Genomic DNA, 115,343 nt, shown 5'->3' on the forward strand with positions numbered 1-115,343 from the left:
TTTCTTCTTCAACGAGGGTGGTCCATTCGATCCTATTGATGTCACTGTCAACGGCCTTATAACTATCGTACCGGCGAGTGCTGCGGCAGCATCGCTCAGCGGCAGAGTTGTGGCTCAAGACGGAAGACCATTGCCCAGAATCCGAGTCACGCTTATAGATGCTTCTGGGGATGTAAGCCAAGCGATCTCTAGTGTTTTCGGGTACTATCGATTTGACGATGTTCAGATCGGTCAATCGTACCTTCTGCAGGCAAGTTCTAAATCCTATTTGTTCGTGCCGAAGGTCGTTACGTTAGGCGACGAACTGAATGAGATCGACATTATTGCGTTGCCTTAATGTTTAGCTCTTCAATGACGGGGATAGTGAAAAAGGCGGGGAGCAATTCTCGCTTTGTTCCGTTTTGAAATAGAGTTTCGTTCAGAATATCAGCGTTGAGCGGTCGATGGGGTCTATGAAGTTTTAGCGGGATGGAAGATCGTTGCGGCGATTTGCATGACAAATTATTTTGTCCGCCGTTGTGATCGGGTGGAAATCGATTTGAACGGAACCGCAGGTATCTGTATGCCCCTCTTTCCCTATTTTCCTGCCGCAAGTTCTGCAAGGAACTCGTTGATTTTTTCGGCTTGGTCTGGTGGTAGGTCATCCTTGCCGTAGCGGACGCGATTGTCGGTTTCGGTGACGAACAATGCTTCAGGGATGCCGGACTCGCGGGCTAACTCGAGCGGGGTTAACGTTTGCGGCCGGAACGAGACAGGTGGTGACGATCACGTTCGATACGATACTCGCACCATTGGCATTCAGCACACCGGTAACGTTTGGAGACACACCGATCGTGAGAGACGTGATCAGCACCAACGCTGATCCGCTTTTTGCAACATATGCGGACGGGGCAGTCACCTTTGCCACGGGATTAGAATCAGACGTTACGCCACGGTTTAGCGGTGACAATATACTAACCGTAACCGATTACACGCAAACCGGGCTTTTGCCGTCGGGCTTGACACCCAATCCATCGTTTAACGAGTTTCAGCGTGCCGATTCGGCCCCATCGAAACAAGGGGAGACGGTTTTATTACTGTGGCCGATTATGTCCAAGCTGGCCGTTATGCAGTATCACTTGACGATGGTTCTCCGGTGGTGAATCAAATCAGTGATGCGGCAGCCAGAGCTCTGCCGGCGACATTTGTGTCGGGCACAATAGACATTTCCGGAACCGCATCAAACGGTTTTTCGGTTAGCGGAACTGTGGTTTCCTCGAGTGGAATGCCAATTTCAAATGTGACGATCGTTTTGACGGATCGTACCGGAATTGCTCGAAGTGCGAACTCAAATCCATTCGGATTCTTCGAGATTAAAAATATTCCGACTGGAGTGGTATATACGCTTTCGGCGACGTCAAAGCGTTATTCGTTCCCGACGAGTACGGTCGTAATGAACGCGGATCTAGTCGGAATCGATCTTGTCGCAGACCCATAGAATGCCGACAAAATGTGGTACGAATTAACTGGGAATGCTCTCCGATAAATAAAATGGCTGCTCTAGCTTCCAGCACTAGAACAGCCATTTCTTTTTGCTTCGATATCGGACTCTATTTCTTAATTACAGGAAATCCGCGTTTGATCATCAATGCATCCACGATCGGGTCACGCCCTCGGAAATTACGGTAAGCTTGGGCCGGGTCGATCGTGTTTCCGACCGAGAAGATAAAATCCTTTAGCCTTTTACCGACCTTTTTATCGTATGGGCCGCCTGCTTCGGTAAAGGCTCCGTAAGCATCCGCAGTGAGAACATCCGACCATAGATAGCTGTAATATCCGGCCGAGTAACCGTCGTTCGCGAAGATATGTCCGAATTGTGGCGTTCGATGCCGCATTACTATCTCATTAGGCATCCCGAGAGCGGCAAGAGTCTCCTTTTCGAATGCATCGGGATCGATCTTTTTGTCACCCGCCAGATGTAGTTTCATATCGACGAGTGCACTTGCGAGATATTCGGTAGTCTCAAAGCCCTGATTGAACGTACCTGCTTTTTCGATCTTATCTACAAGTGCTTGCGGAATCGGTTTGCCGGTCTTATAGTGCAGGGCAAATTTTTGGAGCACTTCGGGCGTTGACATCCAGTGTTCCATCAACTGAGAAGGGAACTCGACATAATCGCGGGCAACATTTGTTCCTGACAACGTCGGAAAGGTTACGTTCGACGACAATCCATGGAGGGCGTGGCCAAACTCGTGAAACATCGTTTCAGCATCATCCCAAGAGATGAGGACCGGTTCGCCGGGATTGCCCTTAACAAAATTCGCATTATTTGAGACGATCGTCGTGATGTCGCCGTCCAGTCGGTTTTGATTTCGGTAGGCGTTCATCCAAGCTCCCGAACGCTTGCCGTCCCGGGCATATGGGTCGAAGTACCACACTCCGATATGCTTACCGGTGGACTTGCTCTTCACCTCATAAACCGAAACGTCAGGATGATACACTGCGATACCGCTCAGCGGTGTGAACGAAAAATCAAATATCTCACCCGCTACCCAGAACATCGCGTCGCGTATCTTATCTAGCTGCAGATAAGGTTTGACTTCGTTCTGGTCGAGGTCATATTTGTCTTTACGAACCTTCTCGGCATAGTAGCGATAGTCCCAGGCTTCGATCTTGATCTTGGCACCTTCCTTATTCGCAAGTGCCTGCATGTCGGCTACTTCTTCTTTAACACGACCAATTGCGGCGGGCCAGACGCCCTCCATCAGTTTCATCGCATTTTCAGGTGTCTTTGCCATCTGCGGTTCCAAACGCCAATGGGCGTGCGTGGCGTAGCCGAGCAACTTAGCCCTTTCGGCCCGCAGTTGCAGGATCTCAGGAATAATGCCGTTATTGTCGCGCGCGTCGCCGTTGTCACCGCGATTGATGAACATCTTAAACGCTTTTTCGCGAAGGTCACGGCGATCTGAGTAGGTCAGGAATGGGTCGATCGACGAGCGAGTGTTGCGGATCATCCATTGGCCGGCCTTACCCTTGGAAGTAGCCGCGGCAGCGGCAGAATCCTTGAGCGATTGCGGCAACCCTGCAAGATCGGCCTCGGAGGTCAATACAAGGTTCAGTTGACCCTCATCACCTAAAAGATTTTGGCTGAATTTGGTAAACAGCCCGGCAAGTTTCTGATTGATCTCAGCAAGCCGAGCTTTTTTCGCTGCATCGAGCTTTGCGCCTTGTCGGACGAAGTCAGTGTAGTATTTCCAAACCAAGCGATATTTCTCGCCCTTGACAGATCTCTTTTTGACTCGAGATCATAAACTGCCTTAATACGATTAAAAAGTGCCGAGTTCTGAGTGATCTTGTCTCCGTGGGCAGCGAGGGCCGGCTCCATTTCAGTCTGAATCGGTTCGAAGTCATCCGAACTCATACTGGTCGACCAAATGCCGTAGATCGTCGAGACACGATCAAGCATTTGTCCCGAACGCTCGATAGCGGCGATCGTGTTTTCAAACGACGGCTTCGCCGGGTTTGACGCGATCGTGTCCACCTCTTTCAGATTTTCGGCCATCGCGGTTTCAAGCGCAGGCTTAAAATCCGCGATCTTGACCTTGTCAAAAGGCGGTAAACCGCCGTATGGCCCGGCCCATTTCGCCGTCAAAGGATTTACGGCCGCTTCAGCGATCGCAGTCGTTTTTATTGAACTGTTTGTCATAAACATCGCGATCCCGAATACACCCAGACCAAGTGCCGCGAGACGGTAACCAAGCTTTTTGTACATCTATTGTGTCTCCTGAATTTGTAGAACTATATTAATGTTTTACGTGTCTAGCTACAAATGTCCGCAAAAATGAAAACGCAAAAGAAAATTGCGTGGTGCCATTGTGATGTATAGAATTCGCAGAGTGTTGCAGATATCGAACTGCCCGTGTAAGGATCCTTAGAATGTAACCACTGGTAAGGGAGATTTCGGCCTTTGAGATAGGATAGAGAAGGAGGCTGAAGATGAAGAGGAGTAAGTTTAGTGAAGGGCAGGTATTGGGGATATTGAAAGCGGTGGAGAGGTCGAAGGTGGCTGAGGAGCCGCGAGCATTCGATCTCGGATTCGACGTATTTCAACTGGAAGGCGAAGTATGGCGGGATGACAGCGAGCGAGATCAAGAGGCTGCGGGAGCTTGAGGAAGAGAACGCAAAGCTGAAAGCGATGTACGCGGAGATGAGTTTAGAGAACCGAGCGTTGAAGGACTTCGAAAAAGGCTGGTGACGCCGTTGAGGCGAGAGGCGGTCGGGTATTTGAAAACGGAACATGAGCTTAGTGAGAGGCGTGCGGTGAAGCGGGTTGATATGAGACGGGTGTATCGGTACTGCCGCACAAAGGACGACGCGGTTGATCAAGCTCTGGGCAATCTCGCCAGAGACCATCCCGATCTCGGATTTGGGAAGTTCACGATCTGCTCAGCCACGGGCACGGTTGGAACCACAAGCGTGTGCACCGTGTTTACTGCGAGATGAAGCTGAACAAGCGTCGAAAGTATAAGCGGCGTGTTCCGACGAGGCATCCTGAGCCATTGACGGTTCCCGTCAGTGCGAACCAAAGCTGGTCGGCGGATTTCATGAGCGATGCATTGGGTGACGGACGTCGGTTTGCACCTTTAACGTGATCGACGACCACCGACGCAGGTGCTGGCAATCGAGATCGATCTCAATCTCGGAAGCAGAAGGGTCATCAGAGTGCTTGACCGGCTCGCCGAAACGAGAGGCCTGCCGCAGCGGATCCGATTCGATAAGGACCGGAGTTCACGAGCGTAGCAGTCGCGGACTGGGCCGAGCAGAACCAGGTCGAGCTCGCGTTCATCAAACCGGACGCCCAATGCAAAACGGCTACGTCGAGCGTTTTAACAGGACATATCGTCAGGCGATCCTCGATATGTATATCTTTGAAAGTTTGGACCAGGTACGAGAACTAACGGCCAAGTGGATCGATTTCTACAACCGCCGCGGCCGCGATGCTCTGGGAGGCAGCCTCCCAGAGCATCTCTGACACGTTCTCCTTAACCCGAAAACTCCAATTTAGACGGGTAACAATCAGGGGAGGTTTACACCCGGATCGAAAAGAAGCTGCGTTAATGCAAAAACGGACACCGTGGAGGTGTCCGTGAGTTGTTGATATGAATGGTACACCCGGCATGATTCGAACATGCGACCCCTTGATTCGTAGTCAAGTACTCTATCCAGCTGAGCTACGGGTGCTTAAAAGCAAGTAGATAGACTACAAATCAAACGGCGATGTGTCAAGTTACAACCTACTTTGCAAAATAACCGGTCTTTGTACGCGAGATCAGGGCCGTGTCCGAGGTTTCGAGTGTGATCGTGCGCCATTTGCCGTCACGCTTTTCATTTATGGGTTGGTATTCGATCGTATATAGCGTCCTGAGATCAGCCGCGACCTTTGCGTAAAGCGTGCCCATTTCCTCGAGTCGGTTGATGGTATTTACAACGCCGCCGGTACGGTCAGCGATGATCTGGAGTCTTGTACGTGCGGCATTGTACATCGCAACCTGTCGCGGCGTCGGATCGGCAAGTTTCGCGGGGTCTCCGGTCGGCAAAGCGAGCGGATAGATAGTAACGCCCTGACGATCGGCCTTGTTGAGCACTCGCTGCAGAATGTCGCTTGTCTCAGGTTTGATCGCGGACGGAATCTGATCGTCGGGCAGATTCGCCATTTGCTCACGGTCGATGTCCCTTACGGCGGTATCGATCCCGTCGGACAGAACTATTATCGCCTTTCGGCGGCTTTTTTCGCCGGATAGCTTTTCGAGAGCCAGATCGATCGCCTTAAATAGCTGGGTCTTGCCGCGTCCATTGGAAAGTTCGATAGACGTGCCGATCGTTCGACGGTCGGTCGTAAAATCATTACGAACATTCACCTTGTCGTAAAATTCGATCACCGCTACGCGATCTTGGGGAGTCAGGGCATCGACAAATCTGAACGCTGATTGTTTCATCACTTGTCGGAATCCAAGCGTCGATCCGCTCATATCCAAGATCATCACCACGCTGAACGGGGCAGACGATGGTTCAAATCGTGTGATCTGCTGCTTTACACCGTCCTCGTAGATAGTAAAGTTCGAACGGTCGAGGTTCACCATCGGTCGTCCTCGCCCGTCGACGACGCCAACATTCAAACGAACGATAGACGAATCGACACGGATCGGATCGTCGTCCTGTCCAAATGCAACAGTTGCGATCGTCGTAAGCAAAATTAGAATGGCAATCGCCCGAACTGATGACATAACAGAATATTAACAATCAGACGCTATTTATCGAAGTGCGGGTTGTATATCGATTGACGACAAAATTCCCTTAACATTAACAAAATAATCGGATACAATCAGAGATTATTTGCATTGACCGGAATCACGGAACGTAAATTCCGCAAAATCCGGGTTCGCAAACGTCTACGAAAGGTGACCCGAATGCTCTTTCGACCGAAATTTTGTGCAAACTGCGGAATTAAGATCGAACGATCCGAGTGGCGTCCTTGGACGAGTCACCGATTCTGTCAGGTTTGTGAAACGGAATTCAAGGGGCAGGATCTGATCATTAGAGTTTTGGTCGGGGCGTGCCTGGTGATCGGTATTGTTGGCGTCGGAGGGTATTTTGAGCGAGGTGTCGCTCAGAGATCGGCAATGCCGGATCAGGCTAAACGTTTTGCAGAGGCACCGCCTCAGACACGCACTCCGGTTGCTGCGCCGAATGCGGAAGTGAATAATAAGCCGCAACCGTACTCAACAACTCGGTCAGCAACGAATGTTGAAGTTGATTCGTCAAACTCTGCGAGAAGTGCGAGTAATGCGGTCGATCAGCCCTCAGCAGAGGGTGAGGTAAAGTATTTTTGCGGTGCTCAGACCAAAAAGGGCACGCCGTGTTCGCGAAAGGTAAAGGGGAATATTCGCTGTTACCAGCACGAGGGATTGCCGGCTATGCTACCGGCAAGTAAGTTGCGTATCGGATGAAAGAGATCAATAGGATCGGTTAGGTATTTATAGGCTAAATAATGAAACCACTTGCTCCAAACACAATGATCCAGAACCGCTATTTAGTGGTTCACCTGATTGGCAAAGGCGGTATGGGCGAGGTCTATCTCGCTGTTGACCAGCGTTTGGGTAGCGCCATAGCTCTCAAGCGTACCAGTTTTGCGGATGACGCCGGTCTTGCCGCCGCCTTTGAAAGGGAAGCCAAAATACTGGCACGCTTACGGCATCCGGTATTACCAAAGGTCAGCGATCACTTTACGGATAACGGTGAGCAGTATCTAGTGATGGAGCATATATCGGGAGACGATCTATCGCAGCGTCTTGAAACGGCAAATAAAAAGTTCCCCCTCAGTTGGGTAATGTTTTGGGCAGATCAGCTTCTGGACGCACTTTCATACCTGCATTCGCACGAACCGCCGATCATTCATCGCGACATCAAACCGCAGAATCTTAAGCTTACGGATGAGAATCATATCGTGCTCCTCGATTTCGGATTAAGTAAGGACACTGCCAATAAGTCCGTGATCTCGGCTCCGGGCACATCCGGCAGTGTGGTCGGCTATACACCACACTTTGCACCGATGGAGCAAATACGTGGTACCGGAACCAATCCGCGAAGCGATATATATTCGCTATCGGCGACGTTGTATCAATTGATGACAAATGTTGTCCCGGCGGACGCTTTGTCGAGAGCCGATGTGATGCTCAATGGTATGGATGACCCGATCGAGACACTCACTGAGCTGAATCCCGAGATCTCACCGGCGGTCTCTGCCGTGATCCTCAAAGGACTCGAGGTCAGTCAGGAAAAGCGGTATGCCACGGCCGGAGAAATGCAAAAAGCTCTCCGCTCAGCGTATGCCCAAGTCCAAACTGCGATGGCCGCCGACACTGTTGTTATCAACGCAAACGATTTTGGCAACGACGTGCATATGACGTCGCCGCCGCAAAATATTAACGCACCAACGGCTCCGTCGAAGATGGATACAGGTACGGATTCGCAGGCCTTTGTGAGTCCGACCGCCACGCCACCGGAGGTTATCGAACCGGTTGCTGTATTGCCTCCACTCGACGCGACGATCCAGATGGATCGTCCCAACGGGGCCGATGAGATACGACAGGCTGATGTAAAGACGGAAGTGTTTCTCGGTGCGGATTCACCGATCGCCGCAGCAATTCCGCCGTCACCATTGGCGGATCCACCTGTCACACACTCGAGTCCGCCGCAGTCGGAAGTGTACGAGCCTGCGGCGACGGCCGCTTTCATTGATGTAAGTACGGCAACTTCGGGAAATGAGCCCTCAACGCCGGAGTTCTTTGAACCTGTCGCACCGGTTGCGGTAGTTGACGAGCCAAAACCGGCCAATGCCGCGGCAGTGCCGGCAACACCTGCGGCCGTCGCGAAGACCGCGAAGCCGAAAAAGCGTTCGAAAGCCGGCCTCGTAGTTGGCGGGCTGATCGGATTGGTGCTTTTGGGTGCGATCGCTGCAGGTGCGGCCTGGTTCATTTACAATAATTTTATCGGACCGGGAACGGTCGCGCCGACGCCGATGCCAACACCATCGGCAAGTGTAACGCCCGAGGCAACGCCGTCAGTTACGCCTGAGCCGAGTCCGACGTCATCAGCGGTGGACAATACGAATACAGATTTCGGTTCGAATGTCGGGGTTGAACCGACGCCCGAACCGACTACGGAACCAACAAATGGTTCGACGACGACCACAAGGCCGACACCGCGCACTGTTCCGGCAAAGAATCCGCCAACCGGGCCGGCCAGAACCCCGTCTACCAAACCGCCGGTGACGCCAAAGGGCAAGCCAAATAACGACCGAACGGTCATCGACCAATAAGTCGAGTAGAGCGATATTATGAGCAAAAAGTTAATTTCGATCTTTAGTTGTTTTATTTTGTTGACGGTAATTACGCTTATCGGGCAGACCATCGCCAGCGCCCAGACCAAAAAGGAACGCCAACAGGCGATCCAGTTGGTAAATCAGGCAGATAGATACTTTAATCAAAAGGACTATCGCTCGGCGGCCGATACCTACGGGCAATCGATCCGTTTAGTGCCGAATAACGGATATGCTCATTTCTGGAAGGGGTATGCTCACTACAATCTTAAGGAAAATGATGCCGCACTCAGCGAATTTGCGATCGCGTTGACCCAGGGTTTCAAGCCGCTTCAGATCTATACCGTTCGTTGGTATGTCTACTACGACCAAAAGGACTATGACGCGTCGATCGCTGATGTTCAGCGTGGATTGGCACTTGATCCTAAAAATATAATGTTCCTCAAAGCTCTTGGCGAATTACGGTTGGCCAAAAATGAGTTTGGAGAGGCACTAAAGGCATACCAACAGGCGTTGCTAGTTGCACCAAAGGACGGTGATCTCTACTACAGCATCGCACGAGTTCAATACGGACTTGGCAATACTGGAGGCCAGGGTTCTGCGGCCGAAGAAGCTATCAAAATGAATACAATGCTGCTCGGTGACGCATACTATCTGCTCGGTGATGCGCAGCAAAAGCAGAAGAAAAACACGGAGGCCGTCGCGTCGTATCAGCGTGCGATCGCCGCCAAACCGCTAAGCTATCAGGCGTACAGGAATCTGGCTGAGATATTTCGGAGCGAGAGCCGATACGATGAGGCGATCGAAATCGAGAAGCGGGCTCTGTTGCTATATCCCAACGACGGTTATATCTACACTGATATCAGTTGGTACTACAGCCTGGCCGACCGTCACGAGGAAGCTGTCCAAGCAGCTCAATCTGCGACGAAGATACTGCCGACCGAATCTATGGCGTACACCAATCTCTGCCGTGCTCTGAACGATACCAAGCAATATGCAGAAGCGATCACAGCCTGCAACAGTGCACTCAGGATAAATCCAAAGGACGGCGAAACTTACTTTTACCTTGCCCGAGCGTATGACCTCACCGGTCGTACGGCGGACGCGACACGTAACTATGCGTTGGCGGCAAGGGACCTGGCTGAAACGGCGAAAGCGGACCCGACGAATGCCGACTCGTATTATTTGCTGGGAAACGCTTATTTTTCGGATAATCAGCGTGATCGAGCCGTCGAGGCCTACACCAGATGTCTTGAACTCAATCCTAGATTCGCAAAAGCACGTCTAAATCTCGGCCGAACATTTGTCCTAAAGCGGGATAAGGCCGGAGCACTGACACAATATAATGAATTGCTGAAGATCGATCAGAAGCGGGCTGCACAGCTAAAAGCAGAGATCGATAAGTTGTAGAGGGATGAGCGAATGATCGGACCTAGAGCACGCATCCGAGCGTGCTCTTTTTATTACAGTCTAACGCTTGCTGCCGGACCGGGTACTAACGTTGACTGTCTTGAATTTGAGAACAACCCGGACGTTCTCACCGCGGTTATCCATTACGGCCGGAACGAACGGGGTATTTGACAGATCGGATTGGAGTGCTCGTTCGAGATCGGCGATCGCCTTGGCATCCTCACCACCCTCGACAACCTGAGTCACACTCGCTAGTCCGTTTGAAAGGACATTTGCCACAACTACCACCTCATCGCTACGCAAACGGGAACTGACCAATGTGCGGGTGAGAGCAACGAGAGCCCCGTTTGGATTGATACTGGGCGATTCACCCGCGACAGACATTCGCGAACGAGCATATTCGGTCGGCGAAATGTCACTGGCGTCACCATTATTGGGAGCCAACATTATGCGAGTATCTCGTCCGCGATCACTTGAGATTATCTCACCTGCCGAACGAGCACCGGCAAACATCATCGAAAGGAATGAGATCCCTATGATTAGTGATGTAGCAATTCCTACACTCAAAGGCATCAGCTGCATCGGTATCCAGTCACTGACGACGGTCGTAAAATACGACGGTGGACCTTCAGCGATCTCGTCACGTATAGCTCGCTTAATAGTGCTAGCTACGGCAGACGATATTACAGGTTTGCCGAGGTGTCTCAGATCGATCCGGATCAGCCTTTCCTCATCCAGTTCCTGCCGACAGAGCGGACAGGCTGAAAGGTGGGTGTCGATCGATCTGATCTCATCTGTCGACAAAAGTCCGTCAACGTATAACGAGAATTTAAGATTTAGATCATTGCACTTCATATCATTAATGTCGGTCCGTTAGATCTGTGGATCTGCGGCCCTAACCCAATGAATGGCTCACTGACCCCGGCTGTTTTCAAAAAACCGAAAACAACGCTGGGCTGCGGCTCAGGTTTGCGATCGTCGAAACTTCGGTATATCCGCATAGACTTGTTGCTGGCCCATTCAAACAAATACCTTTGTAACTACTCACGATGACCTATTCCCTCAACTCTCGCTCTCTTGTGACCTATCGTTTGGCACCGATTGTTTTTGTCTGCAAAGATGAGACCGGGGCGAGTCAACCATTCATCGAGTTATCAAAGATCTTTTAGTCGCCGCCGCAATTCTTCACGGCCGCGGGATATGCGGGACTTTACAGTTCCTATCCCGATGTCCAGAGCCAATGCCGTTTCGTCGTAACTCAACCCCTCGATATCGCATAAGATGACGGCTTCTCTAAACGCGATCGGCAGATCCAACAGTGCTGAGTTGAGTGCTGCCCGGCGTTCCCGAGCCAGAGCCTCACCCTCGGGGCTCAGTCCACGATCCGCAATGGTGTCGGACAACGTCATTTCGGAATCGCCAATGGTCGCATCCAATGAGATCGTCCGGTCACGCTTACGGCGTTTCCACCACCGAAAACGGTTTCGCGATTCGTTGACCGCAATGCGAAACAACCAGGTCTTGAGGCCCGATTCACCACGAAATTTGCTCATCGAGCGAAACGCGTTTAAGAACGTCTCCTGAGTAAGTTCGGCGGCATCGTCGGCATTTTCGGTCAGCCGGTAGAGCAACGAAAAGACGTCGCCCGAGTATTTGTCGACAAACTCATCAAAGGCCGCGGCGTCGTTCGCCTTTAATTTTTCAAGCAGTTCGGATTCGAAAGATATTCGGGCGGAGTAAGGCTGTGCCGCCGGAGCGGAACTTCGGAATTCTTCGTCGTCAAGTGTCATTGACCTGGTGAAGACCATTTCCTGCCTTTAGTGGATTCCGATCTTGGGAACCCTCAAGCTGTCCGTCCGCTCATTTTCGCGAACCGGAATACTTAGACACCGATCATCCCAAAATGTTCCCGTAAATACGAAAAAAACTTTTGAACGATCAATTTCAGCCAAGGCATATCGGCTTTCGATTTCCCGTTAGTTGCTCTATCCGTCGATTTAAGCTAAATTAACTCTTTTGGAAATCAGCCGATCTCGGCAATTATACAACGATTGTATAAGTTAGAATTGCAGTTTTTTTATCATGGCAAGAAAGCAAAGACGATTTGAACAGTTGGCCGCGGCCGCATCTAAACCTGACGAAAAGATCAGCTATCAAGATCCGATCCAGCAGCAGGTAAACCAGAAGCTTGAAGACGTAGGCAAAAAATTTGAGGGTAAGGGAAAGTCGATCCTGTACGGCATCGGGGTCGTATTACTCTTGTTGATCATTGGCTTCGTCGCTTATTCATATATGCGGCGTTCATCAGGCTCCGGTCAGGCAGCCCTTGGTAAGGCGATAGAGACCTCGCAGGCTCGTGTCACCGATCAACCCCTTCCGGCGGGATCGACCGACCGTGTCTTTAAGACCGAAAAGGAACGAGCCGATGCCGCGATCGCCGAATTTCAGGCTGTCGCAGACAAGTTTGGCGGTTCGGTCGGCGAAAAGGCAAAGTATTTTATTGCAGTTAACCGATTGATGTCCGATCGTGCTGCGGGTATTACCGAGCTCGAGACACTAGCAAAGGGAAGTTCAGATACGGCAAAGCTTGCTAAATTTGCTCTTGCTCAGACTAAGGCTGACGATGGCAAGTATGATGAGGCGGTTACGCTTTACCAGGAGTTGGCAGCGATGCCGGATCCGATCGTCGCAAAGGACACCATCAACTTTGCTCTGGCGAAGGTATACGAGAAGCAGAGCAAAAAGCAGGAAGCTGTCGATATTTATTTTGCGATCGCCAAGGCTGCAGCGGAGGCCAAGGACGCCGACGGCAAAGCTCTGCCGTTGACCGAGACCGCTCGGAACGCTAAGGACAAGGTTACCGAACTCGCACCGGACAAGGCTAAGGAAATCCCGGAGGCAACGCCTGATTCGCCTTTTGATAATTAAAGGCGGCCTGATCGATAACTTCAGACAAGCCCTGACTGTATCGCGTACATTCAGGGCTTTTTCGTTTTGTGACAGAACTTATTGTTTTGACGAGGTCGAATGGATCGGATAGCTTTCTGATCAGGTAGTTAGGAGAAATGCTTAAAAAGATCCAAGACCAAGCCCTTACGAGTTCAACCGGCGAGCGTTCCGGCAGGGCAGTCGTCGAACCGTTCGACCCGGTTCGGATCCGCGTTTCCCCACATTCGTATTTTATTGCTTTGCTACTCGGGTCATTTTTTTCTGCATTTCTGTATTATCTTGAATTTGATCTGATAGCGTCCGTACTGTTCATATGTGCGTGGATCGCTGTGCCCTTTTTGGCACTTACCGATCAACTGGTCTTTGACGGCCGGTGTTTGGTACGTGCGGGGATATTGCCGTCTGTTTGGTCGCGGTTCCACGGCACGCGGCGGAGGCTCAAGTTGACCGATATCGAGCAGATCGAAACTCAGGCAATCCGTACCATAAAACGCGGCGGCAACTTGTATTACCGATACCGCACGGCAGTTCGCGGCCGCGGATTGACGCTAGTGTTTGCCTCGGGCGGCGACGAGTATCGCAGAATGATTGGAGTACTGCTGCCTTTGGTATCCGAAAATATACTCGATCGCTGCTCACTCGACCTTAGAGACCACCTTTCAGATTCTAAAGAAACACTGATGAAGGCCGAGTTCGAGCATATTCCGTCTGCCGGATTCTTGCGGGCGGAGTTTGAACGCAAGTCGACCGGGACGAGATCAGTTGCAAACCCAACCGATGAAGATCGAGCACGCGCCGACTATTTGACGATGCTCGGTAATGAGTTGCGGATCAATGGATATTTATTACAAGGGGCGGAAGCCTTCCGGCGAGCTCTGGTGATGGACCCGCAAAATAGCCGGATCTTGTACGGACTTGGCAGTTGTCTGCTATCGATTGCTGGAACCGAGCGGAATGTCAGGCTGGAAAGGCGAGCGTTTGCCGCCTTACGACTTGCCCAAAGGGATCCGTTGATCGATGGTGAAACGCTTGCCCGCATTGGTGAGGCGTTTTTCCAGTCTAACGAGCTTACTCTCGCCGAGCGGGCGTTTAGGCGGGTGCAGGATGACCTTGGCGGCGGTTTCAGGGCCGCTCTTGGCCTTGCGGAAATAGCCTTGCGAGAAAGCAAGCTAGCGTACGTTATCCACCATTTTTCGACTGCGAACCGAGTATCGGAGACTCCGGCACTTAGACGTTGGACTCGCGGCGAAGTCGCTTATTTCTCAAACCTTAACAACGATGATGAATATCTCGAAATGGAGATAAGCCGTGTGAACTTGCTGGAAACGCTGGACACTCTTAAAAATTCATCACTTCGCATCGCGCTTTTCGGATTCCCGGCAATATTTGTCGGCTTGCTTGTCGACGACTCTCTGATCGCGACACTCGGTTGGGCGATCTCGGCGATCGCACTGATGGTCTGGACCGGGATGAATATCGGCGTGAAGATGCTCGCCTCACGAATACCGTACGAACTGCTCGAAACCGAAGATCAAAACTGATCAACGTCGACCTTCGTCATTAGTATATTTATCAACTTTCAAATGTTGATACTGTAGAAGATGCTTGGTGCTTTAACAGCGGTATTGAGCTAGAATCTCGTTATGAAGAAATATCTCGTTGTAATGTTCGCGGTCGCATTCCTTTTGGCGGGATTCTTGTTCGTGGATAGCCGCGGCCCGAGTGCGCAGCGTATAACCAAACCCACACCGGAGAAGCAGCAAGTGATGCCTGAGGTGGTTGTCCTCGGTAAGAACGCTAAGTTGGGCCGCGTGACATTTAATCACTTAAAGCATAATGGCGGGGAATACAACGCAGGTGGGCCGATCGCCTGTATCGAGTGTCATCACACCGCTCAGCCTGCGGCTGACCTTGTGAGTGCCCCGCCACATAAGACGGTCTGGCCGGCGGGCCGTACGACGACTCTGACGGCCGAACTATTTGCCGAAGATCCAAATAAGGCTGGGGTTGCTGCCTGCCGTGATTGCCATGCTAGGGCGGGTACTAAGCCCAAACTACTCGACAAAATGCCCGTGTTCGAAGATATCGGTACCGAAACGGTCACCAAATTGACGAACCAACTCGCGTTTCATCAGGCGTGCGATACCTGTCATTTTCAGATCGGCTTTCGCTCCGGCGACACAAAGGCTCCAAAATCAACGAACTGCACGACTTGCCATATTGCACCTAAGGGCAAACGATAGGCATCGTGACCGAGCTTTGATCTAATAAAAGAGGGCTTCGTTCAAGTGAACGAAGCCCTCTTTATTGCAGTGCAGTTTTTCAGTGACTTTAACTTGCTACGCCTTGGTCGCTGCTTCCTTAGGCAAACTCAGCATCGAAGACCAACGATATTCGGGTACGTCCCAACCTTCCTTCAATTTTCGTAAAATGAATTCGGTCATATGATCGACGATCCATCGATGATTCTTTTCACCGACCGAGGCGAGTTCGGCGTCCGGTGCAGGATTCATAAAGTCGATCGCGTACGGCACGCCGTCCTTAATAGCAAATTCGACGGTATTAAGATCGTATCCGAGAGCGGTGCAGATGGTCTTGACGTCTTGCTCGACCCGAGTGTGCAACTCCGGCGTTAGGTAATCGTCAACGTCAACATACTGCATTCCCGAAAGATACGGTTTGGACGGATCGTAGGGCATTATCAGCACGTTTTCTTTTCCGACACAGTAGCATCGGACAAAGTGATCATACTCGATGCCTTCCTGCAGCGTCATACACAGCGTGCCGGACTCATTGTATTCCTTAAAAAGCTCGTCCGTATTATGGATCTTGGAAACGTTTTTCCAACCGCCACCGTCGAAGGGTTTGAGGAAAGCGGGGAAGCCGACATAGTCGGTCACGCCCTGCCAATCGATCGGGAATTCGAGATTGCGTAGACTCTCAGGCGTTATGTCCTTGATATAACTATGCTGCGGCAATAGAACGGTTTTCGGGATGGCGACGCCTAGTTTATCAGCCAGGCAAAAATTGAAGAACTTATCGTCCGCTGACCACCAAAATGGATTGTTGATGATATACGTACCCTCAAGAGCCATACGTTTGAGCGTTGCTCTGTAATAGGGCACCTCGTGCGAGATGCGGTCGATCACAACATCGTACTTCTTTGGCTCATCGAGGCGAATGCCGCCTATGGTGATCCATTCGGCGACAACCTCGCCTCCGCTCTGTTCAGCGATGCTCTTGATCATTGATTCGGGAAACGTAACTTCGCGTCCCGCCAAAATTCCTACTCGTTTCATAATTAGTTTCTCTTAAAAGTATTCGTCGTAAGTGATATTTCTAAACAATTGCAAAAACTCAATCTTAGTTGATTGGACATCACAGGGCAAGAAAACCCAAATAGAAATGCCCGACGCAGAGGTCGAGCATATGTCTTTTGATCAGATCCGGCCGTAAGAGATATTATTTGGCACCGGGCAGCAATTCGTAATTGCCCATTTCGCGGTTGTAACTGTCGAGTGCCCCGACCGAGTCGGCGGTTGCGTCGAGCATCTGTTTGGTCATCGCGATCGAATCAGAAAGCTGTTCGAAGTCAAGCAGAGAGAATTTCTCAGGTGTAGAGATCGTGACGATCTCGTCGTTTAAGTAGCTGAAAAAGTTTTCGATCGACTGCAACTGGCCCTCGACGAGCTTGACGCTCTTTTCGATCTCGTCGAAAGATGCGATTCGGCGTTTGAGGATCTCGACATTGGTCTGCTGGACCCGCTTGGTCTTTTCATCCGTAGAGCTTTCCATTGCCCTAAATGCCTGCGAGAGTTGGTTATGGACTGCCTGCCGATTTATCGACCTGAGGTGCTGTTTACGCCGGCGATAAACGTCCAGAAGGTCTACGAAATCCTCCCATCGCTGATCGAGTGCCCTTAGATTAGAAGGCAATTCGGTTGAGCCCGTAAACTTTCGGTAGTTATCTTGTATCTTGTCCTTTAACCAACGCAGATATTCGACCGCTTCACGTTCACGCGGGGTAAAAGCCTTGATAGTGTTTTCGCGCCCCGCAATATGAAGGCGCAGTCGGCGTTCGTTCTCCCGCTTCTGAACTAACTGACGATATTTCGGCAAGTTAGGAACTACCAACAAATATATGGCTTCGAAAACCAGGGCGATAAGCAGCGGAATCACGCTGCCGGTGAATGCCGCCGCTGCCAGAAAGCCGGCAAGCGCCCAAAAATTTCCGGGCTCTTTGACCGCTTCTTTTGCGTAGCTTGAATTGAAACGGTCGATGTCCTGCCGGTATTTCGCTATATCAGCCATATCAAAGTCACTAACAGATCTATTTCCGGGTAATTATGCGACGAGGTCAGAATCAATTCGAACGCCCAGATTCCGTTGCCTCGTTGACAATGACCTGATCTAAAACGTCTTCATCGTCAGCCGTACCAGTGCCGGACGAGATCTGTTTGCTTTCAGGCGGCGAACCAGCGCCGAGCATACCCATTGATTGTTTGTATTCGAGCAGTTTGTCCTGGAGTTGAATGTCCATCGCCTCGCGCTCGATATCCTGCAATTGAGCGTCAACCGTCGAGGAGCCCAACTGTAGTTTTGCTTCGGCGGCAGCGACACGGCGGTCGATCTTTTCGCGCATTTCGTTGAACGTCGACGAATCGTCGCCGATATTAAACGTATCCATTGTCTGCGCGAGCTGTTCCTGAAGCTTTGCCTGCTTGGCGGCACTTATAAGTTGCATCGCCTCGGCAGAGCGCTTTTTCATATTCAAGACGTAGTTGTCGCGGGCTTTCAGAGCCTGTTTTGACGCTACGCCTGCGTGCTCGGCCTGAACGGCGGTGCGTTCAAGATCCATTTGGGCTTGCTGGAGTTGTCCGATGTATGCCGTCGCAATATCATCGCGTCCCATCTTGACCGATGCCTTGATCTTGGAGTCGAGGTCAACGACCTGGGTCGAAAGATTCTCTTTCTGCTTGAGCAAAAGCCGTTCGGTCGCCATTACCTGAGCCACGGAATTGTTAAGCTCCGGTACACGGTCGCGCATATCACGAATCGTTTGCTGGAGCACCAATTCGGGGTTTTCGATCTTGTCGAGTGCCGCTCCCGTGCTCGCTCTAAAGACTCTTGTTATTCTTGCCCACAATCCCATTTTCTAATTTCGCTCCTACAAATAGATATCAATAGTTCCTTACGCCAAATCCCTTACGACAGGCAATTTGCCAAAGTTGCAATTTCCGAACTCAGTATAACAGGAAAAAATATTAAGTGAATAGGATATTATTACTTTGACTTACGACAAAATTCGGTTTTCAATCGAAGCATCTATTAGCGATCCGAAATCTAAGGAAACAATGAAATGACCAATGACCTGATCACTTTGGTGACTGAGCTTGACCGCGAATTACTCGATCTATACGGCCAGGACACCGCTCTTTTCGAGGAACTTACCGGATTGCAGCGAAGTTTGGGGATAATGCACGGTGACCGCCCGATCTGCCCTTTCCTGCGGCCGTATTTTCTTTCGGGGTCAGATTATCGGGAGATCTGTCGTGTTGCGAACGTATTGAGCGGAGCTTTTGATGCAATGACCATTGCCACGCTCGAAAGTCCGGAATTGGTGGCCAAATTGGGCCTTACGAAGATGGAAGAGCGATTCGCACGATTCGAGCCCGGTTATGCGAGTGTTTCCGTCACTAGCCGTCTTGACACATTCCTTTTTGACGGTGGCTTTAAGTTTCTTGAGTATAATGCCGAAAATCCAGCCGGGATCGGCGACCAGCCTTCGCTCGAACGTTTGTTCACACATATTCCACGCGTTCGGCAGTTTCTGGAGGATAATGCTCACTATCTTCCAAAGCCGGAAAAAAAACTACTTGAGGCTCTCGATCGGGCATATCGCGAATTTGGCGGAACTAAGCTGCGGCCAAACATTGCGATCGTTGATTGGGCTGGTGTAGATACGCGTTCGGAGTTTGTTATCTTATGCGACTATTTTCGATCGCAGGGCCACAATACGATCATATGCGATCCGGAGAGTCTGGAATACGACGGAAAAACGCTTTGGAGCGGAGCTTTTGAGATCGACATCTTTTACAAAAGGGTGATAATCCACGAGTTCCTCGAGCGATTCGACGAAACGCACCCGTTGTCGCGTGCTATGGCGGATGGCAATATTTGTATGGCCAATTCGTTTCGCTGCAAGATACCACACAAAAAAGCCAGCTTGGCCGTGTTGAGCGATGATCGGTACCAAAGGCTTTTTTCGCCGTTGCAGTTAGAAATGATCGCAAAGCATATACCGTGGACGCGACGGGTCGAGTTCGGACCTACGTCTTACGACGGAGCAGACGGCATTGATCTGATCGAACTCATCCGCTCTAAGCGTCATCGATTTGTGCTTAAGCCAAATGATGATTACGGCGGAAAGGGAATCGCATTTGGTTGGGAAAGCACCGAGAGCGAATGGGACGACGCGATCGAGCACGCGGTCGATTCGACCTATATTGTCCAGGAAAGGGCAGTTGTTGCACGGACCGACATACCGGTATTTGCCGACGGCGAAGCTCGTATCGAGAGTCTGACCGTCGATTTTGACCCGTTCTTGTTTATGGGTGAGGTCGAGGGCGGTATGGTCCGGCTTGCCGCCGGTTCGCTCGTCAATATAACCTCCGGCGGCGGCGAAACGGCCTTAACTATTCTAAACGAGTATTAAAAGGACGCAAGATTTCCGCACACTGTGCGTTCCTCAGACAGTGCCGACAGCATCGGCCAAAAAAAGTTTTTTGTTGGACGGGATAATAATGAAAAAGATAACGACCTGGGTTTTACTTCTAGCAGTTTATTTGGGCTACATCGCGCCGGTGAGTCTGGTCGCATACGGCCAGGGCATCGGGAAGACAATGGAACAAAGGATGAAAGACACACCGGAAGGACTTAAGTTTCGCCTGAGCGAAGGTGTCGAGGGAGCAGAAACGCGAGAAAAGCAGCAATTGGCCGCCACGGATCCGCTCTCGGAGAGTGACTCAAATTCGCTGCTAAAGCGAATACCCGAGATCAAACCGGCGGTTGATGATAAAACCGATTTTGCCAAGCGGATCGGCACCTTGCCCGCGCCCAAAACAGGCAATAAGAATCCGGTGAAATTTCCATCGGATGAGCAACGCGGAACGCCCAAGCTGGACACTACAGGGCAGACTCTGGAAGTGGTCAGATTTTCGCCCGAGGGCGAGATTCCGCTCGCCCCTGATCTCAGCGTAACGTTTTCGCAACCGATGGTCGCGGTCACATCGCAGGAAGAAGCTGCAAAATACGCACCCGTCGAACTGTCGCCTCAGGTGGAGGGCCGCTGGCGCTGGCTCGGTACCAAAACATTGATGTTCGATACGACAAAGCGTTTCCCGATGGCAACGAAATTTACTGCGCGAGTGCCTGCCGGGACAAAGTCCGCGAATGGACAGACGCTTGCCAAGGACGTTTCCTGGACGTTTACCACGCCGCCGCCCAAGGCTGAGTCAATGTATCCAAATGGCGGCATCACTCGCCGTGACGCGTTGATTTACGTTTCATTCGATCAGGCGATAAGCCCTGACGCTGTATTGCGTTCGATAACCGTGACCGGCGGCGGAAAAAAATTGCCGATCCGGCTCGCCACTCAGGAAGAGATATCAGGTGACAGCACGATCAATTACTACAGTAAACAGGCTCAAGCCGGCCGTTGGCTGGCGTTTCGGGCGGTCAACTCGGACGGTCTGACTGAAAACGCTCTGCCGGGTGCTTCGGCGATCAATGTCACGATCGCGAAAGGCACGCCGTCGGCCGAGGGGCCGTTGACGTCGATCAAGGACCAGTCGTTTTCATTTCAAACCTATAGCGCGTTGAAATTCAGCAACGGTTATTGTGGATGGCGTGATAATCGCAATTGTTCGCCTTTTGAGTCGTGGTATATGGAGTTTAACAACTCAATAGACGCCGCGAAATTTACAACAGAAATGGTAAAGATCGAACCCGCCATCGAAGGGCTAAAGATCTATCCGTCGGGCAATTATGTTTACATTCAGGGCTACAAAAAGGGGAGGACCTCATATAAGGTCACGATCGACGGATCGATCAGTGATGTCTACGGTCAGTCACTCGGTCAGCCTGCGGTCGCCACGATAAAGGTCGGATCTGCGAGCCAGAATCTATACGCTCAGGGCGGTTATATGACCGTGCTTGACCCGACATCTACTCCGACATTTTCGATCTATTCGACAAATCATGGTGCGGTCAAGGTTCGACTGTATGACGTCCAGCCTGCTGATTGGCAAAAGTTTCAGGAATATGTTCGTCATATCAATTACGACGACGGCAAACGCCCGCCGATACCCGGTCGATTGGTGTCTGATGAGGTGGTTGAGATAGCGAATAAGCCAGACGAAATGGTCGAGACTCGGGTTGATATAACAAAGGGCCTCAGCGGCGGTTTCGGCAACGTGATCGTCGATATTGAGCCGACGGTTCGCAAGGACAAATATGACCGTGTCAGAATATTCACCTGGCTTCAAGCGACACAGATCGGGCTTGATGCCTTTGTCGATAATACCGAACTTGTCGGATTTGCGACCGATCTCAAGACCGGTAAACCGCTGACCGGCGTTGATCTAGCGATCTTTCCGCTCGAAAAGGCCTCTGGATCGGCTAAGGTCGCATCGGTTGAACCGAGTGTTTTTCAAAGTGCCTGGGATTGGATGACCGGTTGGGGAAGTAGTCAAGCCGACGAGATCGTCTCAACAGACGCTGACGGAAGTTCGGCAAAAACCGAGACCGTCGCTGAAGCAATGGGCGACCGTACCGGCGAAAACGGCATCCTGCGCCTCCAGTTACCCGAATCGGGTTCGATCAAGGGCCAAAATTATCTGGTGGCTACGCGGGGTAAGGACGTGGCGTTTCTGCCTGAAAATACCGATTATTACTGGCAGGATACCGGCAGTTGGTACCGCAAATCAGCGGGTGATTCGCTGCGATGGTTCGTTTTTGATGATCGGAAGCTATATAAGCCTAAAGAAGAGGTTTCGGTAAAGGGCTACATTCGCCGGATCACTGGCGGGAAGTTCGGCGATGTCGAGGGCCTCGGCGACGCTGCCAACGGTATCAACTACTCCGTAAAAGATCCCAGAAACAATGAGATCGCCAAGGGGACGGCAAACCTGAACGCCTTTGGAGCATTTGATTTCAAATTCAGCTTGCCGGATAACGCAAATCTGGGATACGCACGCATCGAACTTTCGACAAATACGTCGATCTCGGGCAGTTCCCATTCGCATCAATTTCAGATACAGGAATTTCGCCGTCCGGAATTCGAGGTTTCGTCCAAGGTCGAGACCGAAGCCCCGCATTTTGTCGGGGGCAGTGCACTGATGTCGGTCGAGGCAAAATACTATGCCGGCGGCGGACTCGCTAACGCCGATGCCAACTGGACGGTTACGGCAAGTCCTACAAGTTATACCCCTCCTAATCGCGGCGACTTTACGTTTGGAACGTGGGTGCCGTGGTGGCGTGGATATGAATACGGCCGCACTGCGGGGGGAACTTCACAGTCGTTCAAGGGCGTGACAGACGCTTCCGGAAAACATCTTTTGAAGATCGATTTTGAGTCGGTCAAACCGCCGCGGCCTTATACGATCACCGCAGCGTCATCGGTAATGGATGTAAATCGCCAGACGTGGTCGAGTTCGACCTCAATGCTCGTGCATCCCGCATCGCTCTATGTGGGCATCAAGACGCCGCGAACGTTCGTCCAACGTGGTGAAAAGATCGAGATCGAATCGATCGTAAGCGACATCGATGGAAAATTGGCGACCGGACGTGAGGCCGAGATCAAGGCCGTGCTGAAAGACTGGTCGTATGACAAAGGGTCCTGGAAGGAAATAACCGTCGACGAACAGACGTGTACGGTCAAATCGGCCGAAGCCGCACAGAAATGCAGCTTTGTCGCCAAACAAGGTGGACGTTACACGATCACCGCGACCGTGATGGATGATCGCGAGCGTTTTAACGAAAGCGAGATGACGGTTTGGGTCCCGGGCGGCAAGACACCGCCGAAACGCAATGTCGAGCAGGAAGAAGTGCAGATCATACCGAGCAAGAAGGATTTTGCACCGGGCGATGTTGCCGAACTGCTTGTGATCGCTCCGTTCACTCCTGCCGAGGGCGTTCTGACGCTTCGCCGTGACGGCCTCGTCAAGACCGAACGCTTTACGATGAAGGACTCGTCAACGACATTAAAGATACCGCTTGACGAGAAATACTTGCCGAATATCACTGCTCAGGTCGACCTGGTCGGAGCCGCCGTCAGGACAAATGATAAGGGCGAAGTGGAAACAAAACTTGCCAAGCGTCCGGCATTTGCTAGTGGAACTATGAACCTCGCGATATCGACCGCCTCCCGGCAATTGACGGTTTCGGCCGAACCGGTCGACAAGACACTTGCACCGGGCGGCGAGACAAAGGTCAATGTTGCGGTAAAAGACTATCGCGGTGAACCGGTCGCAAATAGCGAGGTCGCCATTATCGTTGTCGATGAGAGCGTGCTAGCTCTGACTCGGTACACGATCGCGGACCCGATGAGTATCTTCTATACGACTCGCGGCGACGGAGTCAATGATTATCACCTCAGAAAAGACGTATTGCTGGGCAATCCGGCGGACGTAAAGGCCGATATGCCCCCGCCGCCGCCCGTGCCGATAAGTTCAGGCGTGATGTCGGCGGACGGAGCATCCGCCAGGCCGTCGTCAGCGCAAAAAATGAAAGGCGGAAGCAGAGAAGAGAAAAAGCCGGACCTCAACTTTGCCGCCGCTGAGATTGATGATGACGCCGCCGACTCGGAAACACCTATAAATCTGAGACAGAATTTCAACGCCCTCGCATTGTTCTCGCCGACTGTAAAAACCGATGCGAGCGGGCGTGCAGTCGTCGATATCAAACTGCCGGATAATCTAACGCGATATCGGATAACCGCAGTGTCCGTCGATAACGGTAAACGGTTCGGTAAAACTGAGTCGACCATAACGGCTAAACAACCGCTGATGGTGCGACCGAGTGCTCCGAGATTTATGAATTTCGGCGATAAGATCGAAATGCCGGTGGTAGTCCAAAATCAGACCGATAAGGACATGGCGGTCGACGTTGCTGTACGAGCGACAAATGCCGAACTGACCGGCGGAAATGGAAAGCGAGTGGTCGTAAAGGCCAACGATCGCGTCGAAGTCCGCTTTCCTGTCTCAGCGATGAAGGCGGGAACGGCGAGATTCCAGATCGTCGCGACATCGGGCAAATTCAACGATGCAGCCGAAATATCGCTGCCGGTGTGGACGCCCGCGACAACCGAGGCATTCGCGACATACGGCACGACTGACCAGAATGGTGCGGTCATTCAACCGGTCCAGACGCCGGGCGACGTGTATCCGCAATTTGGCGGACTCGAGGTCACGACCTCTTCGACTCAGTTGCAGGAATTGACCGATGCGTTTCTCTTCCTGACAAATTATCCGTATGCCTGCTCAGAGCAGATATCATCTCGAATGATCTCGATCGCGGCGATGCGCGATGTACTGAGTGCATTTAAGGCAAAGGATATGCCCACCGCAAAAGAGCTTGAGGGCTATTACGCCCGCGACATCGAGATACTGCAGTCGCGGCAGCGTAGTGACGGCAGTTTCGGACTATGGAAACGCGATAAGGAGCGTTATGAGTATCCTTTCCTGACGGTCCACGTTGCCCACGCCCTGGCGTTGTCTAAGGCTAAGGGCTATAAGGTGCCCGACGAGATGATCACCAAGGTGAAACCGTACCTGAAGGACGTCGAAAAGCACTATGACCAATGGTACAAGAACTCGCCCGAGGTTCGCTGGACGATCTCTGCCTACGCACTTTATATCCGCGATATGATGGGCGACAAGGACATCGCAAAGACCAAAAAGCTTCTGGCCGAAGCGACGATCGAGAAAATGCCATTCGAAGCTCTCGGATGGGTGCTTTCGGTGCTGGCGAACGACCCTGACTCGACCGTCGAGGTGCAGGCCATCATCCGTCACTTGATGAACCGCACGACCGAGACGGCAGCGACCGCAAACTTCGTCACCAACTACGGCGACGGAGCGTGGCTGATTATGTACTCAAATCGGCGTGCCGACGGCGTGCTGCTTGAGGCAATGATCAAGTCCGATCCAAAGAATGACCTTGTACCTAAGCTGGTCCGAGGACTGCTCGATCATCGAACGAAGGGAGCGTGGTCAAATACACAGGAGAATGTATTTATCCTTTTGGCACTCGACAAGTATTTCAACACCTTCGAAAAAGTCACTCCTGATTTCGTGACACGGATCTGGCTCGGCAACACGTACGCCGGGGAAGATGCGTTCAAGGGACGTTCGATCGATTCAAACCAGTTGAATATCCCAATGTCATACCTGACCGATCAGGGAGGAATGTCGAACTTGATACTTGATAAACAGGGTGCGGGCCGACTTTTCTACCGCATCGGTATGAAATACGCACCGAAAAACCTAAAACTGGAGCCTGCGGATTACGGCTTCACGGTTCTTAGAAAGTATGAAGCGGTCGATGACAAAGATGATGTTAAGCAAAATGCTGACGGTACCTGGACGATCAAGGCAGGTGCCCGCGTCCGCATCCGTCTGACGATGGTCGCACAGGCTCGTCGTTATCACGTCGCTCTGGTCGACAATCTGCCGGCGGGGCTTGAGATCCTAAATCCGGGGCTTGCGGTCACGGAATCGATCCCGGGCGATCCCGGCAGCGATACTCCCGTCGTGGAATTCGGCAGTCGTTCGTTTGGATACGGTTCCTGGTGGTACCGCCAGTATTGGTTTGAACACCAGAATTTCCGCGACGAACGTGCCGAGGCGTTCACGTCGTTGCTGTGGGAGGGCGTTTATAACTACAGCTACGTTGCCAGAGCGACGACGCCGGGGCAATTCGTAGTTCCGCCCGCTAAGGCCGAGGAGATGTATCATCCTGAGACCTTTGGCAGAACCGGAACTGACTTTGTCCACGTTGAATAGGCTTTGAGCAACTGACGATCGGGCTGTCCGGAGATCCAGGTTTCCGGACGGCCCATTTTCAATTTTGACGGACAGTGTTGTGGTACTATTTTGACGTGTCGAAAAGCAGTCGAACTGAAATGGAACAGGTGAACGCAAACCACAAAAGAGTTTCGGAGATCTTAAAGATCGAAGCAGACGCGATATTACATTCGGCGATAAATCTCGATTCGGCGAGTGTCGATCTTGCGATCTCTCTATTATCCGATTGCAGCGGCAAAGTCATTGTCACCGGAGTCGGCAAATCGGGTGTGATCGCCGAAAAGATAGCCCAAACGATGACCAGCACCGGAACGATCGCTGTATTCGTGCATCCGACAGACGCATTGCACGGCGGACTTGGTGTGGTGGCTTGCGGAGATGTGGTTATCGCTCTGAGCAACTCGGGCGAGACCGAAGAGATCCTGGCCATAGTCCCGACTCTCAAACAACGCGGCATTGCGATGATCGCAATAGTCGGAAATATTAATTCCACACTTGCACGCCAATCAGATGTCTTTCTTGACGGATCAGTGGACAAAGAGGCGTGTCCGCTTAATCTTGCTCCGACCGCATCGACGACCGTCGCCCTCGCTATCGGTGACGCTCTATCGATGACGGTAATGGAATTGAAAGGGCTTACGGCGGAGGATTTTGCCGCTAATCACCCCGCGGGCCGACTTGGCAAACGCCTTACGCTGACAGTTGCGAGTCTGATGCGTACCAGTCCGAGCGTTACTCCGGACTCGAATTGGCTCGAGGTCGTCAGATCGATCTCCGATCATGCACTAGGTGCTGTAAACGTCATCGACGGCGACGGCCGGCTTTTGGGGATCGTGACAGATGGTGACCTCCGGCGAACCATCGAGCGAACTGATCCCGCGGACTTCAATGATCTTACCGCCGCGTCGATGATGACGTCCGGGCCGATACGCGCCGAACCGACGATGCTGGCCTTTGACGCATTGCGGCTTATGCAAGATCGTCCGTCACAGATCTCAGTGCTTCCGGTCGTCGATCCCGCCGGAATTTGCGTTGGCCTCCTGAGATTGCACGATGTCGTCGGCAGCGGTCTATAACCGTTCCATTTAAGAACAACGATTGGCGGTCGAAAGGCATCAATGCCACTACAAGGTTTCTGCCACAAAGTTGGACATCATATCAACGATCGATAAATGAGCGAGGTTTTACATATGTACCGCAATATCGTTACCGTCATTTTGGCGGTAATTTTGTTTTCATCTGTTGCAGTCGCCCAAAAGGCGGAGGTAACGGTCAGCCTAAACGAAGCATTTTTCGACGCGTTGCTCGACTCGATCTATCAGAACTACGATCCGCCCGAGTTTTCGGTAGCGACGACGGGCAGGACGAATATTAACGTTAGGACGAGATGGCGTGCGTTCGGAGCCCAAGGTTTAGCGTTTGCAGGCGACGATCGTAGCAGTTACATTGTTGGATCAGGTTACTGCTCCGAGACCGTAAAGATATTGCGAGAAATGGACGGAGTTCGAACTGCCGTCAGGTTTCGCGAAGGTAAGATATATGTTCCACTCGCATTTTCCGGCAATTACGCCCCGCCCTTCGTCGGGTGTGTGGAGTTTGCAGGCTGGGCCGAGACCAATATCGACCTTGAGTTCGATCAGCAGGGACAGAGGTTGATCGGCAAAGCCCGTGTGCTGAATGTAAATCTAAACGGAACGGGCGGCATTGGCGGCACATTGATCGCGAAACTCATACAGAGTTCGATCGATAAAAAGCTTAATCCCATTGAGATTCTGAGGCTCGATAAAGTCTCGTTCGGCGTTCCTATCCAAAACACCGGAAACATTCGGATGAAAGCAGTGAGCGTAGTTCCGGAAGTTGGAAATGGAGGGCTAAATATCCGCATAGGCTACGATTTCACGAAATAGCCGGAAGTTCTTCTATTCGAAATCGTGCTATGGAGCGACGATATCGTATCTATCTTATCTCCACACGTCTTAAAAGCCGCGTACTTTGCGGCTTTTTTAGTGTGGTACGGCATTTGCCATAGTCAATTGCAGGACGATGCGTAGATCGACCGAACATTTTCGAATAAGGGGTAATAAAATGAGAAAACACTTGGGAAAGACCGTAGCAGTGTCTATGCTAGCCATCTTCACGATGTGCGCGGCAGACGCTAGCGCGCAGCGTGATCGGGGACGCAGTCAGCCTTCCGATCAGGGATCACGGCAGGAAGTTAAAGATCGGCAGGACCGAGGCGAACGGAACGTGCAAAAGAGTCAACCGGCCGAGCAAAACCGTGACCGGGCCCAACGACCCGTACGAAATGAACAGCCCCAACAACAGGACCGTGGTCGTCGACCGGTATCGCAACCGCAATCGACTCCAGCACAACAAAACTTCCCGCAGCAAGATCGCGGACGCCGGCCTGTGGCGCAACCGCAGCAGGTTCAGACCCAGCAAACCTTTCCGCAACAGAATCGCCGTCCGATCGTCGATCAACCGGCACAGGTCAATCAATCGCCGCGGCAACAGGGAAATGGACGGATCAATAATGGCGAAACCCAACGCATCAATGATCGCCGTCAACAGCAGGGCACCTGGGGCACGAGCCAGAACACAAACGACCGAAGCGTCGGCGATCAACGAAATAATAACGGACGTTATCAGCAAATTGACCGCCGCCAGCAAGAGCAACTACAACAGCAGCGTGTGAACCAGTACAACCAACAATGGAAGAATTCGCAGACGATCGAGAAGCAGCGCTATCGCCAATTGCAGGAGCAGCGACGCAATGCTTATCTTCGATATCAGCAGCGATATTGGGAACGACTCCGTCGCGACCAGATCAGGCTCCAACAAGCAAGGTATTACGACAACTATTACAATAATTACCGTTACAATCGCGGCGGTAATTCCTACTACACCAGTCAATATGGGGCACAGATGCTCCGTGATGCGGTGAATAATGGTTACGAAGAGGGCTTTTACGCCGGCCAGGCAGATCGCCAGGACGGTTGGAGGTCCGACTACAATAATTCGTACGGTTATCAGGATGCCGCCTATGGCTATGACAGCTATTATGTGTCAATGGAAGAGTATAATTACTATTTCCGCGAAGGATTTCGACGGGGATACGAGGACGGCTACTACAGTCGAAATCGCTATGGTAACTACTCGAACGGCAAATACACCATACTCGGTGCGGTGATCGGTGCGATCATCGACATCATTGCCGACTAAGACGACACTCGTTCGTTTTAACGCCCCGCCGACGCATTGTTGGCGGGGCGTTTTATGCGCAAGATGCACGAAACTCAATAATCGACTATTCTTGTCTTAATGAAAGCTCCGCTAGTTGCCATCATCGGCCGGCCGAATGTCGGAAAATCAACCCTTTTCAATCGCCTCACCGGTAGCCGAAAGGCTATCGTCGGCGATGAACCCGGGATCACGCGCGACCGTATGTTCGGTGAGGTCGAATGGAAAGCCCAAATGTTTCGCCTCGTCGACACCGGCGGTATCGTGCCTGATGACGACGCGATCATCCCTGCGAATATATTCAAGCAAGCATCGCACGCGATCGAAGAGTCAGTTGCCATTATATGGGTTCTTGACACGCGTGCCGGCATCACTCCACTTGATGAAGAGCTCGGAGTTTTGCTCAGAAATACCGGAAAGCCGATAATCATTGCTGCCAACAAGGTCGAGTCACGTACCGTTGAGAATGAGGCCGGCGAATTCTACCAATTTGGTTTTGAAATGTCGCCGATCTCTGCCGAACACGGGACCGGCGTCGGCGATCTGCTTGACCTGGTTTTTGATCACCTTGTTTTTGAAGATGAGAATGACGAAGCCGAAAAGCCTAGAGAGATCAGACTCGCTATCATCGGGCGGCCTAATGTCGGTAAGTCGTCGTTGCTGAATAAACTGCTTGGCGAAGAGCGCGTTATCGTATCGCCGATCGCCGGTACGACGCGTGATGCGATCGATACGTATCTGACCGCCGATGGTAAGGACTATATGATCATCGATACCGCGGGAATAAGACGTAAAGGCAAAACCACCGAGATGGCAGAAAAGCTGTCTGTCATAATGGCCCGAAAAGCTCTGGAACGGGCCGACGTTGCGATCATTGTCATCGATGCTGTCGAGGGTGTTACAAACCTTGATGCTAATATTGCGGGTTATGCTGTCGACTCCGGATGCTCGGTGATCATTGTTGTCAATAAATGGGACGCGCTCGAAGAAAAAGAGACCAATACGATCTACGAATTTGAACGAACGCTCCGAATGGCGATGAAATTCCTCGATTGGGCACCGATCGTTACCATATCTGCATTGACCGGACAGCGAGTGACCAAGATCTTGCCGCTTGTGGCACAGGCCCACGCCGCACGAAATTTGCGTATCCAGACCTCAAGGCTAAATAGATTTTTCGAAGATTCCATCTCTCAGCCAAAAGGCGGAACAGCCCCGGCACCCGTAAAGGGAGGATTTTCGCGTCTCAAGGTTCAGTTTTTGACGCAGGCCGGTATCCGACCGCCGCTATTCATTCTCTTCACGTCCGGCGGTAACAAGGCCGGGCTTCATTTCTCATATTTGAGATATATTGAAAACCAGTTGCGGAGTGAATTTGACTTCTTTGGAACGCCGGTCCGTCTTGTGGAGCGACATAAGATGCGAGAGAAAAAGTAAATAGTCGGCGTTCTGAAACTTGCATTCGCAGGACTTAATTGCTATCCAATACGAACCACTTTTGAATGGAAATTATACTTCTTACCGTCAGATTAGTGCTCTCAGCGGTCTTTGGTATCGCCGGTGTCGCAAAACTGGTCGACCCCGAAGGCTCGCGTAAAGCGATGCTAGGTTTTGGCCTGCCGACATTCGCCGCCGGGCCTGCCGCAATTTTCCTGCCGATATTGGAGATCGCTATCGCCTTTTCATTGATGTTCGTGGATACGTCGTGGCCGGGTGCGATAGCCGGCAGTATTTTGCTGGCAATGTTTTTGGCTGGGATGATCTACCAATTGATAAAGGGAAACGCTCCGGACTGTCATTGTTTCGGCCAACTGCATAGCGAACCCGTCGGCATTAGCTCGCTGGTCCGTAATGTCGTGCTTTTCGCTCTCGCGTTATGGCTTGTGATCGGCGGGGCAAAGGCCCAGGGAATGGATCTGGCGAATGTTGGGACATCGACGCTCGTGGTCTTTTTCGGCACGGCAATTTTGGCAATGATGGTTGCGATCATCGGTCGACAGAGCCAACATTCGGCGGCCCAGACAGCGTTGATGCGACGGATCGAAATGGTTGAATTGATGGCCGGCGAAGGCGGCACGGTCGATCGAAAGCACGCGGGAAGCCCGAGCGACGGCCTGCCGATGGGCGCATTTGTGCCGGATATGCCGCTGGAAGATAGTCGCGGCCAAATTATTTCGACAAGGTCGGTCGTATCGGAAGGCTTGCCGACGATCCTGTTTTTCATAAGTCCGGCGTGCTCGCCGTGTAAGGCACTTTTGCCGCGGATGAACGAGTGGGCTACGGACTTGTCAGATAAGATAAAGATCGCGTTCGTCAGTTCCGGTGCGATCGCCGTGAATTCCGAGATCTTCGGTGAACTTAACGGGCGGACGATGCTCCGGCAAAAGGATCGTGAGTTTGCCGATTCAATGAACGCCAGATGGACGCCTTCGGCAATTTTTATCGATAGACACGGTAAGGTTGCAAGCCACGTCGCAGCGGGCGACACTGCCATTGCGGAACTTGTCGAACGAGCACGAAGTAGCGACCTCGATGCCGAGCGACTCCATATCAAAGACGGCGATAGCGATAGTTCGGCTAAACCGAACGAGATCGGGACGAAACTGCCGGAGTTCGCTCTCACGGCGATAGATGGGCGTGAAGTCAGTTCATCAGGTATAGACCGTCAGACGCTGATCGCCTTTTGGAGTCCCTCGTGTCCTCATTGCAGTAAGATGGCCGAGGATCTTCGCAAATGGGATTCGCAGAAAGGACCGCAGGATCCGGATCTTCTGTTATTTTCAGATGGCGATTTAGAACTGCATTCAGGCCTAGGGCTAACATCGCCCGTAGTTTTAGATAAGGGATACGTTGTCGCAGCGACACTCGGAATGCACGGTACACCGTCGGCTATAATGATCGACGAAAGTGGTCGGTATGCGTCTGAGATCGCTATCGGAGCACCAAATATCTGGGCCCTGATCGATAAGAAAGTATAGAAACAATGGTAAGTCCGATCGATTGGCAAGTGACAGCCCAAGATGGTGAGGCTCGAACCGGTATTTTGCGAACGCGGCGTTCTGAAATTGAAACGCCGGTCTTTATGCCGGTCGGCACACAAGGTGCCTTAAAAGGGGTTCGTTTTGAATGGCTTGAGGACGAAATGGACGCCCGCGTCATCCTTGCCAACACATACCATCTTTTTCTGCGGCCCGGTGTCGATATTATTCGCGAATTGGGCGGATTGCACCGCTTTTCGTCTTGGAACCGATCGCTATTGACGGATTCCGGCGGATTTCAAGTCTTCTCGCTTACCGATCTGAGAAAGCTTTCCGAGGACGGTGTCGAATTTTGCTCGCATATCGACGGTACGAAGTATTTTTTGTCGCCGGAAGTTTCGATGGAAATACAGGCTGCACTGGGATCGGACATAGTGATGGTATTCGATGAATGTCCGCCCGGTGACGCCGGAGTCGACGCGACCCGTAAAAGCCTAGAGTTGACCGCAAGATGGGCGAGGCGTTCCAAAGATCGCTTTGACGAGCTTCAGGCCACCGGAATGGATAGCGGCTATCTTGAGGTGAACGGGTCGGGTATAACGCAGGCACTATTTGGAATTGTCCAGGGAGCGGGCCATTTAGAGCTCAGGACCGAGAGCCTCGAACGAACCGTCGAGATCGGATTCGACGGATACGCGATCGGCGGATTGAGTGTCGGTGAAGAAAAGTCTGTTATGTACGAGGTGCTCGACCACCTTGCCCCCAAGATGCCGGCCGATGCACCACGATATTTAATGGGAGTCGGCACGCCCGAGGATCTCATCGAAGGGGTGAATTGCGGTGTCGATATGTTCGATTGCGTTATTCCGACGCGCAACGGACGGACGGGAAGTGCCTTTACCTCGAGGGGAAAGCTCAATATCCGCAATGCAAAATTCGCGAGAAATGATGGCCCGCTCGACCCGGAATGCACCTGCTCGGTGTGCAAGCGATATTCGCTGGGCTATCTACGTCATTTGTATCAAGTGGGCGAGATGAACGCCGCGATCCTTATCTCGCATCACAACGTCGCATTCTTTCTAAATACGATGCGAAGTGTGCGAGCGGCCATCAAGGATGGCGAATTTCAAGATTTTCGCCGCAAATTTTTAGAAGGACTTAAAGCAAACGGGGCCGAGAGCGTTTGATAATACTCTATCAAATGTATATCATTACGTTTTTGTCTTTAGGCAGTATAAACAATGAACAATTTAGTGCTCTTTTTTCAAGATGCCGGCGGCGGTGGCAGTATCCTCTGGACACTACTTCCTTTCGTCTTTATCTTCGGTATTTTCTACTTTTTGGTCATCCTTCCGCAGAAGAAGCAGAAACAGAAGCTTCAGGAAATGATCGCTGAACTCAAGATCAACGATGAGGTCGTCACCAATGGCGGACTTATCGGTAAGATCAAAGAGGTCAAAGAAACCAGCTTTATTATTCAAAGCGCTGAAAAGTCGTTTTTGGAAGTTGGTAAGAGTGCGGTTGTTGGCCGTAAGGCGGAATAAGGATTAGCTCTACGCGTATTTAGTAATGAAGAACAAAGGTTTGTGGATCAGAACTTTCGTTATCCTGGCGATCACGCTCTCCGGGGTATATCTCGTTTTTGGCCCTCGCAGAGTGCCTGTTGCCAGCGATTTTAGCTGGACCGGCATTAAGGCGAATTTGGCTGAGAACATAAATCTGGGGCTCGATCTGAAAGGCGGCTCGCATCTCGTGATGCGTGTCAAAACTGACGATTACCTCAAAACGCTGACGGAAAATAACGGCCAGGCCGCACTCACGACGGCTCAGGATGCCCAATTGCCCGCAACTGCTTACACCGTAAAGACCGATAACGGCAGCTACTCTGTTAATCTGACACTTTCTGATCCGTCGCAGCAGCAAGCAGTGATCGACGAAATTAAGAAAAAGGTCGATTTTTCGGCCTGGACCCAGAGCAGCAGCGGTAACGACATCGTTTGGTCATTGCCCAATCAGGCTCAGGATCAAATGAAGCGCCAAGCCGTCGATCAGGCGTTAAAGATCATCGAGAGTCGGATAAATGCGTTCGGCGTTAAGGAGCCGACACTCCAGAAGCACGGTTCTGATACTTCGGGTCAGATATTGCTGCAGATGCCGGGTGTCGATGACCCCGAACGCGTCAAGAAGTTGATTGGTGCTGAATCTAATCTTTCACTCGCAAAGATCGTCAGCCCGCCAAATCCCTCGCCGGTGCAGACATACCCGACGAAAGAGGCGGCACTGCAGTCGATCGGCGGTGCGGAGACACAAACTCGGAAAGTCTATCCTTACGCGGATCGCGACGAACCGTCTGCTGCCGGAACGGCTAAGACCGACCCGGCCGCAAAGGTTAGCAGGTTTGTAGTTGTTGAGTATCCGTCGGTTGTGGACGGTAGCGAACTTCGTGAAGCTAACGCGGTTTCACGTACGGGCAGCGAAGGCGATTATCAGATATCGTTCTCGTTCAAACCCGGCGGTGCTCAGAAATTTGGCGATTGGACCGGAAAGAACATCAATAATTATATGGCCGTACTCCTGAACGGAGAGGTCAAATCAGCGGCGTTCATCAAATCGCAGATCTTTGATTCAGGCGAGATCTCTGGGAAGTTTACCAAGACCTCGGCGGAGGATCTGGCGTTGACGCTGAAGTCAGGTGCACTGCCGGCAAAGATCGAGTATCAGGAAGAACGTACGGTCGGGCCAAGCTTGGGTGCTGATTCGATCAAGGCGGGTGTCGAGGCATCGATCGGCGGAATGGCGTTCGTAATTGTCTTTATGCTCATCTACTATCGCGGATCAGGTGTCAATGCGGTCATCGCTTTGATTATGAATATGCTCCTGACGATGGCGGCACTGATCGTGATCAAATCGACGCTGACTCTGCCAGGTATCGCCGGACTTATTTTGGGCGTCGGTATGGCCGTTGACTCGAACGTACTTATTTTCGAGCGAATTCGTGAAGAATTAAAGGCCGGTAAATCGATCGCCGACTCTATCGGATTGGGCTTTGACAAAGCGTTTATTACCATCATCGACACCCACATCACGACGATCATCTCATCGGCGATCTTGTACCTATACGGTTCGGGACCGATCCGCGGATTTGCCGTAACACTCGTTTTGGGGCTTTTGATCAATCTGTTCTCGGCTGTATTTGTCTCGAGGACCATCTTCATGTGGCTACTTCATCGTAACCCCAAAATGGAGAAACTTAGTATTTAATCGACTGCCGGCATTTGTTGCCGGGCAAACTAAAGATGTTAGAAATTTTCAAGAATATCAATGTTGATTGGATGGGCTTGCGAAAGCCACTGATCTTTTTGTCGATCGCGATCCTGTTTGCAGGTTTGTTTTCGGCTGTTGGGCGGCAAGTGTCGCCGGGCGGGACTGAAGCGTTCAATCTGGGCGTCGACTTTCAGGGTGGAACCGTTATTACGGCAAAATTCCGCAACAAACCCGCCGAGGACGATATCCGCAACGCCCTCCAGGGCCAGAATATCGCAGACGCTGTGATCCAGTCGTCGTTGGATAAGCAAGACGAGGTCTTGATCAAGGTGCCGCTTTTCGAGGGATTATCCACGGAAGTTCCGGCGGATGGCACGAATACAACTGGTGCAAACGCAACACAGGTCAATGCTGGTCGGGAAATGGTAAAGAAGGCGTTAGACACCTTCGGTAAGGAAGCTGAAGCCGGCAAAAGGCTGGCGGACGATGAAGCCGCGGCGTACCAGATCGTTGGAACCGACTCGGTCGGGCCTGTCGCGGGTGCTCAGTTGCGAAATCAGGCCGTCATCGCGACGTTGCTCGGTCTCGTGGGCATCCTGCTGTACATCGCTTTCCGATACGATTGGACATATGCCGCCGGTGCGGTCATCGCTGTGTTCCACGATGTTCTGATCACACTTGCTTTCTTCTCGGTATTCCAATGGGAAATCAGCCTGACCGTTTTGGCAGCATTGCTAACGCTTGTCGGATTTTCGGTTAACGACTCGATCGTGATCTTCGACCGAATCCGCGAAAATCTTACGCTCGACCGCAACAAGCCGATATACCAGCTTACCAACGATTCGATCAATCAGACGATGTCGCGAACGATCGTAACTAATGGACTTGTGTTTTTGGCTGTTTTGGCACTTGTGCTGTTCGGCGGCGAGGTGCTCCGAGGGTTTTCGCTGGCACTATTTGTCGGTTCGATCACCGGAACGTATTCTACTATCGCAATCGCAAGTCCGATCGCGATCTGGTGGCAGGGAAAGATCGGAAATTCAAGAGTCAAGGATGTTTCGATTCCCCAATCGGGTACGGAAAAGATGGCTTCGGCCTCCCGCCGCTCGGTCACGCGTCGACCTGTAACTAGGTAGAATGGCGACAATTGCGGCCGCGATTTGAGACTAACGGACCAAGGTTCGTTTTAAGACTTGGATCGCGGCTGATTTATTTGAAAAAAGTTGGCATTTTGTCCATAAACGCCTTTGTTATTCTTGACTTTCCAATTCTAAACTTTTAGACTTCATTTCGTTGCTGGTCAATTTAATGTTCGTGTCTGCGTTTTTCCGTATTCGTTTTGCGAATCAGTTAGGGAATTAGTAGTACTTTTGTATGTTTGACCCGCAAGAGTCTCGATTGTCCGCACTTGATGTCAAAAAAACAGTATTCGGAAATTCAGCAGCACGCGATTTGAGATCGATACGTTAAGTGTCTCTTACAACGCGTGTCTCAGTTTGTTTCATCGAAGTAATTGTAAGGTTTCGTAACCCTTGACCTAACATTTGGCACCGGAAAAAAAGGGAGGAAGTAAAATGCTTGATCAATTAGTTGAATCAAAAAATAATTCTCAGGAAAATAAGCGCCGTGGCGAGTTCCTGTTAGCGACTTTCGTAATCGCCGTGACGGCTCTCTTGGGTGCCTGGACCTATAGCCTTTTCGCAAAGGATTACGGAATGGGGTCCGGCGACCTTGAGTTGTCGACGCTTGTCGCTCCGCCGCCACCGGCGGAAGAGCCGGAGCCGGAGCCCGAAAAGCAGCCGGAGAAGAAGCAGGCCGAACCGGACGTCGACGTTCGTAAGGAGCTGATTCAGAATATGAATGCGTCGCCCAAGGTGCCGGATCAGATAAGCACGGTCAAGAGCAATATTCCGCAGATGCGCGAAGACCGCTTGACCAAGATCGGAACCACGAACTCTGATACCGGAGCCAAGGTTGATCCAGGTGCAGCACGCGTGGTCAATAGCGGTGGAACTCAGGGGATCTCTACCGGAACCGGCAACAATGCCGCCGGAGATGACGGTGACGACGCTCCGCCGCCGCCACCCAAGGCAACGCCTAAGCCTGCACCTAAAACTGTGTCAGGCGGTGTTCTGAACGGTAAGGCCACGAGCCTGCCTAAGCCTGGCTATCCGCCGGCAGCCAAAGCCGTCCGGGCATCGGGTGCAGTTAGTGTACAGGTTTTGATCGACGAGTCGGGCCGCGTGGTCTCGGCAAGCGCAGTTAGCGGGCATCCATTGCTCCGGGCCGCTGCCGAAGGTGCCGCACGAGGTGCTCGTTTCAGTCCGACGCTGCTTTCCGGCCAGGCCGTAAAAGTTTCGGGCGTGATCACATATAACTTTGTCCCGTAGGGGAACGTAATAGATCGAAGGTGCGGTATCGCAAGGTGCCGCACCGCAAATGACAGTTTAATTTGCAATCAATTAAATTCTTTTTGATTTCTTTGGAGGAAAAATCATGACATTTCTTGGCAGCCTGGTCGCATCGGACATTTCGGGCTTTTACTTACTCTTTACCGGCGAGGGTGTCTCGTTTGGTATCTACGATATCGCAAAGAGCCTGACGGTTCCGGGTTGGGGCGTTATCATCACGCTTCTGATCCAGTCGGTCTATATGATCGCGGTCGGCATCGAACGCTGGTTGACCTATAACAAGGCTAAACAGCAGTCTCGCCAGTATGCTCCTAAAGTTGCTCAGGCACTTAAGAACAGCAACATCGACGAAGCGATCAACATCAGCGACAAGCACAAAGATTCGCACCTTGCAATGGTGGTTTCGTCGGGCTTGAAGGAATTTGCCGCACACCAGGGCAATACCGACATCTCGGCTGATGAAATGGAAGCATCGAAGCGTGCTCTTGAGCGTGCGATCGCCGTGAAGACCGCCGAACTCAAACGCGGCCTTTCGGGTCTCGCAACCGTCGGTTCAACCGCACCGTTTGTCGGACTGTTTGGAACGGTGGTCGGTATCATCGGAGCTTTCCAGGCCCTCAAGACCAACGAATCAGCCGGTATCGGCGCCGTCGGTGGTGCTATCGCAGAAGCCCTGGTTGCTACGGCATTCGGTATTCTCGTAGCTATCCCGGCCGTTTGGTTGTTTAACTACTTCACGAACAAGGTCACTGGCTTTAGCGTTGAAATGGAAAACTCGGCCTCAGAATTGGTCGATTATTTCATCAAGCAGCGTGCTAAAAGCCTCCGCGGCTAAATTCGGGAACTTGGCGAGAGCCAACTAGGAGATTTACTGCTATGGGTGCACAAGTGGGCGGAGCCCAGGAATATAACTCAGATATCAACGTCACTCCGATGGTTGATGTTATGTTGGTGCTCTTGATCATTTTTATGATCGTCACACCGCTGCTACAGCAGGGTGTATCGGTCAACTTGCCCCGCGATATGATCAGTCCGGATGAGGATGGTGATATCGCAAAGGATTCGTCGGTCATTATTGCTATACCCGATAATAATAATTTTTATATCGGTAAGGAACAGTACCCGATCGACGCTCTGGGGGATGTGATCAAAAAGCGTATGGAAGGCAAGACGCCTGAAAAGCGCATTGTTTACATTAAGAGTGGGGTAGATGTCGAGTACGGCCGGGTCGTACAGGCGATCGATACCATTCGTAAACAGGACATCGACAAGATCGGATTGGTCGCTGATAAGAAAAAGGGCGAACCAAAGAAATAGAGAAGTTTCGCGGGCCCGGCCTACCGGGCCCGGCGAATCAATTACAAAGTTATGGGAATGTCTAGCGGCGGAGGCTCAGGTGAGGCCAAGCCAACAATTAACGTTACACCTTTGATCGACGTTCTTCTCGTGCTTCTGATCATTTTTATGGTCATCACGCCGTTAAAACCGAGCCGTTTTGAGGCAAAGGTTCCGGCGGAACCGAAAGACCAGCCACAGGCCAACGTCAAGCCAAATCCGCTGACGCTGGTGGTTGCGATCAACAAGGACACCAAGGCCGTAACGCTGAACAATGAACCGTTCGGCAATGTTACGGATACCGAAAAGCTGACAGATAAACTTAAGGAGATCTTTAAGCAACGCGAAGATAACGGCGTGTTGCGTGAGGGTTCTAACGAAGTTGAGAAAACGCTTTTCATTAAGAGTCCCAAAAGCGTCCGATATGGTGACGTGGTAAGGGTTATCGACGCAGCTAAATGGGCCGGCGCAACGCCGATCGGCCTACAGGTCGACGATTTAACAGATTAATATTCTTGGCACTGTTTTTCTGCGAGCTTAACGCTGCAAAGAAATGCCGTGCTGAATGGTGGATGGAGTCAAATGATGAGATTCTCTCGTTTCGGGTTGTTACTAATAATAACAGTTTCCGTATTCATTGGAGCGAATTGCTCTTATTACAACCGGGTTATTGCCCGAAAGAATTTGGTCGACGGTGCCAAGGCCTATAAGGACCGTAAATTTGGCGAAGCTGAAAAGCTTTTCAGATACGCGGCGTCGAAAGATCCTAATGGCGAGACGGTCGAGGGCAGGACTGCACAGCTTTCACTCGCTCGGACCTTGCACTCGATCTACATCGGTAACCGTAGTGACAAGAGTAAGGCCGAAGAGGCCTTAGCTGAGTACAAAAAGAGCCTTCCGCTCTCGCTGAAGGACCTCAAAGATACTTCTGCGGCTTACAATGCGAATAAAACTGCCGAGGATGTCCTGCGAAAGTACCTTGCATCGCTTTCGAACGTGAATAGTACGACTAGTGCCATTGCGAGTTTGTATGACAATCTCGCTCAGCCTGATAAGGCTAAAGAATGGCAGACGGAGGTGTCCAATAGTGCAGATTACCCGGTCACCGCACGAGCTCGGGCTCTGAGTTCGTTGACGGCCAAGATGAATACGTGTGCTAATGACATTACGGACACGGAAGCGACCAAAAAGACCATTAAGAAGGATGGCAAGGACGCTTACCAATTCGTAAAGCCAGCGAACGCCGAGGACTTTTCGAAACTGAAGGAGTGTGTCGCCGAGGGTAACCGATTGATCGACCAAGCGGTCGCGATCGAGCCCGACGATGTTAAGAATTCGGCAACCTTGAACGTGGCAACACTTTCGGATGCACAACTCGCACTTAACGTTGAGGTCTTCAAGGTTTTCGAATCGACACGTTCTTACAAAGCCAGTTTGCTGGTCCAGGCTATGCGTTTAGCTGAAATGGAAGGCAACGCGACGCTTCACGACTCATTGAAGACAGAAGCGGACGCCGCTAAGACTAAATTCCAGGAACTTAGCGACATCGGCAAGAAAATGCAGGCCGAGTCTGAGGCACGTGCCGCAGCAAAGGAAGCAGCCGAGAAGAAGAACGCGAACAGCAACGCTAATAAGAAGTAGATCGATATTTCTTTCCAACCTTGGTGATGCTCATTTATAATTAAGTGGGCATCACCATTTTTCTTTTTGTGGGTAAGGTTTTCTAAATTTGGGTTGTTCGGTTGGATTTGGCGAACTGACGAAAGTCGATAATTATGATCAGGATCGAAGACGTCATAAAAAAGGTGACAGACAATCGGCCGCTTGCCGATGTCGATCTTATCCGCCGCGCCTATCTTTTTTCGGCTCTCCATCATCGTGGACAAACCCGTGCCTCAGGCGAACCGTACTTGGTGCATCCGCTTGAGGTAGCCGAGATCCTTGCTGATATGCGTCTTGATGAGGTCAGCGTCTCGACCGGATTGCTACACGATGTCGTCGAAGACACGCTTGTCGATCTCGATACCATCCGCTCCTATTTTGGGGATGAGATAACGCTTTTGGTCGACGGTCTGACCAAGATCGCCCAGATCAGTAGCCTTTCCAAAGAAAAGCAGCAGGCGGAGAACGTCCGAAAGATGGTCTTAGCTATGATCACCGACGTTCGGGTCGTTTTGATCAAGCTTGCCGATCGGCTGCATAATATGCGGACAATGCAGTTTCTGAAGCCGGAGAAGCGAGCTCGAATATCCCAGGAGACTTTGGATATATATGCTCCGATCGCTCATCGGCTCGGTATGGGTAAGATGCGGAGCGAGCTCGAGGACCTGTCGTTTCAAAACTTATACCCCGACGAGTATAAAAAGCTCGCCAAAGAAGTTGATGCAAGACGGCCGGAATTAGAGTCCGCACTGCATCATATCCGCGAAACTATTGCTCAAAAACTCACAGAGTATGACGTCCCATTCGTCGCTGTCGAGGGACGCGTAAAGCGTCTCTATTCGCTCTGGAAGAAATTAAAGAAGCAAAAGATACGCATCGAGCAGGTTTACGATCTCATCGCCGCTCGTATCATCACGCCGAATGACCGCAAATACTGTTATTTGGCACTTAGCGTAATTCATGACGGTTGGACGCCCGTCCCTGAGCGTTTCAAGGACTGGATCGGTGTGCCGCGCGACAATCTGTACCAGTCGCTCCACACATCGGTCATCGGCGACGGCGGCGTACCCTTCGAAGTGCAGATACGTACGCAGGAAATGCACTTGGTGGCGGAAGAGGGCGTCGCTGCGCACTGGAAGTATAAAGAGAGTAGCCTAGGTACCCATAAGGACGACGACACCCTTGACGAGCTCCGGAGGACGGTAGAAAAGCTCCTTCTGCCACTGGTTGAGACCAATGAGGAAAACGAAGACTCCGAAGACTTTATCGAATCATTAAAACTCGACCTATTTCCCAAGGATGTCTATGCCTTTACGCCGATGGGCAAGGTCATTCAACTGCCTCGGGGAGCGACGCCTCTGGACTTCGCGTATGCCATTCACTCGGGCGTGGGAGACAAATGCACCGGCGCGAAGATCAATGGGCGTATCGTTCCGCTGCGGACCGAACTCCAAAACGGCGACATGGTTGAGATCCTCACGACGCAGAACGCAAAGCCGACGCGGGATTGGCTTAATCACGTTGTCACGTCCAAGGCTCGCAGTCGTATTCGACATTGGATCACGCAACAGCAACGTGAGGAGTCCGTCGAGATCGGCCGAAAGCTACTGGAAAAAGAAGCAGATCGTTTTCGCCTGGCGCCAAAGAAGTTTCTAACCAACGATTCTGAGATGACCCGGATCGCGAACGAATACGGACTAAGTCGTCCGGAGGACCTTCTGGCCTCGGTGGGGTACGGCAAAGTGCTGCCGCGCAACATCATTGCAAAATTCCTTGGCGCCGAGAAATTTGATGAGCTCGACCCGGAAAAGAAAAAAGACACACGCATCTCAAACGGCGTAAAAGCGGTAAAGAAATTTATCGGACTCGGCGAAGACGCGATCGTCGTAAAGGGTGTCGATAATCTACTTACATCTCGTGCCAAATGCTGTAATCCGCTCCGCGGCGAAGACATCGTGGGCTACATATCGCTCGGAAAGGGCATCGTGGTCCATAACAAACGCTGTAAGAATATGGGTCACCTGATGGTCAATAAAGAGCGAATTGTCGAGGTCGAATGGGCACGCAGCGAGCAGAGCGAAAAACAGTCCGTGCAATTGCTGGTAACGACCGAAAACCGCACCGGAATGCTGGCCGGCATTACCAACGCGATCGCGGATATTAAGACGGGAATTCGCGATGCCCGGGCTAATGTTTCAAAGGACGACATTGGATTGGTCGAAGTGACGGTCGAGGTATTTGACAAAAAGCACCTCGACAAGGTCATTGGTGCGATCGGACACGTTCCGGGTGTGATCGCCGTCGAGCGGATAAACTCCTAAACCCATACCTTTTCACGCCATTCTACTTTCCTTTTTCTACATAATTTGCTAGAATTCGCCTTTTGCTTAAGGAAGATTTTTGCAGGGAATTGTGAACAAATGAAAGAAATTATCTCGACCGAAAATGCTCCGGGAGCCATCGGGCCTTATTCGCAGGCGATAAAGACGGGCAATATGGTATTTTGTTCGGGCCAGATACCGATCGACCCGGCAACGGGGAACTTCGTTTCCGAAAATATCATTGAGCAGACGGAACAGGTCTTGAAAAATCTTTCGGCAGTCCTCGAGGCAGCCGGATCGAGCCTCGACGGCGTTGTTAAAACTACGGTGTTTTTAGCGGATATGAATGATTTCGCCGCGATGAACGAAGTTTACGGCAAATATTTTGACGCGAACAAACCGGCCCGAGCCACAGTTCAAGCGGCACGTTTGCCGAGGGATGCCCGGGTCGAGATCGACTGTATAGCGTTAGTTGGGTAATAGAAAAGCCAGACGCCGATTTTACATCGCCGTCTGGCAACCCAAAGAGTTAACACAAACTCAAATACTTACGCAGCCTTGATGATCTTTCCCGATTTAATGCATCGGGTACAAACCTTAGCCCGACCGTTGCCGCCAGCAGGGAGCTGGACACGGACAGATTGAAGATTCGGGTTAAATCGTCGTCGCGTCTTGTTATTAGCGTGTGATACGTTGTTTCCAAATTGCGGACCTTTTCCGCATACGTCGCAGCGTTTAGCCATAATATTATTGCCTCCGATAAATAGTACGAGGTACTAAGAAGAGTTTTTGTTAAAACTCAAAAATAGATTTTATATCAAATTGGACCAGGTATAGTCAAGTTATGCAACAGATCGATAAGTTGAAAGGAGTAAGAGCCACAGTGCAAAACAAATTTGTTAAGTATTCGACCGCAGCCGCAATCGGCGTTTTTGCTGCGTTTTTTGCCGCATGCGGCGGCCCGGCCGCCAATGTAGCGACCGGTGGGGTTGACCCAAATGAGACAGCCGCAACCGTAAATGGCAAGGTCATAAAAATGGAAGAGGTCGACCGTGCGGTGAAACAGCAGGCTCAGGGACAGGAAAGCAAATTGTCACCGCTTGAGCTCGCCGGTGCACGCCTTCAGGTTCTTCAGAACTTGGTGGAGCAGGAAGTAATGTTCCAAAAGGCCGAAAAAGAAGCCACCGTCCCAACGGACGAAGAAGTTTCGGCTGAGGTCAACAAACAAAAAGTCGAAAGCCGTCTCTCGGCCGAAGAGTTTGATAAACAGATGACCGCCGCGGGGCTCAACGAAGTAGCATTTCGCGAGTCGATCAAGAAAGGCCTCGCGATCAAGAAGCTCGTTGATAAGGTCACCGGCCGGATCGAAGTTCCGAAAGACAAGGAGATCACCGATTTCTTTGCCGGCAACTCCGATCTTTTTGTTAAAAAGCGAGGTGTAAGGCTTGCCGCTATCATTATCGATCCTTCAAACAGCGGGCAGGGCGACACGACGACAAACGACGCCGAAGCCAACGTCAAGATCAAAGAGATCCTGACCAAGCTTTCACAACCCGGCAGCGATTTTGCCTCACTCGCTCGCGAATACAGCGAGGATCCGAGCAAATTGCAGGGCGGAGACCTTGGGTATATCAGCGAAGAGGACCTCAAGACCAACTTCGGTGCTCAGAATGCGGCAGGATTTATGAGCCCGCAGTTCAACGTCGGCGGCGTTACGAATGTTATTCCGCTCAACGGTAAAGGGTATATCTTCAAGCTCCAGGAGCGCATTGAGAAGGAAGAGACCCAGACGATCGAAAGTCCGGGTGTTCGTCAACAGATCAATGACCTTCTGGTAAACAACCGCAAGCAGTTGCTTGCAGCCTCGTATCAGGCAATTGCGATGAACGAAGCGAAGATCGACAACCTGCTGGCTAAGAAAGTGGTGAACAATCCGAACGAGCTCAGCGGAGCACGTCCGGCAGGTTCGTCCACACCGGCGGCAAATGCCAACACCGCGGCAGCGAACGCTAACACGCCGCCAGCCGCAAATATGAATACTGCGGCAAACACGAATGCGAATGCCAAACCTGCGGCCAACGCTCCGGCAAAACCCGAAGCAAAGCCCTCGGCAAACGCCCCGGCGAACAAGTAGTTCTACGTGTGTTCGATCGATCAAGGTAAAAGGCAAAGTACTTTTTTGCCTTTTGCCTTTTTCAATTTGAAACGGATCACTGACAGATGTTATTTAGAATCAACAACGCGTGGAAATCGTACGGCGGAAACGAGATACTCAAGGGTGTCTCGTTTCAGGTGAATCCGTCTGAAAAGGTCGGGTTGGTCGGTCGTAACGGAGCCGGTAAGACCACCGTGTTTCGGCTCATCACCGGTCAGGAAGCACCCGACGAGGGCGAAGTCATAAAGATGAACGGCCTGACCCTCGGACTCCTCGATCAGCACGTCGATTTTGGAAACGCCGAGACCGTGCATACGGCTGCCCTATCGGCATTTAAGGAAATTCACGACATCGAGGCCGAAATGCGGCAACTCGAGAAGCAGATGGAAACGGACCATTCCGACGCGGTTCTCGAACGGTACGCCGACCTTCAGACGGCATTCGAGCACGCGGATGGATTTTCATACGCTGCCAGGGCTGAGGCCGTTCTGCTTGGGATGGGCTTTCCGTCCGAAAAGTGGGCTGATGATGTACGCACATTGTCCGGCGGCCAAAAGAACCGTCTGGGGATGGTTCGGCTTCTGCTATCGAATTCGGATGTGTTGCTGTTGGACGAACCGACCAATCATCTCGACACGGACGCAGTCGAATGGCTCGAGGAGTTTCTGAAGTCATACGACAAAACCTATGTGGTCGTAAGCCACGATCGCTACTTTCTCGACCGAACCACCAATCGAGTGATCGAGATCGATCGGGGCGTCGCTGTCACTTATAAGGGCAATTACTCGAAGTATCTCGAAGAACGTGAGCTTAGACGTGAACAGCAACTGCGCGAATACGAGAATCAACAAGCGCTTATCAACAAAACTCAGGAATTTATTCGCCGCAATCTTGAGGGGCAAAAGACCAAGCAGGCCAAATCCCGCCGTACGCTGCTCGCAAGGATGGATCGTATCGAGGCCGTCACGAGTGAGAAATCCGGCGGCAATTTCGGTCTAAGACAGGTCGAGCGAACCGGCAACAATGTGCTGACGGCCGAGGACCTGACCATTGGTTACGAAAATAAAGTTTTGGCGACAAAGCTAAATTTCTCGTTACATCGCGGAGACGCTCTCGGCATTATCGGCGGCAACGGGACGGGAAAGACTACTCTGATCAAGACGATCCTGGGAAATATTCGCGAATTGGACGGAAAGATCCATTGGGGCACCAAGACCAACATTGGTTATTACTCGCAAAATCTCGAGGGCCTCGAACCGCGAAATGAAGTCGTACAGGAACTAAGACGGGTCGCCCCGATGGCTGATAACAACACACTTCGTGGTTTTCTGGCTAAGTTTTTGTTTTTGGGCGAAGACGTCTTCAAGCCTGTTTCGGCCTTGTCGGGCGGTGAGAAGGGAAGGCTCGCTCTCGCAAAACTCATATACTCTCAAAAAAATGTCTTGATACTCGATGAGCCGACTAACCACCTCGATATCCCGTCTCGCGAATCGCTCGAAAACGCACTTGAGGAGTACGACGGTACGATCATCGTCGTGAGCCACGACCGCTTCTTTTTAGATAAGATCGCCAGTCAAATGTTGAGTTTTGAGCCGGACGGCCGCGTGCTCGATTTTGCCGGAAACTATACTGAGTTTCACGATTGGAAACTAAATAGTACACCGGCCATATCTGCCGCGGTTTCCAAGAACGGCAATGCGGGACGCTCGCAATCATCTGAATCCTCGACGACATCGACCCTCTCAAAGAATCAGCGTAACGAACTCGAAAAGCGGATTCGGGTGATCGAAACTGAGATCCCGGCACTTGAACTCGAGGCATCCAAGCTTACTTCGACGATCGCCTTGCCAAAGGTTGCCGCGGATTACGGCAAATTGGCCGAGGCCACAGAAAAACTGACCACTATCGAAGCCCGTATTCAGGCTCTATATGATGAATGGTCAGTGGCGGCCGATCAATTAAGGTGATCACGATTCGACGCGATAATTTGGGGCTTCCTTGGTAATAATAACGTCGTGAACGTGTGATTCGCGTAATCCGGCGGAAGTGATGCGGACAAATTTCGCATCGTTTTGAAGTTCTGCGATAGATCGGCACCCGGTATATCCCATACCTGACCTGAGCCCGCCGACGAGTTGGGTCACCATATCGGCAACCGACCCCTTATAAGCCACGCGGCCCTCAATACCCTCAGGCACATATTTGGCGTCCGAGACGGTACCCTCTTGGGAATATCGATCACTCGAACCTTTTTTCATCGCTCCGATCGAGCCCATTCCACGATATGACTTAAAGTTGCGCCCCTGGAAGAGGATGACCTCACCCGGAGACTCTTCCGTGCCGGCAAATAGTGAACCGATCATCACACAGTCTGCTCCCGCAGCAATCGCTTTTGCGACGTCGCCGGAGAATTTAACGCCACCGTCCGCAATGATCGGTGCTCCGGTGCCCTTGGCTGCGGCGACACATTCGGTGATCGCCGAGATCTGCGGCACACCGGCACCTGTGACCACACGGGTCGTACAGATCGAACCCGGGCCAATACCGACCTTAACTGCATCTACACCCGCTGCGATCAGCATTTTTGTCGCTTCCGCAGTTGCGACATTACCCGCAATTATTTCGATCTCGGGGAACTTTGCACGAACGCTCTTGACCGCTTCCATTACCCTCGAACTATGACCGTGCGCGGTGTCAATGACGATCGCATCGACCCTCGAATTTACAAGCTCGGTCGCTCGTTCCAAAAAATCTCCGGTTGCACCGATCGCACCGGCACACATTAGCCGGCCAAACCCATCCTTGGCGGCAAGCGGGAAGTTGATTGCCTTCTGAATATCTTTGACCGTAATAAGACCTTTTAAGTGACCATTTTCGTCAACGACAAGCAGTTTTTCGATGCGGTGCTTTTGGAGCTTAACCTTTGCCTCGTCAAGCGTGGTGCCGACGGGCACAGTGACCAAGGGTTGCGGCGTCATTATCTCTGAAACGGGAATGTCAAAGCGAGTCTCGAAACGCAGATCACGATTGGTTATGATCCCGACCAGTCGTCCGGCTTCGTCCGTTACGGGTACACCGCTGATCTTGTAGCGTTCCATTATCGCGAGGGCGTCAGAAACGAGTTGGTTGTGTCCGATAGTCACAGGGTCCACGATCATACCGGATTCGCTTCGTTTTACCTTATCCACTTCTTCGGCCTGCTGTCCGATCGAAAAGTTCTTGTGGATCACGCCGATACCGCCCTGTTGAGCAAGGGCGATCGCAAGGCTGGCCTCAGTAACGGTATCCATCGCGGATGAGCAGAGCGGGATATTCAATTCGATGTTTCGAGAAAATCGTGTCCGTGTATCGACCTCATTCGGCAGGATCTCAGAGTATGCCGGGACGAGCAATACGTCGTCAAAAGTTAGGCCTTCGTTAATTTCTTTGATATTCATTTTAATAGCAGTTAAACAAAAATGTCCGCAATTACCTTGCGGACACCGTATGATCAATTTTCAATAACCGTGCACACTTCATCTACTGGGGCCGATTAGCCGGAGCCGTTGTGACCGGTTTGGCCGTTGCCGCCGGTTTGGCCGTCGGGGCCGGTTTAGGTGTTGCCGCCGGTTTGTTCGCCGGTGTCGCGGTGGTGTCGACGTTAGCCGTCGGCTTAACCACTGGCGTTGGCCGTGAAACCTGTGCCGGAGTTGATACCGCATTCGCTAACGCAGTGTTCGTGTTGCCGTTTGCTGCAGGTTCGGGAATTTCGCCATTGATCGAACCGGCTTCCCAAATTTTCGCAAAATTATCTTTCGAGATCGTAAATTGGATACGTCCACCATCCGCGGGTGATAACGGCGTAGCGGGCAAGGCGATCGCTTTCCCGTTGATGGTCAATTTTACCGACTGGGCATTCCATCGGTTGTAGTTGAAATTAATGCTCTCCTTCGGTTCAAAGGTCAATGGTGCGTCCGAGGCGACTGATTTGTCAGTTTTAACGTCGTCACTCGTTACCAGAACACGAACGGGTTGGTTTACAGCGGCAAATTCAAATTTCGACGCCGAGAACTCAGGAGACTTAGGCTTTTCGGGTACCGTTCCGTCCGCAGTGTTTGCCGGCGCATTTGAATTTGTATTGACAGCAACTGACGGCGGGCGATCGGGCTGATTCCGTAAATAGTCTACGAGATAAAGTACGCCCACAGTCATCAGACCCAAGATCACTACCGCAACTATTATAGTTGGGATCATCGAACCGTTGCGGTCGTCGGTCAGAACCTCAGGTCTATAGTGTTTGATTTCGTCCGTTGCTTCATTGTCATTTGCCGCGATCAGGCGAGCGTAGTCCTGAAGGACTTCCTGTTCGTCGATATCAATAAATTTCGCATAGGATTTAACAAAACCCTTATTGAAAATACCGCCCGGTAGAGGGCGATAGTCATCATTCTCGATCGACTCCAGGTAATGGGCGGAGATGCGGGTCTGCTCCGCGACTTCGCTTATAGATATACCTCTTTCCTCGCGAGCCTGTCGCAATTTTTCACCGAGAGTTAATGACATTTCTTTTATGAATGGACGGTCGAGCTTAATCGAGCCAAATCGTGAACTTACACTGAAATATATCGCTCTTGGGCTTATGATGTCAATCGTTTCGGTCAGGTTTGTCTCGTAAATACTAGTTATAGAAAGAGTTTCAGACGGTTAGCTTTTGGCAATCGTTAGGTGGTATATTAGAATCCAAATTGCAGTCAGAATAGCGAGGAATAATCAATGAGTTTAGAAGCTCTCGGAATGGTCGAAACCAAAGGTTTTATCGGTGCCGTTGAAGCGGCAGATGCGATGGTCAAGGCCGCAAATGTGCAACTGGTCGGAAAGGAATACATCGGTGCCGGTTTTGTGACGATATTCGTCAGAGGCGATGTCGGAGCTGTTAAGGCGGCAACGGATGCCGGTGCAGCAGCGGCACGTCGGGTCGGCGAATTGATCAGCGTGCACGTGATCCCACGTCCGCATCAGGAAGTCGAACGCGTTCTGCCTAAGGGCGGCCAGGTCGGCGTCAGCCCTGACGAGAAAGCCCTTCAAGGTGGCGGACGTCAACTCGGTTCAGGCGGGGCCGGAACGGGTTCAGCAGCCGAAGGCACTAAAACTAAGACAAAATAGTATTGCCAAGATCGCGCCGGTGAAACCGTCCTATATAAGAACGGTGAGCCGGAGCGTTCGTTTTGGCCGGACGCTCAATGGGTGACAAGGACCTAATTGCACAACAAGAGGCCCGCGACGCGGTGGACGCCGCTCGTATGGCTTTTGAGATCGTGTCAGAGTTTGACCAGCATAAGATAGATTCTATCTGTGATGCGATGTCACGCGTGGCTCTGATAAATGCCGCACGCCTCGGGCAAATGGCTCACGAAGAGACAGGTTTTGGAAACGCCGAGGATAAACGGGAAAAGAACCGATTTGCGGCCGAAGATGTTTGGAATCACTTCCGTAACCTAAAGACGGTCGGCGTTGTATCGGATACAAAGAATATCGTCGAGATCGTTAGTCCTCGCGGAGTCGTAGCCGCCATCATTCCGTCGACGAACCCAACCTCGACCGCAATATTTAAGATCATCATCGCGATCAAATCCAGAAATACCGTAGTGCTTTCCCCACATCCGTCGGCCGCGAAGTGTATTGCTGAAACGGCCAGATTGATGCGTGACGAAGGGATCAGACTCGGTCTTCCGGCGGATGCGATCAAGTGTCTGACCGTCTCCTCGCTTGAGGGGACTGAGGCTTTGATGAGGCATAAGAATACCGCGGTCATACTTGCTACGGGCGGCACGGGCCTCGTCCGTGCCGCGTATTCCTCCGGTAAACCGGCTTTTGGTGTCGGGCCGGGAAACGTCCCTTCATTTATTGAACGCTCTGCGAATATTGAAAAGGCGGTAGCAGATATTCTGACCGGCACTTGCTTCGATAATGGGACGATCTGTGCTTCTGAGCAGTCGGTCGTGGTCGATGCCCCGGTTGAGGCGGCGGTTCGAGAGCAGTTTAAGGCTCAAGGCGGTCACTTCCTGAATCCGGGCGATGCCGATGCTGTCGCAAAAGTACTCTTAACACCCCAGAGAACGCTCAATCCATTAATCGTTGGTCGATCTGCCGTTCATATTGCAGAACTTGCAGGGATCAATGTGCCGGACGGAACTCGCTGCTTGATCGCTGATTGCGCAGGTGTCGGACGAGAGTTTCCTTGGTCGGTCGAAAAGCTTTCGCCAATGCTCGCGTTCTTTGTGGTTGACGGTATAGAGCAAGGGGCAAATCGCTGTCGTGAAATTCTACAATTCGGCGGAATGGGCCATACAGCGGGAATGCATACCCAGGATCGGTCGGCGGCCGTACGGTATGGCGATCAGATGCCTGCGTCACGAATCATTATTAATTCGCCGACGACGCACGGAGCGATAGGATTTTCGACCGATCTATCGCCATCGATGACACTTGGTTGCGGGTCTTGGGGCGGAAACGTGACATCTGACAATGTGTCGCCGATCCATTTAATGGATATAAAACGCGTGGCATTTGAATCTAAGCCAATAAATATGCCGCGGCCCAAGTCAGTGCAGACCGCATCACCGGTCGCATCAACGTCGAAACGATCGGTTAGCCGCCAAGATATAGCGGCTCTGGTTGATGGCTTTCTAAAAGGCCGTCCGACGGCATTGGTGAACAAGCCGGAAATCGACTCCAAACCGCAAAGTGAGTCGCCGGTCAAAACGATTCTGCATCACCTTATACCTGAACCGCCGCCTGTCGCAGAGCGGCCGCCGGTGGCCGTAGATTTTGTTTGTGAGGACGATGTACGACGTGCGGATTCAAACAACGCCAAGATATTTATTAGCAAAAAGACGATCCTGACGCCATCGGCACGCGATCTGGGTAATGAAAGAGAGATATTTGTCTTAATGTAGTCTCCGGCATATTAGAATAGCGATGGCGAATTCTTCGAACAAGGGGCCCGTTTGTCACAAATGTGGTGCGGGAATAAGACCCGAAACACAGTTTTGTTACGGGTGTGGATCGTCACTGGTGAGTGACTTGAACGACGTCGATGCGACGTCTGCTACAACCTCGGTCGAGGCCGAATCGGAAAAGCAGCCGTCCGCGTCTGACAATAGTCTCGCCGAACTTGAGGCCAAGCTTTCGTCAGACTTTCCGCCGGCGGATCAGGCAAAGGCCAAATTAGAAACGGCTGCACGAGACAGAAAGCGGGCGAGGCGGACGACGAAAAAGCAGTTTGAGGTGGTATGGGAACCGGCGGACGCGGCATCATATCGGCACTATGGTCTAGTGGTCTTGCTGATATTCGTTGTCGCGGTCGCGATCGTGATCTTTACGGTTTTTTTGAAGTAGGCGGTGATGTGATGCTTACATCGGGAGCGTTATTCTTTATTGTTATATTCGGCGGAATGACTATGCTTTCGGCGGTGATATTGGTGTTTCGATATTTCATCAAACGTAGCCGTCAATAGTATCATCAGGGTGGATAGGAATTATTATGCAAGCACTAGGTATGGTGGAATGCTTTGGCTTGGTGGCGATGATCGAGGCGGCGGACGCTATGGTCAAATCTGCCAATGTGAAGCTGGTTGGGTATGAAAAGATCGATGCAGGCCTTGTAACGGCGATCGTTCGCGGCGAGGTCGGTGCCGTCAAAGCGGCGGTCGACGCAGGTGCGGCGGCGGCGCGTCGGATAGGAACGGTGACGGCGGTTCACGTCATTCCGCGTCCCCACGACGAAGTCGATGACGGTATCCCGGTACTATATACCGGTGAGACAAACCGTAAGAAAATATCTGGTTCGGTACCCGAAGCCTAATAGTCAGCACTTTATACAAAAAGGGCGAGTTGCCGATGAGCAACTCGCCCTTTTAATGTTTGGCGACGTCTTATCGTGGTTTTGGTGCCTGAACCGGTTTTTGCAGAGTGGGCGTCGAGCCCTCGGCAACTCGCCCGGTACGCGACACTGCAATGCGTTTTTGTTTGTTCGGGCCATCCTCGACAACGACCTTGATATTTCTAAAAGTTCCGTCGCGTGTGTCATTTGACGGGATATAGCCGATCGAATACTGCGTCCGTAATTCGTTTGAGATCTCTTTTGCAAGTGTCGGCAATTCGCCGACCGTACCCGGAAAGTACGCCTTTCCACCGGTCTCAGCAGCCATTCTTTCCAAAAAGGCTTTCGCCTTGCCTTGCGGGCTCTTGCCTATAAAACCACCCTCAGAACTCAGATCACCGACGAACCCTATCACGTAGATCTGTACCTCTGATTCACGCAGGAGCTCGAACAACTGCTTTTCGTTATAATAACTGTCGCGGTCTTCGCCATCGGAAACCAAAATGAGAGCACGGCGTTTACGGTCATTTTGCGCTTTTGATTTCTCATAATCGTCAACGTTTTCGACGGCGAGATAAACGGCGTCGATAATGGCAGTCTGTCCGCCCTCGATGTAAAGATTGTCGAGAGCATCGACCAGATCCGCCTTATTTGATGTGAAAGGTTGTTCGATACTTATCTTGTCGCGGCCGACAAATCGGACGATCGTAGTTTCATCTTCAGGCTTGTTTGTATCGATGAGGATCTTTCCGGCCTCTATCACCTTTTCAAGTTGCGGCCGTAAGCTGCCGGAATTATCGATCACAAGAGCGTAGTTGGTCGGTACATCTGCACGCGAAAAGAAATCGACTTCCTGAAGCTTATTATCTTCGAAGATCTTGAAATCCTTTTGTTGGAGATCATTGATGGGACGATTGTTGCGATCAACCACGCGAACGTTTAAGTTTACGAGTTCGGTGTCGACCTTGATGATCTCGTTCGGATCGTCGAATGGTGTCGGGGTCGGGGTCGGTTTTACGGCAACGGGGGACGGCGTCGGCGTGGCGGTCGACATCTTTTGGGCGGACGCCGTTTCGGTTAAGGCGTTTGCGCAAAAGACGCCGGCGGCGGCAAAGATAAGGCCAATCAGGGCAAGTTTATTTTTCATCGTGACAAATAGCGTACCGGATTCTCTAATTTGTGTTCGGCGTCGCGAAATAGCCTTCGCGTGCCCGGACGGTTAGACGCGGCAATCCTCTTGGGGGTTTGACCTTAACTTTCACTTTACGCCATTTTCCATTTGGTTCGAAATCCTTAGGAGTGTAACCGATCGAATATTGATGGCGCAGCTCCAGGGCGATCCTTTCAAATATCTCGTCCATTTCCACATCCGACTGCGGGTAGAAGGATTTTCCGCCCGTAACGGAACTAAGCTCATCCAGGAAGGACTGCCCCTGCATCCCGATCATACTCGTAGAGTCGCGCCCATCCATAATTCCGACCGAATACGTAACAACGTCGGACTCCTTCATCAGCCGTCGGACTTCGCCAAAATTATATCGTGAAGCATTGTCCTGGCCGTCACTGATTATGAGCATCGCTCTTTTTTGATGGGTGCCGCGTGTTACTCGTTCTGTGCCGAGATAGACCGCATCGTAGAGTGCCGTGTTCTGACGCGGTTCGACGAGTGTGAGCTTTTTTAAGACCGCATCACCGTCACGCGAACGATCAAGCAACAACTGAGCACGATTGTTAAAAGCGATCAGAAAATACTCGTCGTTCGGATGGCTGGTGCTGATAAAGCGGGATAGTGCATTTCGGGCTTTGGCGATCTTTTGCCCGCTCATCGAACCGGAAACGTCAAAAAGGATTCCGATCGAGACCGGAGCGTCACTGTCGCTAAAAAACGTGATCTCCTGATCCTGATTATTGTCGTTGATAGTAAACGCTTTCTTATTGAGCCCGGAAACATAACGCCCGTAAAGATCAGTGACTGTCAAAGTGAGCGTAACGAGATCGGTCTTGACGCGGACTGGTGCGTCATTGCGGTCGTCGACAAATTGCGGAGTCGGCGTTGGAGATGGCTGGACTTGGGCGTGTGTAACCGATGCCAACGATATTAAGGCAAACAGTAGGAATAATACATATAACTGCCGCGGGAATAACCTTGGCCGTGAGAACAGATTTGGGAACATATTTGACTCCGTTCGACTCTTATATCGTAAAAGAACGACGCACCTATCGCAAGATAGACTTATGATGATGGGGAAATTGGTTTGGTTGTTCCCGACAGTCCAAAAAAGCGATAAAAGCTGTTTCGACGCAACATTTGGCAAATTCCGGCGTGCTATAATTCTGAGACGTTGTAGCATCAGATATTTGGACTGGTTTGAACTGGGTGCTGCCCGCCGGGAGTTTGGAACTTGATAGGATTTTGTCACACGACCTATGGCTGAATTTGTTTGCAGACTGGGAACGCCATCCGGCGAGATCGTGACCCGCATCGTCGAGGCGAGTGCGGTCGATGAGGCACGCCGTCGACTCGAAGAAGAAGGCTTTAGAGTATTCAATATTGCGAGTTCCGAAAGCGGACTTTCGGCAATGCTATCGCTTGGCCGCGGGTCAAAAGGCAAAGTCAAACAGGCTGATTTCCTGCTTTTTAATCAACAGTTTTCGGCATTGTTGCGCGCGGGTATTCCGGTGCTGCAGTCGATCGGCCTACTCAAAACAAGAACGGCGTCTGAAAATCTCCGAATTGTGCTTGTCGACGTCGAGGAAAAGATCAAAAGTGGCGTTCCGCTCTCTGAGGCCTTCGAAGCACAGGGCCTTTTCCCGAAGATCTATACTGCATCTATTCTCGCAGGCGAAAAGAGCGGTGCTTTGGACGACGTTCTATCGCGTTTTGTCACCTACTTGAAGCGTAGCGTCGGGATCTCGCGCAAGCTCCGGGGAGCATTGGCATACCCCGCGTTTTTGCTCGTCGCTGCGACGATGATGGTGGCATTCTTGACGCTTTACATCGTTCCGCGAATGTCGGATCTGTTCAAAGGACTGAGTGCAAATCGCGGACTGCCGACGGTCACGGTGGTCGTGCTCGCGATCTCGACCGGCGTCGCAAATAATATTTGGTGGCTTGCACCACTTCTGCTTGTTGTCGGCCTCGGAATGTACATTTGGCTCCGGACCGCTAACGGCAGACTGATGCTGCACCGCTTTTTACTTAAATTGCCAGTCGCGGGCCAGTTGATCAGGAATATGGCGACGGCCCAACTCTCCCGCTCGCTGTCTACGCTACTCTCGGGCGGCATTACTGTGCCTGATTCGTGGGATATCGCATCTCAGGCCTTGAACAACCTCGAGCTTCGCCGCCGGAGTCAAGCTGTCTCGTCGATGATCCGTGAGGGCCGGGGGTTTACGGAGGCGCTGGAACAAGCGAACTGGATACCGGAACTTGGCCTGGATATGATCGGAATCGGAGAGAAATCCGGCAGCTTGAGAGAAATGCTTGACGAGGTCGCATTATTTTATGATGCAGAGGCCGAGGTCCGGCTCGAACAACTTACAACCTTGCTTGAGCCTGCGATACTTTTATTTATGGCGGGTATCGTTGTAGTCATACTGTTGGCGATCTATTTGCCGATCATACAGACGATCTCGTCGGGGCCGTTCGGCGGCAAGAAATAGAGGCAGGCCGCATTTACATATAAAGAAAATGAGCTCAGAAGTTTCAACCACAACATCATTACCTAAGATCGAGCTGACGGATTTTCTCGAAAACGAACCGCCTGAGGTGCTCGAGGCAAAGGAACTTGCCCGGCGTTACCGTATGCCGTATGTCGATCTGCTGCCGCCGGACAAATCGTCGCCGGTCGATCAGGTTGAGCTAAGCAAGATCCCGGTAGATCTGATGCTTAGAAATCAGATCGTCCCATTAAAGCGCGATGGCAATAATCTCTATGTCGCAATGGCCGACCCCACGAATCTGGAACGTCTCGACGAGCTTGAAAACGTCCTTAACGTCAGGATCGTCCCGCACGTTTCCACCGCCGGTGCGATAGATGTCGTGTTAAAGAAGGGTGACGCTACCCAGAGAGTGATGGCCGAGGCAGCCTCGTCCTTCAAGATATCTTTGGTCAAAGAGACCGATCAGGGCGACGAAGTACTTGATCTTGACCGTCTGGCAAATGACTCCGAGATGTCGCCGATCATCAAACTTGTGGACACGGTGCTCTACAACGCGATGGAATCGCGGGCATCGGACATCCATATCGAGACGCGCGAACGCGATGTGCAAGTCAAATTTCGCATCGACGGAGCTCTTTATGCCAAGGTCGATCCGATAGACATCGCCTACCACCAAACGCTAATTTCACGTATCAAGGTTATGTCAGAACTCGACATTGCCGAACGCCGGATCCCGCAGGACGGCCGATTCCGAGTAAGGTATAAAGGCCGCACGGTCGATTTTCGTGTCTCGATCATGCCGACTGTTTTTGGTGAAGATGCGGTGATCCGTATCCTCGATAAGGAGCAGATCAACGAGAGTTTCAAGAATCTGGATCTGGATGTGGTCGGATTTGACGACGAGGACGTTCGTCGATTTCGCCTATACATAAAAGAACCGTACGGAATGGTACTCGTTACAGGCCCGACCGGTTCGGGTAAGACCACCACGCTCTACGCTGCCCTTAACGAGATCCGTAACGATGAGGACAAGATCATCACGATCGAGGATCCGGTCGAGTATCAACTTCACGGTATCGTCCAGATCCCCGTAAACGAAAAGAAGGGTCTGACATTTGCTCGCGGGCTGAGGTCTATACTGCGTCACGATCCTGACAAGATAATGGTCGGTGAGATCCGCGACGAAGAGACGGCTCAGATCGCGATCCAATCGGCTTTAACCGGCCACCTCGTGTTTACGACCGTTCACGCCAACAATGTTATCGACGTGATCGGCCGATTTCTGAATATGGGTGTCGAGCCTTACAACTTTGTTTCATCGCTCAACTGTGTGCTTGCCCAACGGCTTGTCAGATTGCTTTGCCCGATCTGCAAAAGGCCGTATCAGCCGACCGAAGATGAGTTGATCGAATCCGGTATGCGGCCCGAGGACGTTGGCGATCGGTCATTTTATCGAAATGTCGGTTGTGATGCGTGTAATCATACGGGGTATCGAGGTCGTTCGGCCATACACGAATTGCTTGATATGTCAGATAATATTCGCGAGATGATCATTGAGCGGCGTCCGGGCTCCGAGATTCGTCGGCAGGCTGAGAAAGAGGGGCTCTCCAGTCTCAGAGAATCAGCCGTCAAAAAGGTTTTTGCCGGGCAAACGACGCTCTACGAGATCAATCGGGTCACATTTGTCGAGGAAATAAAGGGATGATCAAACGATCTATCGCACTTATTGCTGTAATCATAGGCTCGCTTTATGCCGTCCACGCGCAAACGCCCGGTAACCCGGAAAACTGGTGTCGAAACGGCCTTTTTCCTGAAGATTCAAAAGAGTTTAAGATCGGGACCGTAAAAGCGATCGCTTCGAAGTCAAAGCGGACATACTTTTTCAATGACTATGAAACTGCGTGTCCAACGAGTGAGGCGTGCCGTACAAAGTCATATATCATACCCGGCGATCGGGTCATAGTTTCGAGAGTTTATAAGGGGTTCGCGTGCTCTTGGTATTTCGGCAAAACGGGGAGCGAAACCACTGGATGGATCAAGGCCTCTGACCTCGATATCGCGACGCCCATTGCGAAAACGCCGATCCGAGCGTGGCTCGGAAACTGGGGATACGGCGAGAACAGCATCACTCTTACTGAGAATAAATTACCACAAACACTAAATGTTTCCGGCGAGGCATTCTGGAAAGGCTTAGGTGACAATATTCACTTTGGCGAACTGGACGGTCTGGCCGCCCCGAAAGGGAACGTCCTCAAGTTTGGCGAGGCCGACACGGATGAGTATGCGTGCAAAGCAACTATGCATCTCGTCGGCGGGTACTTGATCGTCGCCGACAATCGTTATTGCGGCGGAGCGAACGTCACGTTTACAGGTGTGTACCGCAAGACGATAAAGTAGGTTGTGGAATGCTCTATCTGATCAGGTCACTGTAGACGGCGGGATCGACGTTGCCGCCGCTCACGATCAGACATATCTTTTGCCCACGAAATCTTTCGGCGTCCGCGAGGACCGCACCAAGTGATAGGGCGCCTGTTGGCTCCGATTTAAGATTGGCGAGATCGAAATACATTTTCACGGCCTCCGATAGTTTTTCGTCAGAAACCTCCATAATATCGACCACGCCATCCTTAATGATCTCCCAATTCAGTTTGCCTAGCGAGATGGTCCGAGCACCGTCGGCAATGGTCGATGGTTCAGTTTCATTTGCGATCAATGTTACGGCTTTCAGTGATCGTGAGGCATCGTTTCCGAGTAGTGGCTCAGCCCCATATACTTTTGTATTTTTTCCACTGCGGCATAATCCCGTGACAATGCCTGAGATGAGTCCACCGCCGCCGACAGGCGTAATGACGGCATCAAAATCACGTCCGGCAATTTCGTCCCCGATCGATGCGTTGCCCTCGATCACGTATTTGTCATCGTAGGCGCTGGCAAAATACGCATCAGGCATTAAAGCGGCTAATTGGGCGACGCGCTCATTGCGGCCGATTTTGGTCGTGTCGACCAGATCGACCGTTGCACCAAAACTGCGAACGGCGTCGATCTTTACCGTTGCCGAAGTGGACGGCATTACCACGGTGCATTTTTTTCCGACGAGTTTGCAGGCATATGCGAGTGCTTGACCGAAATTGCCTGATGACGCCGTCAAAATCTCATTTTGTTCGACATTCGACGCCAAATTATACGCCGCCCGAAACTTAAAGCTGCCGGTATGCTGAAAGGTCTCGCTCGCGAGTGTGACGTCGAGCCCCAGGTGATCTCGTAATTTTGACGATTCGATGAAAGTCGTCGGCCGGATCGCTTCGATCAATGATCTCATTTGTTTAGAATCTACCAGACAGGCTAAAATCGTCAAGAACAATGAATAAAGAATTTGTCGCCGCCCTGCCAAATAAATTTGTCGAAAATACCCGTACACTTTGTGGAGAAAGGGGCGAAAAGTGGCTTAATGACCTGCCGGATACCATCGCGGCACTTGAAAAAGAGTGGAACATCACCGCTGCCGGTCATTTCCGTAACCTTTCGTACAACTATGTTGCGAATGCATCATTGTCGGACGGTACGCCTGCCGTAATAAAAGTCGCCCTACCGCTCAACGACGTTGAGATCTATGGCGAGGCGGCGTATTTGCAGGCGATCGACGGACATGGAGCAGTTGAGTGCCTCAGATTCGACCGTGAACGTCAAGCCGTTTTGCTCGAGCGGATAACTCCCGGAGTCAATCTCAGATCGGAGTGCAGGAAAGATCGTGAGCGGGCAGTCGGTGTCGGCATTGACCTGTTAAAGCGTCTTTTGCGTCCTGTGCCAACTGAGGTCGATGACTATATAAATTTGGACGATTGGTTTGACGGGCTGCGAAACTCCGAGGGTACGGCCTTTCCGCAGGACCTCGCTGAAAGGGCTCTTGCCTTTTACGCTGAACTCTCGACTGACACTGGTAATACGTTCTTGATCCACGGTGATCTGCATCACGATAATATTCTGACGGCGAAACGTGAGAAGTTTCTTGCCATTGACCCGAAAGGGATGGTCGGCCACGTTGGTTACGATATTGGCGTATTTCTGAATCACCATCGTGATTGGCTTGACTGGGATACGAGGCTTGACGGCAAGATGGACCGGGCTGTCACTCATTTTGCTACTGCATTCGACCTCGAAGAGGTCGTCGTTCGAAAATGGGCGTTCTGCAAGATGGTTTTGACCTGGTGGTGGTTATTCGACGAGATGCCCGAGATGTTCTCCGACGAACTCGGCTTCTCGGACGTCTGGAAAGTTTGAATTAGCGACTGAAAATTCTAGAATACTAAAGGCGTACTTACCACAGAGGGCACACAGGACTCAGAGATTGTGTGAGCGTGTTTTTCGATATCAAGTCTTCTTTCTAAGTGATCTCTGTGGTGGGACCAACATTATGACCAAAGCACATTTCGGAATGATCGGGCTCGGGACAATGGGCCGCAATTTTCTACTAAATATCGCCGAACACGGCATTAGCGGTGTCGGATATGACCTCGACGCTGACAAACGAGCTCTGTTGCTGCAAGAGGGAGCCGGAATGCCGGTAGCTGTCGGTGTCGACCTGCCTGATTTTCTAGCGAAACTCGAATCTCCCAGGAATATTATGCTACTTGTGCCGGCCGGGCCGATAGTAGATAAAGTGATCGCCGACCTCGTCCCGCACCTTGATCCGGACGATCTGATCATTGACGGTGGCAACTCACATTTTACCGACACCGATTGTCGAATCGCCGAACTTGACGCGAAAAATATTGGCTTTATGGGTATCGGTGTCAGCGGCGGCGAGGAAGGTGCGCGTCACGGTGCGAGTATTATGCCGGGCGGCAAGATCGAATATTACAAACGCATCGAAACAACGCTGCAAGCCGTGTCAGCAAAAGTCGGCAGCGAACCGTGCGTTGCGTATATGGGCAGCGGATCGGCGGGCCATTTTGTCAAAATGGTCCATAACGGTATCGAATACGGCCTGATGCAGCTTATCGCTGAGACTTACGACCATCTAAAGACCGTCGCAGGGATGCAGTCGGACGAGATCGCACGCGTTTTTTCTAAGTGGAACGCGGGCCATTTGAATTCATTTCTAATAGAGATCACCTCTACCGTGCTTCAAAAACGGGATCCTGAAAGCGGCCAGTTTCTGGTGGATGAGATACTCGATACTGCGGGACAAAAGGGCACCGGCAAATGGACGTCCCAGGCGGCGATGGACCTCGGCGTACCGGTTCCGACAATAGACAGTGCGGTTACGATGCGGCAGATCTCTTCGCAAAAGAAGTTGCGCGGAGAACTCTCGAAATGTTACGACTTCGCAATTCCACAGGGTCATTCGCCGCTTTCCGTCGAAGAACTTGAACGTGCGCTGAAGGCCGCGTTTGTCGTCACTTATGCCCAAGGGCTCTCGATGCTCGCTGCCGCATCCAAGGAACACGGCTATGGCCTCGACATTGCTGAGATCGCCCGCATCTGGCGTGGTGGGTGCATTATCCGCTCGGCATTACTCGAGGATATAATGCGCGTGTATTCGGCAACTCCGGAGCTTGAAACAATTTTGATGGACAGCGATATTGCTAAAACTGTGGGAAGCAACGCTTTGGCAATACGCAAAATGGTGTCGTCCGCGGTCGGTCAGGGAATTCCGGCGATGTGCTTTGCGGCAACACTCGCTTATTTCGACGCCTTCCGAAGCGAGCGGCTTCCGGCGAACCTGATCCAGGCTCAGCGGGATTATTTCGGAGCTCACACTTACCAGCGAACCGATAAAGAAGGAACGTTTCACACCCCTGATTGGGATCAATAGCAAGCTTCTGCGAAATCCAATATGGCCGAGACGTCTGCCGAAGGGCACCTGTCTGATTGCTTCCCCGCGCCCACAGATCGAACGGATCACGGCAACTAACCGGACTCAATGCATAATCGTTTTGCTCTATCCGCTTGCAGCAATCGCAAAAGACCCAAGAAAAAGGCGGTCACACTGTGCTCAATTCGTCTTTTTTGCATCGGTTGCTATGTTACAAAAATCATAATTAGTGTAGTATCGTCCTAAATTTCCAACATTCCGGGAGCACAAAATATGCTGATGCGTTTGCTGAGTCTTTTCGCGATTTGCTTGTTTTCGGGTCATTTGTTCGCTCAAATGCCCGTCTCGTCTAATACTGACGATCTAAATAAGCAGTTAAAGCCGGTAAAGTGGCGTTCGATCGGACCGTTTCGCGGCGGGCGTTCAAATGCCGGAACCGGTGTGGTCGGAGACCCCAAAACCTATTATATGGGTACGACCGGCGGTGGTCTGTGGAAGACCGACGATATGGGCATTACGTGGCGAAACATATCTGACGGGTACTTTAAGACCGGCTCCATCGGCGCTATCGCCGTTGCCGAAAGCGACCCGAACGTTGTCTATGTCGGGATGGGCGAACACGCCGTTCGCGGAGTGATGACCCATCACGGCGACGGTGTATATCGTTCGACTGACGCCGGCAAGACTTGGAAAAAGATGGGGCTCGACGAAACTCAGCACATTTCGCGGATAATCGTTGACCCAAAGGATCCGAACGTACTTTTCGTAGCTGCCCAGGGAGCTCTGTATAGCCGTTCGTCGCAACGCGGTGTATATCGATCGTCCGATGGCGGTTCGACGTGGAAAAATATTCTTTTCGTCGATGACAAGACTGGCGCGTCTGAGTTGTCGATGGATATGACCAACACCCGCGTCCTATACGCCGCAATGTGGGAACACGGCAGATTGCCTTGGAAAGTGATAAGTGGCGGACCGGGAAGCGGACTTTATAAATCCGTTGATCGCGGCGAAACCTGGGAAAAGCTTAAGGACGGGCTACCGAACGAGATGGGAAAAATGTCCATCGCAGTCAGCCGTTCGAACCCTGAAAAAGTTTGGGCGTTGATCGAAAGCGATACGGAAAAGGATCAAGGTGGACTCTTTGTATCCAATAATGGCGGTAAAAATTGGAAACAGGTTTCCGACGACAATCGCTTGACGCAGAGGGCTTGGTATTACATCGAACTGTTCGTCGATCCAAAGAGTGAAAATACGCTCTACGTACTGAGTGCACCGGCTTTACGTTCAAACGATGGTGGACGGACCTGGGAGACGCTGTCGGGAACACACGGTGACTTTCACGATCTGTGGATCAATCCCGACAACCCGAATAATTTCATAATTTCCAATGACGGTGGTTCCGCCGTCACCTTTAATAAGGGGAAGAGCTGGAGTACGCAGAGCAATATGCCGACGGCACAGTTCTACCGTATAAACGTCGATAATCAGTTTCCGTATCGTATTTACGGCGGACAGCAGGATAGTACGTCGGTGTCGATCGCCAGCCGCGAATTTGGCGGCGGAGGCATTACGGCTTCAAGTTGGACGTCGTCGGCCGGAGGTGAAAGTGCATTTCTGGCATTCGATCCGAATGATCCCAAATTCGTGCTTGGCGGCAGCTATCAGGGAACGATCGGAGTGCTAGACGTAAGGGCAAAGGCCGACACAAATATAATGGCCGCACCGAACCAATATCTGGGGATGGATGCCAAGGACATTAAGTATCGTTATAACTGGAATGCTCCCATTATCTGGAGCAAACACGAACCGAACACCTACTATCACGGCTCGCAGTATTTGCTCAAGACCGGCGATATGGGCAAGACGTGGAAAGAGGTCTCGCCGGATCTAACGCGAAATGAGAAGGACAAACAGGGGAAAGGCGGCGGACCGTTTACAAACGAAGCAGTCGGAGCGGAAAATTACGGCACTCTCTCATATATAGCCGAGTCGCCTCACGAAAAGGGCGTGATCTGGACCGGAAGTGACGACGGACTTGTTCAACTTACACGCGATGGCGGAGCTACCTGGAAAAATGTCACACCGCCGGGGCTTGCCGAATGTCTGATAAATGCGATCGAGATATCGCCCTTCGATAAGGCGACGGCGTACATCGCAACCACCCGTTATAAATTCAACGACCATTCGCCCGGCCTTTATAAGACCTCAGATTACGGGGCGACTTGGACGAAGATCAACAACGGGATACCGGCAGATGCTTTCACGCGCGTTGTCCGTGAGGATGAAGTTCGAAAGGGATTGCTTTTTGCCGGAACCGAGCTTGGCGTTTTTATCTCTTGGAACGGCGGATCAGATTGGACGCCGTTTCAGCTAAATTTGCCGGTAACGCCGATCACCGATCTGCGTGTACACCAAGGCAATCTGATCGCCTCCACATCCGGGCGATCGTTCTGGATACTAGACGATCTAAATGTGATTCGGCAGTACGCTAAGAATATGCCGGCGTTTTCGGTTTATCAAGCATCTCCGGCATACATAGCAAATGGTTCAAGCGAACTTGACGATTCGGATAGTGAATTTACCGGTGCAAACCGATTTCGAGGAGTCAATCCCGCAAACGGCGTTGTTTTTTATTACAATCTCCCCGAAATTAAAAAGACCGATGAAGTGACGCTTGAGATACGTGACGCCGCCGGCGTTATTGTGAACACATTTTCATCGACGCCCGACGCCGCATATCGAAAATGGGATGGTGGCCCGGACGAAGACCCGTCGCTCGCCAAGTCCACGGGCCTCAATCGATTCGTGTGGAATATGCGTCACCGGACTATCCCGGGCGTTCCGGGTGTATATATCGAGAGCAGTTACGCCGGGCATAAAGCATCGCCGGGCAAGTTTACCGCTATCTTTAAGGTCGCAGGACAAACAGTTACTTCCGGATTTGAGATATTGCCCAACCCGCTTTATCCGACCACACCGGCAGAATATCTTGAATATCATAAGTTGATGCTACGTATGGAGGGCGAGGCGGCCACGATGCACCGTCTGGTCAACAGCCTGTATGCTAAACAACTACAATTATCAGGCATTCTTAAGGGCTTACCGACGGTCGATAAATTTGCCGCGATTCGGAAAAGTGGCGAAGAACTGGTAAAACGACTCAAGGCCTGGGACGAGGAAATGATTCAACGAAAGGCAAAAGCGTATGATGACGTAGATAATTTCCCCAACAAATTCACAGCCAATTATTTGTTCCTGATGAACCAGACGGAAAGTGATATTCCGCGCATCAATCAACCATCGATCGACCGGCTTGCGGAACTCACCACACAATGGGCCGGACTTCGTTCTCGAGCGGCCGAACTGAACGAGAAGGATATTCCGGCATTGAACAAATTACTTTGGGAGGCAGGAGTCGGTGCCGTTTGGGAAAAGTAACGCGTGGGTCAAACAATCTCTGGTTTCACCGTACTTTCGACGATCTCCCACGCGTGTTCAGCTTTTAGCAGTTTGGACATCAGTGATGCGTGTACCGCGTGGCCGGACTTTTCAGCGGTGACTTTGCCCTTGATCGGCATACCCAGAAGTGCAAGGTCGCCGATAATGTCGAGTATCTTGTGTCTGACGAATTCATCGTCAAAACGCAGTGGCGTCTCATTGAGCATACCGTTCTCGGTCAACACTATGGCGTTGTCAAGGCTACCGCCAAGGGCTAGATTCGCTTTTCGAAGCATATCGATCTCGTGGGTAAATCCAAAAGTACGGGCCGACGCGATCTCCTTACCGAAAGATCCTTTCTTGAAGACGAAATTTAGCTGCTGCCGCTCGATAAACGGGTGCGGAAAATCAATGAGACAGTCGATCTCAAATTCTTCCGATGGTTCGATCGCCATCTTGCGATCGCCTTGAACGTATTCGACGCGCTCGAGGATCCGCAAAATATGTCTTGGGGAGTCCTGTTCGACTAAACCCGCATTTTCGATCAACGCGATAAAATCCTCGCTTGAACCATCCAAAATTGGTATCTCGATATTGTCGAGATCGATGAAGCAGTTGTCGACGCTCATTCCTCGAAGTGCGGAAAGTAGATGTTCGCACGTCGATAGCACAACGCCTCGGCGCACGAGTGTGGTGGCGTACGAGCAATGCGAAATATATTCGACCGATGCCGGGATCTCGAAATTATCCAGATCTGTGCGCACAAATATATATCCCGTGTTTGCAGGTGCCGGACGGAGCGTCATATTTACGTCAGCTCCGGTATGGAGTCCGACGCCGTTTACTTTGATCGGTTTTGCAAGTGTTGTTTGTTTCATTAACTAAGTCTGCACGCTCAATTGCAATGCCCGTGCCATCGACCCGGATTACTGAGAATCATATATTTGCCTCGAAATAAGCGAGTTTTAGGTACGGATCGCGACAAATCTGTTGGTCTTGCGCCACATCGCTGTGGCTGAATTTACTATTCGGCATTCACGATTTACAATTTACTAAAGTATGGCAATTGAAACCGCCGGCCAGAAAGCCGTTAAGATCACAAAGATACGCATTGAAAACGCGTCAACAATAACGTTACCGAAAGACACTCAGGGAACCGTCAATAAAGTTCTTGATTTCCTACCCGTCGAGCAGTATCGGGGTGTGGAGCGCATAAAGCTCGTCGATTTTATCAACGACCCGCGTTTGAAGAATATGGATATTCCCGTCCCTGGCGACCTGCCGGGCCTATATCATCCGCGTGCGGGCAATCAAGCACCGTGGTTCGAACTGTCAATGGGCGCTCTGCTACAGCCGACTGAGGGATTTGTTAAGAAATTTATGGCGAAGAGTGGATTTAAGGGCAACATAGCTGGTCTTCTATTCTCGCTTGTAGGTCAACACTACTTCCTTACCCAGAAACATTCGGTCAAACGAACCGCCCTTGAACCGCAGATTCGTCAGTACGCTGAGAAAAATCTGAAGCGTTGGAGTGAAAAGCAGTCGGAGGGCAGTATTCGGGCAAAGCTATTCAAACCGTTCCGTCCGTATCTCGAACGCTGGGCAAAATGGCTGAACAAAAAGGCTGCGGCCGCACAAAAGTAACACAATGAACTATTTCTTAGTAAAGCAAGAGCCGGATGCGTACTCGTGGGATGATTTTGTCGCCGAGGGCAAGACCGATTGGACCGGTGTCCGCAATTACCAAGCTCGCAATAATTTAAGGGCGATGAAGAAGGGTGATAAAGTTCTGTTTTATCATTCAAACATTGGAAAAGAAGTCGTTGGCATCGCCGTGGTTTCGAAAGCTGAGTTTCCTGACCCAACTGACGAAAAGTGGGTAGCGGTCGAATTAACGCCGACCAAGCCATTCAAGAAAGCAGTTACTCTGGCGGCGATGAAGGCTAACCTTGCTCTCGTAAATCTCGGTCTCATACGCCAATCACAACTGTCTGTTATCGCGATCACCAAAGATGAGTTCGAAGAGATCGTGAGTATGTCGAAATAGGTAAGTTATGCTGAAAGAAGCCGTTGCTCACTATCACACATTGCTCGAAGACCCAGAGATCGCCGGTGCATCACAACGGATGCTCGACGAGCAACTCGAGAGTTCCAAGCTGATCTTTGGCGGACGCAGGCTCGCACCGTATCTCCGGCCACATTTTGTGACAGAAGACGATTGGGCGATGGTCACTAAGACCTGCCGCACGATCTTCGATTCGCTCCAAAAGGTCAAGGATGCGGCGATCTCCGATGACAATGTACTCAACGAACTCGGCGTTACGCCCGTAGAACGCGAACTTATCAAGATCGACCCGGGCTATGCACACGTTTCGCCGACATCACGTTTGGACTCGTTTCTGATCGATGACAGTTACAGCTATGTCGAGTTGAACGGCGAGAGTCCTGCCGGTATTGCATTTTCTGATTCGGCGTCCGAGATCTTCTCGAAATTGCCCGTAATGGCAAAGTTCGCGGAAACCTATAATTTCCGAACGCTCGAGGGCTCGTCTAAACTACTGGAAGTCCTTATTTCTTGCTACACAGAGTATTGCGGCGGGACAATGAAGCGGAATCCGGTGATCGCCATCGTGGATCTGAAGGGCCTGCCGACTATCAAAGAGTTCGAGCTATTCCACGACTATTTCGAGTCAAACGGCTACGAGTCGATCATTTGCTCACCGGACGAACTTAAGTTCGACGGCGACCGCCTTTCTTGTAATGGCGTAGAGATCGATATTGTCTATAAACGACTGCTCGTTAATGAATATCTGCCGATAATGGAGCAGCAACCCGACCTGCTTGATGCATATCGTGCGGGAGCAATATGTATGGTCAATAGTTTTCGCGGAAAACTGGTACACAAAAAAGCAGTTTTTGCGGTGCTGACCAATGAACGATACAGGTATCTGTTCAACGACGCCGAGCTTGAGGCGATTGCTAAGCATATCCCCTGGACGAGAGTCTTTCGCGACGAACCGACTGAAAATAAGGGCGAGACGATCGATCTCGTTGACTGGACGCGGTCAAATTCGCATAAACTGGTGCTAAAGCCCAACGATGATTATGGCGGTAACGGTATTTTTATCGGATGGAACTCTTCGCCCGTTGAGTGGGACGAGGCTATAAAGGCGGCGCTCGCCGATGGCGATTATCTTGTGCAGGAACGTGTGAGAACGGCAAAAGAGCTTTTCCCGATGTTTACTGATGAAGAAGGGAACTGGGAATTGGTCGAGCAACTTGTCGATCTGGACCCACTGCTGTTTCTCGGTGAGGTCGGGTCGGCGTTTACCAGACTTTCGTCAACCGAACTCGCAAATGTATCATCAGGCGGCGGGATGGTGCCGACGTTTATCATTAGTAAAAAATAGGACAATTGCCCGCAGACTTTTGGGGCGCACAATCGAACGAATGACAAGCGTATCTGAATCAAGACTCCGCACCCTTACTGACGAATATCAAGTGCTCGAGGAAAGGCTCCGTCTGGGCGGCGGCCCGGACAAGATCGAAAAGATCCACAAACAAGGAAAGCTGACGGCTCGTGAACGCGTCGCATTGCTGCTCGACGAGAATACCTTTTCCCAAGAGATCGGATTGATGGTCGCTTACGATCAGTACGATGGAACGGCACCTGCCGCGGCGGTTATCACCGTCGTTGGCAAAATTGAAGGCCGCGAATGCGTGATCGTTGCTAACGACGCAACCATCAAGGCGGGTGCGTGGTATCCGGAAACGATCAAGAAGATCCTGCGTGCCCAAGAGATCGCAATGCGTAATCGCGTGCCGATCATCTATCTGGTCGATTCGGCAGGCGTCAATTTGCCTTACCAGGGCGGCGTTTTTCCGGGACAGTACGGTGCTGCACGGATCTTTTACTACAACTCGATCATGCGTCGATACCTCAAGGTGCCGCAGATCTCGGCCGTAATGGGAATGTGCGTCGCGGGCGGAGCTTATCTTCCGGCGTTGTCTGATGTGATATTGATGGTCGAAGGCACGTCATTTATGGGCCTCGGCGGAGCAAACCTTGTTAAGGGGGCAACGGGGCAGACGATCGATAACGAGAGTCTGGGCGGAGCGATGACGCATAATGCAATTTCGGGCGTGGCTCATTTTCGAACGCCCGACGACAAGTCGTGTCTTGAGAAGATCCGTGCATTAGTTGCGGACCTTCCGGCGAAGGAAATAAGCCGAGTATCGGTGTCAGAATCGAGACCAACAGCCGCTGAGCCAACTTCGCTCTATGATATTCTGCCCGGCGATCACCGAGCCCCATACGATATGCGGGCCGTGCTCGACACATTTCTTGATGAGGGCGGTATCGACGAGTTTCAGGCCGATTATGCCAAAGAGATGATCTGCGGGACTGCGCGGATCGGCGGTATTCTGGTCGGCGTGATCGCTAATTCCCGCGGTATGTCCAAGGGTAAACCGGGAGCACCGCCGCGTTTCGGCGGCATTGTGTATACCGAGTCCGCCGAGAAAACTGCGTACTTTATTGAGAATTGCAACCGCCATTCGACGCCCTTGCTCTTTGTCCAGGACGTTTCAGGATTTATGGTCGGTGCCGAGGCTGAGCATAGCGGCATCATACGTGCCGGAGCGCAGTTTGTGGAGGCGATGGCGACCGCCGCTGTGCCCAAGTTAGTTTTAACTATCAATCACGCGTCCGGCGCCGGATACTATGCGATGGCGGGACAAGGCTTTGATCCTGATTTTATCTTCTCGCTCCCAACGGGACGAATGGGCGTGATGGAAGGAGACTCTGCGGCCGTCGCTATCTATGGCACGCAGATCGAAAGGCTCAAAAAGGATGGAAAAGAGCCGCCCCCTGAAATGTTGGCCGAAATGAATAAGGTGCGCGAGACGTACGATCGTGAACTAGACGCTAAACATGCGGCGGCCCGCGGCCTTGTCGATGCCATTGTTACGCCGGAGAATCTTCGCCAGTCGCTCTTGCTTACGTTGCAAACTTGTCTTAACACCAACACGCCGCACATCGGCGCATTTGTGCTACCGTCAACGATGAACTGATACGCGCGGGTTTAGATCGGCTCAAATTGTTCCTTACTTTCCGACTTTTGCGGAGTTTGTAACCGATTAGCACTTTTCTCAACGCAAGCAGGGTCGTAACTACGCGTAAGTAGCACAAAGCTGGAGTTATTCATGTTTCCTCGGCTTTGTCTGCGGCCCTGCTCTCCGCCACTTTTCTGACGCAAACATTTCATCTATAATTTTGTCGTTATGATCATAACACGCTACCGAGTGAGTTTTGGGACCTAATGTATATGAAATATCTTTCATTTTCGCTTCTGTTTCTCGTAACTATTTGTATCGTAACAGGGTCTGCTCAGACCACACCGCCGGATTCCGACCCGGTCATAATTTCGGCTCCGGCGTTTGCGATCTCTGCTGATGACGAAGCCGCAGGTATAGACGGCACGGTAAAATTAGCTGTCGAAATAAGCAAAAGTGGCACAGTCGGACAGGCTTCAGTCTATATCGGTCCGTCCTGGCCCTGTTCTGTAAATTTAGATAAGCGCGTCACTGCCGTGATGCGAGATCTTGAAAAGTCTGTTCGCCAGTATAAATTCTCGCCTGCCTTAAGCAATGGCAAACCGGTTGACTCTCGGATCGGGCTATCGATCAAGATCGGACGATCGGCGAAGGCCGAGGTCGGGGCGAAGGGTGATCCGGGCGTTCCGGCTAAACCAAAACTTATTAGTGGCGGAATCGTAAATGGAAAAGCCAAATTTCTGCCAAAGCCGGAATATCCGAATGCAGCGAAGTCGTCACGAGCAAGCGGTGCCGTGAGTGTCCAGATATTGATCGGCGAAGATGGAAACATCATTAATGCACAAGCGATAAGCGGTATGCCGGAACTTCAGTTTGCTGCCCGTGCTGCCGCCTGCGGAGCCAAGTTTAGCCCGACAACGCTGGCTGGCGAACCTGTCAAAGTGTCGGGAGTATTGATTTATAATTTCGTTCTCTAAGTGAGATCGTTCCGTATCTGTATTGACTCGTGCAAAGGCGTGATCGCAGAAAATATATCTTCCATTTTTGGAATTAAAGGATTATTATAGCTATGTCGCGTCCCGTGGCATCGATTCACCTTCCTGCTCGCCCGCCTGCCAAATGATAAAGATATTTCTTAAAACCGCACTTATACTTTTGTGCTTTTTGTCATTGACCGCTGCCGTCAACGGTCAGAAAGCAACGTCAAAGAAAAGTGATTCTGTTATCTCATCTATCGCGAACGGTGCCGGAAAGGTGACGGTAGTCGTCGTCGGTTCAGCAGCCAAGGCCGCTTGGGCCACAACCAAGTTCGCTGCTAAGGATATCGCAAAACCTCTAGTGGTCAGTGTAGGAAAGCCCCTGCTTCTGAAGGCCGCGCCCAACGTAACGATGTTTGCCCTAAAGCTAACCGGTAAAAGCGTCAAAAAGGCCGTGCCTTTGGCCGCAAAATTAGGGATGGCATATCTCAAAGCGAAACTGCCGATCTAGTTTTCTGAAAGTGTTGAGAAGGTTTGTTTGGAAAGCGGTGGTCAATTATTTGGTGACCTTACTTTTCATCATCCTTTAGTAATTCCGCGTAATCCGCTATTGCCATTTCGATCACCCTGCGAGCATCTTCCTTTCCATATGAATAGGCGATCTCGCAGATATTAGGCGCGTCAGGAAGCGATTTGTACGTAAGGAAATAGTGTTCAAATCGTTCGAGGATGCCTTTGGGCAATTCGTGGATCTCAGTATATTGCTCAAATACCTTATCGCCCTTTAGAACCGCAATTATCTTATCGTCGGCCTCGCCACCATCGATCAAACAGAATCCGCCGATGGGTATGGCCTTGAGGATTATGTCGCCACGAGGGATGTGATGTTCGGATAGAACGAGAATGTCGAGCGGGTCGTGATCGCCGCCGGTGATGCTGATCGACGTTCCGCTTCGTGCAAGGTTCGCGATGCCCTCGCCGCAATAGGTTCGCGGGATAAATCCATAGTTTGCGGGTACGACGTTCGAATATTGCTGCGGACGATCGATCTTAAGATAACCGGTCTCTTTGTCGACCTCGTATTTGACCGTGTCACGCGGAACTATTTCAATAAAAACCGATACTTCCTGTGGAGCATTGTCGCCGATCGGGATGCCGTGCCACGGGTGGGCTTTGTTTGTACGAAACATACAGCTATTATTTGTCCATTGCAGAAAAATGTCTAACGGCTTTATCATCGAAAATTCAGGGTCAGTAAGGATCATAAGATTTTCCCGGCCCGAGACCCGGAGTCCGCTATCTATCACAGTACTCGAGGGCCTGCACGCAGAAGTCGATTCGGTGGGGAATAATGCGGCAGTCTCGGGACTGATATTCACGGGTGTTGATGATGTGTTCGCCTCAGGGGCGGACCTGCGTGAGGTCGCCGCCGTAACTGCCGGAACGGCACGAGAATTTGCTCTGCGTGGCCAATCGCTGACAACCAAGATCTCTCTGCTTCGATGTGAAACTATCGCTGCAGTCAACGGTTACTGTTTTGGAGGAGCTCTCGATCTTGCACTTGCCTGCAAACTCAGGATCGCCGAGCCGACCGGACTGTTTTCGCATCCGGGAACCGGACTCGGCATTATCACCGGATGGGGCGGCACACAGCGTCTGCCGAGGCTTATTGGTGAGGCCGCGGCAGTCGAGATGTTTTTTACCGGCCGCCGTGTGACTGCCCAAGAGGCTCTTGAATTGGGCCTGATCGATCGCATTGCGGACAATGCACTTGCGACTGCCACTCAAACGATCTTGAATGGATAAATTTAGTCTCAAAGCAGAATACAAGTACTTGATCATCATCGCTGTCGCAACCGCAGCGGTCTTTGCGAGTTCGCTATGGGGCAATTTTGTTTACGACGACACCCGACAGATACTCGAAAATCCTCTTATCCAAGATTCCCAACTTTACGGCAGGGCTTTGGTGTCAGATGTTTGGGCTTTTAAGGGAGACGGTTCGATCGCCGCAAGCAACTATTGGCGGCCGACCTTTACCGCATTGAACATCGTTTGTTTCAAGCTATTTGGAGCGGAACCTTTCGGATGGCATTTGGTCAACGTGGCTCTGCATTTGTGCGCCTGTCTCCTGGCATTTGGTTTTTTTCGGCGATTGGGCATTGCACCGCTCACCGCGTGCCTGGCTTCGGTGATCTTTGCTGTTCATCCCGTGCACACCGAGTCGGTGGCCTGGATCGCCGGTTCGCCCGACTTGTTGTTCGGGATTGGCCTGCTTGGCTCGTTGATACTTGCCGATTGGGAGTTTTCCCGAAAAAGCGGGAAGCCAAGCTGGCCGAACATCGCGGCGTCGCTATTACTTTTCGCGTTCGCTCTGGGATCAAAAGAGGTAGCGTTGTTATGTCTGCCATTATTTTATCTGCTTTGGCGATTTCGCCGAGACGGCGGTAGCGATAATACAACGGCCTTTCGCCTTGTCTTCGGCATTGGGGCGATAACTGGTGCTTTCTATTTCGCCGCCCGATGGATGATATTGGGTGAGATCTCGCGGCCGGCGGAGAATGGTGCGGGAATCTTACAGACGGCTCTTTCGGCTCCATCGGTTTTTGCGTTTTACCTTGGGCAGGCCTTCTTGCCATTCAGGCTTGCGACCAACTATCCATTGCGGGCCGTGCAGGAGATCGGTTTTACAAATTTCGTTTTACCTCTTACCGTGGTTGGTCCAGCTATTGTTCTAGCCGTATGGTTGTGGCGAAAGGGTTCGCATTGGCCCATTTTGATCGGAATATTTGCGTTACCACTGGTCCCGGCGTTTAATTTGGGAGCGTTTATCCCTGAACAGATCGTTCACGATCGCTATCTCTACTTGCCGCTGCTGGGTGCCGCAACCGGGTTCGTGATTTTAATCGAAAACCTCGCTGCCAAATTTGCGGGCGAGAGAGCGAGGTTGGTACTGTTCGCGTCGATCACAATTATTGCCGTTTCGCTCGGATTGAAGACAATTAGCTATAGCCAGGTCTGGAACAAGGACCTTAGCCTTTGGAAGCACGCGGTTACGGTTGACGATCAGTCTGCATTTAACTGGAGTCAGCTTGGATCGGTACTTTCGTCATCTGGTGCGACGGCGGAATCGTTCCAGGCTTACGATCGTTCGATCAGCATTGCTCCGACGCCGATCGCACTAATGGGGCGTGCCCGTGGTTACATAGCTGCCGGAAGGCTCGATGAGGCAATTCGAGACGCCAAGATCGTCACAACGACTCCGCTGGATCAAATAAATGCGTTTACGCTATTACAGGGGTACGAGACGCTCGGTATGGCGTACGACAAAGCCGGTGACGCGACAGCGGCCGAGGCCACGTTTCGCGAAGGACGCCGTGTCCTGCCGATATATGCCGCATCGTTAACAGAAAAGTTGGCAGTCGTGCTTTACGTTCAAGGAAAAAAGCAAGAAGCGTTGAATGAACTGATAGGCGTTCGCGATCAGGCCGGGCGCGAGATGCTTGCTGATTCGAAGGTGGTATACTTCCGGCTTGGCCTGCTCTATTCCGAGCTCGCCAATTCGTCAGAAGCCAGACGCAACTTTCAGGAATTTCTCGCGGCGACCGAAAATAACCGTTCACCGGCGATCATCGGCGATCGAAAGCAGGCAACCGCGGCTCTGGCTCGGCTCAAATAGCATCACGACTTTGGCTTGACCTCGTCGGCCTTAACTTCTACGTCCGGTTTTGAGAATTGTGAGTATTCAAACCTTACGAGCACATCCTTTAGTAGCTTTCTGTCTTTTAGCTTCACGCGGTACTGGGTATGGATAATGGAACGTGGTGTAAGAATTCCGAAACTGCTGTCCTGATACGAGAAGATCTCCTCGAGAGCAAGTCCCCGCTCGGAGAACCCTTCGGGTTGGATGGTCAAACGCCTTATTTCCTTTCGTAGCCTGAAAGTACCTTCGTCAAGGTATAAACGACCACTAAGCCGGCCGTTGAGCGTCACGTTCTTGTCAGCAGCTATCTCAAATTCAGCTTCCGTACCACTTGGTGCCTCGGAACCCGATACAACCGTCGTTAGCATCGGCGTTTCAACCAGTTGGAGATAATCGACAACGATGACCGGCTGACCGTTTATCAACTCGCTTCCGCTGATCGTAAATGAAAAGGCGGACCGTAAGGACGGCCTCAGCACGATCGATTGAAAGAGCGTAAGTCCCGAGATCTGGATGTCACCGTCGTAGCGAAGCGCTTCGTTGTCAAGACGCTTTATCTCGTTCTGTGCCGTGTCGGCGTTTGATAGCTTTGCGAAGAGTTCACCGGCACGCTTATCGCCATCGCTGACGGTTTTTCCATCGACTGCGGTCACGTTGCGAAATTCGATTACGCGATCCGGTTCCTTGGTCAGCGGCATTACTACAAAAAGTGAATTTACAGAACGGGTATTCTTTTCTTCACCGTTCTTTTTGTAAGTCGTGAATGTTTTGGTCTCGGTCGCCAATAGGTCTCGAAAAGTCTCAACATACTCCCGTGAGCGCGTCTCTGCCGTTGCAAGTATTTCATCGAGTTTCGAGGGCGACGATGTCTGGGCGGTATTAGCGATCACCGCCGTTAAAATGATCGCGAAAAATAAAAGTGAACTGCTTTTCATATTTCCTGTCATTTGACTTGATTTAGCTATCAAACATACTTCTAATATACGAGTAACAATCAACGCGTAACAAAATACTATGAAAGTATCACTTCTAAAGCTAGCACATGCCCGTTCGGGAGATAAGGGCGACACCGCGAATGTAGGCGTTATAGCCTTGCGAGATGAGCTATATCCGATCCTCGTCCGCGAAGTAACTGCGGAACGCGTCAAAGAGCACTTTGGGCCGATGGTCAAGGGCTCGGTCGAGCGATTTGAACTGCCGAACCTCTCGGCACTCAACTTTCTGCTCCACGAGAGTCTTGGCGGCGGCGGCACCCGTAGCCTGATGACCGACGCCCAAGGCAAGACGTTCTCTACGGCATTGCTGCGAATGACGATCGATATCGCTGCCGACGAAGCCGCAGGCCTGGAAATTTGATGGAAATTGATCCGCGGATATCGTTTGAGCACGCCGACGTTGGCGGACTCAAGTTGCATTACGCAATCGCCGGCAGTGGGCAGAAACTCGTGATATTACTCCACGGGTTTCCCGAGTTCTGGTACTCGTGGAGGCATCAGCTTATTGCCCTGAGTGACGAATATACCGTCGTGGCGCCAGATATGCGGGGTTACAACCTTTCCGATCGCCCGCCGCACGCCGAGGACTATTCGATCGACAAACTCGTCGGCGATGTTGTCGGCCTGATACGGCACTTCGGGGTCGAAAAGGCGGCGGTTATCGGTCACGATTGGGGAGCGGCGGTCGCGTGGGCTCTTGCGATCCAACATCCGGAAGTGGTTTGGAAACTTGGTGCACTGCAGGTGCCGCCGCTACCGATCTGGAAGCGAAATCGAACATTCAGGCAATTTGTTGCGAGTTGGTATATGCTTTTCTTTCAATTGCCCGCATTACCCGAATTTATTTTCAAACTCAACAATTACAACGCTTTGGCCAAGGCCTTACGAGATACGACGGCCCGGCCCGGGACATTCGGCGACGACGAGATCGACGAATATCGGAAGGCTTGGAGCAAGACAGGCGCGACGACGGCGATGCTCAACTATTATCGGGCGGCCAATGTCTTCAGTCGAATGTTTGGCAAAACGGAAGTATTGCCTGAGATCGATCTGCCTACACTATTCGTTTACGGCGAAAAGGATACGGCAGTTCTGCCTGCAACGGTTGTCGGTGTCGGTGATGTGATAAAGGGCGATTTTACGGAGCATCATATTCGTGACAGCGGCCATTGGGTGCAGCAGGAAGCCGCCGATGAGGTAACCGGTGTGATACGGGAGTTCTTGAAAGGCTGATCAAGGGTTAAAAGGGAATGGAAATTGCCGAATCTTTGTGGGTCAACTCGGAGCGGTCCAAGCAATTAAGTCAGCGAGAAAATTAATGAAAAATAATCTGTTGAGAATGGCGTTGGTATTTGTCTTAGCGGCGTCGGTCGTTGCCGGTTCACTTTCGGCAGGCGACGGCGTCCTGACGGGCTTTACTGCAGCCGGATCTAAAGAACAAAGGGAACTAGAGAAACGTTTCGATGCTGCCCTAAATCCGGAAAATCTTCGCGAATGGATGAAACGTCTTGCCGCACACCCGCATTCCACAGGATCAGATGCCGGAAAGGCGAATGCCGAGTTTATGGCCGCCCAATTCAGATCGTGGGGGTATGACACCAAGATCGAGTCGTTTGACGTTCTTTTCCCAACGCCCAAGACCCGTCTTGTCGAGATGACCGCACCGGCGAAATTTACGCTCAAACTGAATGAACCCGAACTCAAAGAAGATTCGACCTCGGGCCAACAGAGCGAGCAATTGCCGTCCTATAACGCTTATTCCGTTGACGGAGATGTCACCGCCCCGCTCGTGTATGTAAATTATGGTACGCCGGGCGATTACGAAGAACTCGACCGCCGTGGCATCAGCGTTAAAGGCAAGATCGTGATCTCGCGCTATGGCGGGGCTTGGCGTGGAATCAAGCCAAAAGTTGCCGCAGAGCACGGAGCAATTGGCTGCATTATCTATTCAGATCCGAGGAACGACGGTTATTATCAGGGCGACGTGTATCCGAAAGGTGCGTTTAGAAACGAAAATGGCGTCCAACGCGGTTCGGTTATGGATATGCCGCTATATCCCGGCGATCCGCTGACAAAGGGCATCGGAGCTACCAAAGACGCCAAACGCATTGCACTCAAGGATGCCGAAACTTTGACAAAGATCCCGGTACTCCCGATCTCGTACGCAGACGCAACGCCCTTGCTGAAAAATCTTGACGGCGATGTCGTCCCCGAGGCGTGGCGTGGTGCCTTGCCTTTCACTTACCACTTTGGCGGAAAGACGCCGACTGTAAGGATCAAACTAGAGTTCAATTGGGATATCAAGACGATCAACAATGTGATCGCAAAAATGCCCGGCAGTGAGTTTCCGGATCAATGGATCATTCGCGGAAATCACCACGACGCTTGGGTTAATGGTGCCGAAGACCCGATAAGCGGTCTCGTCGCTGAGATGGAAGAGGCTCGTGCCATCGGCGAATTGGCAAAAACAGGCTGGAAGCCAAAGCGTACGATCGTTTACGCCGCGTGGGACGGAGAGGAGCAAGGACTCCTCGGATCGACCGAGTGGGTCGAGACGCACGCTGCAGAGCTAAGCAAAAAGGCCGCCGTATATATCAATACCGACTCGAACGGCCGAGGATTTCTCGGGATGGGCGGTTCGCACACGCTTGAACGGTTCATTAACGGCGTCGCCCGTGACGTCCCTGATCCGCAAATGAACCTTTCGGTTTGGGAGCGGGCACAAGCCCAAGAGATTGTCCGGGGCGGGCCGGCTGCCCGAAAGGACGCTACCGAACGAAAGGATCTGCGCATCGAGGCGCTTGGCTCCGGTTCGGATTTTACGCCGTTTTTGCAACACGTCGGTGTGGCTTCGCTCAATCTCGGATTCGGCGGCGAGAGCGGCGGCGGATCGTATCATTCGGTTTACGATTCGATCGATCACTATCTGCGATTTGGCGACACGGATTTTGCTTACGGCGTCACATTGTCAAAGGTTTGCGGCCGAGCGGTGCTTCGCCTTGCAAATGCCGATACCTTGCCCTTCGAATTCACCGGCTTTGCGGATACGGTCGGTACCTATGTCAATGAAGTATCGAAACTCGCCGATAAATTGCGAGAAGATACCAACGTGATGAATAAGTTGATCAGTAGCGGTATGCTCAAGGCGGTGCAGGATCCGGCGGATAAACTTGTTTTGCCGGCGGCCAAAGACGAGGTGCCTAAGATCGACTTTACCCCGCTACTGAATGCCCTTAAACGATTACAGGCTAGTGCGGCCGGGTTTGAGTCGGCGGCAAACAGTAAGACAGTGCCGGCCGGACTGCGAAAGCAGTTCAATGAGATACTCATTAATAGCGAGCGGACGTTGACCAGTGATAAGGGCTTGCCCAGGCGAGATTGGTTTAGGCATCAGATCTACGCTCCGGGGTTCTACACCGGTTACGGCGTCAAGACGTTGCCGGGCGTCCGCGAGGCGCTCGAACAGCGTGACTGGAAGGAAGCATCCGAGCAAATTCTGGTCGTCTCAAGGATAATTGAGAACTTTGCCGCCGAGATCGACAAGGCAGCTAAGCTGTATTAGAAAAGTAGTTGCCACGAATTACACGCATTAACACTAAATAAGAGGTTTCGGGCATTCGTGTAATTCGTGGCTGGTAAATCTTATGTCCGTGATCCTAACAACAACCGAAGATTCGACCCACGTCATCACACTAAATCGTCCGGATAAGCGAAATGCCCTGAACGATGAGCTTATCGCGGCGTTAAAAGATGCTTTGCGTGAGGCTGCCGCTGATGAAACGATACGTGCGATCGTGATCCGCGGGGCGGGCAAGGATTTTTGCTCCGGGGCGGATCTTTCCGCGTTGCAAAAGATCGCGTCGGCGTCATTCGAAGAGAACGTCGAAGATGCACGTTCGCTCGCTGAGTTATTTGAATTGATCCGAAACGTCCGCGTTCCTGTTATTGCCGCCGTTCACGGTCGTGCATTAGCCGGCGGATGTGGTTTGGCGACGGCGTGTGATCTAGTAATCGCGACAAATACTGCTCGGTTCGGGTATCCCGAAGTAAAGATAGGATTTGTTCCCGCGATGGTGGCGGCGATTCTGCGTCGAAATCTCGGTGAAAAAAAGAGCTTTGAATTGCTTACTCAAGGTTTCGAATACTCCGCCGCCGAAGCCCTCGCTCTCGGCCTCGTCAACAAACTGTTCGACGAAGAAACCTTCGATCAAAACGTCGCTGAATACGCCGCAGTATATACAAACGTCAGTGCCTCCGCCGTCGCGATGACAAAATCTCTGATCTACGACATCGACGCCCATAGTTTCTCCGACTCCATCGAAAAAGGTGTTATTACAAATGCAAACGCTAGAATGACCGACGACTGCCAGCAGGGAATTGCTAGGTTTTTGGAGAAGTAACGTCGATTATGACTATGGTATTATTCTCTGAGGAGATGTTGATATGAATACAAGTTTTGCGAGCGTTGTCGATGAGGTTCGGGGGCTTTCCGTTGAAGAGCGACGGGAGTTGATTGACGTACTCGAACAATCACTGGTCGATGAACGCCGCGACGAAATATTTGATAACGGGAAAAGTGTGAGGCAGGCATTTGATAACGGGAAGTTAAGCGTCTACACGACCGCTGATGACCTAATGAGATCGTTAAATGATTAAGGTTGCGTACGACTCATCGTTCAAACGGTCCTACAAGCGAAAGGTCCCGGTCGGTTCGGAACGCGAATTCAAGTTCCGAACAAAACTCGAAGCGTTTATGAACGATCCGTTCGACAAAACGCTCAGAACCCACAAGCTTTCCGGCAAACTCAAGGAGTATTGGAGCGTCAGCATCGAATATGATCTGCGGGTCATTTTCTATTTTGAGGATGCCGAAACCGCAGTCTTCGTCGATCTCGGCACACACAAAGAAGTTTACTAGCCGTCGCGATGACAAAACGCCTCATCTACGACATCGATGCTCAGAATTTCTCCGACTCCATCGAAAAAGGTGTTATCACAAATGCAAACGCTAGAATGACCGAAGGCTGCCAGCAGGGAATCGCGAGGTTTTTGGAGAAGTAGCCAGAATCTTAGCGGATGAAATCCACGAAATATTTGTAGCCCACGGTGCAAACCGTGGGCTAAACATCCAATAGATTTCCCGGGACGCTTCCTCCCGCCGACCAAAATTATATTCGGTCAAAATGACCAGCCCCAATGCTCAATATTTAACACTGTCCGTAGACAATAGCGAACTACACTATTGACACAACATAAGTTAGCCAAACTTTTCAAACATCTCAGGAAAGATTCTCAGAGCTCCAAGAAAATTGTTTTCAACTCCAAATAATTTTCCGCGAGTTCCAAAAACCTTTCAAATAATTTCTAAAACATTTCTCGAACGCCGAAAACTCTTTCCCGACGCCCTGAAACACCTTTCTGAACCGCGAGAACTTTTTCCCAAAGCGCCAAAAATATTCCCGGAACTTTCCAAAGCCTTGCAGCAACCGATCTCAACCGCATAGCGTTTTCCGATCGTAGCCGTGGTGTTTCAAACTACGAAAATGTTGATGTAGAATATTCCGCGACGTGTCAGCGACAGAGATTTCTCGGCGACTCGCGATCATTGTCCCCAGATTCGCCACATTCCGAGGATGCCCTGTTTCCGCCATAGTCATTCACTCCTTTTGCGTCTTTATCAGACAAAAAAAAGCTAAAAGCGGTCGTCGGAAAATAGGTTTTAAGTTATTGGTGTTCGTGAGAAAGTAAGATTTTACTTAAAAGTACCTTCCTGTCAACTGCCGAAACAGTAAGTAAATAAACTAAAGCATTCCAGGTAAATGTTCCGATCGATCTGTAAACCTCCCCTGATTGTTACCCGTCTAAATTGGAGTTTTCGGGTTAAGGAGAACGTGTCCGCATGATGCTCTGGGAGGCATGCCTCCCAGAGCATCATGCGGCCGGCGGCGGTTGTAGAAATCGATCCACTTGGCCGTTAGTTCTCGTACCTGGTCCAAACTTTCAAAGATATACATATCGAGGATCGCCTGACGATATGTCCTGTTAAAACGCTCGACGTAGCCGTTTTGCATTGGGCGTCCGGGTTTGATGAACGCGAGCTCGACCTGGTTCTGCTCGGCCCAGTCCGCGACTGCTACGCTCGTGAACTCCGGTCCGTTATCGAATCGGATCCGCTGCGGCAGGCCTCTCGTTTCGGCGAGCCGGTCAAGCACTCTGATGACCCTTCTGCTTCCGAGATTGAGATCGATCTCGATTGCCAGCACCTCGCGTCGGTGGTCGTCGATCACGTTAAAGGTGCGAAACCGACGTCCGTCACCCAATGCATCGCCTCATGAAATCCGCCGACCAGCTTTGGTTCGCACCTGACGGGAACCGTCAATGGCTCAGGATGCCTCGTCGGAACACGCCGCTTATACTTTCGACGCTTGTTCAGCTTCATCTCGCAGTAAACACGGTGCACACGCTTGTGGTTCCAACCGTGCCCGTCGGCTTTGAGCAGATCGTAGAACTTCCCAAATCCGAGATCGGGATGGTCTCTGGCGAGATTGCCCAGAGCTTCGATCAACGCCGCGTCGTCCCTTTGTTGCGGCGAGTACCGATACACCCGTCTCGATATCAACACCGCTTCACACGCACGCCTCTCACTAAGCTCATGTTCCGTTTTCAAATACCCGACCGCCTCTCGCCTCAACGGCGTCACCAGCCTTTTTTTTCGATCAGTCCTTTCAACGCTCGGTTCTCTAAACTCATCTCCGCGTACATCGCTTTCAGCTTTGCGTTCTCTTCCTCAAGCTCCCGCAGCCTCTTGATCTCGCTCGCTGTCATCCCGCCATACTTCGCCTTCCAGTTGAAATACGTCGAATCCGAGATCGAATGCTCGCGGCATACCTCAGCCACCTTCCGACCGTTCTCCACCGCTTTCAATATCCCCAATACCTGCCCTTCACTAAACTTACTCCTCTTCATCTTCAGCCTCCTTCTCTATCCTATCTCAAAGGCCGAAATCTCCACTTACCAGTGGTTACATTCTAAGGGATCCTTACAGTTGTGCCGTGTAACTTAGAAAATCTCTGCAGGTGCGTCGGAGTTCGCCGAGGATGTTGAAAAGCGAAAGATGGATCTCGAATAATTAACAACGAATAGGTAATATCGCACAGCTATCTTTTGTGCGACTTATTAAACCGCATCGTCGCTTTTTTGGTTTGTTTCTTTTTTTCTAGGATGGTGGAGAGGTCGGTGAGTTCGGTTTTTAGTTTATTGCGGCTGTTCCAGCGGGCGGGGTCTAGGGTGCCGTTGGATAGGGCGTGTTGGATGGCGCAGGCTTCGGTATTATTGTGGTCGCAATTTCGGTAGAAGCATTGGGCGATGAGGAGCTCGATGTCTTCGAAACTATTTTCGAGGCCTTCGTCGCTGATCCACAATTGCAGTTCACGCATTCCCGGCGTATCGATTATCAGAGCGCCATTTGGGAGAACGATCAATTCTCGTTTTGTCGTAGTATGTTGCCCGCGATTATCGCCTTCGCGAACCTCTTGCACTTTCTGCCGTTCGCCGCCGAGCAGATGATTTGTGATCGTAGATTTCCCCACGCCCGACGAACCAATTAACGCGACCGTTTTGCCCGGCCGGGCGTAATTATATATTGCAGTTAATTCCGCATCGTGTTTTGCACTGAGCGCGACGATCGGAACATTTGGTGCGATCGCTCGAACTTCCGCGATCTTTGATTCGAGATCTTGGCAAACATCAGCTTTATTTAAGATCAGCACCGGCTCGGCACCGCTCGCGCTGACCATTACGAGATACCGCTCGATCCGCCGAAGATTGAAATCATTATCTAATCCCGAAACCAGCATTACCGTGTCGATATTTGCCGCCACAACCTGCTCTTCGGTCGCGGAACCTGCGAGCTTTCGCGAGAACTTGCTAAGGCGAGGCAAAACGGCGTGAATGATCGCTTTGCTATTATCCGCGAGAATGCTGATCACAACCCAATCGCCAACCGCCGGAAGCTCGGCACGAGATTCTGAGTGATACGCCATTCGGCCGCTGACATCGCCCTTTATCTCGCCATTCGCCGTATAAAGCCAAAAACTGCGACGATTCTCTTCGTAAACGCGCCCGACAATATAGTTTTTGCCGGCATACGTTTTGAAATGCTCGCTGAAATGATCATTCCATCCTATTTGTTCGAGCTGCATGATTACGATTCGAGTTTTGGGAATTGGTCCAGCGTTAAGCCGGTTCAGCGTGGATCTTTAGGCCGAGTGCGGTGATAACTTTTAGCACGGTCTCAAAGCTTGGGCTGCGTTCGCCGGACAGAGATTTGTAGAGACTCTCGCGAGAAAGACCTGTCTCGCGGGCGATCTCGGACATTCCTTTGGCACGGGCGATGTTGCCGAGGGCTTTAGCGACGAACGCCGCATCGCCGTTGGCTTCCTCCATGCAAGCTTCTAGATAAGCAGCCATTTCTTGGGGCGTGCTTAGATATTCTGCAACATCGTATTTAGTTGTTTTAATCTTTGCCATCCTTTTATAAATCTTTGGCGATCTCTATTGCTTTTTGAATATCTCGTGATTGCGAACTCTTATACCCGCCAGCGAGGAGAATTATCAACTCAGAGCCCTTTTGAATAAAATAGACGCGGTAGCCGGGACCGTAGTCGATTCTCATCTCAGATACGCCTTCTCCGACAGGTTTTGCATCCCCTAAATGTCCAATCTCAAGCCGATCGATCCGTGCCTGAATTCTCGCCCGAGCTCGCAAGTCACGAAGTTTGAATAACCATTTCGCAAATGTCTCAGTCTGTCGAACTTCGATCATCTTGAGTGTATCCTGATGGCTACAATATTACAATCCCTTTATGCCTCGACGATATCGACTTTTGTTGTAAGCAAAGACTTTGGTATGAGAGCCGGGAAGTAGGCCATGATCTCTTCGACCTTTGGGCGGCGGCGTCTCATGGTTTGGGTATTCCCAGATCCTTGCATAGCTTTAGGATCAGTTTATCGTTAACTTCGCTATGTCGTGGGACGGCCGAGCGTCGATTTTGCGAAATGTTGATCCACCACGAATGACTGCCGCCTTCGCGAAGCAATTCGCAGCCGTGTTTGTGAAGATGTTTAATAAGATCGCGTCGCTTCATGCTGCGATCAGAGCTTCTTCAAAACCAACACCGGCCATACGACGCGCATCTTCGCGATTGAATTCGAGTGCTTCGGCGAGGGTGACGCGGAGAGTTTCCAAAAGCTCTTCGCGAGTGGCTTCCTGACAATTTACACCCGGAACTTCTTCGATCCAACCAATCCACCAATCACCGTCCTGTTTTACGACGGCCGTGTATTCGTTTTTCATACTCAAATATTATATTGAATGAATTTTCGTGTCTACATCAATTACGCCTCGACGATCTCGACTTTTGTCTGGATCAGCGACTTCGGAATCAGTGCCGGGAAATACGCCATGATCTCTTCGACCTTTGGGCGACCGCCGGCAAATCCTGTGACCGAAGGCGGTCCGGTCAAGATGAGTGGAGCGATCTCTTTGGTAAAGCGTTCGACATCAGCCTTGTTCGGCCCGCGAACCGCAACTCGGAGTTGAACCTCCGGGATATCCGGCGAAGGCTCTCCGGCAAGGTGTCCGTGGGTGGCACTTACACCAACGTATTCGGTTAGTATGAGGTCAAACTTCAGCCCGAGATGATCTAATCGTTCGCGAAGTATTTTATCTGCCGCTTGAGCCTTCTGGTAGGCGTCCGGCCACGAATAGACGAGCGTGCCGACGGATTTGTAACCGTCCGAATAAGCAATGGAAACCTTGTAGAAATCAGTTTTCGGATGTCCGGTTATGCCGAATACGCGAACCTTATTCTCGCCGGCGTCTTCGAGATTGATTGACGCAAAATCCGCGACGACGTCGGGCGTGATGTATTCGTGCGGGTCACCCATTTCGTAGAGCAACTGTTCTTTTACGGATTGAATATTTACGCGGCCGCCCGTGCCTTCGTGCTTGGTGACGATAAAACTGCCGTCGGGCGAGGCCTCGACGATCGGGAAACCGACGTTTGCCATATCCGGGATCGACTGCCAATCATATTGACAATTGCCGCCGGAGGATTGTGCTCCACATTCGATGATATGTCCGGCGATGGTCCCTGCCGAAACGAGATCCCAATTGTCAAAACTCCACCCAAATTCGTGCATTAGCGGAGCGAGCGTCAGGCCCGTATCAGTCAAACGGCCACCTACCACGATGTTAGCGCCACGGCCAAGAGCCTCGACTAGAGCTTCTGCTCCGAGATAGACGTTGGCCGACTGAACCTTGTCGCGGATCGCGGTGAGTGGAGTGCCGTCGTCCATTGAATTGATCTCGATACCATCTGCGATCCACTGATCGAGGCGACCAAGAACGTCATCGCCCGTGATCACGCCGATCTTCACTTTGCCGGTAAGCCCAAGTCCGCGGGCGACTTCGCAGATGGCTGCAGCACAGCCCTCGACGTTCACGCCGCCGGCATTCGATAGGACTTTGATGTTCTTTTCAACGCAATCCGGCAAGATCTCCTGCATCAGCGTCACAAAATCGCGAGCGAAACCCGCCTTGGGATCGCGCAGCTTCTGCTTTTGGACGATCGACATCGTAACCTCGGCCAGATAGTCGAGCATCAAGTAATCGATCGGCCCATTTCGCACCTGATCGACCGGAGCGGTCAACAGATCGCCCCAAAATCCCTGTCCACCGGCAACTCGTACAATTTCCTTCATATCTAACAATTAGAAAACAAAATAGAAAGACGGTCAACAAGTCCATCCGAAAATGAACAGGTTGACCGCCGATAATCGAACCGCGCCGTCATTCAGGCGGCGAGTTGCTATTAATAGACCACTCGCTTTGTGACGCGATATCCCTTTTTGACTCCGCGCTTTGATTTGTGAAAGACGTATTTGGTTCCGCGTTTAGTTTTGTGTGCGACCCATTTACCGCCTTTCCAAGTCTTTACGGTGACCCATTTACCACCGCGATATACGCGGCGCGTGATGCCGACCTTCTTTTTACGTTTTACCGTAACGACTTGAGCCTGCGCTGAAAACGGGCTATTTGACGATACCGCGTCACCTATAAACACAATCCCCAAAATCATCATCGCCGCAAATATCGCAGCACCTAGCTTATTTTTCATTAATGTACTCCCTTTGACCCAAATTAATGGTGATTTGTAAAAACGAACGTTTAGGGCTCTAGCCCTCCGTTCTGACATTCTCGTTAATAAACTTAACGATATCTTCGGTAGAAGTGCCGGGCAAGAATACTTCGGAAACTCCCATTTCCTTCAAAGTCACAATATCCTCATTCGGAACGATCCCGCCCACAAGTACCAGTGTGTCGTCCATTCCACCGGCCCGCAAAAGGTTGACGATCCGCGGGCAAAGCGTATTATGGGCACCACTCAAGATCGAAATGCCGACGGCATCGACGTCTTCCTGAATCGCCGCTGTCGCTATCATCTCAGGCGTTTGCCTAAGTCCGGTATAGATGACCTCCATTCCCGCATCACGCAGAGCCCTGGCGATGACCTTCGCTCCACGATCGTGGCCATCAAGGCCCGGTTTGGCGACCAATACTCTGATCTTTCTTTCCGACATAAGTTACTAATAAGATATCAACGAGCGATTCGACTGAGCAAACCGCCTGATTTAATAAATGGTTTTAGCTGGGCCCAAGTGAACATAAATTCGCCGTTAGGTTCCAGTGCCTTTGCAACGTGGGCAAAGCCGTAATTGTGATGAAATGTCACTCCTCGATCGCTGATCGAAAACTCATTGAGACTGACTTTGTTGTATTGCTCCGAGTCTCTGAACATATCATCTAGTGGAGCGTCCGCATTCTCCGGATCCTTTTTGAGATCACTAATAGCCTGTGCGACTTCCTGGTCTTTGGCTTTTATTACCATTTTGAGCAGGGCAATAGCGTTCGTAAATGCCGCGGCGGGGGTCACTCTTTTTCCGGTTTTGGTGTCGATGACCACAAATCTTCTCGAACTGTCCGGATATGCAGCGCTCCCCTCCATGAACAACGAGATACTCAAAATTCCATTTTTGTTGTATCCAATTTCATAATCGGCGACCTCGAGCCATTGATACTCACCCATTTCCTCCGAGAGTTTCATATCAAAAACTTTCTCATAGCTGATCGCGGCCTCGATCAATTTTGAAATTGATGGTGTGGAGGCTTTCACTTTTGGATAGTTGACGACAAAAGTATGTTTGTACTCGCTGTTCGGTTTTGGGCGTTTGTACGTCACGGCCTTTTTCGTGATGACCACGCTCTGGGCCGATGAAAAGATCGTCAAGGCGAGTATGCAAATACAAACAAGGATTATTTTACGTTTCATAGAGTTGCGGTTGGCTCATATCCGGAGAGGCAAATATACATCTAAGCTTTGCGGCGATTCCGCGCCTTTCCTTCATAGTTCTAAACATTTCAAACCAACCGTGCGTGTTGATCCATAAAGCGTTATAACTTCCAAGCTGTTTAGTTATTCCATATGTTGGCTGCTCCTCTTCGCCGACAAAGGAACCGAAGAGGCGATCCCAGACGATCAGCACGCCGCCGTAATTCTTGTCAAGGTATTGCGGTTTGACGCCGTGGTGGACTCGATGATGCGAGGGCGTGTTAAGAACCTTCTCAAACCATCCTAATCGGTCGATAAAACGTGTGTGGATCCAAAATTGATAGATCAGATTAAAGCCGTGCATCGTGGCAAACATCCAAGGTGCAAAGCCGAGAAGCATTAACGGAGCGTAAAAGACCCAATGCAGCATCCCGCTAAACCAACTTTGCCTAACGGCGACGCTCAGATTGTAGTGTTGGCTCGAGTGATGGACTACGTGAAAATTCCAAAACAATCTTGATTCGTGACTTACGCGGTGAAAGACGTAATATGCCAGGTCATCAACGAAAAACAGAGCTACCCAACTCCACCAAGCATCGGCCGGGAATTTATATGGAGCGAGTTCATAGGCATATATGTATATAAATCCTGTCGCAAGCCCGAATATCGCGCCGAAAACAACGCTCATAAAGCCGAGGAAGATGTTCGTCCAGGTATCTCTGCGGTCCCGAAACTCATCGGACCCGTGTCGACTGGCGTACCACGCTTCGATGGCGATCAGAATCGCGAAAAACGGTATGGCAATTACGGTTGGCCTCAGCATCAAATTAATCTTACTCTACGGTCTGGATCTGCATTACGCAATCGCACCTTCGATTGCTACCGGGTACCAAATGTCGTGAGTCGCGAAATACGTATTTCCGATCAAACGTTACTAAATTTTATCCAACGCTGCATTTATAGTAGCATCATAGCTTAAAGAAGATTGTGCGATCTCTATGCATATCATTTGAATTAACGCTAACGACGTTAGTCTCCGGTAACTTATGATAAAAAAGGTTCTGAAGTTAATCTTAATTGTACTGGTGGCGGGATTGATAGTTATTCAGTTCTTTCAGATCAGTAAGATAAACCCGCCAACGGTCGAGGGCGAAACTATCTATTCAGCGGTTGCGGTACAGAGCGACGTCAGGGCAGTACTTGAGCGTTCCTGTGCCGATTGCCACTCGCATTCGACCAAGTATCCGTGGTATGCCAATATTCAGCCAAGCGGGTGGTTTCTGAAGGATCATATCGACGAAGGCCGACAGAAGATAAACTTCAGCACGTTTGCGACTTACACGCTGAAAAAGCAGGCACATAAGCTCGAAGAGGTCTGTGAGCAGATCGAGAAAAAGGAGATGCCGCTACCATCATTTTTATGGATCCACGGTGAAGCGGCGCTGTCAGAAGCTGAGGGCAAGTTGCTATGCGACTGGTCAAAGGCCGAAAAGGCGAAGTTGGATGAACGGATCGCGGCACTTCCGCCGGCATAGGTTTAAGTAATGTCGACGTTGACTATAGTACATTATCCCGAGCAGGTGCTCCTGACGATGGGAGATGCGGTTCGCCCGGACGAATTTGGCCCTGACCTCGAAAAGCTTGTCTCCGATATGTTCGAGACAATGGACGAGGCGGGTGGTGTCGGATTGGCAGCACCTCAGGTGGGAGTCTCCAAGCGGTTATTCGTAATGGACACGCCAATGCCGGACGGTTCACGGGTAAAGCACGCGCTGATCAATCCCGAGATCATTCGCGTTGAGGGCGAACAGTTGGGTGACGAGGGTTGTTTGTCGTTTCCCGGGCTTTATCAGGTGGTTCGCCGCGAAATGCGGGTGATCGCACGAGCCTCGGATGTCCGCGGAGAGCAATTCGAGGTCGATGTTACAGATCTCGCGGCACGCTGCGTTCTGCACGAGACCGATCATTGTGACGGGATCGTATTCTTAGATCGGATGACCGCATTGAAACGAGAACTCGCAAAGCGTAGAATAAAGAGATTACAGAAATCAGGCGATTGGAAATAGGATGGCTATCGAAGATACAAAACTGACCACCGAGGTCGGTTCGATACGCGAACTCAATCTTTACCTTCAGAAAGGTTGGGTTCTAATACTTAGTTACGTTAAGCACTCGAGCGACTCTCAGCAGCCGCGATTTGTGCTTAGTTGGCAAAACGAAGAGAAGCCGGTGCGGCCCGAACTGCTCGACGAGTGGGAACTGCACGAGATCGACCGTCAGAAATATAGATAGATCATACAAAGATTATGCAGACACAACGAAGCTTAGACGAATTTAGAAACGAGCCGTTTACCGATTATAGCGATCCGGTGAATGCGGAATTGATGAACGCGGCGATCGACAAGGTCCGAAGCGAACTTGGGCGTGAATACCCGATCGTTATCAACGGCGAAAAGATCACGCTTGATCATAAGTTCAACAGCTATGACCCGGCACGGAAAGCGGAGGTCGTCGGGATATTTCCCGAGGGTGACACCGATACGACTTTAGTCCAAAAGGCGATCGACGCGGCATCAGAAGCCTTTTTGTCGTGGCGAAATGTGCCCGCCGCCGAGCGCGCGGAATATTTGTTCAAGACCGCAGATCTTATGCGTCAGCGTAAGCACGAACTGTCAGCCTGGATGGTCTTTGAGGTGTCCAAGACGTGGGCCGAGGCTGACGGCGATACGGCCGAAGCAATTGATTTCTGTGAGTTTTACGGCCGCGAGATGTTGCGATGGTCGGAAGAGCAACCAGTGACGCCGCACGCCGGCGAAAAAAATGAATTTGGCTACATTCCGCTCGGCGTAGGCGCGATCATCCCGCCGTGGAATTTCCCGCTTGCGATAATGGCCGGCATGACAATGGCAGCGGTTGTGGCAGGAAATACGGTCGTGCTAAAACCGTCTTCCGATTCGCCAACGATCGCCGCAAAATTTGTTGAGATCTTGGACGACGTCGGATTGCCGAAGGGCGTAGTAAATTTCATCAGCGGCAGTGCCAAAACAGGCGAGGCGATGGTTACCCATCCAAAGACACGCTTTATCTCATTTACAGGTTCGAAGGGCGTTGGCTTGCATATTAACGAAGAGGCGGCCAAGACCCGACCTGGACAGATATGGATCAAACGTGTTGTCGCGGAAATGGGCGGAAAGGATGCGATCGTGGTTGCAGACGATGCGGCTGATCTCGACGCAGTTGCGGCAGGAGTCGTTTCTGCTGCATTTGGGTTTCAGGGCCAAAAATGTTCGGCTTGTTCGCGTCTGATCGTTGACGAAAAGGTGCATGATGAGTTGCTCGAAAAGATCGTCGCATTGACAGCAAACCTAAAGGTCGGATTGCCAACCGCCGGCGACACTAATGTTGCGGCAGTTATCAACAAGCGTTCATTTGACGGCACAATGGGCTACATTAAAAGGGGCGTCGAGGACGGCGGACGGATCGTTGCCGGCGGCCGCGGTGACGACTCGAACGGATTCTATATACAACCGACGGTCGTCGCTGATGTCCTCCCTGGAGCGACGATAGAGCAAGAAGAGATATTTGCCCCTGTGCTCGCGGTGATCAAGGCACGCGATTTCGATCACGCGATCGAGATCGCTAATGATACCGAATTTGGCCTCACCGGAGCGGTCTATACCGCATCAGAGGAGCGGCTTGAACAGGCCAAGCGTGATTTTCACGTCGGAAATCTTTACCTCAACCGCAAATGTACGGGAGCTTTGGTAGGAGTTCACCCATTCGGTGGTTTTAATATGAGCGGAACGGACTCTAAGGCCGGCGGCCGTGAATATTTGTTGCAGTTTATGCAGGGTAAATCGATCGCTCGCAAAATATAGTCAGCATACTTTTTAGTCCAAACAGTCAAACTATGAAAATATTTCGATCAATATTGCTTGTCGCTATGGTGATCATCGCCATAGGGATCTCGGCAACGGCGTATGCCCAAAGAGCGAAGCCCGCCGTAAAGCCGGTCAAGTCGCTGATATTCGCTGTGTTGGATGACGGCAAGTCAGCCGAACCAATCGCCTATGTTAGCAAGGGCAAACTCGAGGCACCGGTTAGCGGTGGCGACGAGAGCGGGATAATTGCGGCTTTCAACAAGACATACTACAAGCCCGGCACCGTATACCATTTGATCTTTGGCGGTGCTAATGCAGGCTCGGTCAAGATCAAATCGTCGGATGCCTCGGCGGAATGTGCACCAAATATGGCAACGATCACTACGACCCCAGCCAGTGCAAAGCTTGGCGGAATGGTGATGGCCTTGGGGACCAACGCGCCGGTCGTTAACAAGGGTGCAAGCTTTCGGCGTAAGCCGACACCTGCCGAGCGCACCGAATTCGAGGCTCTTGTCCGGTCTGTTTATTCGAAAAATAAATTGACCGCCAAGGTACTTAAGTCTCAAAATCTCACGGCACTGGATGTCAATAACGATGGCAAGGCTGAATTGGTAGGTTCCTACTGGATCGATATCGATAAGTTGACGCGGGCCATCGTTTTTATGATCGCGGAAAAGGGTTCGAACGGAAAATACGTGATCGGCCATAGCGATTATCGATCGATCGCGCAAAAGGAAACGATGAACGGCGACATAAAGTCGGTCGATTCGGGCGTCTATCACGAGGTTTTGTTAGATGTTTTCGACTATGACGGTGACGGCGTTGGTGAGATCTTTACCTACGTTCAGTCGTTCGAAGGCTCTGGGTTTACGGCATACAAGCGGGAGGGCGGTAAATGGGTCAATGCCTATGAATTCTCCAATTATCACTGCGGATTCTAAAAGTGATCGCCGGTTAAATTGTCGCGTTTGAAATCCAGGTGTTAAGTTCAGTGTCGAACTTAACACCTTTTTATGTCCACAAATATGAAAATACTGCGTAATTCAAGACTAACTGCCGCTGTAATTTTGTTTGCTCTAGTATCGACAGGTATCGGACAGTCCGTCCAACCATTGTTTCCGACAAAGCGCCCAGAGTCCGCCGAGACGTGGAGACGTGATGGATGGGCCGCCGTCGCTCAAGCAAAGGCGGTCAAGACGCGGACGGGAAAGGCTAAAAACGTAATTCTCTTCATCGGTGATGGAATGGGCGTCTCGACGCTTACCGCATCGCGGATCTTCGAGGGCCAACAGCGTGGTGAAAGCGGCGAAGAAAACCGTTTGAGCTTCGAGAACTTTCCGTTTTCGGCGTTGTCTAAGACGTACGGGACCAATCAGCAAACGTCAGATTCGGCTCCGACGATGAGTGCGATCATTACGGGCGTTAAGACCGATGAAGGGGTTCTATCCGTCAACCAAAATATCGTTCACGCGGATCACACCACTGTTAAGGGCAACGAAGCCAAAACCCTGCTCGAATATGCGGAAGAGAGCGGACGCTCAACGGGTGTCGTGTCCACCGCCCGCGTTACGCACGCGACTCCCGGAGCGTGTTTTGCCCATACAGCGGATCGTGATTGGGAATCTGACAGTGATATTTACAGTCGTAATCGAAAAGCGTATGATGCGGGCTTTCCGGATATTGCCCGCCAACTGCTCGATTTTTCCTATGGTGATGGCATCGATGTCGTATTTGGCGGTGGGCGTTCTAAATTTTTGGCACAAACTATTGCGGACCCGGAATATCCGGGTCGAACCGGCGATCGCCGCGATGGCCGCGATCTGACAAAGGAGTGGCAGGCAAAGTACAAAGGTTCCAGTTTTATCTGGAATGAGGAACAGTTCAAATCCCTTGATACTCGCTCTGCAAAGCACGTTTTGGCCCTGTTTGAGCCTTCGTATATGCAGTTTGAGAATGATCGGTCGAAGGATGGGGCGGGTGAACCGTCTTTGACTGAGATGACTACAAAGGCGATCGACATTTTGTCCAACAATAAGAAGGGCTACTTCCTGATGGTTGAAGGCGGACGGATCGACCACGGTCATCATAACGGCAACGCATATCGTGCACTCAGTGACACCGTTGCACTTTCGGATGCCGTTAGAGCCGCTGTCGCAAAGGTCAATTTGGACGAGACACTGATCGTGGTGACCGCCGATCACAGCCACACCCTCGTCATTCAAGGCTATCCGGCTCGAGGCAACAATATTCTAGGGTTGGTCCGGCAGATTGCAAATGATGGCCAACCTGAACCTCGTTACAAACTTGATTCGCTTGGGATGCCCTTTACGACATTGAGTTATGCCAACGGCCGCGGCTATTTTGGAGCGACGGCCAAACAAGCCGAAGGGCCAAAGAAGTGCTGCGGAGATTCAACCAAATTTTCGCCTTTGACCGGTGGCCGGCCCGACCTATCTCTATTTAACACACTAGATCCAGATTATATGCAGGAGGCCGGGATACCGCTTTCCGGTGAGACGCACGGCGGAGAAGACGTGGCGATATTTGCGACTGGCGTTAATGCCCATTTGATCCGCGGTTCGATGGAAGAGAACTGGACATTTTATGTTATGGCTGACGCGATGAGGCTAGCGCGAAAATGAGAGTCGTATTTATGGGGACGCCGCAAGCGGCAGTAACCGCGCTCGCCGCCACCATTGAAAACGGTCACGAGGTGGTTGCCGTTTACACGCAACCCGACCGCCCATCCGGGCGCGGAAACAAGATATCGTTTCCACCGGTAAAGGAGTATGCACTCGAACTCGGCCTCCTGGTAAAACAACCGGTGAAGCTCAAGACGCCCGAAGCATTTGACGAGTTTCGGTCACTCAATGCGGATGTCGCCGTTGTCGTCGCATACGGTCGAATATTGCCGACGCCATTTCTAACAGCCTTTCCACTCGGTGCGATCAATGTTCATTTCTCGTTGCTGCCAAAATATCGGGGAGCGGCCCCGGTCAACTGGGCGATCGTGAATGGTGAGACCGAAACCGGTGTGACGACGATGCAGATGGATTCCGGTCTCGACACGGGTGATATTTTAATGCAGAGGTCGACCGCGATCGGTGCTGAGGAAACCTCGATCGAACTGATGGGTCGACTTGCGGATATTGGTGCCGAAATTTTGTTAGAGACTCTTCGAGAAATAGGATCAATTACTCCGGTCGAGCAAGACGACAGCCGGTCCACCCAGGCTCCGATAATGCGAAAGTCAGACGGACTCATTGTGTGGACGATGCCGTCGGATGCGATCGCCGCTCGCGTACGTGGATTCCAGCCGTTTCCTTCGTCATTTACGTACTTGAATGGGCTGAAATTGACGATAAGGCGTGCCGGATCTCGAGTTGGGTATAACGGCGAACCGGGCGTTGTGCTGGTCGCCGCGGGAGATGAATTGGTCATTGGATGCGGCGATGGAACTGCACTTTTGATCCGCGAATTACAGCTTGAAGGCAAGCGTCCGGTTGCTGTCCGAGACTTTCTGAACGGCTCAAAACTGAAGGCCGGTGATCGGTTGGGCTAAGCGTGTCTATGGATCACAAATACCAAATAATCACATTCTACGAATTCAAAAGCCTGGCCGACGTGGCTGAGCTTACGGAAATTCGCGATGAACTGCGAGATGTGATGGGTGAATGTGGCGTTTTCGGAACGATAATTCTTGCCGAAGAGGGCTTTAACTCGACGGTTTGTGGTAGCCGCGGATCGATCGCCAAATTTACAACACGAGCGGAAGCGATACTTCAAACAACACTGAAGGTGAAGTCGTCGTTTCACGACGCGATCCCTTTTAGAAAGATCGACGTTAAGATCAAACCGGAGATCGTAACCCTCAAACAACCCGTGGACTTTGCTCTCGGTGTCGGAACTCGCGTTTCGCCTGATGAGTGGAACTCGATCATAACTGATGGCGAAACGCTCGTCCTGGATACGAGAAATGACTATGAGTATCGCAACGGTACATTTCGTGGAGCTATCAATCCGCACACGGAAAAGTTCAGCGACCTGCCCGAGTTTGTGGCTAAGCATCTTGATCCCGTCAAACATAAGAGCATTGCAATGTTTTGTACCGGAGGTATCCGTTGCGAAAAATTTGCACCGTATATGAAACAGATCGGTTTTGAGAATATATACCAGCTCGAAGGCGGGATCCTTAAGTACATTGAGGACGTGAGTCCCGACGAGAGTCTTTGGGAGGGCGAGTGCTTCGTCTTTGACGAACGTCGAACGGTGGATGAACAGCTTAAAATGGGCAACGAGCCTGACCTTTCACAGATACCGCCGGGAGAGCGGAAATGATTGTAGCTGTCTTGTGACCAAATGGCGATATCACCTTCCAGAATTGCGGCTTACGACTGCCTCTTTGCGATCGATAGCGGGACGGCATTTTCTGCTGATGCACTAGCCTCGGTAGAGCCCGGACTAAGCGAAAAAGATCGCGGGCTTTGTCACGAGTTAGTTCTCGGTTCGCTTCGGCGGCAAATCTATCTCGACCGACTAATGGCCAAATTTGCGGGAGCGAAAAAGTTGGATCGAGCAGTTAGGGTAGCTCTTCGTCTCGGTGCATATCAGCTATTGTTCCTTGACCGTGTTCCGGCATTTTCGGCTATAAATGAGAGTGTAGAGCTAGTCCGCAAAGCGAAGAAAGCATCGGCGACTGGATTTGTAAACGCCATACTACGCCGTATCACCCGCGAAAGCATTGAGATAGCCTTTGCTGACGAGATCGATAGGGTATCAGTCGAAACGTCGCATCCCCGTTGGTTGCTCGAACGCTGGGTAAATGAATTAGGACAAGACCGAGCGTTCAGTCTAGCCGCGGCGAATAATGCCGAACCGCCACTAGCGTTCCGACGGACCGCCCGATCAAGCGGCGTTGAGCTTGAGGATGTTGGGCGACCATCGAGACACGTTGGCGGTTGCCGGATGGGAACAGGGATTAGCGGTCAGTTGTTGGAATTAGAACGAGCGGGCGAGATCTATTTCCAGGATGAAGCATCGCAACTGGTCGCTTCCGCGGTCAGGGCATCGGACGGTGAGTCGATCATAGATATTTGTGCCGCACCCGGGAGCAAGACCGGTACTCTGCCGGTGTCAAGCGATCGTCTCGTCGTCGCGGGAGATGTCTCGTGGCCGAGGTTGGTAACATTAAGGTCGAATCTGGAGCATCAGGGTGTTGTCGATATTACACTATGCCAATACGACGCAGAGGTCGAACTGCCATTTGCCGACTCAACATTCGATGTGGTCATTGTCGATGCGCCGTGCAGTGGCACCGGTACGATCAGGCATAATCCGGAAATTCGATACAAATTGAACGAGGCGGATTTTTTGAGACATTCTTCGAAACAACTCAAGATAGCTCTTAATGCATCAAAAATATTGAAAAAAGGCGGACGACTTATCTATTCCACGTGCTCCATTGAGAGGGGCGAGAATGAAGATGTTATCGATAGGCTATTGCGGTTGCGGCCCGAACTCGGAGTTACGCGTCCTACTGTAGATGATCGGTTTGTAACGAGTGAGGGGTTTGCCCGGACATTTCCGGATCGAGATGATATGGATGGCTTTTTTATCGCACAACTGACGAGGACGCCCTAGGATTCGTATTTGCTTGTGCGGTTCGTTGTTTCGCCCAAAAGTGCTACAATTTGGGTTTGATTTTTTGGGCTATTTAATTGGATCTTTATGCGCGGAATCTCGGCAATTGGAAAACTCATCGCACTTGCCATTTTGGTCTGTGTATTCTTTGGTGGAATGGCAGGTGTCATCTACTTTTCGTTGCAGGGCGTTGAGATCAAAGTCCCTGAACTGACGGGTAAGAACTTTACCGAAAGCGAACACGAACTCGCGTCTTTGGGGCTAAAGATCAAGAAACGTGCCGATCGCGTAACCGCTGATCCGCCAAATACTGTTATCGAACAGCTTCCTAGACCCGGTGAAACGGTGAAGACCGGCCAGTGGATTCTGGTAGTTACGAGTAAACCGCCAATTGATGGTGACGAAGTTCCTCAGTCCCTGAAAAAGACGGACGAGGACGATACGGAAAAAATCGAAGAAATGATCACCGAAAAGCCCAAAAAGCCGAAAGCCAATAGTAATACGAATCGGAAAAAGGCTGAAACCACCCGCGACGTTGCAAGTAACGTAGCCGGAACCAATTCAAACTCCGATTCTGTGGAAGGTAATTCAAATAAAAAGGAAGGCGGCACCACGACAACGCCGGGCGATAAGAACAACAAAAACGCATCGACACCGAATGGACGACCTGGTTCCGGGTCAAACACCTCGAAACCGTCAGATTCGCGGCCGAAGAACCCCAATCGTCCGAATCGCTGATCGATCACCTTTTTTGACATATTGATATCGGATTTAACCGGACCGAATGTTTGAGATAGCACCTTCAATACTTTCAGCAGATTTCACCAGGCTTGGCGAGCAGATCCGTGAGGTCGCCGCCGGTGGTGCCAGCATTTTACACGTCGACGTGATGGACGGTCATTTCGTCCCTAATATCACGATCGGTTTGCCGGTGGTCAGATCGATCCGTGCAATGACGGAACTGACGATCGACACGCATCTGATGATCGAACAGCCCGGACGTTATGCCGCGGAATTTGCAAAGGCCGGTGCCAATATGGTCTCCGTGCACGTCGAGGCCGATCCGAATTTGCATCGAACGCTTTCGTCGATACGAGATGAAGGCGCGAAGGCGGGCATTGCCATCAACCCTGCGACGCCGCTGACGGCTATCGAAGAGGCGATCCAGCACGCGGATTTTGTTCTGGTGATGTCGGTCAATCCGGGTTTTGGCGGGCAACGATTCATTCCGGCGGTGCTGGACAAATTAAAACGGCTTCGCCAACTTATCGATGATCGCGGGTTGCCCGTTAACATCGAGATCGACGGTGGTGTGGATGCTAACAATGTTGCGGAAATATCTCGCTCCGGAGCGGAGATATTAGTCGCCGGCTCAGCAGTTTATGGCACCAATGACCCGGCGGCGGCCGTGAGGGAACTCATCGATAAAGGAACTCGCTGGGTATAAAGCTCGGCGGATCGAAAATAAAGTTTTGAGGAATTATGGTAAGAATCAGTATTAGGGTTTTTGTTCTTTCACTTTTGGCGACTGCATTGTTTTCCGCGTCGGCGATGGCACAGTCCAAGCCGCTTGACGGCAGTGAAATACAGCGTCTGGATGTAATGAGGGACAAACTTGACCGAATGAAGCGATCGCTTTCGGCTGCTGCGGGAAGTCTCAAAGACGAAAATAGCAACGACAAATCTAAGAAGAACGACAAGGCTAACCTAGATTCACCGCTCGGCCGTATGCTTGGGCTGGAGAAGGAAGCCTCGAAGCTGTTGTCGGACGCGAATAATCAAAGGGGCAGGATCGATCGCGGGGACAAGCATGAAAAGGCGGACGTGGACAGTCTGGAGCAAGCCGTCAGCGAGTTGCAGGCGCGCGTGGAAACGGTGCAGGCTGAAAGTGCGGCGGCCCGAGCAAACCCTAATTCGCGCGTCGGTCAGGTTCGTGAGGTCAAAAAGAAAAAGAAATTTCTAGGCATTTTTGGCGGCGGCAGCGGCGATGACGAGTATGACGAGTTGATGGGCAGCGTCATACCCGGACGCGACCGCGAATTGTTTATTGTCGCCACGCGTGAAGTCCGAAAGAAGAATTACGATGTCGGGCGACTGCTTTTTCAGACCATCATTACAACATATCCGGATTCTCAGTATTTGCCGATGTCAAAATTGGCTGTCGCGGATTCATTTTTTCTGGAAGGTTCGACAAGTGCTTTGATCCAGGCGATCGCTGCATATCAGGACTGGCTCACATTCTTTCCGACTCATCCGTTAGCCGATCGCGTCGTTCTTAAGATCGCGGAAGCTGAAATGCGTCAGATCGGCCTGCCGGACCGTGATGCAACCCGCGCAAAGCGTGCTGAGACACGCCTCAAGGCTCTTTTGCAGCAATATCCGAACTCGATCCTCAGGAACGAGGCTCAGACCCGTTTGAACGAAGTCCAGGATAATCTTGGTCTGCATAATCTGTTCATAGCGAATTACTATTACATTATGTCGATCGATCAAAAGAAGGGCGGGCTAAAAGGTGCTCAATCGCGATATCGTGAGATCCTCGATAAATACCCCAATTTTAAGTTTATGGACGAGGTTTTGTTCAAGACCGCCGTGACTTACCAGATCGAGGAAGAAACGGATCAAGCAGCTCGATATTTTCAGAGGATCGTCTCGGATTACCCGAACAGTGAGTACGTCGATCGGGCCAAAGAACAGTTGACGTTGATCGGTGCCACTATTCCCGCCGTTAACCCTGAAAGGGCAACCACATTGCCGCCTGAGGATGTTTCATTCTTTCAAAATTTCCGAAATCAGCTATTCGGTATCTATCCGATGACCATTGACAAAAACGGCGTGCTGATGACGAAGGATTTCGAGAAAGAAAAATTTGAAATGATCGATCAGATCATTGATAATCAGGGCGATATATTGGTTAATCAGATACCTAAAGCTCTGACCACTGTTATTTCGCAACGTCAGCCGGTCGCCCAACCGACACCGCCGCCGACAGCACCGCCGCGGCAGCAATAGGCGAGAGAGTGATCGATCCTGACGTTAAAAAGAGAGTGGACGAACGTTACTCGCGTTCGTTGATCATTTACAGTTCAATGGCTGCATCGGCATTAGGTATCGCGGCCATCGGGTGGATTGTCATTCCGGCAGTTCAAATACCGGCCTCAGCACCGGCGGTTGTGCCCATTTGGGTGTTGGTCTTTTTCCTGGCGATTGCTGCGATCATTGCCCGGAGATCTCTGGTTCGATGGGAACGCCTGCATGACATAACTCTCCTTCGTGGGGTCGATGGACTTCTGGCAACGCTTCAGACGAACTCGATCATTTTGGCAGCCCTCGGCGAGATGATCATTATCGCTGGCGTCGTTTCCGCGTACTTGTCATTTGACCGCGGTGACCTTCTGCGGTCGACGATCATAGCGGCGGTAGTGTTTGTGCTCAATTTTCCTCGTCGGTCGACCTGGGATACGATCATTTCCAGTCTAAGCAAAGTTTAATATCTCAATTATGTCCATAGCCGGAATGATACGCGCCATCGGTTTGACGATAGGCATCGTCGGGTCGGTTTACGCTCAAACCGGCCAAATGCCGTCCACTCCTGCCCAACTGCCCGCGGTGAGTATAGAACGCCGCCGCGAAGCGATGGAGCGAATGCTGGAGGGACAGCGCCTTTTATTGGCGAGTAATCGGTTGCGTTCCGAGGCGGCGATCAACGCTACCGTAGAACGTGCGCGAGAGGCATTCCTGAAGGTTGTCGAGCTTGATCCGTCGATCGCCGAGGCCTATACGTCACTCGCTGAGATCGCAGTGTCGACGCCGCCAAATGATATTGGTGAGGCGATCAAGTATGCATTAGCCGCCGTTCGCGTCGACAGTACGAATTTCGGCGGCCGCCGATTGCTAGCACGGCTTTACACGATCCGAGCCCGAGGTGCAGACGGTAAGTTCGAACCGGGTAATTCTGCATTGGCGGTGGCAAATTGGCGTGAAGTTACGATCCTCGACCCTCGGAACGCGGAAGCGTGGGCATTTTTAGCGTCGCTTTACGAGGTCTCAGGCCGCAAAAATGAAGAGATCGATGCCCTCCGAAAATGGGTTTCGTCCGCACCGCCGATCGATACACAATTTTATCAGGCGGCATTGGGCAGAACAGACACTCTCACGGTAGAAACTGCTTCCTTGAGACTCGGCCAAGCTCTGGTAGCTACAAATAACGCAGATGAGGCGTTGACCGTACTCGGCAATCTCGCGGCGGACGATCCCGGCAACGTGGCGGCCACCGAAGTATTGGGCGACGCCATTGCTCTGGCGAGCGATACTGCTGTACGCAAGGCCACTGAACTATTGAGGCAAGCGGCTTACGGCGATCCGTCAAACCTAAAGTTGATCGGCCTGCTTCAGAGTGTTTTCGAACGCGGCGGAGCGTCAAGGGAAGCCGTCGCTCTGCTGCAACGATCGATCGAATCGACTGCCAAAAGCGATCCTTTGATAAACGCCAGGCTTCTGATCGAACTCGGTGATCTTTTCAGGCGTGAACAAAAGTTTGACATCGCTGCCGATTCGTATGAAAAGGCTCTGATCCGTATCGGCGATCCGACCGATGCCGACTCAAAATCCGAAATAAACGAGATCGTACGATCGGCGTTCGGTAAGTTGTCGCGGATCGATGGATTAAGGCTGAGGCCGACCGGAATAGTCAAACTTTCTATTCGTAGCCGAACATTTTTAGGCAAAGATTCGCAATTTCCTGACCGTTTGGTGATCGACCACTATCGTTCCATCGGCAAACGTATCGAGGCACTGGCGGCCGTCAAATCCTTACGCGTGCGGTTTGGCACAGATGAGGGTCTCCGTCGTCTAGAAGCGACCGTCTTGGCGGAATCCGGAATGATCAGCGATGCCGTCAAGCTAATGAAAGCCCGCTGGGCCGATGCGGCAAATCGACCTGCGGCCGCGACGGAAGTACCGCTGACGCCATTCGATGAGTTTTCTGACCTACTTTTCATCTCCGACCTTGCCGCGCGTCACTCGAGTCCCGTGATCGCAGTTGATGCCGCCAGAAGGGCATTGACTAAGGCAGTTGACTCCGACCGACGTCAGATCGCTCAATTGTCGGTCGCGACGGCATTGCAACGCTCAGGCGAATTCAAGGCTGCCGAGGAAATTCTGCGGGAACTGTTAAGACAGACGCCGGGGAATCCTATGGCGCTAAATAATTTGGGTTACTTCTTGGTTGAGCGTAACGAGCGACTTGATGAGGCGGTTGTGCTCATTCGCGGTGCATTGTCGATCGATCCAACTAATGGCTCGTATCTCGATAGTCTCGGCTGGGCACTCTTCCATTCCGGAAAGATCGACGCCGCCGAGAGCGAGTTGCGAAAGGCAATCAGATATGACGATACGTCGGTTACAGCATTCGAACATTTGGGTGATGTTTTAGCCAAAAAGGGCGACCTCGCCGAGGCCCGGAAGTGTCGTGTTGCCGCACGTGCCAATGCTACATCGGCCGAAGATGTCCGACGTCTAGATGAAAAGCTGAAATAAAGAAGGCCGCCTTTTCAGACGGCCTTAAAACTAAACCTGTGGTGTCGGCGTTGGTACCGGGTCCGTCGTAGGTTCGTTACGCTTTTTAAGCTTTGGCGGACCATCCGATGGAGTCGAAGTGCTGTCCGGTGCTGAATCATCGGTCGGTTCAGGTTGCCTCTTCTTGAGTGTTGGTTTTGTGTCGCCACCTTCGTCGACATCGGATAATACGCCGGCTCTCGCGTTCGTGGTCTTCATAAGCTGCGCTTTTACCCGCTGAAACTCTGAGGTGCTGATCACATATTCTTCTTTTTCGGGAAACCGTGCGACCAATTCCAAACTGTCATCACGCCTTTCCAATGAAGGGGGATGCGATGAGAATAGTTTCGAGATCGTTCCCGGCTTTTTCCGATTTTTGGAAGCTAGCTTTTCAAACATCGTGGACATTCCGGTTGGATCGTATCCGGAAGCATACAGGTACTGTACACCGAGTTTGTCAGCCTCGACCTCCGCTCCGCGACTAAATTTAAGAAATGCCAACGCCTGAGCGATCCCGGCCGTGTTTTGAAGCACACTGCCGGCAATCCCGCCGGTCAAGATCATTCCGGCCAACATCCCGTACTGGAGCAACTGGCCTTTTCCTTGGTTCTCCATCGCGTGGCGAGCAGCAACGTGAGCGATCTCGTGAGCCATCACACCCGCCAATTCGGCTTCGCTGTCTGCAGCGAGAATTAATCCTTTATTTACAAAGAAATAACCGCCCGGCAATGCGAACGCGTTGACCTCATCACTATCAATGACCTTAATAGTGAAGGGTATTTTGGCATCTGAGTGCAGAACTATGTTCTGTCCGACGCGATTGACATATTCGGTGATGATCGGGTCATCCACCATTTTGGCCTGCTGCTCGACCTCCATCGCCAACTGGCGGCCGATCTGCATTTCTTTTTCCTGGGAACCGCCTAACCACCCAAACAGTTTGTCAGAGCCGCTATTGATGTTACGTTTACCGATCTGTGCCGGATCGTCCTTGGCCGAAAGAGTTCCGGGCCCCGGAGTTGGGGTTGCGTCGGACTTGGGCGATTGCTTTTCCTTCTTTTTAGATTTTACAGCAGGCTTGTCAGTATCGGTTTTTGTCTGGGCCCCAACGCGTACCGGTACCAACATCGATCCGCTAACCCAAATGCTTAGCAACAAAAAATATCCACTCACTTTCTTGACCAAACCGATCGACATAAACTGCCTCCAACTAATATTCACCGATACCAATGATTGTAGACCTTCACGAGTTGTCGTTCAACAGCTTTTTGATGCCCGCGCAAGCAAAATGGTTGCGCAATTATCTTTATAAAAGATCAAATAGCAAACTGTCACCGATTGCGATAAATATAGGTTCTATTTACTGATTAAACTTGTTAAAATAATACGGACGGTTCCGTCGCGTGATCTGCCGCCTTTCGGCGGTTCGGGAAAGTTAGCTTTGGTAATAGATCAGCGGCACCGACACTACTAAAAGATGAATCGAATTCCGGAAAAGGTAAAGGACATCGTCGAGGTGCGTACACACGCAGGTCTCACGAATTTCGCAACAGACCCGTTACGAACACTTTCCGGATATCATTTTACGGATGTCACGGCAGATCTTATGAGCAAATGGCTCATTAAGGTCCTGTCCGTAAACTCGACTCACGGGGCTTCGTTAGCACTCGCCGGCTTTCGCGGTGTTGGCAAGAGCCACTTTCTGGCCGCCTTCGGCACGATCCTTTCACACCCGGAACTGCGATCAAGGATATCTGATCCGCTCGTATCCTCGACTGCACATTCGATCGTTCGCCGTAGTTTCCCGGTTGCATATGTTCGCCGCGGCCTTCAGAAGTCGTTGTTTCTTGAGCTAAAAGATGCCATTGCCCCGATCATTGGTTGCGATCCGGGTTCCTTAAGCGATTCGCTGAGCGAGATATTAATGCGTGCTCGGCAGAGCACCGGTGACGATCCTTTGGTTTTGCTGATCGATACGGCGATCGAACGGTCATCCCGCGTTTCACGCGATGATGGCGTTATTTTGTCTGAGATCGCCGAAACGGCGGGATCGTTGGGGATATTTGTCGGTATCGCGCTCGATGACGACATTTCCGGAGCGGACGGCCTTAATTCGGCTATATCCGGCACATATTCGATCGATTACCTAGATCAGGAACACCTGTATCGAATCGTTGACACGCATATTTTCCCAAAGCAGAACCGAATGCACGCGGTACTGCACGACATTTACGACCACTATCGCAAAGCCGTACCAAGTTTTCGTTGGAGCGAGGAGCGATTTTCTTCACTTTATCCGCTGCATCCGGCCATTATGGAGGTCGCGCCTTTTGTGCGTCTCTATATGCACGATTTTGCACTCTTGAGTTTTGCCTCTGAGGCGGGTTCGCGTATCCTTGGCCGTCCCGCAAACTCGCTGATCGCGCCGGATGAGGTATTCGATAAGGTCGAAAAGGACTTGCGGGAAGTCGAGGCACTCAAGGGGGCATTTGAGGCGTTTGATCGGATCAATACCGACGTCGTTTCACACATTCCGGTTGTAAAGCGTCTACAGGCCAAACTGATCCTCAAGGGGCTTTTCCTCTTTTCGCTAAATGACGAAGGTGCATCGGCATCCGAGATCGGAGCGTCGATGCTCATCTACGACGAGAATGACCCGGCCGGAACTGTACGTCAGATCGAGTCGGTCTTGGCGTCGTTTCACAATGCTCTACCCGCTCAAGTGCGTGTTCAGGATTCGGCGGGCGGGTCGCGATTCAGCATTAAGCTAGACGGAAAGGACGATTTCAATTTAGAACTAGCACGTCTATCGGATCTGGTTTCCACTACGGTCACCGGCGAGATCTTCAGGCGATCGATCGACGAGCGATTTTCGGACTGTTCATTGGCCGATGTCACTGAAACGCCGGGGAGGGCGGTCGCAGGTTGTGCGATCACATGGCGTGGCGGCTTGCGAAAAGGTCAGGTAGTTTGGGATTCCGGTGACGTGCCGTTTATCCCAAAACCGTCGGACCCGGTCGATTGGACTGCGGTGATTCCCCTAGCGACCGGCTTTGTTGCACCACCGATTACGGATACGCCGCTTGTTGTGTGGAAGCCGGCCGAACTGTCGTCCGGTGAACTAGACACTATTCGGCGTTTTCACGTACTGCAGACTGATACCAAATTTCGATCGGAATTTCCGGAGCATATCTCGGCCGCGACTCAGGTACACGCCTTTGCGGTTGAAAAGATATTTCAAAGAGTATTTTTGAATGACGGCATTCTGCTGATCGAGGGGTTTGAATACAACTTTACCGACGATGCGAGAACCGCTCAGAGCTTGGCTCAAGTATTTACGATAATGCTCGAGTCACTTTTTGAGGGAAAATTCCCGCTTCATCCGTACTTCGCGTCTGTTATTCGCTTTCAGGACGTGACGACTCTCGTCACGGACTTTTTCGGGGGAGCACGCCCGAGAATCGAGGAGGTGCAAGCTTTAGCGGGGCTTTACTGCCAGCCGATCGGGATCGTAACTGATACAGACGGCATATATTCGCCGTCCGATGCAGACGAATTACGCGGTAATGATCTAGTAAAGTTGGCATTCGAGTCGATCGCCGCCGAGCGCGGTGAGATCACGTCACTCCAGCAGATCCTGGCGATGCTCGGTGCGGCACCGTTCGGGCTAGTTCGCGAAGGGTCTTATCTCTTGCTGTCGGCGATGGTAGCAGCCCGATTGCTCGAGTTTGTTACATCCAATGGCGATCGTATCAATTACCGTTCGCTCGACCTTAAACTGATCTGGGACGACATCGTTGGGGTGTCACCGCCGACGGAGTCCGTTTATTCAAACGAACGATTGTTGTTTTGGGGTTCTCTATTGACGGGCAGGTCATTTGGGTCATTAAACGCGGCCAAAGATCGGCAAGTTATAACGGACACCCTAACCGCCTGGGCAGAAGAATGGAAGTCAACGGATCTCGGAGCTCGTTTTGACGCGCTTCGTGATGAATTCCTAAACACCCGGAATTGGCGTTTGGCGGCAATGTCCACACGTGCATTCAAGTCGGTTGCGGACGCTATTGGTGCAGTCGGGATCGGTGCTTTGAATCTTGAGACCGGCCTTCAGTTGATAGCCGAGGCATTTTCCGATTCTGAGTCCGAATTTGTGCGTCATTCTCAGGATCTTGCAGCCCTTACGCAATATATAGACGGGGCATCGCTGCGAAAGGAAGCGATCTCGTGGCTCTCGTTGTGTGAGGTTACGGGTGAACACACGGTCGATCAAATGCGGCACGAACTATATGTCTCGTTTGAACGCACTATGAATGATGCAACTCCGGGAACTGTGGTGGATCTGAACAATCAGTGGATAAAATTTCGAAAGGTGTATTCGGAGCATTTCATAGACCGTCACGATATGACGGTTGTCTCACCTTACCTTCGAGAGAAGCTGGCCGAAATAATGAAGACAGATCTTTGGTGGGAGTTTGAGAATCTATCGGATATCGAGGGATTCGATCTGAGTTACCGCCGAGCGTCTAAGCAGTTACTCAACCGGATCCGGAAACTGGATTGTCGATATGACACAGCTAAGCTATTCGCCAGACAACCATTTTGTGGTTGTCCGTTCAATCTGGCTGAGGCAGGCGACGTCGAAGCGTTGCCGGAGGCACTCTGGCGTGTGGTCAATCAGGGATTGCTATCCTATCGTGACACCCTGCGACAAAATGAATCATTGATCAAAAATGTTTTGGAGCCACACGTCAAAGCAACCCGATCCGGATCGACCAAACAGGCCTTCACTGATCTGCTGGCATATCTAGCGACCGAAAAAGATTTTCGACGCTTATCAGACCACGAGATCCAACTTATTCGAAAGGCATTTACCCATCTCGACAACGTAGACGACGTTGATTTGGACCGCCGCCCGGAAGAGGAAGACCTGCGTTTCGTCAATTCGACTGAACTTCCCAATTTTGCTGATGCGGTTGACGAAGTAAACGCGATCTTGGAGTCGATGCCGAGCTGAAATCTGCAGATCGGTGACTTCCGGGTTTCGTCCGCCGTGATAAATTCACTATAGTTAGGACTATGTTGTCGGTCACCATTATAGGGCCTGGTCGGGTAGGCGGAGCGATGGCCTTGGCTCTGCCAGCGTCGAAATACAAGATCGAACAATTCGTCGTTGGCGACGGACGCAGCCTTGCCGCTGTTTTAAGTACATCGTTTGCTGGATCGGCCGTCTCTGAGGTCTCCGGTCTCGAGATTATATCTTCGGACATCGTATTGGTGACGGTCCCTGACAGTGAGATCGCCTCGGTTGCCGCCGCCATAAGCACGCGAATTAATAATCCACCAGTCGTACTTCATACGAGCGGAGCATTGTCGTCGGACGTGCTGTCCTCGCTTTCCGAGATCGGTTGCAGTGTTGGTTCGATCCATCCTTTGGCCTCGATCAGCACAGCTGAATCGGGTGCGGGCCGACTGAATGGTGCGTACTTCTGTATTGAGGGGAACCCGATCGCAGTATCGACAGCAGACAGGGTAGCGAAAGACCTAGGCGGAATTCCATTTACGATCGACACGGCAACCAAGGCTCTGTATCACGCATCTGCGGTAATAGCTTGCGGACACTTCGTCGCTCTTTTTGATACTGCTGCGGACCTAATGTCCAGAGTCGTCGGCGAACGTGAAAAAGCAGTTGCGATACTTTTGCCGTTGGTTGGGAGCACGTTCGCAAATCTGCGAGATCAGGACACAGCGTCAGCATTGACCGGTACTTTCGCGAGAACCGACGTGGGAACATTTGCCTCACACGTCGAGGCACTGCAGGATATAGGTGACCAAAATATTGTCGATATTTATCTCGACCTCGGGTTGAGATCGCTGAAGCTTGCTTTGGAAAATGGTGCTGACCCCGATCGAGCCGCTGAGATCCGTCGTCGGATTTCTCTGGCAAAAGGAAATGGCTAATGATAGTATTTTCCGTATAGACGACATCTAAAAATGCCGAAAGCGAAATACAGATTTGAGACGGAAAGGGCGATCTTCGTCGAGCACATTCAGCGGGCGGGTCTTCGTAAAACGTCGCAACGCGATCTGATAATGGAGACGTTTTTAAGCACCGAAGAGCATCTGACCATTGAGGACCTTCATCGTCTTGTCCAGAAACGCGATGCGAGCGTCGGGCACACGACGGTCTATCGAACTTTGAAGTTGCTTACTGAGGCTGGATTGGCACGCGAAGTCCGCTTTGGCGACAACAAAACGTATTTTGAGCACCATCACGATCACGAACACCACGATCATATGATCTGTACGGGTTGTGGCCGCGTGCTCGAATTTTTTTCGGAAGCGATCGAAGATCTGCAGGATAAGATGGCGGAACGGTTCGGGTTCTTACCGACGCATCATAGCCTTCGGATGTGGGGCTTATGCAGTGATTGCCAAAGCACGTCGGAAAATAATGTGGCGACGCCGTCGGGTGCCCAACCACGTGTTCGTGTAAAGACAGCGATCGATAGATAGTAGAGGCAAATGAGCGTAACTGAAATCATATTTACTCGCGAGGGAATTGACGGCCTAGCGCCCGTTGGATCGCGGCTTTCCGACATTATGAGCCGATTCGGCATTCGGCTTGACGGTAACTGCCTAAGTACAGCGAATGATCACGTATGCTTGGTGACGGTCACTCGGGGTGAATCCGCTCTATCGCCATTAAGTAAGTTAGAAGAGGAACATTTCAGCAAGCATAAGCGTAATCCAGGAGAGCGACTAGCCTGTCAGGTGATGGTCGCGAAAGCGGGAGAAATAACCATTATGACTGCAGAAAAAGAAAAGAAGTCGAAAGAACGACCGGACGAAGACAAGATGTTTGCCGCATTTAGCGAGTTGCCGCTCGACGAAAAATTGTCCAAACTGGTTAAGATGGAGGCCGCGGCCCTAAGCGAAACGATCTCGTTCGTACTCGATTCGCCTTTCAAGGTCTTTGAAAAGATCGGTGACCTGATGGCCGATATTGGGATGAAGAAGGACGCGGAATCAAAAAGTGGGAATGTCAGCGGAAAGGACGTGTCGACACCGCCCAAAGCCGAGGACACCGAAAGCGAAGTGAAGAAGCCGAATAGGACTACTCGGACAAAAGCCGCTACCAAACAAAAAAAGGAACGCGATCAACAATAGAAAGGCAGACGGTCAAGTACAGTTCGTGGCTAACAAAATCACCAAATTTGAACCCGGTGGGGTCATGTCACCGCTTTCACAGGTCGTTTTAACCTCATCGGTTGCGGGCGTTTTGTTATTGTTTTTTGGTGTTCCGTTTTACGTTGTTTTCTTCTTAGGTGCCTTCTCATTTTTATTGTTAAAGATCTTCACCTCCGGTACAGGTAGCGATGTCCGGCCGATATTTGAGTTTTATTTATTGGCAAATGACATCCTACGCCACGACGGTAAGCGTTGGTTTGGTTTCGAGGTTGCCGAGACCATCGCCCTGGGCGAAAGGATCACTCAGTTATTCGAACCACCTCCGCTGGTAATATTCACATTAGGTGCGTTGTATTTGCGATCAGGCGACAACGCTAATGCGTCGAGGTGTTTCGAGTCGCTTTATTCGGAAACGAGTGGTGATGAGGGCGCAATAATAGCACCTTCGGACAAACTGCGTGAGTACGTCAAATTGCTTCGCAAGATAGAACGAGAACCTGCCGAGGCACCAAAGATCTCAGCGGCGGTCCGATCGCTTGAACGAATGCGAAAGTTGCGCGGTCCCGAGATGCATAAGGCGGCCTTAGATATGAAGGGACGATCAACCGTCGGCGATAGCGTTTCGGCAGAAGTATTGACCGGTGACCATTTCCACGAGCGAGCCAAGATCCGTAGCGTTGTAGAAAATACCGATAGCGACGCTTTGCACGTAAGAAAGTCGATCTCCGAGGTTTTGCAGGACATCTACGACGAAAAAGTTAATTAGATATCAATCTCTAAGCCCAAAAAACTTCCGTATCGAACTCAACACGCCCAATGACGTTTTATCGTCGATCGACTCGTCGGTCGCATTTGAAGACGTCAATTTAGTTCGCCGTTCATCGATTATTTCAACTATCGAATTTACTACGTCCGGATTTGCCTCAAATATCGGTCTGATCGCGTTTTTTCCGATCTGCATAACTTCGGTTTCTTCGGTCGCCGACACAGTTGCCGAGCGTGGTTGTCCCGTCAGGAGACTCATTTCCCCAAAAAAATCATTTTCGCCAAGACTGCTGATCACTTGATAGCCTGCACCGTTCGGGATCTCAACATCTACAGACCCGCGGATGATGACGAACATCGAATTGCCCTCTTGACCGATTCTGACGATCGGTTCACCGGGAGCGTAAACCTTGACCTTTGAGGCGGCTGCAAGCTTCTCGGTTTCAACATCGGACAATGGTGAAAAGATCGCTATCCGGCTCAGCCGTTCAAATCGCGAATTGATCAATTCTTTGACGGGTTGCACCTCGGGTTTGGGTTCTATATGGACGGTTCGCGTTGGGAATGGAAAATGAATATTCTCCCGCTGAAAAACGTACCAGATCCGCTGCCGTATGAGAGCGTCGGTGTCGCTATATTTTTTATAGTCGACGACCCAATATTTTACTTCCCAGTCAAGACCATTCTCTCCCAAATTACGAATTCTCACAACAGGTTTTAGCTTAGGTGACACGTTTTCCACCTGGCGGACGGCGTCGCGGACCAACTGGATGGTTTTGGCTGGTGAGTGATGGTACAGCGTACCGAAAAAAACTGCCCGAGCGTTGAGATTGTCCTTTGGGGCCACCTCGATCGTCTCTTTTCCAAGCACCGAGTTGCTTATCACCAACAATTTATGGTCGAACGTCCTTATCTTGACACCGCGCCACGACACGCTTTCGACTGAGCCAATGCCCCGATTGCTTATATTTAAGATGTCACCGACTTGAAACGGTTGATCTGCCTGCATCGCCAAACCAGCGAAAAGATTGCCAAGGGTGTCTTGCAGTGCCAAACCGATAACGATTCCCAAGATCGTCGACGTAGTGAAGACAGCGCCGAGATCGATGCTCGGGTATTGAGACTTAAATATCACGAAAAACGCCACAATGTAGATAACTATCGAGATTACATTGCGGAGCAGTGACGAAAGTTCGGGTTGACCATAGTTCTTTAAGACCGCATTAAAGACAATATAATCAAATAGCCGAACTACAGAGATGATCAAGAACATCCATACGATGACTTTGATCGTGCGAAAGAAGTTCTCAATGAGGGTCGCGGCGGTCTCGCCCATCTGCCCGTCAGTCGAACCGAATATTGTTACGCCATAGTCACGGATCGGACTTACTATCAGCGGATAAACGATCAGAAAAAGTGAAAGAGTACCGCCAATAATTAAGAAAAGGACTACTTTTTTCTGGAGTTCGGACGAACGCATAGACATAATCGCCTTAAAACATATCAGCAATCGTTTTGCCAATCAACAAAAGTGAGAGTATCGAAACCACGAGCGTTGTTACGACCGCGAAGACGTTGTGAATAAACCGATTGCGATATTCACCCATTATCTCTCGATTATTAGACAGCAATACGATCGCGACCAAGATTATCGGCAGCAACAACCCGTTAACTGATTGGGTAAGTATCAGAAGTCGGATCTGAGGGATGCCGGGGATCATTGCGACGATCGCCCCGACCAAGATCAAGGCCGTAAATATTCCAAGAAATATCGGGGCCTCGCGAAAGCTTCGTGAAAGCCCTTTTTCGAAACCCATTGCCTCACTAAGAGAATATGCGGTAGCAAGAGGTAACACGCCCATCGCGAGCATCGCAGCTCCAAAAAGCCCGATCGCAAATAGGTATTTTGCGTATTGTCCGGCAATCGGAGCAAACGACTCGGCCGCAGTCGCCGCCGAGTCTATCGACGTGATCCCCACACTGTGCAGAGTCGCACCCGTGCAGATGACGATAAATGCCGCGATCATACACGCGAATATCGTCCCGGCGACCACATCCGCACGCACCATTGGCAGATCTTCGACATTCATCTGCTTTTCAACCACCGAAGACTGAACGTAAACCTGCATAAATGGCGTGATCGTCGTGCCGATCAGAGCCATTACCATAAAGAGATATCCGGTATCCGTGCGAATTTGCGGTTCGATAAGGTGTTTGCCGACACTCGCCCAATCGGGCTTTGCCAAATATGCGGACGCGATGTAGCACAGAAATACGAGCGACATCAGCAGAAATACTCGCTCTACACGCTTTTGAGTGCCGCGAACAACCAACCACCAGATCGAAATTGCTGTCAGAGGGATCGTGATATAGCGCGGTATGCCAAATAGTTCGGAAGCTTGGGCAATTCCTACAAATTCGGAAATGATCACACCGGTATTTGCGATCAATAGGGCGAACATTACAAAGGCAGTCCAACGGACGCCAAACTGCTCACGAATGAGATCCGCCAGTCCCTGACCGGTTACCACGCCCATTCGGACACACATTTCCTGGACGATGATCAAGCTGATCGTCATTGGGATAAATGCCCACAATAGCTCGTAACCGTAGGCGGCCCCGACCGAGGAATAGGTGGCGATACCACTGGCGTCGTTTCCGGCATTTGCCGAGATGATGCCCGGTCCAAGTATCGCTAAATATGCAAAGAATCTATATTCGGAAAGGCCACGCCTAAGGCGCTGTGGAAG

The 115,343-nt window shown here is 51.3% G+C and carries 103 protein-coding genes, 1 tRNA gene and 2 pseudogenes (2 of these 106 cut by a window edge); 75 read left to right on the forward strand and 31 right to left on the reverse strand.

Features of this window, described 5'->3' with window-relative positions; all coding sequences use genetic code 11:
* The 3 genes from IPQ00_00310 to IPQ00_00320 all read left to right on the forward strand — a co-directional run.
* Positions 1-337 carry the 3' end of a carboxypeptidase regulatory-like domain-containing protein gene (locus IPQ00_00310; protein ID MBL0239012.1) on the forward strand. Its footprint begins 419 nt before the window's first position, so 337 of the gene's 756 nt are visible here — the last part of the coding sequence; the start codon falls outside the window, past its left edge; the stop codon is at positions 335-337.
* 349 nt (positions 338-686) lie between these two features.
* Entirely contained in the window at positions 687-1,142 is a 456-nt protein-coding gene (locus IPQ00_00315; GenBank protein ID MBL0239013.1) for a hypothetical protein, read from the forward strand.
* The gene (locus IPQ00_00320; protein MBL0239014.1) at positions 1,139-1,477 is read left to right on the forward strand and encodes a carboxypeptidase regulatory-like domain-containing protein; all 339 of its coding nucleotides are present in this window, start codon (positions 1,139-1,141) and stop codon (positions 1,475-1,477) included. The genes IPQ00_00315 and IPQ00_00320 overlap by 4 nt, the downstream gene beginning before the upstream one ends.
* Positions 1,478-1,589: 112 nt before the next feature.
* On the opposite strand, the pseudogene IPQ00_00325 reads toward IPQ00_00320, so the two are convergent.
* Positions 1,590-3,691 (reverse strand): annotated as a pseudogene (locus IPQ00_00325) (M3 family metallopeptidase).
* 354 nt (positions 3,692-4,045) lie between these two features.
* Here IPQ00_00325 and IPQ00_00330 point away from each other — a divergent pair.
* From IPQ00_00330 to IPQ00_00340, 3 genes are all read left to right on the forward strand, one after another.
* Positions 4,046-4,234, forward strand: a complete 189-nt coding sequence (locus IPQ00_00330; protein ID MBL0239015.1) for a transposase — start codon at positions 4,046-4,048, stop codon at positions 4,232-4,234.
* A gap of 29 nt (positions 4,235-4,263) precedes the next feature.
* Positions 4,264-4,482 (forward strand): hypothetical protein, encoded by a 219-nt coding sequence (locus IPQ00_00335; GenBank protein MBL0239016.1) that lies wholly within the window; start codon positions 4,264-4,266, stop codon positions 4,480-4,482.
* Between the two features lie 358 nt (positions 4,483-4,840).
* Positions 4,841-5,011: a transposase gene (locus IPQ00_00340; protein ID MBL0239017.1), complete on the forward strand. Its 171-nt coding sequence runs from the start codon at positions 4,841-4,843 to the stop codon at positions 5,009-5,011.
* 132 nt (positions 5,012-5,143) lie between these two features.
* On the opposite strand, the gene IPQ00_00345 is transcribed toward IPQ00_00340, so the two are convergent.
* A tRNA-Arg gene (locus IPQ00_00345) sits at positions 5,144-5,220 on the reverse strand.
* Positions 5,221-5,273: 53 nt separating this feature from the next.
* Complete coding sequence (locus IPQ00_00350; GenBank protein MBL0239018.1) at positions 5,274-6,263, reverse strand: VWA domain-containing protein; 990 nt, start codon at positions 6,261-6,263, stop codon at positions 5,274-5,276.
* A 183-nt stretch (positions 6,264-6,446) separates the two neighbouring features.
* On the opposite strand from IPQ00_00350, the gene IPQ00_00355 reads away from it, so the two are divergent.
* The 3 genes from IPQ00_00355 to IPQ00_00365 are packed head-to-tail and all read left to right on the forward strand — an operon-like array spanning position 6,447 to position 10,267.
* Entirely contained in the window at positions 6,447-6,986 is a 540-nt protein-coding gene (locus IPQ00_00355) for a hypothetical protein (protein MBL0239019.1), read from the forward strand.
* 41 nt (positions 6,987-7,027) lie between these two features.
* Entirely contained in the window at positions 7,028-8,857 is a 1,830-nt protein-coding gene (locus IPQ00_00360) for a protein kinase (GenBank protein ID MBL0239020.1), read from the forward strand.
* A gap of 18 nt (positions 8,858-8,875) precedes the next feature.
* A complete protein-coding gene (locus IPQ00_00365; GenBank protein ID MBL0239021.1) occupies positions 8,876-10,267 on the forward strand; it encodes a tetratricopeptide repeat protein in 1,392 nt (463 codons plus the stop codon).
* Positions 10,268-10,327: 60 nt separating this feature from the next.
* Here the strand turns inward: IPQ00_00365 and IPQ00_00370 are convergent, their stop codons facing one another.
* Both IPQ00_00370 and IPQ00_00375 read right to left on the reverse strand, forming a co-directional pair.
* On the reverse strand, positions 10,328-11,122 hold the full coding sequence (locus IPQ00_00370; protein ID MBL0239022.1) for a zf-HC2 domain-containing protein: 795 nt from the start codon (positions 11,120-11,122) through the stop codon (positions 10,328-10,330).
* Between the two features lie 299 nt (positions 11,123-11,421).
* The gene (locus IPQ00_00375) at positions 11,422-12,075 is read right to left on the reverse strand and encodes a sigma-70 family RNA polymerase sigma factor (GenBank protein MBL0239023.1); all 654 of its coding nucleotides are present in this window, start codon (positions 12,073-12,075) and stop codon (positions 11,422-11,424) included.
* A gap of 274 nt (positions 12,076-12,349) precedes the next feature.
* Between IPQ00_00375 and IPQ00_00380 the strand changes: the two genes are divergently transcribed.
* The 3 genes from IPQ00_00380 to IPQ00_00390 all read left to right on the forward strand — a co-directional run bounded on the left by IPQ00_00380 (position 12,350) and on the right by IPQ00_00390 (position 15,459).
* On the forward strand, positions 12,350-13,195 hold the full coding sequence (locus IPQ00_00380) for a tetratricopeptide repeat protein (protein MBL0239024.1): 846 nt from the start codon (positions 12,350-12,352) through the stop codon (positions 13,193-13,195).
* 137 nt (positions 13,196-13,332) lie between these two features.
* The gene (locus IPQ00_00385; GenBank protein ID MBL0239025.1) at positions 13,333-14,757 is read left to right on the forward strand and encodes a hypothetical protein; all 1,425 of its coding nucleotides are present in this window, start codon (positions 13,333-13,335) and stop codon (positions 14,755-14,757) included.
* A gap of 102 nt (positions 14,758-14,859) precedes the next feature.
* Complete coding sequence (locus tag IPQ00_00390; GenBank protein ID MBL0239026.1) at positions 14,860-15,459, forward strand: cytochrome c3 family protein; 600 nt, start codon at positions 14,860-14,862, stop codon at positions 15,457-15,459.
* A 96-nt stretch (positions 15,460-15,555) separates the two neighbouring features.
* Here IPQ00_00390 and IPQ00_00395 read toward each other — a convergent pair whose 3' ends face one another.
* The 3 genes from IPQ00_00395 to IPQ00_00405 all read right to left on the reverse strand — a co-directional run bounded on the left by IPQ00_00395 (position 15,556) and on the right by IPQ00_00405 (position 18,368).
* Complete coding sequence (locus tag IPQ00_00395; GenBank protein MBL0239027.1) at positions 15,556-16,515, reverse strand: hypothetical protein; 960 nt, start codon at positions 16,513-16,515, stop codon at positions 15,556-15,558.
* A 163-nt stretch (positions 16,516-16,678) separates the two neighbouring features.
* Positions 16,679-17,527 (reverse strand): hypothetical protein, encoded by an 849-nt coding sequence (locus IPQ00_00400; protein ID MBL0239028.1) that lies wholly within the window; start codon positions 17,525-17,527, stop codon positions 16,679-16,681.
* A 52-nt stretch (positions 17,528-17,579) separates the two neighbouring features.
* Positions 17,580-18,368: a PspA/IM30 family protein gene (locus tag IPQ00_00405; GenBank protein MBL0239029.1), complete on the reverse strand. Its 789-nt coding sequence runs from the start codon at positions 18,366-18,368 to the stop codon at positions 17,580-17,582.
* Positions 18,369-18,575: 207 nt separating this feature from the next.
* Here IPQ00_00405 and IPQ00_00410 point away from each other — a divergent pair, with 207 nt between their 5' ends.
* The 18 genes from IPQ00_00410 to IPQ00_00495 all read left to right on the forward strand — a co-directional run bounded on the left by IPQ00_00410 (position 18,576) and on the right by IPQ00_00495 (position 43,992).
* A complete protein-coding gene (locus IPQ00_00410) occupies positions 18,576-19,931 on the forward strand; it encodes a hypothetical protein (GenBank protein MBL0239030.1) in 1,356 nt (451 codons plus the stop codon).
* An 88-nt stretch (positions 19,932-20,019) separates the two neighbouring features.
* On the forward strand, positions 20,020-26,280 hold the full coding sequence (locus IPQ00_00415) for an Ig-like domain-containing protein (protein ID MBL0239031.1): 6,261 nt from the start codon (positions 20,020-20,022) through the stop codon (positions 26,278-26,280).
* A gap of 119 nt (positions 26,281-26,399) precedes the next feature.
* A complete protein-coding gene (locus IPQ00_00420; protein MBL0239032.1) occupies positions 26,400-27,377 on the forward strand; it encodes a KpsF/GutQ family sugar-phosphate isomerase in 978 nt (325 codons plus the stop codon).
* Between the two features lie 96 nt (positions 27,378-27,473).
* Positions 27,474-28,208 carry a hypothetical protein gene (locus IPQ00_00425; protein MBL0239033.1) on the forward strand — a complete coding sequence of 245 codons (735 nt, stop codon included), beginning with the start codon at positions 27,474-27,476 and terminating at the stop codon, positions 28,206-28,208.
* Positions 28,209-28,386: 178 nt separating this feature from the next.
* Entirely contained in the window at positions 28,387-29,523 is a 1,137-nt protein-coding gene (locus IPQ00_00430) for a hypothetical protein (GenBank protein ID MBL0239034.1), read from the forward strand.
* A gap of 99 nt (positions 29,524-29,622) precedes the next feature.
* Positions 29,623-30,978, forward strand: a complete 1,356-nt coding sequence (gene der / locus IPQ00_00435; GenBank protein ID MBL0239035.1) for a ribosome biogenesis GTPase Der — start codon at positions 29,623-29,625, stop codon at positions 30,976-30,978.
* Between the two features lie 65 nt (positions 30,979-31,043).
* Entirely contained in the window at positions 31,044-32,519 is a 1,476-nt protein-coding gene (locus tag IPQ00_00440) for a redoxin domain-containing protein (protein ID MBL0239036.1), read from the forward strand.
* 5 nt (positions 32,520-32,524) lie between these two features.
* Complete coding sequence (tgt, locus tag IPQ00_00445; GenBank protein MBL0239037.1) at positions 32,525-33,706, forward strand: tRNA guanosine(34) transglycosylase Tgt; 1,182 nt, start codon at positions 32,525-32,527, stop codon at positions 33,704-33,706.
* Between the two features lie 54 nt (positions 33,707-33,760).
* Positions 33,761-34,063 (forward strand): preprotein translocase subunit YajC, encoded by a 303-nt coding sequence (gene yajC / locus IPQ00_00450; GenBank protein MBL0239038.1) that lies wholly within the window; start codon positions 33,761-33,763, stop codon positions 34,061-34,063.
* Between the two features lie 25 nt (positions 34,064-34,088).
* Entirely contained in the window at positions 34,089-35,780 is a 1,692-nt protein-coding gene (gene secD / locus IPQ00_00455; GenBank protein MBL0239039.1) for a protein translocase subunit SecD, read from the forward strand.
* A gap of 35 nt (positions 35,781-35,815) precedes the next feature.
* Positions 35,816-36,919 (forward strand): protein translocase subunit SecF, encoded by a 1,104-nt coding sequence (secF, locus tag IPQ00_00460; protein MBL0239040.1) that lies wholly within the window; start codon positions 35,816-35,818, stop codon positions 36,917-36,919.
* Between the two features lie 438 nt (positions 36,920-37,357).
* Positions 37,358-38,173, forward strand: a complete 816-nt coding sequence (locus IPQ00_00465) for a TonB family protein (GenBank protein MBL0239041.1) — start codon at positions 37,358-37,360, stop codon at positions 38,171-38,173.
* A 106-nt stretch (positions 38,174-38,279) separates the two neighbouring features.
* Complete coding sequence (locus IPQ00_00470) at positions 38,280-39,029, forward strand: MotA/TolQ/ExbB proton channel family protein (GenBank protein ID MBL0239042.1); 750 nt, start codon at positions 38,280-38,282, stop codon at positions 39,027-39,029.
* 41 nt (positions 39,030-39,070) lie between these two features.
* Entirely contained in the window at positions 39,071-39,511 is a 441-nt protein-coding gene (locus IPQ00_00475; protein ID MBL0239043.1) for a biopolymer transporter ExbD, read from the forward strand.
* A 51-nt stretch (positions 39,512-39,562) separates the two neighbouring features.
* Positions 39,563-40,039, forward strand: coding sequence for a biopolymer transporter ExbD (locus tag IPQ00_00480; protein ID MBL0239044.1), 477 nt, complete (start codon positions 39,563-39,565; stop codon positions 40,037-40,039).
* A gap of 72 nt (positions 40,040-40,111) precedes the next feature.
* Positions 40,112-41,170 carry a hypothetical protein gene (locus tag IPQ00_00485; GenBank protein MBL0239045.1) on the forward strand — a complete coding sequence of 353 codons (1,059 nt, stop codon included), beginning with the start codon at positions 40,112-40,114 and terminating at the stop codon, positions 41,168-41,170.
* Positions 41,171-41,304: 134 nt separating this feature from the next.
* On the forward strand, positions 41,305-43,512 hold the full coding sequence (locus IPQ00_00490) for a bifunctional (p)ppGpp synthetase/guanosine-3',5'-bis(diphosphate) 3'-pyrophosphohydrolase (protein ID MBL0239046.1): 2,208 nt from the start codon (positions 41,305-41,307) through the stop codon (positions 43,510-43,512).
* A gap of 99 nt (positions 43,513-43,611) precedes the next feature.
* Entirely contained in the window at positions 43,612-43,992 is a 381-nt protein-coding gene (locus IPQ00_00495; GenBank protein ID MBL0239047.1) for a RidA family protein, read from the forward strand.
* A 68-nt stretch (positions 43,993-44,060) separates the two neighbouring features.
* On the opposite strand, the gene IPQ00_00500 is transcribed toward IPQ00_00495, so the two are convergent.
* Positions 44,061-44,255, reverse strand: coding sequence for a 50S ribosomal protein L28 (locus IPQ00_00500; protein ID MBL0239048.1), 195 nt, complete (start codon positions 44,253-44,255; stop codon positions 44,061-44,063).
* Between the two features lie 140 nt (positions 44,256-44,395).
* Between IPQ00_00500 and IPQ00_00505 the strand changes: the two genes are divergently transcribed.
* Entirely contained in the window at positions 44,396-45,646 is a 1,251-nt protein-coding gene (locus tag IPQ00_00505) for a SurA N-terminal domain-containing protein (GenBank protein MBL0239049.1), read from the forward strand.
* Between the two features lie 86 nt (positions 45,647-45,732).
* Positions 45,733-47,634, forward strand: a complete 1,902-nt coding sequence (locus IPQ00_00510; GenBank protein MBL0239050.1) for an ABC-F family ATP-binding cassette domain-containing protein — start codon at positions 45,733-45,735, stop codon at positions 47,632-47,634.
* Here the strand turns inward: IPQ00_00510 and guaB are convergent, their stop codons facing one another.
* Positions 47,635-49,104: an IMP dehydrogenase gene (guaB, locus tag IPQ00_00515; GenBank protein ID MBL0239051.1), complete on the reverse strand. Its 1,470-nt coding sequence runs from the start codon at positions 49,102-49,104 to the stop codon at positions 47,635-47,637.
* An 82-nt stretch (positions 49,105-49,186) separates the two neighbouring features.
* Positions 49,187-50,209: a helix-turn-helix domain-containing protein gene (locus tag IPQ00_00520; GenBank protein MBL0239052.1), complete on the reverse strand. Its 1,023-nt coding sequence runs from the start codon at positions 50,207-50,209 to the stop codon at positions 49,187-49,189.
* Positions 50,210-50,419: 210 nt separating this feature from the next.
* Between IPQ00_00520 and IPQ00_00525 the strand changes: the two genes are divergently transcribed.
* The 4 genes from IPQ00_00525 to IPQ00_00540 all read left to right on the forward strand — a co-directional run bounded on the left by IPQ00_00525 (position 50,420) and on the right by IPQ00_00540 (position 53,510).
* Positions 50,420-50,809, forward strand: a complete 390-nt coding sequence (locus IPQ00_00525; protein MBL0239053.1) for a BMC domain-containing protein — start codon at positions 50,420-50,422, stop codon at positions 50,807-50,809.
* Between the two features lie 77 nt (positions 50,810-50,886).
* The gene (locus IPQ00_00530) at positions 50,887-52,602 is read left to right on the forward strand and encodes an aldehyde dehydrogenase family protein (GenBank protein ID MBL0239054.1); all 1,716 of its coding nucleotides are present in this window, start codon (positions 50,887-50,889) and stop codon (positions 52,600-52,602) included.
* Positions 52,603-52,720: 118 nt separating this feature from the next.
* Positions 52,721-53,044, forward strand: coding sequence for a hypothetical protein (locus IPQ00_00535; protein ID MBL0239055.1), 324 nt, complete (start codon positions 52,721-52,723; stop codon positions 53,042-53,044).
* Positions 53,045-53,183: 139 nt separating this feature from the next.
* Positions 53,184-53,510, forward strand: coding sequence for a BMC domain-containing protein (locus IPQ00_00540; GenBank protein MBL0239056.1), 327 nt, complete (start codon positions 53,184-53,186; stop codon positions 53,508-53,510).
* 70 nt (positions 53,511-53,580) lie between these two features.
* On the opposite strand, the gene IPQ00_00545 is transcribed toward IPQ00_00540, so the two are convergent.
* The gene (locus IPQ00_00545) at positions 53,581-54,675 is read right to left on the reverse strand and encodes a VWA domain-containing protein (GenBank protein ID MBL0239057.1); all 1,095 of its coding nucleotides are present in this window, start codon (positions 54,673-54,675) and stop codon (positions 53,581-53,583) included.
* A gap of 25 nt (positions 54,676-54,700) precedes the next feature.
* Complete coding sequence (locus IPQ00_00550) at positions 54,701-55,621, reverse strand: VWA domain-containing protein (protein MBL0239058.1); 921 nt, start codon at positions 55,619-55,621, stop codon at positions 54,701-54,703.
* 334 nt (positions 55,622-55,955) lie between these two features.
* Here IPQ00_00550 and IPQ00_00555 point away from each other — a divergent pair, with 334 nt between their 5' ends.
* Genes IPQ00_00555 through IPQ00_00565 form a run of 3 tightly spaced genes read left to right on the forward strand, consistent with a single transcriptional unit; the run spans position 55,956 to position 59,588 of the window.
* Entirely contained in the window at positions 55,956-57,191 is a 1,236-nt protein-coding gene (locus IPQ00_00555; protein MBL0239059.1) for a type II secretion system F family protein, read from the forward strand.
* A gap of 28 nt (positions 57,192-57,219) precedes the next feature.
* Complete coding sequence (locus tag IPQ00_00560) at positions 57,220-58,896, forward strand: type II/IV secretion system protein (protein MBL0239060.1); 1,677 nt, start codon at positions 57,220-57,222, stop codon at positions 58,894-58,896.
* Positions 58,893-59,588: a hypothetical protein gene (locus IPQ00_00565; protein MBL0239061.1), complete on the forward strand. Its 696-nt coding sequence runs from the start codon at positions 58,893-58,895 to the stop codon at positions 59,586-59,588. Before IPQ00_00560 ends, IPQ00_00565 begins: the two co-directional genes overlap by 4 nt.
* Positions 59,589-59,601: 13 nt before the next feature.
* Here the strand turns inward: IPQ00_00565 and IPQ00_00570 are convergent, their stop codons facing one another.
* The gene (locus IPQ00_00570; GenBank protein MBL0239062.1) at positions 59,602-60,510 is read right to left on the reverse strand and encodes a threonine/serine dehydratase; all 909 of its coding nucleotides are present in this window, start codon (positions 60,508-60,510) and stop codon (positions 59,602-59,604) included.
* A gap of 41 nt (positions 60,511-60,551) precedes the next feature.
* Between IPQ00_00570 and IPQ00_00575 the strand changes: the two genes are divergently transcribed.
* The 3 genes from IPQ00_00575 (at position 60,552) to IPQ00_00585 (ending at position 66,444) form a co-directional block, all read left to right on the forward strand.
* Positions 60,552-61,469, forward strand: coding sequence for a phosphotransferase (locus IPQ00_00575; protein ID MBL0239063.1), 918 nt, complete (start codon positions 60,552-60,554; stop codon positions 61,467-61,469).
* Positions 61,470-61,602: 133 nt separating this feature from the next.
* Positions 61,603-63,006 (forward strand): NADP-dependent phosphogluconate dehydrogenase, encoded by a 1,404-nt coding sequence (gene gndA, locus IPQ00_00580; GenBank protein ID MBL0239064.1) that lies wholly within the window; start codon positions 61,603-61,605, stop codon positions 63,004-63,006.
* A gap of 279 nt (positions 63,007-63,285) precedes the next feature.
* The gene (locus IPQ00_00585; protein ID MBL0239065.1) at positions 63,286-66,444 is read left to right on the forward strand and encodes a glycosyl hydrolase; all 3,159 of its coding nucleotides are present in this window, start codon (positions 63,286-63,288) and stop codon (positions 66,442-66,444) included.
* Between the two features lie 8 nt (positions 66,445-66,452).
* On the opposite strand, the gene IPQ00_00590 is transcribed toward IPQ00_00585, so the two are convergent.
* Positions 66,453-67,322 carry a UDP-3-O-acyl-N-acetylglucosamine deacetylase gene (locus IPQ00_00590; GenBank protein ID MBL0239066.1) on the reverse strand — a complete coding sequence of 290 codons (870 nt, stop codon included), beginning with the start codon at positions 67,320-67,322 and terminating at the stop codon, positions 66,453-66,455.
* Positions 67,323-67,503: 181 nt separating this feature from the next.
* Between IPQ00_00590 and IPQ00_00595 the strand changes: the two genes are divergently transcribed.
* The 6 genes from IPQ00_00595 (at position 67,504) to IPQ00_00620 (ending at position 72,987) form a co-directional block, all read left to right on the forward strand.
* A complete protein-coding gene (locus IPQ00_00595; protein MBL0239067.1) occupies positions 67,504-68,088 on the forward strand; it encodes a hypothetical protein in 585 nt (194 codons plus the stop codon).
* A gap of 4 nt (positions 68,089-68,092) precedes the next feature.
* On the forward strand, positions 68,093-68,491 hold the full coding sequence (locus tag IPQ00_00600; GenBank protein ID MBL0239068.1) for an EVE domain-containing protein: 399 nt from the start codon (positions 68,093-68,095) through the stop codon (positions 68,489-68,491).
* Positions 68,492-68,498: 7 nt separating this feature from the next.
* Complete coding sequence (locus IPQ00_00605) at positions 68,499-69,854, forward strand: hypothetical protein (protein ID MBL0239069.1); 1,356 nt, start codon at positions 68,499-68,501, stop codon at positions 69,852-69,854.
* Between the two features lie 40 nt (positions 69,855-69,894).
* A complete protein-coding gene (locus IPQ00_00610) occupies positions 69,895-71,517 on the forward strand; it encodes an acyl-CoA carboxylase subunit beta (protein MBL0239070.1) in 1,623 nt (540 codons plus the stop codon).
* A gap of 254 nt (positions 71,518-71,771) precedes the next feature.
* A complete protein-coding gene (locus IPQ00_00615; protein MBL0239071.1) occupies positions 71,772-72,476 on the forward strand; it encodes a TonB family protein in 705 nt (234 codons plus the stop codon).
* Positions 72,477-72,618: 142 nt separating this feature from the next.
* Positions 72,619-72,987: a hypothetical protein gene (locus IPQ00_00620; GenBank protein ID MBL0239072.1), complete on the forward strand. Its 369-nt coding sequence runs from the start codon at positions 72,619-72,621 to the stop codon at positions 72,985-72,987.
* Positions 72,988-73,045: 58 nt separating this feature from the next.
* Here the strand turns inward: IPQ00_00620 and IPQ00_00625 are convergent, their stop codons facing one another.
* Positions 73,046-73,666, reverse strand: coding sequence for an inorganic pyrophosphatase (locus tag IPQ00_00625; protein MBL0239073.1), 621 nt, complete (start codon positions 73,664-73,666; stop codon positions 73,046-73,048).
* A 28-nt stretch (positions 73,667-73,694) separates the two neighbouring features.
* On the opposite strand from IPQ00_00625, the gene IPQ00_00630 reads away from it, so the two are divergent.
* Both IPQ00_00630 and IPQ00_00635 read left to right on the forward strand, forming a co-directional pair.
* On the forward strand, positions 73,695-74,282 hold the full coding sequence (locus IPQ00_00630) for an enoyl-CoA hydratase/isomerase family protein (GenBank protein ID MBL0239074.1): 588 nt from the start codon (positions 73,695-73,697) through the stop codon (positions 74,280-74,282).
* Positions 74,275-76,152, forward strand: a complete 1,878-nt coding sequence (locus tag IPQ00_00635; protein ID MBL0239075.1) for a hypothetical protein — start codon at positions 74,275-74,277, stop codon at positions 76,150-76,152. Before IPQ00_00630 ends, IPQ00_00635 begins: the two co-directional genes overlap by 8 nt.
* Before the next feature lie 2 nt (positions 76,153-76,154).
* Here IPQ00_00635 and IPQ00_00640 read toward each other — a convergent pair whose 3' ends face one another.
* The gene (locus tag IPQ00_00640; protein MBL0239076.1) at positions 76,155-77,111 is read right to left on the reverse strand and encodes a hypothetical protein; all 957 of its coding nucleotides are present in this window, start codon (positions 77,109-77,111) and stop codon (positions 76,155-76,157) included.
* 79 nt (positions 77,112-77,190) lie between these two features.
* Between IPQ00_00640 and IPQ00_00645 the strand changes: the two genes are divergently transcribed.
* The 6 genes from IPQ00_00645 to IPQ00_00670 all read left to right on the forward strand — a co-directional run bounded on the left by IPQ00_00645 (position 77,191) and on the right by IPQ00_00670 (position 82,089).
* A complete protein-coding gene (locus IPQ00_00645; protein ID MBL0239077.1) occupies positions 77,191-77,532 on the forward strand; it encodes a hypothetical protein in 342 nt (113 codons plus the stop codon).
* Complete coding sequence (locus IPQ00_00650; protein ID MBL0239078.1) at positions 77,532-78,404, forward strand: alpha/beta hydrolase; 873 nt, start codon at positions 77,532-77,534, stop codon at positions 78,402-78,404. The genes IPQ00_00645 and IPQ00_00650 overlap by 1 nt, the downstream gene beginning before the upstream one ends.
* Positions 78,405-78,489: 85 nt before the next feature.
* The gene (locus IPQ00_00655; protein MBL0239079.1) at positions 78,490-80,733 is read left to right on the forward strand and encodes a M28 family peptidase; all 2,244 of its coding nucleotides are present in this window, start codon (positions 78,490-78,492) and stop codon (positions 80,731-80,733) included.
* Between the two features lie 82 nt (positions 80,734-80,815).
* A complete protein-coding gene (locus IPQ00_00660; protein ID MBL0239080.1) occupies positions 80,816-81,571 on the forward strand; it encodes an enoyl-CoA hydratase/isomerase family protein in 756 nt (251 codons plus the stop codon).
* A 43-nt stretch (positions 81,572-81,614) separates the two neighbouring features.
* Complete coding sequence (locus tag IPQ00_00665; GenBank protein ID MBL0239081.1) at positions 81,615-81,827, forward strand: hypothetical protein; 213 nt, start codon at positions 81,615-81,617, stop codon at positions 81,825-81,827.
* Positions 81,820-82,089 carry a type II toxin-antitoxin system mRNA interferase toxin, RelE/StbE family gene (locus tag IPQ00_00670; GenBank protein ID MBL0239082.1) on the forward strand — a complete coding sequence of 90 codons (270 nt, stop codon included), beginning with the start codon at positions 81,820-81,822 and terminating at the stop codon, positions 82,087-82,089. Before IPQ00_00665 ends, IPQ00_00670 begins: the two co-directional genes overlap by 8 nt.
* A 943-nt stretch (positions 82,090-83,032) precedes the next feature.
* Here the strand turns inward: IPQ00_00670 and IPQ00_00675 are convergent.
* The 11 genes and pseudogenes from IPQ00_00675 to IPQ00_00725 form a co-directional block, all read right to left on the reverse strand.
* A pseudogene (locus IPQ00_00675) lies at positions 83,033-84,137 on the reverse strand (IS3 family transposase).
* 191 nt (positions 84,138-84,328) lie between these two features.
* Positions 84,329-85,372 carry a ribosome small subunit-dependent GTPase A gene (rsgA, locus tag IPQ00_00680; GenBank protein MBL0239083.1) on the reverse strand — a complete coding sequence of 348 codons (1,044 nt, stop codon included), beginning with the start codon at positions 85,370-85,372 and terminating at the stop codon, positions 84,329-84,331.
* A gap of 34 nt (positions 85,373-85,406) precedes the next feature.
* Complete coding sequence (locus tag IPQ00_00685; GenBank protein MBL0239084.1) at positions 85,407-85,700, reverse strand: putative addiction module antidote protein; 294 nt, start codon at positions 85,698-85,700, stop codon at positions 85,407-85,409.
* 4 nt (positions 85,701-85,704) lie between these two features.
* Positions 85,705-85,995, reverse strand: coding sequence for a type II toxin-antitoxin system RelE/ParE family toxin (locus tag IPQ00_00690; GenBank protein ID MBL0239085.1), 291 nt, complete (start codon positions 85,993-85,995; stop codon positions 85,705-85,707).
* Positions 85,996-86,131: 136 nt separating this feature from the next.
* Complete coding sequence (locus tag IPQ00_00695) at positions 86,132-86,317, reverse strand: type II toxin-antitoxin system HicA family toxin (protein ID MBL0239086.1); 186 nt, start codon at positions 86,315-86,317, stop codon at positions 86,132-86,134.
* Entirely contained in the window at positions 86,314-86,526 is a 213-nt protein-coding gene (locus IPQ00_00700) for a type II toxin-antitoxin system HicB family antitoxin (protein MBL0239087.1), read from the reverse strand. Before IPQ00_00700 ends, IPQ00_00695 begins: the two co-directional genes overlap by 4 nt.
* A gap of 41 nt (positions 86,527-86,567) precedes the next feature.
* Positions 86,568-87,935 carry a DUF1446 domain-containing protein gene (locus IPQ00_00705; GenBank protein MBL0239088.1) on the reverse strand — a complete coding sequence of 456 codons (1,368 nt, stop codon included), beginning with the start codon at positions 87,933-87,935 and terminating at the stop codon, positions 86,568-86,570.
* A gap of 110 nt (positions 87,936-88,045) precedes the next feature.
* Complete coding sequence (locus IPQ00_00710) at positions 88,046-88,351, reverse strand: hypothetical protein (protein MBL0239089.1); 306 nt, start codon at positions 88,349-88,351, stop codon at positions 88,046-88,048.
* A gap of 58 nt (positions 88,352-88,409) precedes the next feature.
* Positions 88,410-88,814: a cobalamin B12-binding domain-containing protein gene (locus IPQ00_00715; protein ID MBL0239090.1), complete on the reverse strand. Its 405-nt coding sequence runs from the start codon at positions 88,812-88,814 to the stop codon at positions 88,410-88,412.
* Positions 88,815-88,831: 17 nt separating this feature from the next.
* Positions 88,832-89,563 (reverse strand): hypothetical protein, encoded by a 732-nt coding sequence (locus IPQ00_00720; GenBank protein MBL0239091.1) that lies wholly within the window; start codon positions 89,561-89,563, stop codon positions 88,832-88,834.
* On the reverse strand, positions 89,553-90,386 hold the full coding sequence (locus IPQ00_00725; GenBank protein MBL0239092.1) for a sterol desaturase family protein: 834 nt from the start codon (positions 90,384-90,386) through the stop codon (positions 89,553-89,555). The genes IPQ00_00720 and IPQ00_00725 overlap by 11 nt, the downstream gene beginning before the upstream one ends.
* A 223-nt stretch (positions 90,387-90,609) precedes the next feature.
* On the opposite strand from IPQ00_00725, the gene IPQ00_00730 reads away from it, so the two are divergent.
* The 14 genes from IPQ00_00730 to IPQ00_00795 all read left to right on the forward strand — a co-directional run bounded on the left by IPQ00_00730 (position 90,610) and on the right by IPQ00_00795 (position 104,622).
* Positions 90,610-91,098, forward strand: a complete 489-nt coding sequence (locus IPQ00_00730; protein ID MBL0239093.1) for a heme-binding domain-containing protein — start codon at positions 90,610-90,612, stop codon at positions 91,096-91,098.
* 9 nt (positions 91,099-91,107) lie between these two features.
* Complete coding sequence (gene def / locus IPQ00_00735; protein MBL0239094.1) at positions 91,108-91,629, forward strand: peptide deformylase; 522 nt, start codon at positions 91,108-91,110, stop codon at positions 91,627-91,629.
* 1 nt (position 91,630) lies between these two features.
* Entirely contained in the window at positions 91,631-91,855 is a 225-nt protein-coding gene (locus IPQ00_00740) for a hypothetical protein (GenBank protein MBL0239095.1), read from the forward strand.
* A 14-nt stretch (positions 91,856-91,869) separates the two neighbouring features.
* Positions 91,870-93,441 (forward strand): L-glutamate gamma-semialdehyde dehydrogenase, encoded by a 1,572-nt coding sequence (pruA, locus tag IPQ00_00745; protein ID MBL0239096.1) that lies wholly within the window; start codon positions 91,870-91,872, stop codon positions 93,439-93,441.
* 32 nt (positions 93,442-93,473) lie between these two features.
* Positions 93,474-94,385, forward strand: a complete 912-nt coding sequence (locus tag IPQ00_00750) for a hypothetical protein (GenBank protein MBL0239097.1) — start codon at positions 93,474-93,476, stop codon at positions 94,383-94,385.
* A gap of 84 nt (positions 94,386-94,469) precedes the next feature.
* Entirely contained in the window at positions 94,470-96,086 is a 1,617-nt protein-coding gene (locus tag IPQ00_00755) for an alkaline phosphatase (protein MBL0239098.1), read from the forward strand.
* Positions 96,083-97,006, forward strand: a complete 924-nt coding sequence (locus IPQ00_00760; protein MBL0239099.1) for a methionyl-tRNA formyltransferase — start codon at positions 96,083-96,085, stop codon at positions 97,004-97,006. The genes IPQ00_00755 and IPQ00_00760 overlap by 4 nt, the downstream gene beginning before the upstream one ends.
* Before the next feature lie 8 nt (positions 97,007-97,014).
* Positions 97,015-97,782, forward strand: a complete 768-nt coding sequence (locus tag IPQ00_00765; GenBank protein ID MBL0239100.1) for a hypothetical protein — start codon at positions 97,015-97,017, stop codon at positions 97,780-97,782.
* A 21-nt stretch (positions 97,783-97,803) separates the two neighbouring features.
* A complete protein-coding gene (locus IPQ00_00770; GenBank protein ID MBL0239101.1) occupies positions 97,804-99,084 on the forward strand; it encodes a methyltransferase domain-containing protein in 1,281 nt (426 codons plus the stop codon).
* A gap of 87 nt (positions 99,085-99,171) precedes the next feature.
* Positions 99,172-99,822, forward strand: coding sequence for a PASTA domain-containing protein (locus tag IPQ00_00775; GenBank protein ID MBL0239102.1), 651 nt, complete (start codon positions 99,172-99,174; stop codon positions 99,820-99,822).
* A 46-nt stretch (positions 99,823-99,868) separates the two neighbouring features.
* Positions 99,869-100,531 carry a ribulose-phosphate 3-epimerase gene (locus IPQ00_00780; GenBank protein ID MBL0239103.1) on the forward strand — a complete coding sequence of 221 codons (663 nt, stop codon included), beginning with the start codon at positions 99,869-99,871 and terminating at the stop codon, positions 100,529-100,531.
* A gap of 35 nt (positions 100,532-100,566) precedes the next feature.
* Positions 100,567-102,096, forward strand: a complete 1,530-nt coding sequence (gene bamD / locus IPQ00_00785; protein ID MBL0239104.1) for an outer membrane protein assembly factor BamD — start codon at positions 100,567-100,569, stop codon at positions 102,094-102,096.
* An 8-nt stretch (positions 102,097-102,104) separates the two neighbouring features.
* Complete coding sequence (locus IPQ00_00790; protein MBL0239105.1) at positions 102,105-102,575, forward strand: hypothetical protein; 471 nt, start codon at positions 102,105-102,107, stop codon at positions 102,573-102,575.
* A 10-nt stretch (positions 102,576-102,585) separates the two neighbouring features.
* Positions 102,586-104,622 carry a tetratricopeptide repeat protein gene (locus IPQ00_00795; GenBank protein ID MBL0239106.1) on the forward strand — a complete coding sequence of 679 codons (2,037 nt, stop codon included), beginning with the start codon at positions 102,586-102,588 and terminating at the stop codon, positions 104,620-104,622.
* A gap of 30 nt (positions 104,623-104,652) precedes the next feature.
* Here IPQ00_00795 and IPQ00_00800 read toward each other — a convergent pair whose 3' ends face one another.
* Positions 104,653-105,837: a M48 family metalloprotease gene (locus IPQ00_00800; protein MBL0239107.1), complete on the reverse strand. Its 1,185-nt coding sequence runs from the start codon at positions 105,835-105,837 to the stop codon at positions 104,653-104,655.
* Positions 105,838-106,117: 280 nt separating this feature from the next.
* Here IPQ00_00800 and IPQ00_00805 point away from each other — a divergent pair, with 280 nt between their 5' ends.
* The 5 genes from IPQ00_00805 to IPQ00_00825 all read left to right on the forward strand — a co-directional run bounded on the left by IPQ00_00805 (position 106,118) and on the right by IPQ00_00825 (position 112,594).
* Complete coding sequence (locus IPQ00_00805) at positions 106,118-109,654, forward strand: hypothetical protein (protein ID MBL0239108.1); 3,537 nt, start codon at positions 106,118-106,120, stop codon at positions 109,652-109,654.
* 62 nt (positions 109,655-109,716) lie between these two features.
* On the forward strand, positions 109,717-110,598 hold the full coding sequence (locus tag IPQ00_00810; protein MBL0239109.1) for a DUF2520 domain-containing protein: 882 nt from the start codon (positions 109,717-109,719) through the stop codon (positions 110,596-110,598).
* Between the two features lie 33 nt (positions 110,599-110,631).
* Positions 110,632-111,153, forward strand: a complete 522-nt coding sequence (locus IPQ00_00815; protein ID MBL0239110.1) for a transcriptional repressor — start codon at positions 110,632-110,634, stop codon at positions 111,151-111,153.
* A 9-nt stretch (positions 111,154-111,162) separates the two neighbouring features.
* Positions 111,163-111,807, forward strand: coding sequence for a hypothetical protein (locus tag IPQ00_00820; GenBank protein MBL0239111.1), 645 nt, complete (start codon positions 111,163-111,165; stop codon positions 111,805-111,807).
* 25 nt (positions 111,808-111,832) lie between these two features.
* Positions 111,833-112,594 carry a hypothetical protein gene (locus tag IPQ00_00825; protein ID MBL0239112.1) on the forward strand — a complete coding sequence of 254 codons (762 nt, stop codon included), beginning with the start codon at positions 111,833-111,835 and terminating at the stop codon, positions 112,592-112,594.
* A 3-nt stretch (positions 112,595-112,597) separates the two neighbouring features.
* On the opposite strand, the gene IPQ00_00830 is transcribed toward IPQ00_00825, so the two are convergent.
* The gene (locus IPQ00_00830) at positions 112,598-114,079 is read right to left on the reverse strand and encodes a mechanosensitive ion channel family protein (GenBank protein ID MBL0239113.1); all 1,482 of its coding nucleotides are present in this window, start codon (positions 114,077-114,079) and stop codon (positions 112,598-112,600) included.
* A gap of 7 nt (positions 114,080-114,086) precedes the next feature.
* A protein-coding gene (locus tag IPQ00_00835) for an Nramp family divalent metal transporter (protein ID MBL0239114.1) crosses the window boundary here: on the reverse strand, positions 114,087-115,343 show its 3' portion. It continues 51 nt past the right edge of the window; only the last 1,257 of its 1,308 coding nucleotides appear in the window; its start codon lies beyond the right edge, outside the window — the gene reads right to left on this strand; its stop codon occupies positions 114,087-114,089.

The organism is Chloracidobacterium sp. (assembly GCA_016720705.1).
In the GTDB taxonomy this organism is placed as follows: Bacteria; Acidobacteriota; Blastocatellia; order Pyrinomonadales; family Pyrinomonadaceae; genus OLB17.

What these genes read in the sequence shown, in the direction of transcription:
- IPQ00_00315 (MBL0239013.1), top strand. Translation starts at nt 687, where the DNA reads ATGCTTCAGGGATGCCGGACTCGCGGGCTAACTCGAGCGGGGTTAACG.
- IPQ00_00340 (MBL0239017.1), top strand. Translation starts at nt 4,841, where the DNA reads ATGCAAAACGGCTACGTCGAGCGTTTTAACAGGACATATCGTCAGGCG.
- IPQ00_00350 (MBL0239018.1), bottom strand. Translation starts at nt 6,263, where the DNA reads ATGTCATCAGTTCGGGCGATTGCCATTCTAATTTTGCTTACGACGATC.
- IPQ00_00355 (MBL0239019.1), top strand. Translation starts at nt 6,447, where the DNA reads ATGCTCTTTCGACCGAAATTTTGTGCAAACTGCGGAATTAAGATCGAA.
- IPQ00_00360 (MBL0239020.1), top strand. Translation starts at nt 7,028, where the DNA reads ATGAAACCACTTGCTCCAAACACAATGATCCAGAACCGCTATTTAGTG.
- IPQ00_00365 (MBL0239021.1), top strand. Translation starts at nt 8,876, where the DNA reads ATGAGCAAAAAGTTAATTTCGATCTTTAGTTGTTTTATTTTGTTGACG.
- IPQ00_00370 (MBL0239022.1), bottom strand. Translation starts at nt 11,122, where the DNA reads ATGAAGTGCAATGATCTAAATCTTAAATTCTCGTTATACGTTGACGGA.
- IPQ00_00375 (MBL0239023.1), bottom strand. Translation starts at nt 12,075, where the DNA reads ATGGTCTTCACCAGGTCAATGACACTTGACGACGAAGAATTCCGAAGT.
- IPQ00_00380 (MBL0239024.1), top strand. Translation starts at nt 12,350, where the DNA reads ATGGCAAGAAAGCAAAGACGATTTGAACAGTTGGCCGCGGCCGCATCT.
- IPQ00_00385 (MBL0239025.1), top strand. Translation starts at nt 13,333, where the DNA reads ATGCTTAAAAAGATCCAAGACCAAGCCCTTACGAGTTCAACCGGCGAG.
- IPQ00_00390 (MBL0239026.1), top strand. Translation starts at nt 14,860, where the DNA reads ATGAAGAAATATCTCGTTGTAATGTTCGCGGTCGCATTCCTTTTGGCG.
- IPQ00_00395 (MBL0239027.1), bottom strand. Translation starts at nt 16,515, where the DNA reads ATGAAACGAGTAGGAATTTTGGCGGGACGCGAAGTTACGTTTCCCGAA.
- IPQ00_00400 (MBL0239028.1), bottom strand. Translation starts at nt 17,527, where the DNA reads ATGGCTGATATAGCGAAATACCGGCAGGACATCGACCGTTTCAATTCA.
- IPQ00_00405 (MBL0239029.1), bottom strand. Translation starts at nt 18,368, where the DNA reads ATGGGATTGTGGGCAAGAATAACAAGAGTCTTTAGAGCGAGCACGGGA.
- IPQ00_00410 (MBL0239030.1), top strand. Translation starts at nt 18,576, where the DNA reads ATGACCAATGACCTGATCACTTTGGTGACTGAGCTTGACCGCGAATTA.
- IPQ00_00415 (MBL0239031.1), top strand. Translation starts at nt 20,020, where the DNA reads ATGAAAAAGATAACGACCTGGGTTTTACTTCTAGCAGTTTATTTGGGC.
- IPQ00_00420 (MBL0239032.1), top strand. Translation starts at nt 26,400, where the DNA reads ATGGAACAGGTGAACGCAAACCACAAAAGAGTTTCGGAGATCTTAAAG.
- IPQ00_00425 (MBL0239033.1), top strand. Translation starts at nt 27,474, where the DNA reads ATGAGCGAGGTTTTACATATGTACCGCAATATCGTTACCGTCATTTTG.
- IPQ00_00430 (MBL0239034.1), top strand. Translation starts at nt 28,387, where the DNA reads ATGAGAAAACACTTGGGAAAGACCGTAGCAGTGTCTATGCTAGCCATC.
- der (MBL0239035.1), top strand. Translation starts at nt 29,623, where the DNA reads ATGAAAGCTCCGCTAGTTGCCATCATCGGCCGGCCGAATGTCGGAAAA.
- IPQ00_00440 (MBL0239036.1), top strand. Translation starts at nt 31,044, where the DNA reads ATGGAAATTATACTTCTTACCGTCAGATTAGTGCTCTCAGCGGTCTTT.
- tgt (MBL0239037.1), top strand. Translation starts at nt 32,525, where the DNA reads ATGGTAAGTCCGATCGATTGGCAAGTGACAGCCCAAGATGGTGAGGCT.
- yajC (MBL0239038.1), top strand. Translation starts at nt 33,761, where the DNA reads ATGAACAATTTAGTGCTCTTTTTTCAAGATGCCGGCGGCGGTGGCAGT.
- secD (MBL0239039.1), top strand. Translation starts at nt 34,089, where the DNA reads ATGAAGAACAAAGGTTTGTGGATCAGAACTTTCGTTATCCTGGCGATC.
- secF (MBL0239040.1), top strand. Translation starts at nt 35,816, where the DNA reads ATGTTAGAAATTTTCAAGAATATCAATGTTGATTGGATGGGCTTGCGA.
- IPQ00_00465 (MBL0239041.1), top strand. Translation starts at nt 37,358, where the DNA reads ATGCTTGATCAATTAGTTGAATCAAAAAATAATTCTCAGGAAAATAAG.
- IPQ00_00470 (MBL0239042.1), top strand. Translation starts at nt 38,280, where the DNA reads ATGACATTTCTTGGCAGCCTGGTCGCATCGGACATTTCGGGCTTTTAC.
- IPQ00_00475 (MBL0239043.1), top strand. Translation starts at nt 39,071, where the DNA reads ATGGGTGCACAAGTGGGCGGAGCCCAGGAATATAACTCAGATATCAAC.
- IPQ00_00480 (MBL0239044.1), top strand. Translation starts at nt 39,563, where the DNA reads ATGGGAATGTCTAGCGGCGGAGGCTCAGGTGAGGCCAAGCCAACAATT.
- IPQ00_00485 (MBL0239045.1), top strand. Translation starts at nt 40,112, where the DNA reads ATGATGAGATTCTCTCGTTTCGGGTTGTTACTAATAATAACAGTTTCC.
- IPQ00_00490 (MBL0239046.1), top strand. Translation starts at nt 41,305, where the DNA reads ATGATCAGGATCGAAGACGTCATAAAAAAGGTGACAGACAATCGGCCG.
- IPQ00_00495 (MBL0239047.1), top strand. Translation starts at nt 43,612, where the DNA reads ATGAAAGAAATTATCTCGACCGAAAATGCTCCGGGAGCCATCGGGCCT.
- IPQ00_00500 (MBL0239048.1), bottom strand. Translation starts at nt 44,255, where the DNA reads ATGGCTAAACGCTGCGACGTATGCGGAAAAGGTCCGCAATTTGGAAAC.
- IPQ00_00510 (MBL0239050.1), top strand. Translation starts at nt 45,733, where the DNA reads ATGTTATTTAGAATCAACAACGCGTGGAAATCGTACGGCGGAAACGAG.
- guaB (MBL0239051.1), bottom strand. Translation starts at nt 49,104, where the DNA reads ATGAATATCAAAGAAATTAACGAAGGCCTAACTTTTGACGACGTATTG.
- IPQ00_00520 (MBL0239052.1), bottom strand. Translation starts at nt 50,209, where the DNA reads ATGTCATTAACTCTCGGTGAAAAATTGCGACAGGCTCGCGAGGAAAGA.
- IPQ00_00525 (MBL0239053.1), top strand. Translation starts at nt 50,420, where the DNA reads ATGAGTTTAGAAGCTCTCGGAATGGTCGAAACCAAAGGTTTTATCGGT.
- IPQ00_00530 (MBL0239054.1), top strand. Translation starts at nt 50,887, where the DNA reads ATGGGTGACAAGGACCTAATTGCACAACAAGAGGCCCGCGACGCGGTG.
- IPQ00_00545 (MBL0239057.1), bottom strand. Translation starts at nt 54,675, where the DNA reads ATGAAAAATAAACTTGCCCTGATTGGCCTTATCTTTGCCGCCGCCGGC.
- IPQ00_00555 (MBL0239059.1), top strand. Translation starts at nt 55,956, where the DNA reads ATGGCTGAATTTGTTTGCAGACTGGGAACGCCATCCGGCGAGATCGTG.
- IPQ00_00560 (MBL0239060.1), top strand. Translation starts at nt 57,220, where the DNA reads ATGAGCTCAGAAGTTTCAACCACAACATCATTACCTAAGATCGAGCTG.
- IPQ00_00565 (MBL0239061.1), top strand. Translation starts at nt 58,893, where the DNA reads ATGATCAAACGATCTATCGCACTTATTGCTGTAATCATAGGCTCGCTT.
- IPQ00_00570 (MBL0239062.1), bottom strand. Translation starts at nt 60,510, where the DNA reads ATGAGATCATTGATCGAAGCGATCCGGCCGACGACTTTCATCGAATCG.
- IPQ00_00575 (MBL0239063.1), top strand. Translation starts at nt 60,552, where the DNA reads ATGAATAAAGAATTTGTCGCCGCCCTGCCAAATAAATTTGTCGAAAAT.
- gndA (MBL0239064.1), top strand. Translation starts at nt 61,603, where the DNA reads ATGACCAAAGCACATTTCGGAATGATCGGGCTCGGGACAATGGGCCGC.
- IPQ00_00585 (MBL0239065.1), top strand. Translation starts at nt 63,286, where the DNA reads ATGCGTTTGCTGAGTCTTTTCGCGATTTGCTTGTTTTCGGGTCATTTG.
- IPQ00_00590 (MBL0239066.1), bottom strand. Translation starts at nt 67,322, where the DNA reads ATGAAACAAACAACACTTGCAAAACCGATCAAAGTAAACGGCGTCGGA.
- IPQ00_00595 (MBL0239067.1), top strand. Translation starts at nt 67,504, where the DNA reads ATGGCAATTGAAACCGCCGGCCAGAAAGCCGTTAAGATCACAAAGATA.
- IPQ00_00600 (MBL0239068.1), top strand. Translation starts at nt 68,093, where the DNA reads ATGAACTATTTCTTAGTAAAGCAAGAGCCGGATGCGTACTCGTGGGAT.
- IPQ00_00605 (MBL0239069.1), top strand. Translation starts at nt 68,499, where the DNA reads ATGCTGAAAGAAGCCGTTGCTCACTATCACACATTGCTCGAAGACCCA.
- IPQ00_00610 (MBL0239070.1), top strand. Translation starts at nt 69,895, where the DNA reads ATGACAAGCGTATCTGAATCAAGACTCCGCACCCTTACTGACGAATAT.
- IPQ00_00615 (MBL0239071.1), top strand. Translation starts at nt 71,772, where the DNA reads ATGAAATATCTTTCATTTTCGCTTCTGTTTCTCGTAACTATTTGTATC.
- IPQ00_00620 (MBL0239072.1), top strand. Translation starts at nt 72,619, where the DNA reads ATGATAAAGATATTTCTTAAAACCGCACTTATACTTTTGTGCTTTTTG.
- IPQ00_00625 (MBL0239073.1), bottom strand. Translation starts at nt 73,666, where the DNA reads ATGTTTCGTACAAACAAAGCCCACCCGTGGCACGGCATCCCGATCGGC.
- IPQ00_00630 (MBL0239074.1), top strand. Translation starts at nt 73,695, where the DNA reads ATGTCTAACGGCTTTATCATCGAAAATTCAGGGTCAGTAAGGATCATA.
- IPQ00_00635 (MBL0239075.1), top strand. Translation starts at nt 74,275, where the DNA reads ATGGATAAATTTAGTCTCAAAGCAGAATACAAGTACTTGATCATCATC.
- IPQ00_00640 (MBL0239076.1), bottom strand. Translation starts at nt 77,111, where the DNA reads ATGAAAAGCAGTTCACTTTTATTTTTCGCGATCATTTTAACGGCGGTG.
- IPQ00_00645 (MBL0239077.1), top strand. Translation starts at nt 77,191, where the DNA reads ATGAAAGTATCACTTCTAAAGCTAGCACATGCCCGTTCGGGAGATAAG.
- IPQ00_00650 (MBL0239078.1), top strand. Translation starts at nt 77,532, where the DNA reads ATGGAAATTGATCCGCGGATATCGTTTGAGCACGCCGACGTTGGCGGA.
- IPQ00_00655 (MBL0239079.1), top strand. Translation starts at nt 78,490, where the DNA reads ATGAAAAATAATCTGTTGAGAATGGCGTTGGTATTTGTCTTAGCGGCG.
- IPQ00_00660 (MBL0239080.1), top strand. Translation starts at nt 80,816, where the DNA reads ATGTCCGTGATCCTAACAACAACCGAAGATTCGACCCACGTCATCACA.
- IPQ00_00665 (MBL0239081.1), top strand. Translation starts at nt 81,615, where the DNA reads ATGAATACAAGTTTTGCGAGCGTTGTCGATGAGGTTCGGGGGCTTTCC.
- IPQ00_00670 (MBL0239082.1), top strand. Translation starts at nt 81,820, where the DNA reads ATGATTAAGGTTGCGTACGACTCATCGTTCAAACGGTCCTACAAGCGA.
- rsgA (MBL0239083.1), bottom strand. Translation starts at nt 85,372, where the DNA reads ATGCAGCTCGAACAAATAGGATGGAATGATCATTTCAGCGAGCATTTC.
- IPQ00_00685 (MBL0239084.1), bottom strand. Translation starts at nt 85,700, where the DNA reads ATGGCAAAGATTAAAACAACTAAATACGATGTTGCAGAATATCTAAGC.
- IPQ00_00690 (MBL0239085.1), bottom strand. Translation starts at nt 85,995, where the DNA reads ATGATCGAAGTTCGACAGACTGAGACATTTGCGAAATGGTTATTCAAA.
- IPQ00_00695 (MBL0239086.1), bottom strand. Translation starts at nt 86,317, where the DNA reads ATGAAGCGACGCGATCTTATTAAACATCTTCACAAACACGGCTGCGAA.
- IPQ00_00700 (MBL0239087.1), bottom strand. Translation starts at nt 86,526, where the DNA reads ATGAAAAACGAATACACGGCCGTCGTAAAACAGGACGGTGATTGGTGG.
- IPQ00_00705 (MBL0239088.1), bottom strand. Translation starts at nt 87,935, where the DNA reads ATGAAGGAAATTGTACGAGTTGCCGGTGGACAGGGATTTTGGGGCGAT.
- IPQ00_00710 (MBL0239089.1), bottom strand. Translation starts at nt 88,351, where the DNA reads ATGAAAAATAAGCTAGGTGCTGCGATATTTGCGGCGATGATGATTTTG.
- IPQ00_00715 (MBL0239090.1), bottom strand. Translation starts at nt 88,814, where the DNA reads ATGTCGGAAAGAAAGATCAGAGTATTGGTCGCCAAACCGGGCCTTGAT.
- IPQ00_00720 (MBL0239091.1), bottom strand. Translation starts at nt 89,563, where the DNA reads ATGAAACGTAAAATAATCCTTGTTTGTATTTGCATACTCGCCTTGACG.
- IPQ00_00725 (MBL0239092.1), bottom strand. Translation starts at nt 90,386, where the DNA reads ATGCTGAGGCCAACCGTAATTGCCATACCGTTTTTCGCGATTCTGATC.
- IPQ00_00730 (MBL0239093.1), top strand. Translation starts at nt 90,610, where the DNA reads ATGATAAAAAAGGTTCTGAAGTTAATCTTAATTGTACTGGTGGCGGGA.
- def (MBL0239094.1), top strand. Translation starts at nt 91,108, where the DNA reads ATGTCGACGTTGACTATAGTACATTATCCCGAGCAGGTGCTCCTGACG.
- IPQ00_00740 (MBL0239095.1), top strand. Translation starts at nt 91,631, where the DNA reads ATGGCTATCGAAGATACAAAACTGACCACCGAGGTCGGTTCGATACGC.
- pruA (MBL0239096.1), top strand. Translation starts at nt 91,870, where the DNA reads ATGCAGACACAACGAAGCTTAGACGAATTTAGAAACGAGCCGTTTACC.
- IPQ00_00750 (MBL0239097.1), top strand. Translation starts at nt 93,474, where the DNA reads ATGAAAATATTTCGATCAATATTGCTTGTCGCTATGGTGATCATCGCC.
- IPQ00_00755 (MBL0239098.1), top strand. Translation starts at nt 94,470, where the DNA reads ATGAAAATACTGCGTAATTCAAGACTAACTGCCGCTGTAATTTTGTTT.
- IPQ00_00760 (MBL0239099.1), top strand. Translation starts at nt 96,083, where the DNA reads ATGAGAGTCGTATTTATGGGGACGCCGCAAGCGGCAGTAACCGCGCTC.
- IPQ00_00765 (MBL0239100.1), top strand. Translation starts at nt 97,015, where the DNA reads ATGGATCACAAATACCAAATAATCACATTCTACGAATTCAAAAGCCTG.
- IPQ00_00770 (MBL0239101.1), top strand. Translation starts at nt 97,804, where the DNA reads ATGGCGATATCACCTTCCAGAATTGCGGCTTACGACTGCCTCTTTGCG.
- IPQ00_00775 (MBL0239102.1), top strand. Translation starts at nt 99,172, where the DNA reads ATGCGCGGAATCTCGGCAATTGGAAAACTCATCGCACTTGCCATTTTG.
- IPQ00_00780 (MBL0239103.1), top strand. Translation starts at nt 99,869, where the DNA reads ATGTTTGAGATAGCACCTTCAATACTTTCAGCAGATTTCACCAGGCTT.
- bamD (MBL0239104.1), top strand. Translation starts at nt 100,567, where the DNA reads ATGGTAAGAATCAGTATTAGGGTTTTTGTTCTTTCACTTTTGGCGACT.
- IPQ00_00795 (MBL0239106.1), top strand. Translation starts at nt 102,586, where the DNA reads ATGTCCATAGCCGGAATGATACGCGCCATCGGTTTGACGATAGGCATC.
- IPQ00_00800 (MBL0239107.1), bottom strand. Translation starts at nt 105,837, where the DNA reads ATGTCGATCGGTTTGGTCAAGAAAGTGAGTGGATATTTTTTGTTGCTA.
- IPQ00_00805 (MBL0239108.1), top strand. Translation starts at nt 106,118, where the DNA reads ATGAATCGAATTCCGGAAAAGGTAAAGGACATCGTCGAGGTGCGTACA.
- IPQ00_00810 (MBL0239109.1), top strand. Translation starts at nt 109,717, where the DNA reads ATGTTGTCGGTCACCATTATAGGGCCTGGTCGGGTAGGCGGAGCGATG.
- IPQ00_00815 (MBL0239110.1), top strand. Translation starts at nt 110,632, where the DNA reads ATGCCGAAAGCGAAATACAGATTTGAGACGGAAAGGGCGATCTTCGTC.
- IPQ00_00820 (MBL0239111.1), top strand. Translation starts at nt 111,163, where the DNA reads ATGAGCGTAACTGAAATCATATTTACTCGCGAGGGAATTGACGGCCTA.
- IPQ00_00830 (MBL0239113.1), bottom strand. Translation starts at nt 114,079, where the DNA reads ATGTCTATGCGTTCGTCCGAACTCCAGAAAAAAGTAGTCCTTTTCTTA.